This is a genomic window from Mycobacterium palustre (assembly GCF_002101785.1).
GTDB lineage: Bacteria > Actinomycetota > Actinomycetes > Mycobacteriales > Mycobacteriaceae > Mycobacterium > Mycobacterium palustre.
Genome location: NZ_LQPJ01000099.1, coordinates 1 through 93,306 on the forward strand (window position 1 = coordinate 1; position 93,306 = coordinate 93,306).

At 67.8% G+C, this 93,306-nt stretch carries 87 protein-coding genes, 2 tRNA genes and 3 pseudogenes; 38 read left to right on the forward strand and 54 right to left on the reverse strand.

Going from position 1 to position 93,306, the window contains the following annotated elements; genetic code table 11:
• The 4 genes and pseudogenes from AWC19_RS12295 to AWC19_RS12310 all read right to left on the reverse strand — a co-directional run.
• Positions 1-98, reverse strand: a pseudogene (locus tag AWC19_RS12295) (WXG100 family type VII secretion target); the annotation flags it as partial.
• 73 nt (positions 99-171) lie between these two features.
• Positions 172-1,581 carry a PPE family protein gene (locus AWC19_RS12300; RefSeq protein WP_085078355.1) on the reverse strand — a complete coding sequence of 470 codons (1,410 nt, stop codon included), beginning with the start codon at positions 1,579-1,581 and terminating at the stop codon, positions 172-174.
• 18 nt (positions 1,582-1,599) lie between these two features.
• Positions 1,600-1,899 (reverse strand): PE family protein, encoded by a 300-nt coding sequence (locus AWC19_RS12305; protein ID WP_085078356.1) that lies wholly within the window; start codon positions 1,897-1,899, stop codon positions 1,600-1,602.
• 348 nt (positions 1,900-2,247) lie between these two features.
• On the reverse strand, positions 2,248-2,787 hold the full coding sequence (locus tag AWC19_RS12310; RefSeq protein WP_308207194.1) for a PAS domain-containing protein: 540 nt from the start codon (positions 2,785-2,787) through the stop codon (positions 2,248-2,250).
• Positions 2,788-3,062: 275 nt separating this feature from the next.
• On the opposite strand from AWC19_RS12310, the gene AWC19_RS12315 reads away from it, so the two are divergent.
• Together AWC19_RS12315 and AWC19_RS12320 are read left to right on the forward strand one after the other, a co-directional pair.
• Positions 3,063-3,740, forward strand: a complete 678-nt coding sequence (locus tag AWC19_RS12315; protein ID WP_245848918.1) for a TetR/AcrR family transcriptional regulator — start codon at positions 3,063-3,065, stop codon at positions 3,738-3,740.
• A 405-nt stretch (positions 3,741-4,145) separates the two neighbouring features.
• Positions 4,146-4,892: a TetR/AcrR family transcriptional regulator gene (locus AWC19_RS12320; protein WP_085078357.1), complete on the forward strand. Its 747-nt coding sequence runs from the start codon at positions 4,146-4,148 to the stop codon at positions 4,890-4,892.
• A 47-nt stretch (positions 4,893-4,939) separates the two neighbouring features.
• Here AWC19_RS12320 and AWC19_RS12325 read toward each other — a convergent pair whose 3' ends face one another.
• The 5 genes from AWC19_RS12325 to AWC19_RS12345 form a co-directional block, all read right to left on the reverse strand.
• A complete protein-coding gene (locus AWC19_RS12325) occupies positions 4,940-5,908 on the reverse strand; it encodes an NAD-dependent epimerase/dehydratase family protein (protein ID WP_085078358.1) in 969 nt (322 codons plus the stop codon).
• Positions 5,909-6,139: 231 nt separating this feature from the next.
• Positions 6,140-7,246: a phosphotransferase family protein gene (locus AWC19_RS12330; protein ID WP_085078359.1), complete on the reverse strand. Its 1,107-nt coding sequence runs from the start codon at positions 7,244-7,246 to the stop codon at positions 6,140-6,142.
• Positions 7,243-8,064: a glycosyltransferase family 2 protein gene (locus tag AWC19_RS12335; RefSeq protein ID WP_085078360.1), complete on the reverse strand. Its 822-nt coding sequence runs from the start codon at positions 8,062-8,064 to the stop codon at positions 7,243-7,245. Before AWC19_RS12335 ends, AWC19_RS12330 begins: the two co-directional genes overlap by 4 nt.
• Positions 8,065-8,330: 266 nt before the next feature.
• The gene (locus tag AWC19_RS12340; protein ID WP_085078361.1) at positions 8,331-9,035 is read right to left on the reverse strand and encodes a hypothetical protein; all 705 of its coding nucleotides are present in this window, start codon (positions 9,033-9,035) and stop codon (positions 8,331-8,333) included.
• Positions 9,036-9,195: 160 nt separating this feature from the next.
• Positions 9,196-10,314, reverse strand: a complete 1,119-nt coding sequence (locus AWC19_RS12345; protein WP_085078362.1) for a M20/M25/M40 family metallo-hydrolase — start codon at positions 10,312-10,314, stop codon at positions 9,196-9,198.
• Between the two features lie 165 nt (positions 10,315-10,479).
• Here AWC19_RS12345 and AWC19_RS12350 point away from each other — a divergent pair, with 165 nt between their 5' ends.
• Positions 10,480-11,046 carry a dihydrofolate reductase family protein gene (locus AWC19_RS12350; protein WP_085078363.1) on the forward strand — a complete coding sequence of 189 codons (567 nt, stop codon included), beginning with the start codon at positions 10,480-10,482 and terminating at the stop codon, positions 11,044-11,046.
• 157 nt (positions 11,047-11,203) lie between these two features.
• Here the strand turns inward: AWC19_RS12350 and AWC19_RS12355 are convergent.
• The 5 genes from AWC19_RS12355 to AWC19_RS12375 form a co-directional block, all read right to left on the reverse strand.
• A tRNA-Ala gene (locus AWC19_RS12355) sits at positions 11,204-11,279 on the reverse strand.
• Between the two features lie 50 nt (positions 11,280-11,329).
• Complete coding sequence (sepX, locus tag AWC19_RS12360) at positions 11,330-12,364, reverse strand: divisome protein SepX/GlpR (RefSeq protein ID WP_085078426.1); 1,035 nt, start codon at positions 12,362-12,364, stop codon at positions 11,330-11,332.
• Positions 12,365-12,543: 179 nt separating this feature from the next.
• A complete protein-coding gene (locus AWC19_RS12365; RefSeq protein WP_211284907.1) occupies positions 12,544-13,197 on the reverse strand; it encodes a GNAT family N-acetyltransferase in 654 nt (217 codons plus the stop codon).
• Between the two features lie 21 nt (positions 13,198-13,218).
• Positions 13,219-14,511 carry a molybdotransferase-like divisome protein Glp gene (gene glp, locus AWC19_RS12370; RefSeq protein WP_085078364.1) on the reverse strand — a complete coding sequence of 431 codons (1,293 nt, stop codon included), beginning with the start codon at positions 14,509-14,511 and terminating at the stop codon, positions 13,219-13,221.
• A 78-nt stretch (positions 14,512-14,589) separates the two neighbouring features.
• Entirely contained in the window at positions 14,590-15,504 is a 915-nt protein-coding gene (locus tag AWC19_RS12375; protein ID WP_085078365.1) for a UTP--glucose-1-phosphate uridylyltransferase, read from the reverse strand.
• A gap of 76 nt (positions 15,505-15,580) precedes the next feature.
• Between AWC19_RS12375 and AWC19_RS12380 the strand changes: the two genes are divergently transcribed.
• The 4 genes from AWC19_RS12380 (at position 15,581) to mscL (ending at position 17,930) form a co-directional block, all read left to right on the forward strand.
• Complete coding sequence (locus AWC19_RS12380) at positions 15,581-16,186, forward strand: 5-formyltetrahydrofolate cyclo-ligase (RefSeq protein WP_085078366.1); 606 nt, start codon at positions 15,581-15,583, stop codon at positions 16,184-16,186.
• A gap of 74 nt (positions 16,187-16,260) precedes the next feature.
• Entirely contained in the window at positions 16,261-16,587 is a 327-nt protein-coding gene (locus AWC19_RS12385) for an FmdB family zinc ribbon protein (protein ID WP_085078367.1), read from the forward strand.
• Between the two features lie 140 nt (positions 16,588-16,727).
• Complete coding sequence (locus AWC19_RS12390; RefSeq protein ID WP_085078368.1) at positions 16,728-17,405, forward strand: SAF domain-containing protein; 678 nt, start codon at positions 16,728-16,730, stop codon at positions 17,403-17,405.
• Positions 17,406-17,468: 63 nt separating this feature from the next.
• Positions 17,469-17,930 (forward strand): large-conductance mechanosensitive channel protein MscL, encoded by a 462-nt coding sequence (gene mscL, locus AWC19_RS12395; RefSeq protein ID WP_085078369.1) that lies wholly within the window; start codon positions 17,469-17,471, stop codon positions 17,928-17,930.
• A gap of 10 nt (positions 17,931-17,940) precedes the next feature.
• Here the strand turns inward: mscL and AWC19_RS12400 are convergent, their stop codons facing one another.
• The 5 genes from AWC19_RS12400 to rpmF form a co-directional block, all read right to left on the reverse strand.
• A complete protein-coding gene (locus AWC19_RS12400; protein WP_085078370.1) occupies positions 17,941-18,501 on the reverse strand; it encodes a MogA/MoaB family molybdenum cofactor biosynthesis protein in 561 nt (186 codons plus the stop codon).
• Positions 18,501-19,958, reverse strand: coding sequence for a S1C family serine protease (locus tag AWC19_RS12405; protein ID WP_085078371.1), 1,458 nt, complete (start codon positions 19,956-19,958; stop codon positions 18,501-18,503). Before AWC19_RS12405 ends, AWC19_RS12400 begins: the two co-directional genes overlap by 1 nt.
• A 95-nt stretch (positions 19,959-20,053) precedes the next feature.
• Positions 20,054-21,610, reverse strand: coding sequence for a HAMP domain-containing sensor histidine kinase (locus tag AWC19_RS12410; protein ID WP_085078372.1), 1,557 nt, complete (start codon positions 21,608-21,610; stop codon positions 20,054-20,056).
• Entirely contained in the window at positions 21,610-22,296 is a 687-nt protein-coding gene (gene mprA, locus AWC19_RS12415; protein WP_085078428.1) for a two-component system response regulator MprA, read from the reverse strand. The genes AWC19_RS12410 and mprA overlap by 1 nt, the downstream gene beginning before the upstream one ends.
• Before the next feature lie 68 nt (positions 22,297-22,364).
• Positions 22,365-22,538 carry a 50S ribosomal protein L32 gene (gene rpmF, locus AWC19_RS12420; protein ID WP_007168835.1) on the reverse strand — a complete coding sequence of 58 codons (174 nt, stop codon included), beginning with the start codon at positions 22,536-22,538 and terminating at the stop codon, positions 22,365-22,367.
• A gap of 275 nt (positions 22,539-22,813) precedes the next feature.
• Here rpmF and AWC19_RS12425 point away from each other — a divergent pair, with 275 nt between their 5' ends.
• The 7 genes from AWC19_RS12425 to AWC19_RS12455 all read left to right on the forward strand — a co-directional run bounded on the left by AWC19_RS12425 (position 22,814) and on the right by AWC19_RS12455 (position 32,014).
• Positions 22,814-24,532, forward strand: coding sequence for an acyclic terpene utilization AtuA family protein (locus AWC19_RS12425; protein WP_085078373.1), 1,719 nt, complete (start codon positions 22,814-22,816; stop codon positions 24,530-24,532).
• On the forward strand, positions 24,529-25,677 hold the full coding sequence (locus AWC19_RS12430) for an acyl-CoA dehydrogenase family protein (protein ID WP_085078374.1): 1,149 nt from the start codon (positions 24,529-24,531) through the stop codon (positions 25,675-25,677). The genes AWC19_RS12425 and AWC19_RS12430 overlap by 4 nt, the downstream gene beginning before the upstream one ends.
• A gap of 49 nt (positions 25,678-25,726) precedes the next feature.
• Positions 25,727-27,322, forward strand: a complete 1,596-nt coding sequence (locus AWC19_RS12435) for an acyl-CoA carboxylase subunit beta (RefSeq protein ID WP_085078429.1) — start codon at positions 25,727-25,729, stop codon at positions 27,320-27,322.
• A gap of 5 nt (positions 27,323-27,327) precedes the next feature.
• Positions 27,328-29,376 carry an acetyl/propionyl/methylcrotonyl-CoA carboxylase subunit alpha gene (locus tag AWC19_RS12440; protein WP_085078430.1) on the forward strand — a complete coding sequence of 683 codons (2,049 nt, stop codon included), beginning with the start codon at positions 27,328-27,330 and terminating at the stop codon, positions 29,374-29,376.
• Positions 29,373-30,539 carry an acyl-CoA dehydrogenase family protein gene (locus AWC19_RS12445; protein WP_085078375.1) on the forward strand — a complete coding sequence of 389 codons (1,167 nt, stop codon included), beginning with the start codon at positions 29,373-29,375 and terminating at the stop codon, positions 30,537-30,539. Before AWC19_RS12440 ends, AWC19_RS12445 begins: the two co-directional genes overlap by 4 nt.
• A complete protein-coding gene (locus tag AWC19_RS12450) occupies positions 30,539-31,336 on the forward strand; it encodes an enoyl-CoA hydratase family protein (protein WP_085078376.1) in 798 nt (265 codons plus the stop codon). Before AWC19_RS12445 ends, AWC19_RS12450 begins: the two co-directional genes overlap by 1 nt.
• Before the next feature lie 75 nt (positions 31,337-31,411).
• Entirely contained in the window at positions 31,412-32,014 is a 603-nt protein-coding gene (locus AWC19_RS12455) for a DUF1707 SHOCT-like domain-containing protein (protein WP_085078431.1), read from the forward strand.
• 35 nt (positions 32,015-32,049) lie between these two features.
• Here the strand turns inward: AWC19_RS12455 and AWC19_RS12460 are convergent, their stop codons facing one another.
• The 7 genes from AWC19_RS12460 to AWC19_RS12490 all read right to left on the reverse strand — a co-directional run bounded on the left by AWC19_RS12460 (position 32,050) and on the right by AWC19_RS12490 (position 40,963).
• Positions 32,050-32,898, reverse strand: coding sequence for an aldo/keto reductase (locus tag AWC19_RS12460; protein WP_085078377.1), 849 nt, complete (start codon positions 32,896-32,898; stop codon positions 32,050-32,052).
• A 61-nt stretch (positions 32,899-32,959) separates the two neighbouring features.
• Positions 32,960-34,945, reverse strand: a complete 1,986-nt coding sequence (locus tag AWC19_RS12465; protein ID WP_085078378.1) for a vWA domain-containing protein — start codon at positions 34,943-34,945, stop codon at positions 32,960-32,962.
• Positions 34,938-36,332, reverse strand: a complete 1,395-nt coding sequence (locus AWC19_RS12470) for a sigma 54-interacting transcriptional regulator (protein WP_085078379.1) — start codon at positions 36,330-36,332, stop codon at positions 34,938-34,940. The genes AWC19_RS12465 and AWC19_RS12470 overlap by 8 nt, the downstream gene beginning before the upstream one ends.
• 41 nt (positions 36,333-36,373) lie before the next feature.
• Complete coding sequence (gene purH / locus AWC19_RS12475; protein ID WP_085078380.1) at positions 36,374-37,957, reverse strand: bifunctional phosphoribosylaminoimidazolecarboxamide formyltransferase/IMP cyclohydrolase; 1,584 nt, start codon at positions 37,955-37,957, stop codon at positions 36,374-36,376.
• A 7-nt stretch (positions 37,958-37,964) separates the two neighbouring features.
• Entirely contained in the window at positions 37,965-38,594 is a 630-nt protein-coding gene (purN, locus tag AWC19_RS12480; protein WP_085078381.1) for a phosphoribosylglycinamide formyltransferase, read from the reverse strand.
• Positions 38,595-38,683: 89 nt separating this feature from the next.
• A complete protein-coding gene (locus tag AWC19_RS12485; protein ID WP_085078382.1) occupies positions 38,684-39,997 on the reverse strand; it encodes a cell division protein PerM in 1,314 nt (437 codons plus the stop codon).
• 39 nt (positions 39,998-40,036) lie between these two features.
• The gene (locus tag AWC19_RS12490) at positions 40,037-40,963 is read right to left on the reverse strand and encodes a DUF5336 domain-containing protein (RefSeq protein ID WP_085078383.1); all 927 of its coding nucleotides are present in this window, start codon (positions 40,961-40,963) and stop codon (positions 40,037-40,039) included.
• 262 nt (positions 40,964-41,225) lie between these two features.
• Between AWC19_RS12490 and AWC19_RS12495 the strand changes: the two genes are divergently transcribed.
• Positions 41,226-42,074: an LLM class F420-dependent oxidoreductase gene (locus tag AWC19_RS12495; protein ID WP_085078384.1), complete on the forward strand. Its 849-nt coding sequence runs from the start codon at positions 41,226-41,228 to the stop codon at positions 42,072-42,074.
• Between the two features lie 29 nt (positions 42,075-42,103).
• Here the strand turns inward: AWC19_RS12495 and sucD are convergent, their stop codons facing one another.
• Entirely contained in the window at positions 42,104-43,006 is a 903-nt protein-coding gene (gene sucD, locus AWC19_RS12500) for a succinate--CoA ligase subunit alpha (RefSeq protein WP_085078385.1), read from the reverse strand.
• An 18-nt stretch (positions 43,007-43,024) separates the two neighbouring features.
• Positions 43,025-44,188 carry an ADP-forming succinate--CoA ligase subunit beta gene (gene sucC / locus AWC19_RS12505; protein WP_085078386.1) on the reverse strand — a complete coding sequence of 388 codons (1,164 nt, stop codon included), beginning with the start codon at positions 44,186-44,188 and terminating at the stop codon, positions 43,025-43,027.
• 319 nt (positions 44,189-44,507) lie between these two features.
• Here sucC and AWC19_RS12510 point away from each other — a divergent pair, with 319 nt between their 5' ends.
• Both AWC19_RS12510 and AWC19_RS12515 read left to right on the forward strand, forming a co-directional pair.
• Positions 44,508-45,566: a M23 family metallopeptidase gene (locus AWC19_RS12510; protein WP_085078387.1), complete on the forward strand. Its 1,059-nt coding sequence runs from the start codon at positions 44,508-44,510 to the stop codon at positions 45,564-45,566.
• 1 nt (position 45,567) lies between these two features.
• Positions 45,568-46,131, forward strand: coding sequence for a hypothetical protein (locus AWC19_RS12515; RefSeq protein WP_211284908.1), 564 nt, complete (start codon positions 45,568-45,570; stop codon positions 46,129-46,131).
• Positions 46,132-46,202: 71 nt separating this feature from the next.
• On the opposite strand, the gene pcrA is transcribed toward AWC19_RS12515, so the two are convergent.
• A complete protein-coding gene (pcrA, locus tag AWC19_RS12520) occupies positions 46,203-48,533 on the reverse strand; it encodes a DNA helicase PcrA (protein ID WP_085078388.1) in 2,331 nt (776 codons plus the stop codon).
• A 282-nt stretch (positions 48,534-48,815) separates the two neighbouring features.
• On the opposite strand from pcrA, the gene AWC19_RS12525 reads away from it, so the two are divergent.
• Positions 48,816-49,133, forward strand: a complete 318-nt coding sequence (locus AWC19_RS12525) for a chorismate mutase (protein WP_085078389.1) — start codon at positions 48,816-48,818, stop codon at positions 49,131-49,133.
• 51 nt (positions 49,134-49,184) lie between these two features.
• Positions 49,185-50,858: a glucose-6-phosphate isomerase gene (gene pgi / locus AWC19_RS12530; protein WP_085078390.1), complete on the forward strand. Its 1,674-nt coding sequence runs from the start codon at positions 49,185-49,187 to the stop codon at positions 50,856-50,858.
• Here the strand turns inward: pgi and AWC19_RS12535 are convergent.
• The 4 genes and pseudogenes from AWC19_RS12535 to cobF all read right to left on the reverse strand — a co-directional run bounded on the left by AWC19_RS12535 (position 50,855) and on the right by cobF (position 53,252).
• Complete coding sequence (locus tag AWC19_RS12535; protein WP_085078391.1) at positions 50,855-51,604, reverse strand: SDR family oxidoreductase; 750 nt, start codon at positions 51,602-51,604, stop codon at positions 50,855-50,857. The two genes, pgi and AWC19_RS12535, sit on opposite strands and share 4 nt — an antisense overlap.
• Before the next feature lie 29 nt (positions 51,605-51,633).
• Complete coding sequence (locus AWC19_RS30570; RefSeq protein WP_245848926.1) at positions 51,634-52,104, reverse strand: zinc finger domain-containing protein; 471 nt, start codon at positions 52,102-52,104, stop codon at positions 51,634-51,636.
• 150 nt (positions 52,105-52,254) lie between these two features.
• A pseudogene (locus AWC19_RS30575) lies at positions 52,255-52,494 on the reverse strand (DNA-formamidopyrimidine glycosylase family protein); the annotation flags it as partial.
• A gap of 5 nt (positions 52,495-52,499) precedes the next feature.
• Entirely contained in the window at positions 52,500-53,252 is a 753-nt protein-coding gene (gene cobF / locus AWC19_RS12545) for a precorrin-6A synthase (deacetylating) (RefSeq protein ID WP_085078393.1), read from the reverse strand.
• 104 nt (positions 53,253-53,356) lie between these two features.
• On the opposite strand from cobF, the gene AWC19_RS12550 reads away from it, so the two are divergent.
• The 4 genes from AWC19_RS12550 (at position 53,357) to AWC19_RS12565 (ending at position 57,485) form a co-directional block, all read left to right on the forward strand.
• Positions 53,357-54,262 (forward strand): AurF N-oxygenase family protein, encoded by a 906-nt coding sequence (locus AWC19_RS12550; protein ID WP_085078394.1) that lies wholly within the window; start codon positions 53,357-53,359, stop codon positions 54,260-54,262.
• 224 nt (positions 54,263-54,486) lie between these two features.
• Positions 54,487-55,467 carry a DUF4873 domain-containing protein gene (locus tag AWC19_RS12555; protein WP_245848928.1) on the forward strand — a complete coding sequence of 327 codons (981 nt, stop codon included), beginning with the start codon at positions 54,487-54,489 and terminating at the stop codon, positions 55,465-55,467.
• Positions 55,468-55,758: 291 nt separating this feature from the next.
• Positions 55,759-56,523: an STAS domain-containing protein gene (locus AWC19_RS12560; protein ID WP_085078434.1), complete on the forward strand. Its 765-nt coding sequence runs from the start codon at positions 55,759-55,761 to the stop codon at positions 56,521-56,523.
• Between the two features lie 95 nt (positions 56,524-56,618).
• A complete protein-coding gene (locus tag AWC19_RS12565; protein WP_085078395.1) occupies positions 56,619-57,485 on the forward strand; it encodes a TIGR03619 family F420-dependent LLM class oxidoreductase in 867 nt (288 codons plus the stop codon).
• A gap of 1 nt (position 57,486) precedes the next feature.
• Here AWC19_RS12565 and AWC19_RS12570 read toward each other — a convergent pair whose 3' ends face one another.
• Positions 57,487-58,284 carry an enoyl-CoA hydratase/isomerase family protein gene (locus tag AWC19_RS12570; RefSeq protein ID WP_211284909.1) on the reverse strand — a complete coding sequence of 266 codons (798 nt, stop codon included), beginning with the start codon at positions 58,282-58,284 and terminating at the stop codon, positions 57,487-57,489.
• Positions 58,285-58,370: 86 nt separating this feature from the next.
• On the opposite strand from AWC19_RS12570, the pseudogene AWC19_RS12575 reads away from it, so the two are divergent.
• A pseudogene (locus AWC19_RS12575) lies at positions 58,371-59,285 on the forward strand (class I SAM-dependent methyltransferase).
• Positions 59,286-59,298: 13 nt separating this feature from the next.
• Here AWC19_RS12575 and AWC19_RS12580 read toward each other — a convergent pair.
• Both AWC19_RS12580 and AWC19_RS12585 read right to left on the reverse strand, forming a co-directional pair.
• On the reverse strand, positions 59,299-61,236 hold the full coding sequence (locus AWC19_RS12580) for a fumarylacetoacetate hydrolase family protein (protein ID WP_085078396.1): 1,938 nt from the start codon (positions 61,234-61,236) through the stop codon (positions 59,299-59,301).
• Positions 61,233-63,509: an ATP-dependent DNA ligase gene (locus tag AWC19_RS12585; RefSeq protein ID WP_085078397.1), complete on the reverse strand. Its 2,277-nt coding sequence runs from the start codon at positions 63,507-63,509 to the stop codon at positions 61,233-61,235. The genes AWC19_RS12580 and AWC19_RS12585 overlap by 4 nt, the downstream gene beginning before the upstream one ends.
• 47 nt (positions 63,510-63,556) lie before the next feature.
• Here AWC19_RS12585 and AWC19_RS12590 point away from each other — a divergent pair, with 47 nt between their 5' ends.
• The 3 genes from AWC19_RS12590 (at position 63,557) to ku (ending at position 66,974) form a co-directional block, all read left to right on the forward strand.
• Entirely contained in the window at positions 63,557-64,978 is a 1,422-nt protein-coding gene (locus tag AWC19_RS12590) for a mannitol dehydrogenase family protein (RefSeq protein ID WP_085078398.1), read from the forward strand.
• Complete coding sequence (locus AWC19_RS12595) at positions 64,975-65,892, forward strand: carbohydrate kinase family protein (RefSeq protein WP_142281132.1); 918 nt, start codon at positions 64,975-64,977, stop codon at positions 65,890-65,892. The genes AWC19_RS12590 and AWC19_RS12595 overlap by 4 nt, the downstream gene beginning before the upstream one ends.
• A gap of 143 nt (positions 65,893-66,035) precedes the next feature.
• A complete protein-coding gene (gene ku, locus AWC19_RS12600) occupies positions 66,036-66,974 on the forward strand; it encodes a non-homologous end joining protein Ku (RefSeq protein ID WP_085078400.1) in 939 nt (312 codons plus the stop codon).
• A 16-nt stretch (positions 66,975-66,990) separates the two neighbouring features.
• Here the strand turns inward: ku and pstA are convergent, their stop codons facing one another.
• From pstA to pstS, 3 genes are read right to left on the reverse strand one after another with little or no spacing between them, the layout of a single operon-like run.
• Positions 66,991-67,905: a phosphate ABC transporter permease PstA gene (gene pstA / locus AWC19_RS12605; protein WP_085078401.1), complete on the reverse strand. Its 915-nt coding sequence runs from the start codon at positions 67,903-67,905 to the stop codon at positions 66,991-66,993.
• A complete protein-coding gene (gene pstC / locus AWC19_RS12610) occupies positions 67,902-68,894 on the reverse strand; it encodes a phosphate ABC transporter permease subunit PstC (RefSeq protein ID WP_085078436.1) in 993 nt (330 codons plus the stop codon). The genes pstA and pstC overlap by 4 nt, the downstream gene beginning before the upstream one ends.
• A gap of 11 nt (positions 68,895-68,905) precedes the next feature.
• A complete protein-coding gene (pstS, locus tag AWC19_RS12615; RefSeq protein WP_085078402.1) occupies positions 68,906-70,021 on the reverse strand; it encodes a phosphate ABC transporter substrate-binding protein PstS in 1,116 nt (371 codons plus the stop codon).
• Positions 70,022-70,302: 281 nt separating this feature from the next.
• Here pstS and AWC19_RS12620 point away from each other — a divergent pair, with 281 nt between their 5' ends.
• From AWC19_RS12620 to AWC19_RS12660, 8 genes are all read left to right on the forward strand, one after another.
• Positions 70,303-71,094, forward strand: coding sequence for an SDR family oxidoreductase (locus AWC19_RS12620; protein WP_085078403.1), 792 nt, complete (start codon positions 70,303-70,305; stop codon positions 71,092-71,094).
• Positions 71,095-71,115: 21 nt separating this feature from the next.
• Positions 71,116-72,192: an NAD(P)H-dependent amine dehydrogenase family protein gene (locus AWC19_RS12625; RefSeq protein ID WP_085078404.1), complete on the forward strand. Its 1,077-nt coding sequence runs from the start codon at positions 71,116-71,118 to the stop codon at positions 72,190-72,192.
• 100 nt (positions 72,193-72,292) lie between these two features.
• A complete protein-coding gene (locus tag AWC19_RS12630; protein ID WP_372508659.1) occupies positions 72,293-73,549 on the forward strand; it encodes an Nramp family divalent metal transporter in 1,257 nt (418 codons plus the stop codon).
• Between the two features lie 214 nt (positions 73,550-73,763).
• Positions 73,764-74,252 carry a hypothetical protein gene (locus tag AWC19_RS12635; protein WP_142281133.1) on the forward strand — a complete coding sequence of 163 codons (489 nt, stop codon included), beginning with the start codon at positions 73,764-73,766 and terminating at the stop codon, positions 74,250-74,252.
• A gap of 163 nt (positions 74,253-74,415) precedes the next feature.
• The gene (locus AWC19_RS31180) at positions 74,416-75,936 is read left to right on the forward strand and encodes an RNA polymerase sigma factor (RefSeq protein ID WP_281255278.1); all 1,521 of its coding nucleotides are present in this window, start codon (positions 74,416-74,418) and stop codon (positions 75,934-75,936) included.
• Positions 75,937-76,038: 102 nt separating this feature from the next.
• Positions 76,039-77,094, forward strand: a complete 1,056-nt coding sequence (locus AWC19_RS12650; RefSeq protein ID WP_085078407.1) for a poly-gamma-glutamate hydrolase family protein — start codon at positions 76,039-76,041, stop codon at positions 77,092-77,094.
• A gap of 22 nt (positions 77,095-77,116) precedes the next feature.
• Entirely contained in the window at positions 77,117-77,941 is an 825-nt protein-coding gene (locus AWC19_RS12655) for an LLM class F420-dependent oxidoreductase (RefSeq protein WP_085078408.1), read from the forward strand.
• 55 nt (positions 77,942-77,996) lie between these two features.
• Positions 77,997-78,069: transfer RNA gene (locus AWC19_RS12660), tRNA-Arg, on the forward strand.
• 191 nt (positions 78,070-78,260) lie between these two features.
• On the opposite strand, the gene AWC19_RS12665 is transcribed toward AWC19_RS12660, so the two are convergent.
• Both AWC19_RS12665 and AWC19_RS12670 read right to left on the reverse strand, forming a co-directional pair.
• Positions 78,261-79,103, reverse strand: a complete 843-nt coding sequence (locus AWC19_RS12665; RefSeq protein ID WP_085078409.1) for an HAD family hydrolase — start codon at positions 79,101-79,103, stop codon at positions 78,261-78,263.
• Positions 79,104-79,105: 2 nt separating this feature from the next.
• Positions 79,106-80,794, reverse strand: coding sequence for an anti-phage phosphoesterase (locus AWC19_RS12670; protein ID WP_085078410.1), 1,689 nt, complete (start codon positions 80,792-80,794; stop codon positions 79,106-79,108).
• Positions 80,795-81,308: 514 nt separating this feature from the next.
• On the opposite strand from AWC19_RS12670, the gene AWC19_RS12680 reads away from it, so the two are divergent.
• The 3 genes from AWC19_RS12680 to AWC19_RS12690 all read left to right on the forward strand — a co-directional run bounded on the left by AWC19_RS12680 (position 81,309) and on the right by AWC19_RS12690 (position 83,638).
• Positions 81,309-82,370 carry a DNA adenine methylase gene (locus tag AWC19_RS12680; protein WP_245848923.1) on the forward strand — a complete coding sequence of 354 codons (1,062 nt, stop codon included), beginning with the start codon at positions 81,309-81,311 and terminating at the stop codon, positions 82,368-82,370.
• Positions 82,370-83,209, forward strand: coding sequence for a DpnII family type II restriction endonuclease (locus AWC19_RS12685; protein ID WP_085078413.1), 840 nt, complete (start codon positions 82,370-82,372; stop codon positions 83,207-83,209). Before AWC19_RS12680 ends, AWC19_RS12685 begins: the two co-directional genes overlap by 1 nt.
• 174 nt (positions 83,210-83,383) lie before the next feature.
• On the forward strand, positions 83,384-83,638 hold the full coding sequence (locus AWC19_RS12690) for a hypothetical protein (protein ID WP_085078414.1): 255 nt from the start codon (positions 83,384-83,386) through the stop codon (positions 83,636-83,638).
• A 1,004-nt stretch (positions 83,639-84,642) separates the two neighbouring features.
• Here the strand turns inward: AWC19_RS12690 and AWC19_RS29085 are convergent.
• The 13 genes from AWC19_RS29085 to AWC19_RS12735 form a co-directional block, all read right to left on the reverse strand.
• Positions 84,643-84,909 (reverse strand): hypothetical protein, encoded by a 267-nt coding sequence (locus AWC19_RS29085; RefSeq protein ID WP_142281134.1) that lies wholly within the window; start codon positions 84,907-84,909, stop codon positions 84,643-84,645.
• A complete protein-coding gene (locus tag AWC19_RS12695) occupies positions 84,906-85,304 on the reverse strand; it encodes a hypothetical protein (protein ID WP_158090861.1) in 399 nt (132 codons plus the stop codon). Before AWC19_RS12695 ends, AWC19_RS29085 begins: the two co-directional genes overlap by 4 nt.
• The gene (locus AWC19_RS12700; protein ID WP_142281135.1) at positions 85,271-85,627 is read right to left on the reverse strand and encodes a hypothetical protein; all 357 of its coding nucleotides are present in this window, start codon (positions 85,625-85,627) and stop codon (positions 85,271-85,273) included. The genes AWC19_RS12695 and AWC19_RS12700 overlap by 34 nt, the downstream gene beginning before the upstream one ends.
• Positions 85,628-86,353: 726 nt before the next feature.
• On the reverse strand, positions 86,354-86,572 hold the full coding sequence (locus AWC19_RS12705; protein ID WP_085078417.1) for a hypothetical protein: 219 nt from the start codon (positions 86,570-86,572) through the stop codon (positions 86,354-86,356).
• 4 nt (positions 86,573-86,576) lie between these two features.
• Positions 86,577-86,768, reverse strand: a complete 192-nt coding sequence (locus AWC19_RS29090; RefSeq protein WP_142281136.1) for a hypothetical protein — start codon at positions 86,766-86,768, stop codon at positions 86,577-86,579.
• A 643-nt stretch (positions 86,769-87,411) separates the two neighbouring features.
• Positions 87,412-87,702, reverse strand: a complete 291-nt coding sequence (locus tag AWC19_RS12710; protein ID WP_085078418.1) for a hypothetical protein — start codon at positions 87,700-87,702, stop codon at positions 87,412-87,414.
• Positions 87,703-87,705: 3 nt separating this feature from the next.
• Positions 87,706-88,269, reverse strand: a complete 564-nt coding sequence (locus tag AWC19_RS12715; protein ID WP_142281137.1) for a hypothetical protein — start codon at positions 88,267-88,269, stop codon at positions 87,706-87,708.
• A gap of 649 nt (positions 88,270-88,918) precedes the next feature.
• Complete coding sequence (locus AWC19_RS29095; protein ID WP_142281138.1) at positions 88,919-89,176, reverse strand: hypothetical protein; 258 nt, start codon at positions 89,174-89,176, stop codon at positions 88,919-88,921.
• A gap of 46 nt (positions 89,177-89,222) precedes the next feature.
• Positions 89,223-89,483: a hypothetical protein gene (locus AWC19_RS12720; protein ID WP_085078420.1), complete on the reverse strand. Its 261-nt coding sequence runs from the start codon at positions 89,481-89,483 to the stop codon at positions 89,223-89,225.
• 222 nt (positions 89,484-89,705) lie between these two features.
• Positions 89,706-90,740: an AAA family ATPase gene (locus AWC19_RS12725; protein ID WP_085078421.1), complete on the reverse strand. Its 1,035-nt coding sequence runs from the start codon at positions 90,738-90,740 to the stop codon at positions 89,706-89,708.
• The gene (locus tag AWC19_RS12730) at positions 90,737-91,390 is read right to left on the reverse strand and encodes a DUF2742 domain-containing protein (RefSeq protein WP_085078422.1); all 654 of its coding nucleotides are present in this window, start codon (positions 91,388-91,390) and stop codon (positions 90,737-90,739) included. Before AWC19_RS12730 ends, AWC19_RS12725 begins: the two co-directional genes overlap by 4 nt.
• A gap of 96 nt (positions 91,391-91,486) precedes the next feature.
• Positions 91,487-91,672 carry a helix-turn-helix domain-containing protein gene (locus AWC19_RS29100; protein WP_158090862.1) on the reverse strand — a complete coding sequence of 62 codons (186 nt, stop codon included), beginning with the start codon at positions 91,670-91,672 and terminating at the stop codon, positions 91,487-91,489.
• Positions 91,673-91,870: 198 nt separating this feature from the next.
• Positions 91,871-92,983 carry a tyrosine-type recombinase/integrase gene (locus AWC19_RS12735; RefSeq protein ID WP_085078423.1) on the reverse strand — a complete coding sequence of 371 codons (1,113 nt, stop codon included), beginning with the start codon at positions 92,981-92,983 and terminating at the stop codon, positions 91,871-91,873.
• Positions 92,984-93,306 lie beyond the last annotated feature (323 nt).

Sequence of the window (93,306 nt, forward strand, 5' to 3'; positions counted from 1 at the left end):
ATCTTGCGGGCCTCGTCCTCAACAGTCTGAGCGTGGACCTCAAAACGGCCCGCCATCGCCCGCATCTCGTGCGGGTCGGTCATAAAGCGTGTAGTCATGTCAATGTCTCCTTCACTCGGGTGTATCTGGAAATGACGTTTCGTCGCGATCTGAACGAATCGGGCCTACCCATCACACGTTGGCCGGCGCGTGCCCGTTGGTCGGCACGTAGATGACCGCCGCCTGGTAGCCGGGGGGCGCGTTTCCGTTCGTCGGCAACCCGGCGGGCACAGGGTATTTCGGCACGGGCGCGGCTTCGGGCTCAGCGGAGTATCCGGCGGCGGGAGAGCGCGCCACGACGCTGAGGCGCGGCAGGTACTTGGCCCCGGCAGCGCCCGCGATGGCGCCGGCGACGCCTGCCGCCGCGGTCCGCCCCAACCCGCCGGGGGGAAACATGAATGGGAAACCGAACCCGGCTCCCATGTTGGCGTCCGCCGCCGCCAGCGGGGCCACCATCGGGACCCCACCCAGCGTCGGCGTCAGGCCCGCCGCGGCCCACCCCCAGCTGGGCGGTACCGACAAGCCGCCGAGCGAGGCCGCTTGACCAAGGCCCGCCAAATCGCCGAGGCCGGCCAGGTCGCCGACACCGGCGGCAGCGCCCGCACCCAGCGCGGCGTCGGCGGCCCCCGCCGCGCCCTCGGCGGCACCTGCGACGTCGGCCGCAGGTGCCGTCGCCGCCGCCGTCAACGCATTGGATATCGGCGTGCCCATCAGGGGGTTCAGCACGCCTTCTGCCATGAAGATGCCGAAAAATCCTGGGAGATAACCGTAGTCCGCAATCAAACTCGGCATGACGCCGCTGAGCGTGCTTCCTCCGAGCCCCGGGATTCCGGCCGTGGACGACCCGCTCGCGAGATCAGAAAGTCCCGATGCCAGCGAACCGGGCGACGCGAGGCCCTGCAGCGCCCCGGCCAGCGTGGAGATCAGCTGGGACAGCGCCGACTGCACGCCCGTGCCCACCGAGGACCCGGCCGCCTGGGCGCTCGCCGCCCCCTGGGCAGCCAGCCCGCCGATGTTGGTGGTCTCCGGGGCCGCGGTGAACGGCGTCACTTGCGCGGTCGCCGCCGCCGAACTCGCGGCGTAGCCGTACATCGCCATGGCGTCTTGCGCCCACATTTCCGCGTATTGGGCCTCGGTCGCCGCAATCGCCGGCGTGTTCTGACCGAAGAAGTTGGTCGCCACCAACATCATCAGCAGCGCGCGGTTGGCGGCGATCTCCGGCGGCGGCACCGTCATCGCAAACGCGGTCGCGTAGGCGGCCGCGGCGGCCAAGGCCTGGGTCGCCGCCAGTTCGGCCCGCTGAGCGGTCGTGCCCATCCACGCCACGTAGGGTCCGGCCGCCGCGGCCATCGCCGTTGACGACGGCCCTATCCACGGCCCGCTGGTGAGCGCCAGGACCACCGACCCGAAAGAGGATGCCGCGGACTCCAATTCGGCGGCCAACGAGTTCCAGGCCGCCGCGGCGGCCAGCATCGACCCGGCTCCCGGACCGGCATACATCCGCGCGGAGTTGATCTCCGGCGGTAACGCCCCGTAATCCATGGCGCGGCCCCCGCGGCCTCAGAGGACCGCGGCCGCGTTGGCGGCCTCGGTCGCCGCGTACGAGCCCGCGCTGGCCGCCAGGGTGCTGACGAACAATTCATGGATCGCGGTGGCCTGGGCGCTCAGTTCCTGGTACATGACGCCGTGAGCGGCGAATTGCGCCGCGGTCAGCGCCGACACTTCGTCGGCGGCTGCGGGAACCACACCGGTCGTCGGGGCGGCGGCCGCCGCATTACCGGCGGCCACGGCGGCGCCGATGCTTTGCAGTTCGCCGGCTGCGGACGCCAACATCGCCGGCAGCGTGGTGACGAAAGACATGTGCTCCTCCTCACGGAAGCAGGCCAAGCCATCGGCCGGCCGCGGTCACCGCGGCGCCTGGGGTGCGACCATGTATACCGACAATGCACCTTATCTGGCCGAATGCATACTAATGGAACCACTAACACGCGTATCGGTCAACTTGTAGTCTTTGGGAATTTCCGCGCCGCATCGCCAGGGAGGCGGGCGAGCCCGGGCGGCCAGCGCGTCCGCCGCGCTGGCATCTGAAGGGGCGCCGGACAGGCTCGACGACCGCGGAACTCGCGCGATCAGGGCGAAGAGAGGGCTTCCGATCGCGCGGGGTCGGCTGCGCCCGACCCGAGGTGGCGACCACCGAAGTTCGGTGACCTACCGCTCGTCCATCCAGAGTCTCTCGGTCAGGTTGTCGAACGTCACCAGCACGACCGGGTCGTCCCGCCGCGCCGTGGCCGATCCGCTCATCCTGGCCCGCACCGTCCAACCTTCGCAGCGCCGCAGCTCCACCACCAGGTTCGCGACCGCATCGACGCCCGAAAGGGAGCACAACACGGCCGGCACGGTACGGAACATCTTGGGAAACGACGATCCCACAACCAGTTCCAGCTGGTAGCCGACCATGTCGGCAAACGCGGTGTTGGCGAACAAGATGATGCCGTCGTCCGTCATCGCGAGGAATGGAACCGGGAGCCGCTCCAGCGCCACCACGGCGGGCAGCCGCATCAGGATGTCCCTGGGTGTCTCGCCTGACCGACTGCGGCGCCGCCGCTCGACCCGCCGCTCCACCCCCGGATCGCCGTCCATGTCGCCGTCGCGCGGGTGGTCCGGTAGCTCCGGCGCGGGCGGCGGAGCGCTGCTCGACTCGGAGGAAACGGACTCAGCCTTCACCGGTTGCCTGGTCACGACCGACATGTGGCTCCTCCTTAAGGAAGCAAGCCGACCTGGAAGCGAGCGTGTTACCGCGGCGCCCAGATGCAGTCGGCGTAGAAACCGAGGATGCACCTGACCAGCCAGTTTACATACTCCTTGGCATGGTGTTGCAAAATTATCACACTTCTGGTCTTTCGGCGCGGTGAAGTGTGAATTAAAGTCAGACTGTCAGCGCCAGAATCAGACCAGGGCCAGGCCAACGGGAGACTTCGATGCACTGACTCGGTCGCGGAGCTGGTTGGCCGCGCGGAGATCGCGTGTTGCGCGGCAACCGCGACGAGACAGGCGGGGCTATGACTGGGGACGGCGAACGGCGAGCCGACATCACGCGTCAGCGGCTCATCGCCGCCGCCGCTCGCCAGTTCGCCCACCGTCCGTACAGCGTGGTGAGCCTCGACGACATCCTGGAAGAGGCCCAACTCACCAAAGGGGCGATGTATTTTCACTTCCCCTCAAAGCAAGCGCTCGCCTTGACCATCATCGAGCACCTCACCGAGATGAGCCGCTCGGCAATCGTCCATCTGCTCGACCGCAGCATGTCGGGACTGGAAACCCTGATCGAGTTCGTTTTCGTCCGTGCCGTTCAAGACACGCAGCACGACATGGCGCGAGCCGGCGTCCGACTGCTCGACACTCTGGAAAACCCAACCTCCCTACCCGCCACGGTGTGGGATTCGTGGATCGAGTTCGTCACCACGCTCATCGAGAAAGCAGTCGCCGAGGGCGATGTCAGCGACCAGCACGATCCCGCAGACATCGCCAAAATGTTGGTGGCGCTGTGGGTGGGTATTCGCCGGACCAGCAATCTCGACGAAGCCGAGGACTACCTCGACACCCTTCAAAGGATCTGGATATTGGCGCTACCCGGCTTCGTCAATCCCGATCGAATCGACTATTTCACCGCATTCATCCAGCGACGCCACGCGCTGGCTTGAAAAGGCTTCTGCAACAGGCGCGCTCACACTGTTCAATGCGATGCCGACGCAAGGCGACCTTGCGAGCGTCGAAGGCGGTGCGGCGATGCCGTGGATTGCTATCAGGCCGGCCGAATCCGTTCTGAATGCCCTTGGGGGGCTTAACTGTTCGCCGACCAGCAAACGCCACCATCACATCACGGCACCAATGCGATCTTGAGGATTCCTCGCCCTGGCACTTGGCGCCCACCCATCACCTACCGATTCACCGAGGTGGTGCGGGCATCCGCGGTGTCGGCTCCAGGGAAAGCCGCGGAATGCTTCGACGGGCGCGGCGACGGGCGGGTCTGCGACCCTGGGTGTCATCGGGGCCTATCATCGAAGGCACTGATACGGCGGCGAATCGTCCTCGGGCTAAGCGATGGCTTGCTGCGCGACGATCACGACGGGACGGGTGGGGCAATGACTGAGGACAGCGAACGGCGGCCCGACTCCACCCGCCAGCGACTCATCGCCGCCGCGGCACGCCAGTTCGCCCACCGTTTGTACAGCGCGGTGAGCCTCGACGACATCCTGGATGAGGCCCAGCTCACCAAAGGCGCGATGTATTTTCACTTCTCCTCGAAGCAAGCGCTGGCCGTGAAGATCATCGACGACCTCGCCGAGATGACCCGTTCAGCCGTCATCGAGTTGCTCGGCCGCAACATGTCGGGGCTGGAAACCCTGATCGAATACATTTTCGTCCGAGCCGTCCAGGACATCCAGTACGACGTGGCCCGGGCCGGCGTCCGACTGCTAGACGCCCTGGAAAACGTGTCGCCCCTGCCCCGTACGCTGTGGCAAGCAAGGAGCGAATTCGTCACCACCCTCATCCAGAAAGCGGCCGCCGAGGGCGACGTCACCGACCAACAGGACCCCGCAGACATCGCCAAAATGCTGGTGGCGCTGTGGGAGGGGGTCCGCCGCATCAGCAATCTGGACCAGCCCGAGGACTACCTCGACAACTTCAACAAGGCGTGGGCACTGGCGCTACCCAGCTTCACCAATCCCGATCGACTCGACTACTTCATCACGTTCATGAGACGACGCCATGCGATCGCGGTGAAAGCGGTGTCCGCGGACGCGCTCACATCCGAGCTGGACGTCATCGCTTCGGCGCATACCGAGGCCTAGCAAACCAAACGCAGGCCAGGGTCGGTCACAACCGGCGCTCCGCCCCCCTACGAATGCGGCCGTGCCGGATCGAGGACGCCGCGCAGCCAGTCGATGGTGCGCTCGATGCCCTCTGTGAGGTCGATGTCGGGTTTCCAGCCGAGCATCCGTGCCGCCCGGGTCGGGTCCAACGCACTCGCCGGAACCTCGCCGGTCCGCGCCTCGGCGTAATGGGGAGAACTCGAGACGCCGACCGCCCCGGCGATCCGCCGATGCAGATCGTTGACCGTGGTCTGCACGCCGGTGCCGATGTTGAAGATGCCGGTCGTGGTGACCGGCGCCTCCGCCGCGCACAGAAAGGCAGCGACGACGTCGTCGACGTAGATGTAGTCGCGGGTGGCGCTGCCGTCGCCGTAGATGGCCGTTGGGCGACCGGAGATCATCCCACTGCCGAAGATGGTCACCACGCCGGCTTCCCCGTGCGGGTCTTGGCGTGGCCCATAGACATTCGCCAGGGCCAGGCAGATGGGTGCCAGACCGTACATGCCGGCATAGGCGCGCATGTACAGCTCTCCGGCGACCTTGGCCGCCGCATAGGGGGAAAGCGGGTCGACGGGGGTGTCCTCGGTCGCCGGCAACGTTGCCGGCGCACCGTACCGGGCGCCACCCGACGAGGCGTAGACAACCCTCCGAACTCGCCCCCGCCGGCACGCCTCCAGCACGTTGATGGTTCCCAGCACGTTGTTGCTGGCGTCGTGTTGCGGATCGTCAACGGAGCAACGGACGTCGATCTGTGCGGCCAGATGGAACACCACGTCGGGGTTCGAGCCCGCGACGATGCCGGACAGCTCGGGGTGCCGAACGTCGACCGCGACAAGGCCGAAGCGACCGGGGCCGTGGCGGCGGGCCGACTCGAGGTTGGCCATCGACCCGGTGCTGAAATTGTCGACTGCTGTGACCTGATGTCCTTCCTCCAGCAGGCGGTCGACAAGGGTGGAACCGATGAATCCGGCTGCGCCGGTGACGAGCGTGCGCATTATCTATCTCCAGTTCGACGGTGGATATGGACGGCGGCGCGCTGCATGGCCCAGCGGCTGACCGGACAGTGGGCCTAACGCGGGGCCAGACGAGCCGGCCGGCGACACCCGGATCGCCGGCCGGCATCTCAAGAAGGGCGGCCGGGCTCCGCTCGTCGAACACCACCGACGGGTTCCGGCGCGCCGGGGCTACATGATGTTCTGCTGGCGCTCGTTCCGAAGTTTGCATGGTTAGCCATCGGGCCGGTTTCGGTGGCCCTGCGTCGTCACCGGTGCGACGATTTCGGCGGCGCCGGCCCGCACGCTGGAAGCACGGGGTCCTTGCCACGCCGCGGCGGCGTCGAGCACCGGAGCCACATTGGCGTCCCACCAGGCATGGTGATTCGGATGGGTGGCGCACTTGCGCCACAAGTCCGCAGCGTGGTGCAGCCACGTCAATAGGATCGCGACGCGCTCGTCGATGCGCTCACGGTGCCCGACGTCGGGGTCCGGCAGGTCGTGTGCGGCGAGCAGGGCGGAACGCTCGTAGCTTGAGAGGCCGCCCGCGCGTAGCCGGTCAGCCACGAGTGTGCCCAGCTCAGTTCGCGTCACCTGGCAGCTCGCGGTCAGGATCATGAGGTACTCATCGACGAACGCGGGCTGCCCCGGCCGCGCCCCGCCCCAATCCACGATGCCGGTGACCGGGCCCCGAGCGCCCGCCACCCGAACGTTGGTAGGGGTGTAGGCGCCGTGCGTCCAGCTGACCGGCATGCGCCACCCGACCAGCGCCTGCCGCAGCACCGTTCCGAGCCGGTTCATCTCGGGCACGAGACCGGGATCCAGCCGCCGACACATGTCGGTCAGGCTCGTCAGTGGTTCGACGACCCAGCGGCGCAATAAGCAGACGTTGTCGACCACGACGTGCGTGGCGCTCCCCCGGTGCAGGGGGGCGATGGCTCTCAGGGCGGCCGCGGTCAGCTCCTCGACTCGGTTGGGGCGGCGCTCCAGCACGATCGCCAGGTCGGTTCCCGGTCGATAGGACTCCACGGACACGGCCGCGTCTGCGCGCTCGTCGAATGCCAGGATCCGCGGCAGCAGTTGGCGCCATCCCTCATCAAGTCCTTGGTGGACGGCCAGTTCGGCCAGTACGCGCCGCTGCGTGCGCAATTTCGCGGCTCTCAGCGGGCCGCGCGCCACCTTCAAAACCGCCGCCGGCGGTCCCGTCTCGGGGCGCAGCAGAAACATCGCCGTCTCGTTGACCAGTTCGGCGGGCGGCATGCGGAGCGCCACGTCGATAAAGCCGATCGGGAGATCATTGACATCGATTAGCCGGTCGGAGGGCCCGGCGGTGCTGGTCACGGGGTCACTTCAGCCACTGCTGGTCGCCCAGCCGCCTGTCGCACCGCCTGGTAGAGGTGCCCTGAGACACCCGAGCGGTGATGGCGCAGCACCGTTCGCAAGACACGGATGCCGTCACGGATGGCATGCAGGTTCGACGCCCCGCTGCGGCGGGGCAGTTCTACGCTGGGAACTTCTGCGATGCGCAGCCCCGCCTGCATCGCCCGCACCGTCATCTCGGCCTCGATCTCGAAGCCGGTCGCCGAGAGGTGGAGGTGCTCGAGATAGCGGCGGTCGAAAGCGCAGAATCCGTAGCACAGGTCGGTCAGGTGGCTGTGGTACAGCCAGTTGAACACCCCGAGCAGGAACCGGTTGCCGAGGCGCCGGAACCAGGTGATGTCCAACGACGATCCGCCGCTGATGAACCGCGAACCTTTGACGAAGTCGTAGCCGTTCGCGAGGAAATGCACATAGTGGGGGATCTCGCTGGGCGACATGCTGCCGTCGGCGTCCATCATGATGACGATGTCGCCCGTGGCGGCCAGGAAGCCCGTGCGCAGAGCGCTTCCTTTGCCCGGACCTTGCTGCGGCACGACACGGATGTCGGGTCGGGATCGGCGCGCGGTGACGATCGTGACGTCGGTCGAATCACCGTCGACGATGATGATTTCGGTCGCCTCATCGGTGATCTGCTCGAGTACCCAGCCGATGTTGCGTGCCTCGTTCCGGACCGGAATCACCAGGCTGACGGTCGGAGCCGTGTTGCTGGATTCCGGGCGGTAGGAGGGACGCCGAGAGAGCGATTTTTGGACTGACTCTAGGGAGGAAACGCTGGTCATCTTCGGCCGCCAATCTCTAGGTGAAGCGCTGTGCGACAACCCCCTGTGCGTCCGCGGTAGATACCGCCGATGCACTTGACCGCGTACTTTACATACCTCTGGGTTCGTTCGCAAAGGAAACCCGAAACTCTTAGTCTCTAGGCTTGGCCGGGGACGAGGACTCTGGGAACTCAGGTGGCCGCGGGCAGCGGCTCCGACGCGGGAACGCTTTCGGTGAGCCCCGTCGCGAGGTTCACGCGCGTCCACGCGTCCGTATGGTTCCATGCTTAATCCGTGTAGGACCAACACGGTTTGCCGGCGGGGGCCACACCGCACGACGGAAGCCCCGCGGCGGTGGTGAACCCTTCTTTGTCGCCCACCGGCACGGTGGTGGCCACGCCATCGACGACAATCTCGAAGTCGATCTTCCATCGGTAGGTTGCCCTCGTGCCGAATGCCGAGACGACAAACGACTCGGTCTGGCCGTTAGCCAGGGTGAATCCGAAGGGTGCCTTCGACGGTCCAGATATGTATTCGACCCCCGGCGGGGCGGCGTCCAGGTTGACCGCCAGCTGACGCGGTTCGGCGGCGGCCGGGCGCCGGTCCGTGCATGAAACGGCGATCCCGGTCAACGGCGGCGATCCGTCGACGATGGTGACCCGCATTCTCTGCACAAGGACGGGCTTGTCGGTCCTGTTTTGAGCGACGATCTGCACAACGGTCCGCTCCCGGTCAGCGCCATGGTTGTCGGCCACCCAGGAGTGAAAACCACGACAACCCGCGCCCGGTGTGCCGTGGGTGCGGATGTCGGAAGGGATGATCGCGCTGCCCTGCGAGTAATTCCCGCCCGCGGTGTCGGCGGGGTCGGTTTCAACGGAAAGCTTGACCGCGTCGTCGGGCTGGATCTCGACGTGTCGGAGGTAGAGGACCGACCAGGTGACTCCAGCGCCCACCAGCGCCGTCAGGACAGCCGTCACAATCGCGCCGGGCACTGTGAGCAGCTTTCGCCACCACCCTGGTTTCATACGGCATCCCTGTTCGCCCGTGTCTAGCGGGTTGTCGCCTGCCGGCGACAAATGATTCCCTTATACCGGATTTCGACACCGATACCCGCGACGCCAAATCCGGTCCGCGACTCGGCTCCGGCAGGGATCAGGCGTCGGGCCGCAGCAAAAATTCCACGACGATCGTGGCCACCGAGTCGATCGCGCTGCGGGCCATCACCTCGAAACCGTGGGTGCTCAGCGTCGGCAGGCAGAGCAGGCCGGCGCGCGGCGTCAGCCCGCTGGCCTTGGCGTGGGAGGCGTCCGACTCGAAGGCGCCCAAGACGGCCGCCTGGGGCTCCAGCCCGCGGTCGGCGGCGATCCTCATCAGGCGGTCGGCGACGTCCTTGTCGTAGACGCACTGGGCGTCGCTATAGCCGACGATCGGGCCGCCGGCGACGCTGGTGGCGTACTCCTGCTCCGTCGGGCCGACCTCGAGCGCGAGGGTGAGCGTGCCCGGGAGCGACGCGCTGGCGTAGGAGCCGCCGACGCCCCCGATCTCCTCGTTGGTGGTGAACACGAAGTAGGTGTCCTTGGCGGGCCGTTGCCCGCGATCCCGCAGCAGGGCCGCGGCTCGCAACAGGGCGGTCACCGCGGCGCGGTCGTCCAGGAAGTAACAGCCCATGTAGTCGCCGACGTCGACCAGCGTCCTTTTGCTGCGCTCGACGCACACCCGGGTGCCGGCGCGGACTCCCGCGCTGTCGAGGTCCTTGGGGCCGCGGCCGGTGAAGACGTAGACGTGATTCCAGTCCAGCGCCTTGTCGCCCTGGTCGGGTTTGGTCTCCCAGATCCGCGGGCTCTCCTGGGTGGTGTGCTCGGAGCCGAGGGTGAGCACCGCGGTGAACGTCTCGTTTTCCCCGAGCACGGCGACCGGGCCGAGTCCGAAGTTGCCCGGGTACATGGTGCCCAGCTGGGTGACGTGCAGCGAGCCGTCGGGTTCGATGCGCTTGACGAGCATGGACAGCTCGTCCATGTGCGCCATGACGCGGGTCGCGTCGCTGCCCGCGGCGCTCGCGGCCGAACGGTGGGCGGTGTCGTCGAGGTGCGTCTCCGTGGCCCCGAGATAGCCCACCAAGTTGCCGGCGTCGTCGGTCCACATGTCGTCGACGACGGGCTGCAGTTCGCGCGCGCACACCGCGCGCACCGCTTCCTCCTGCCCGCACGGCCCGTAGGCCCACAGGAGTTCCTGCAGCAGGCCGTCGGTGGAGTCGCCCGCGGGGCTGGCCATCAAATCCCTTTCGCCGGTGGCGTCACGTCGCCGCCAAGCCGAAAACGGCCGGACGGCTCGACAACTGCATCCATACCCAAATCGGTGGACGGCGACTCAGACCGACGGCTTCCGCGAGTCGCAGCTGTGTCGATGAGTTGTGCCCTTCCGTGCAGTCTGATCTCCATGGGCAAACTGATCTATGGCCTCAACGTGTCGGTGGACGGGTACATCGCCGACGCGCAGGGCAGCATCGACTGGGCCGATCCGAGCGAGGAACTGCACCGGTACTGGAACGACTTCGAGCGGGAGACCGCGCTGGCGTTCTACGGACGGCGGCTTTACGAATTGATGTCCGCGTACTGGCCGACCGCCGACAAGGCCCCGGACGCCACCCCTTTGATCGTCGACTTCGCCCACATCTGGCGCGACATGCCCAAGGTGGTGTTCTCGCGCACCCTGGAGGCCGTCGACTGGAACTCCCGCCTGGAACGCGGCGACCCGGTCGAAGTCGTAGCGAAGCTCAAAGCCGAAACCGACGGCAGGCTGGAGGTGGCCGGCGCGACGCTGGCCGCACCGATCGTGCGGGCCGGACTGGTGGACGAGTACCGGATCGTGGTCGCGCCCACCGCGGTGGGCGGCGGCACGCCGTTCTTCCCCACACTGCCGTCATGGATTTCGCTGCGACTGTCGGAGAACCGCACCTTTCCGGGCGGCACGGTCCTGCTGCGGTACGAGGCCAAACACGACTGATTGAACGACGCTTTGCGGGCGCACTGCCACTCACTCGGCTCGAGCAGCACGCCGTCTGCTTCGGCGAGGCCACTTTCGCGAGGGCGATGACGACCACCGGGTCGTCCGGTCAAGCGACCGGGCTCACGGTCGGTCGAAGTCACTAATCGACAAACGCTGGTGGAGCTAAGGGGATTCGAACCCCTGACCTACTCGATGCGAACGAGTCGCGCTACCAACTGCGCCATAGCCCCTGATCGCTAGCAGGCTACCAGCCGCGGCCCGAACCGCCGAACTGCCAGCCCTACTCGCCGACGGCGCGCGGCAGATCCCTGGGCCAACCGAACGTCGGCATCGGCATCGCGTTGTCCAGGTGCTCGAAGATCGGGTCCTCGTCGTCGATCTCCAGCACCACCGCGCCGGGCCGCCGCAGCCGCGACGGCACCACGTCGTAGTCGCGGTCGTAGGCGTTCTCCACGCCGAGCCGCGCCCGGGCCATCCGCTGCATCCGGCGGCGACGCACCCGCTCCTCGATCCGCGTCTGCCGACGCAGGTAGATCAGGTACAGCATGGTCACCGCGGTGGCCGTGCCGCACACCCACCACGCCGAAGGCGTCACCTCGAACGCGGCGACCGCCGAGCCGATCAAGACTGCCGCCATCACCATCAGCACCCGCTTGCGGAACGCGTACTTGCGGGCGCTGACCGCCGCGGCGGTCGTGGTGTCGAAGCGGCGCCGCCGCGAGCTGCCCGGCGCCACGTACCTGCGCGGGTCGGCGTCCTCGGGTTCCTCGGCGTCGCGTTCGGGCTCCAAACCCGAAGAGTCCTCGACGTATTCGTAACGGTCGTCGTCGCGCTCGTCCTCCGAGGTGTCGTCTTCCTCGGCCTCGGCGACCGGCTCGGGCTCGGACTCGGCCGGGGCGTCCTGGGCGGTCGGCTCGGCCACCTCGGCGCCGGTCCCAGCCGGCAGGGCCGCGGAATCCTCGATGGCGTCGACGTCCAGGACCTCCGGTGCGGCCGGCTCGACGTCCTCAGCGGGCACCCTCATGACCACCGGGCGCGCCGAGAGGTCGACGGTGTCGTCCTCGGCGTGCTCGGCGTCGTCGAGGTCGTCTTCGGCCGAGTCCTTGGGCTTCCAGTGCGGATCGCTGCGATGGCCGGCGGCCGGGCCACCGCGCCGGAGCAGCCGCGAACCGGCGCCGTTGAGCACCCGCGTCGCCAGGGCCACGTCGCTGGTGCGCCGCACGGCCTCGCGTTTGCTGACGAGCATCGGCACCAACACGAACAGCCACAGCACCACGAGCGAGATCCACAACAACGACTGCGGGATGCTTGGCATGATGAGCTGCTCCTTCTGGTCCGGACCCCCGCGAGGCTCGTCGGCGGCCCACGCGACCAAATCTCCGTGACCAGGACAATTACACACCTGTAATTTGCCTCTCACAAGCACCAAGCGTCACTCGTGTCGCGCTAGCCACAACCGGCCTGGATTGAAGCCTCGCACCGAGCCCGACGGGGCTACGCCCAACTCGCGTGGCCGGCGCGGACCAGGGTCGATGCCACCGATCCCTGCACCTCTTCGACCGTGATGGCCATCAGCAGATGATCGCGCCAGGCCCGGTCCACCTCGAGGTAGCGGCGCAGCAGGCCCTCCTCCCGGAAGCCCACCTTTGCCAGCACGGCCCGGCTCGCCGCGTTCTCCGGACGCACGGTGGCCTCGACGCGGTGCAGCATCACCGGGCCGAAGCAGTGATCGAGCCCCAGCGCCAGCGCCGCGGTGGCCACCCCGCCGCCGGTCGCCGAGCGCGGCACCCAGTAGCCGATCCACGCCGACCGCAACGCCCCGTGGGTGACGTTGCCGATGGTCAGCTGACCGCAGAACCGCCCGTCGAGCTCGATGACGTACGGCAGCATGCGGCCCTTGCGGGCCTCGGCGCGCAGTCCGGAACACAGCGCCGGCCAGGCGGCGACCGTGTGCCGGATCGTCCAGTCGCCGTCGCTGCTGGGCTCCCACGGCTCGAGGTGCGCGCGGTCGGCCAACCGGATCCGGCTCCACTGCGCGCCGTCGCGCATCCGCACCGCGCGCAACCGGACGACACCCGCCGGGACGCGCAGCGGCCCCACAGCCAGGGGCCACCCCGGATGCCGAGAATTCGAGCGCAACAGGTTCACGAGCGTGTGCGGTGGTTCCGTCTAGCCGCGCTGGGCCAGGAAAGCGACGTCGACGATTTCGCCGGTGCGGATCTGCTCGGCGCCGGTGGGAACCACCACCAGGCAGTTCGCCTCGGCCAGGGTCGCGAGCAAGTGCGACGACGCCCCGGGGGCCCCGCCGAGTGCCTGCACCAAGTACTCACCGCTTTCCTGGTCACGCATCAACTGACCGCGAAGATACCCCTTACGCCCGGCGACCGACGTGATGGGCGACAGGGTGCGCGCCCGCACGATCCGGCGCATCGGCTGGCGCTTGCCCAGCGACAGCCGGATCAGCGGGCGGACCATCACCTCGAACACCACCAGCGCGCTGACCGGGTTTGCCGGCAGCAGAAACGTCGGCACGCCCTCGCGGCCCAGCTGGCCGAAGCCCTGAACCGATCCGGGATGCATGGCGACCCGCACCACCTCCATCTCGCCGAGCTCGGAGAGCACCGAGCGCACCCGCTCGGCGGCCGCTCCCCCGACGGCGCCCGCGATCACCACGACCTCGGCGCGATTGATCTGGCCTTCCACGACCTCGCGGAGCTCCTTGGGGTCGTTGCTGACGATGCCGATGCGGTTGACCTCGGCGCCGGCGTCGCGGGCCGCCGCGGCCAGCGCGTAGGAGTTGACGTCGTAGACCTGCCCGTTGCCGGGGGTGCGGGAGATGTCGACCAGCTCGCCCCCCACGGCCATCACCGACACCCGCGGCCGGGGATGCACCAACACCCGCTCGCGGCCCACCGCCGCCAACAACCCGACCTGCGCGGCGCCGATGATGCTCCCGGCGCGCACCGCCACGTCGCCGGGTTGCACGTCGTCGCCGGCCCGGCGGACATAGGCTCCCGACGGCGCCCCGCGCAGGATGCGCACGCGCGACGACCCGCCGTCGGTCCACCGCAGCGGCAGCACCGCGTCGGCCAGGGTGGGCAGCGGGGCGCCGGTCTGCACCCGGACGGCCTGCCGCGGCTGAAGCCGGCTCGGCGCGCGGGACCCCGCTTCGATCGTTCCCATCACCGGCAGCACCAGCCCGTCGCGCCGGTCTTCGTCGCCGGTGCCGTCGTCGGGGGGTTCACCGAGGGCCTCGATGCCCACCTCGCCGACGCCCAGGACGTCCACGCTGCGCACGGCGTAGCCGTCGATCGCGGCCTGATCGAAGCCGGGCATGGGTCGCTCGGTCACGACCTCCTCGGCGCACATCAATCCTTGCGCCTCGGCGATGGCCACCCGTATCGGTCGCGGGGCCACCGCGGCTGCCGTTATCCGGGCCTGCTGTTCCTCCACAGAACGCACAAGCGCGCCTCTCTGCCATCGGCGTCGAGCCGTCTCGGGCGGGCCCGCCGTGTGCGGCCGGGCCGGGTCAATTCCCGGCTACTGCTCGGTCAGGCCCAATCGCGCCACCAACCACCGCCGCAACTCCGGGCCGTAGTCGTCACGATCCAATGCAAAGTCAACCGCAGCTTTCAGGTAGCCGCCGGGATTTCCCAAGTCGTGTCGGGATCCCCGGTGCACCACCACGTGCACGGGATGGCCCTCCTCGATCAGCAGGGCGATCGCGTCGGTGAGCTGCACCTCGCCGCCGGCCCCACGGTCGATGCGGCGCAGCGCGTCGAAGATGGCCCGGTCGAGCACGTAGCGGCCCGCCGCGGCATACATCGACGGGGCTTCGGAGGCCTTGGGCTTTTCGACCATGCCGTTGACCTTCAGCACGTCGGGGTTGTCGCCGTCGATGACGGGCTCGACGTCGAAAACGCCGTAGGCGCTGATCTCCTCGGGGGTCACCTCGATGGCGCACAACACCGTGCCGCCGCGCTGGGCCCGCACCCTGGCCATCGTCTCGAGGACGCCGGTCGGCAGCACCAGGTCGTCGGGGAGCAGCACCATGACGGCGTCCTCGTCGGCGGCCAGGGTGGGTTCCACGCTGCTGATGGCGTGCCCCAGCCCGAGCGGCTCGGCCTGCACGACCGATTCCACCTTGATCAGCTGCGGCGCCCGGCGCACCTTGTCGAGCATCGCCTTCTTGCCCCGCGCCTCCAGCGTGCCCTCCAAAACCAGGTCCTCGACGAAGTGCGCGACGACGCCGTCCTTGCCCTCGGAGGTGATGATGACCAGCCGCTCGGCACCGGCGGAGGCCGCCTCTTCGGCGACGAGCTCGATGCCGGGGGTGTCGACGACGGGCAGCAGCTCCTTGGGCACCGTCTTGGTGGCCGGCAGGAATCGCGTGCCCAGGCCGGCCGCGGGGACGATCGCCGTGTAGGGGATCGGGACTTCATCTGGCCGTGACATCGTTCACACCATAGCGCTCAGAGGGTTTGCCGCCGCAGCATGGCAGGGCGAATACCCGTGCTGGCATCGTTGACGCATGACGGCCGCGAGCAAAACCGCGTTGCGTGACCGGCTGCTCGGGTCCCGCGCCGGCGTAGCCGACGCCGTCCGGGCCGCCGAGGCCCGCATGCTCAGCGATCACCTCGGGCGCACGGTGAGCAGCGGCACCACGGTGTGCGCCTACGTGCCGGTGGGCACGGAGCCGGGGTCGATCGAGATGCTCGACGTGTTGCTGGACCGGGCGGGACGGGTGCTGCTGCCGGTGGCGCGTACCGGTGCCGACGGCGCGCCAGTGCCGCTGCGGTGGGGCGAATACCGGCCGGGCGGCCTCGTGCCCGGCCGCTGGGGGTTGCTCGAGCCACCCGAGCCGTGGCTGCCCGAGTCCGCGCTCGCCGGGGCTGACCTGGTGATCGTCCCGGCGCTGGCCGTCGACCACCGGGGGGTGCGCCTGGGTCGGGGCCGCGGGTTTTACGACCGCTCGCTGGGCGCCCGCGACCCCCGCGCGCGCCTGGTCGCCGTCGTGCGCGACGAGGAGTTCGTCGACGAGCTGCCCGCCGAGCCGCATGACGTGCCGATGACCCATGTGCTCACCCCCCGGGGCGGGCTGGTCGCGGTGTTTTCCGCCCGCCACGGCGGGGAATGACAAAGTTCACGCAGCGGTTCTAGCACTAGACACGGTAGAGTGCTAACAGACTTTTCATCACCGGAGGTTTCCCAGTGCCGACCTACAGCTACGAATGCACCGAGTGCGGCAACCGCTTCGACGTGGTGCAGGCCTTCACCGACGACGCGCTGACCAGCTGCGAGAAGTGCTCCGGCCGGCTGCGCAAGCTCTTCAACTCCGTCGGCATCGTGTTCAAGGGCAGCGGTTTCTACCGCACCGACAGCCGAGAGGACGGCAAGAAGTCCAAGGCCTCGACCAACGGTTCTTCGACCAGCGACGCGGCCTCGAGCTCCGGGTCGAGCGAAAAGAACGGGTCCAGCAACGGGTCGAGCGAGAAGTCGACCAGCCCGGCCGCGTCCACCGCCGGCGCCTCGACCTAGCGGCGATCGCAAGCGCGGCGAAGCCGGGCGCTGGGGCCACCCCCGCGGAGCGGGGGACGGGTCGACGCCATCGGGCCCGTTATCCACAACCGGCCTCCCGACCGGCCGCGCGGCGGCCGCGCCGCGCCTACCGTTGCGGCGTGCGGGAACCGTCACTGAACCCGACGCTGGTACGCCGGATATCGGCGTCGCTGCGCCCCGATTGGACCAGAACCGTACGGGCGCGGCGCGCGGCCGCCGCCGGACTCGTCGTGTTGGCCGGCGTCGCGGCGCTACGGTCCGACCCGGACGGCGACAGCGCCCAGGTGCTGGTCGCCGCCCACGACCTCCGTCCCGGTGCCACGTTGACACCCGACGATGTCCGGCTCGAAAAGCGTTCGGCCGCAACGATTCCCGACGGCTCACAGACCGATCCTGGGGCGGTGGCCGGTGCGACGTTGGCCAGCCCAACCAGGCGCGGAGAGGTTCTCACCGATGTCCGGTTGCTGGGCAGCCGGCTGGCCGAGGCCGCGATCGCCTCGAAGGCCGGGGCCGGGGCCCGCATCGTGCCGCTGCACCTGGCCGACGGCGCCCTGCTGGATCTGGTCCGCGTCGGCGACGTCGTCGACGTGCTGGCCGCGCCGGCCGACACGCCGGGGGGAACCCCGGCCGTGACCAAAGTGGTAGCAACCGACGCCGTCGTCGTGCTTGTGTCGGCCAAGCAGAAGGTTCAGGCTGCCGATAGCGACCGCGTAGTGCTGGTCGCGCTGCCGGCTCGCGTGGCGAACGCGGTGGCAGGCTCGGTGCTGGGTCAGACGGTGACGCTCACCCTGCACTAAGTGCCTGGCCCGAGCCCGCCGGGTGTCCGACAGCACCGGGTCCGGACACAGAAGGGACAGCGCATGCTCAAAGGGTTCAAAGAGTTCCTGTCGCGCGGCAACATCATCGACCTGTCCGTGGCGGTGGTCATCGGTACCGCGTTCACCGCGCTGGTCACGCAGTTCACCGACAACGTCATCAAGCCGCTAATCAATCGGGTCGGCGTCAACCAGCACTCCAACTACGGCATCCTGCGGATCAGCATCGGCGGCGGCCAGGCGATCGACCTCAACAACGTCATATCCGCCGCGATCAACTTCATCATCGTCGCCGCCGTGGTGTACTTCCTAGTTGTCTTGCCCTACAACACATTTCGCAAGCGCGGCGAGGTGGAGCAGGCCGACGACGCGGAGATCGTGCTGCTGACCGAGATCCGTGACCTGCTCGCCCACACCGACGGGGACTCGTCGGGTCGCCACGGCGGCGCGGCGGCCAAGACACCGCCCCCGGACCACGGACCCCGGGCCGAGGCCGAGTCGCGGTGACGGGCTGCTGCTAGATCTCCAGGCTGGACAGCTGGCCGATGATCTGGGCCGCAAGCGGGTTCAGCGTCGCCATGCCGTCGCGCACCGCATAGCGGGAGCCGGCGAGGTTGACCACCAGCGTGCTCCCGGACACCCCCGCCAGGCCCCGCGACAGGCCGGCGTCGATGATCCCCGCGGACAGCCCCGAGGCCCGGATGGCCTCCGCGATGCCCAGGATCTCTCGGTCCAGGATGTCGCGAGTGGCCTCGGGCGCCACGTCACGCGGGGTGACCCCGGTGCCGCCGACCGAGACCACCAGGTCCACCCCGCCGATCACCGCGGTGTTCAGCGCGTTGCGGATCTCGACCTCGTCGGCCGCCACCGCCACCACCCCGTCGACCACGAAACCCGCCTCGGTGAGCAGCTCGGTGACCAGGGGCCCGCTGTGGTCCTCCTCGTCCCCGTGGGCGGTGCGGTCGTCGACCACCACGACCAGCGCCCGGCCGACTACCAATTCCGCACCCGTTTCCATGGCTGCCACCGTATATCCGAGTTCCGACAGTGACTCGTTCAAGGGCTCATCGACTCTCATTACTGGTCCGCCTTGCCGAGCGTGACCTGCACGGTGCGGCTGGCGCCGCCGGGATCCTGGTAGGTCAGCGACACCTTGTCACCCGGCGCCTTGGAGCGCACGGCCGCGACCAGCGCGTCGGCGTTGTTGATCGGACGGTCGTCGACCTTGGTGACGACGACGCCCTTGGGGACGCCGGCGGCCGCGGCCGCGCCGTTGGGCACGACGTCGACGACCTTGGCCCCGGGGGCGGTCTTGTCGCTGGTCACCTGCACGCCCAGCGAGGCGTGCGTCGCCTTGCCGGTGCTGATCAGCTCGTCGGCGATGCGCTTGGCCTGGTCGACCGGGATCGCGAAGCCCAGCCCGATCGAGCCGCTCTGCGCATCCGGTGAATCGGCGCCCAGCGTGGCGATCGCCGAGTTGACGCCGACCAACTGGCCGCTCATGTTGACCAGCGCACCGCCGGAGTTCCCGGGGTTGATCGCGGCGTCGGTCTGGATCGCGTCCAGCACGGTGTTCTGGTTGCCCGCCTCCCCGGTGGTGGACACCGGCCGGTTGAGGGCGCTGATGATCCCGGTGGTCACCGTGCCCGACAGGCCCAGGGGCGAGCCGATCGCCACCACCGGCTGCCCGACCCGCAGGTCCGCCGAGGAGCCCATCGTGACGGGGGTGAGGTTGGGTACGCCCTGCACGCGGATCACGGCGATGTCGCTGGTGGGGTCGGCGCCGACGACCGTGAACGGCGCGGTGCGGCCGTCGGAGAAGGTCACCGTCGTTTTCGGCGGCGGGCCGCCGGGGGGCGCGCCGGGCGGGCCGCCGGGCTTGGCCGCGGCCGCGACGACGTGGTTGTTGGTCAGGATCAGCCCGTCCGCCGACAGCACGATGCCCGAGCCCTCTTCGGACTGGCGACCCATGTCGGTCTCGAGCATGACGACGCTGGGCACCACCTTGGAGGCGACCTGCTCGACGCTGCCCGGCGGCATGTTCGCGGCCGGGACGCTGGGCGCGGCGCCCGGGATTATCCCGTGCCCGTTGCCGCCCGCGGAGTGCGTGCCCATCTCGACGGCCGTCGCGGCGGCGCCGCCGATGCCGGCCGAGACGATCGCGATCGCGAAGGCTCCGGCAACCAATGCGCCTGCGCGAGAACGCTTTTGGGGTGGCGGAGCCATCGGCGGGTACATCCCGGGTATCGGGCCCGTGCCGGTCGCCCCGGACAGCGGAATCGACCCGGTGCCGCCGGGGATGGGGCCGGGACCCGTTCCCCCCGGCAACCGGCCGGCCCCGGTGTTGCCGAACGGCTCGTAGGGCCGGCGGTACTGGTCCGTCGGCGTCGGCTGCTGCTGCGGCCGGTAGCGCCAGTCGTACTGCTGGGTGTACGGCTGTTGCCCCCGCGCGTAGGCGGGCGGCACGGGCTGATTCTGGCCGGTGGGGTAACCCTGCTGCTGCGGCGGTGGCGAATACCTCGGGTCATTCGTCATGTCGCTACGTCGCTCTTCCTCTATATCGGAGATATCGGATCTCTGTCGGATCTATGCCAAATCGACTTCGCTCGAGTCCAACAGTAACTGCAGACCTACCGTGCCCGCGCAGACTGAGAGTCCACTGAGATAACGCTCGCCGAATCCCGAGAGTTCACCGCGTCGCCCGCCACCGGTGCGGCGGGGTCGGTCTCGCCTTCGGTCTTGTCGATCTCAGTGTCGCCCGGCGGCGCCGAAGACGTCGCGATCGGCAACGGGCGGCCGGGCAGCAGCACGTAGATGGACGTTCCGGGGGGCTGGCCGCCCGGAACGGTGTCCTCGACCCGCAACAGGCCCCCGTGGTTGAGCACCACCTTCTTGACGATCGCGAGCCCGAGGCCCGAACCGGGCAGCGCGCGCGCCGACGCGGATCGGTAGAACCGTTCGAACACCAGTCGCCGCTCGTGCGGCGGAATTCCCGGGCCCTGGTCGGAGACGACCAGCTCGGCGTGCGACGGGTCAAGTTGGCTCAGCCGGATTGCGACGTGGCCGCCCGGCGGGCTCCACTTGGCGGCGTTGTCCATCAGGTTCAGCACCGCGCGTGACAGGCCGGCCGCGTCACCGTAGACCTGCCAGGGGCTCACCTCGACGTCGAAGTGAATGTCGTTGCGGCGCCGGCGGACTCGCTCCAGGCTGCGATCGATCACGTCGGACATGTCGACCGTCTCGTGCACCACCTGACCGGCATCGTCGCGGGTGAGGTCCACCAAATCGCCTACCAGCGTTGACAATTCCTCGATCTGCGCCAGCACGTCTTCGCGCAGGCCAGCCATCTCCTGCTCGGGCAGCCGCGGCGCCCCCGGCTCCATCGAGGCCATCAGCAGCTCGACGTTGGTGCGCAGCGACGTCAGCGGGGTGCGCAATTCGTGCCCGGCGTCGGTGACCAGCCGCGCCTGCCGCTCCCGCGACTCGGCCAAGGCACGCAGCATCAGGTTGAAAGCCTCGGTGAGCCTGGCCAATTCGTCGCTGCCGAACACCGGGATGGGCCGCAGATCGTCGGTGCGCGCCACCCGTTCGGCGGCTTCGGTGAGCCGGGCGACCGGACGCAGGCCCGCCCGGGTGACCATACCCCCGGCCACCGCGGCGACCGCGACGCCGATGCCGCCGACCATGAGCAGCACCCAGCGCAGTTTGGTCATCACCGCCTCGGTCGGCTTGAGGCTCTTGGAGATCAAAAGTGAGCTGCCGTTGGGCAAATGGATGGCAAGGATCCGCTGATCGGCCGCGGTGCGGCGCGACATGAACAACTCGCCGCGGATCACGGCCTTCTCGGTGGAGCCGACGGGCAGGGTTTGGCCGGGCTGGTTGGCGGTGTAGACGGAGTGGCCCGGGTTCACCAGCATCGCGTTGACGTCGGAGTAGGCGGTGCCCTCGATGGCCTTGCCGGGGTCGGCGGCCAGGGATCCGCTGGCGATCAGCAGCTGGGCCCGGCTTTGCAGTTGGTTGTCGATATCGCTGTACAGCGCGGCCGAAATCACGGCGTAGACGGCGAACGCCATCAGCACGACCACCATGGCCACCATCGACATCGCCAACAGCATCACCCGCCACCGCAGCGACAGCGAGCTGGTGGCCGGCAGCGGTGGCCGCCGGCGCCGGCGGAACCGGATCATTACGGCGGTGTCTCCCGCAGGACGTAGCCCACCCCGCGCACCGTGTGGATGAGGCGCGGCTCGCCGTCGGCTTCCGTCTTGCGGCGCAGGTAGCCGACGTAGACCTCCAGCGCGTTGCCCGAGGTGGGGAAGTCGAATCCCCACACCTCTTCGAGGATGCGGCTGCGCGTGAGCACCCGGCGCGGGTTGGCGATCAACATTTCCAGCAAGGAAAACTCGGTGCGGGTCAAGCTGATTCGGCGCTCCCCCCGGGTGACCTCCCGGGTGACCGGGTCCAGGGTCAGGTCGGAGAACTTCATCGCCACCGAATCGGCGTCGTCGTCCGGCTTGGTGCGGCGCAGCAGCGCCCGCATCCGCGCCAGCAGCTCTTCGAGGGCGAAGGGCTTCGGCAGGTAGTCGTCGGCGCCGGCGTCCAGGCCCGCGACCCGCTCGGACACCGAATCGCGGGCGGTGAGCACCAATATCGGCAAATCGTCGCCGGTGCTGCGCAGCTGGCGGCACACCTCGAGGCCGTCCAGCCGAGGCATCATCACGTCCAGGACGAGCGCGTCGGGCCGGTCGCTGGCGATCATGTCGAGGGCCTCGACCCCGTCGTGGGCCAGCTCGACCGAATAGCCGTTGAAGGAAAGCGACCTGCGCAGCGACTCGCGCACCGCGCGATCGTCGTCGACGACAAGTATCCGCACGGCCATCAGTTTCGTCCTAGCGCCTGAGAGCGGGCTGAGAGGCGCGCCGTGTGTTTGCCGAGATTCGGCTAGCGGCGGTCGAGGTCGATCAGGCCCAGGCGGGCGGCCTTGAGCAGCCGCCGCGGCACCTTGTGCTTCTGGCCGGCGACGGTGACACCGACGAGCTCGGTCTTCGTGGCCTTCCACTGCGCGCGACGGCTTCGGGTGTTCGCGCGCGACATCCTGCGCTTGGGTACGGCCATGGTCGGGCCTAACTCCTCGGGTCGGGGGTATGTCGCCGGGGGTGGCCGGTCGGGCCTAACGTGCGACGATTGCGTACCAGGATAGTCGGTGACCTGCTGGCGGCCAAAACGGCGTGCTCGGCGGGACCGCCGCGCGAGACTGAAGCGAGGGCGGTCCGTCCGCGGCGTGTCGTGTACCTGGTGTCAGGGTCGCGGCCGTCGGGAGCAACCGAGCTCCTTGACGGGCGTCAGGCGGCACCCGCTAGCCTACCGGGTGGTTGGTTGATTGGAGGGCCATGGCGTCTGCTGGCGGTCCCGCGGCTGTTCGGATCGCGAACTGCTCCGGGTTCTACGGCGACCGGCTGTCGGCGATGCGCGAAATGCTCACCGGCGACTCCAACGACCCAGTGGACTACCTGACCGGGGACTATCTGGCCGAGCTCACGATGCTCATCCTCGGCCGCGACCGGATGAAGCACCCCGAGCGCGGCTACGCCAAGACCTTCCTGACCCAGCTCGAGGACTGCCTCGGCGAGGCCCGCGACCGCGGCGTCCGGATCGTCGCCAACGCCGGCGGCCTCAACCCCGCCGGGCTGGCCGACGCCATCCGCGCCCTGGCCGAGCGCCTCGGCGTCCCCGTCCGCGTCGCGCACGTCGAGGGCGACGACCTGCAACCGCGCGCCGCCGAGCTGGGCCTGGGCACGCCGCTGACGGCGAACGCCTACCTGGGAGCGTGGGGCATCGTCGAGTGCCTGGGCGGCGGCGCCGACGTCGTCGTCACCGGGCGGGTCACCGACGCCTCGGTGATCGTGGGGGCCGCGGCGGCGCACTTCGGCTGGGGACGCACCGACTACGACGCACTGGCCGGGGCGGTGGTGGCCGGACACGTCATCGAATGCGGCGTGCAGGCCACCGGCGGCAACTACGCGTTTTTCACCGAGGTGGCAGACCTGACCCACGCTGGTTTCCCACTGGCCGAGGTCCGCGCCGACGGCTCCTCGGTGATCACCAAGCACCCCGGCACCGGCGGGCTGGTCAGCGTCGACACCGTCACCGCGCAGTTGCTCTACGAGATCGCCGGCGCCCGCTACGCCAATCCTGACGTGACCGCCCGCATGGACACCGTCGAGCTGGCGTCCGACGGCCGCGACCGGGTGCGCATCAGCGGGGTGCGCGGCGAGCCGCCGCCGCCCACGCTGAAGGTGTCGCTGAACAGCGTCGGTGGGTTCCGCAACGCCATGACGTTCGTGCTGACCGGCCTGGACATCGAGGCCAAGGCCGACCTGGTGCGCCGGCAGCTCGAGGCCGCGCTCACCGTCAAGCCCGCCGAGCTGCAGTGGTCTCTGGCCCGCACCGACCACGCCGACGCCGACACCGAGGAAGCCGCCAGCGCGCTGCTTCATTGCGTCGTCCGCGACCCCGACCCTTCGAATGTCGGACGCCAGTTCTCTTCGGCCGCAGTGGAATTGGCGCTGGCCAGCTATCCGGGCTTTCACGTGACCGCCCCGCCCGGCGACGGCCAGGTCTACGGAGTGTTCACCGCCGGCTACGTCGACGCCAAGCAGGTGCCCCACATCGCGGTGCAGGCCGACGGCACTCGCATCGAAATCCCCTGCGCCACCGAGACTTTGGAGCTCGCACCCGTCGCACCCCCGCCGTTGCCCGAGCCACTGCCGGCCGGGCCGACGCGGCGGGTGCCGCTCGGCCGCATCGCGGGGGCGCGCAGCGGCGACAAGGGCGGTTCGGCCAACGTGGGCGTGTGGGTGCGCACCGACGAACAATGGCGCTGGCTTGCCCACACGCTGACCGTCGAGCTGCTCAAGGAGTTGCTCCCCGAAGCGGCCGACTTCGAGGTCACCCGCCACCTGCTGCCGAACCTGCGGGCGGTGAACTTCGTCATCGACGGCATCCTGGGCCAGGGCGTGGCCTACAACGCGCGCTTCGATCCCCAGGCAAAGGGCCTGGGCGAGTGGCTGCGCGGCCGCTACCTCGACATCCCGGAGAGGCTGCTATGAGCGTCTGGACCACGCCCGAGCGCGAACAGTTGCGAAAGACGGTGCGCGCGTTCGCCGAACGCGAGATCCTGCCCCACGTAGACGAGTGGGAACGCTGCGGGGAGCTGCCGCGCGACCTGCACCGGCGCGCCGGGGCGGCCGGCCTGCTGGGCGCCGGGTTTCCCGAAGCGGCCGGCGGAAGCGGCGGCGACGCCGCGGACCCGGTGATCGTCTGCGAGGAGCTGCATCAGGCCGGCGCCCCCGGCGGCGTCTACGCCTCGCTGTTCACCTGCGGCATCGCGGTGCCGCACATGATCGCCTCGGGCGACGAGCGGCTCATCGAGGAGTTCGTCCGCCCGACGCTGGCCGGTGACAAGATCGGCGCGCTGGCCATCACCGAGCCGGGCGGTGGTTCGGACGTCGGGCACCTGCGCACCGCCGCGGTGTTGGATGGCGACCACTACGTCGTCAACGGCGCCAAGACCTACATCACCTCCGGGGTGCGCGCCGACTACGTCGTCACCGCCGTGCGCACCGGAGGCCCCGGGGCGGCGGGGGTTTCGCTGCTGGTGATCGAGAAGGGCACGCCCGGCTTCGAGGTCTCCCGCAAGCTGGACAAGATGGGGTGGCGGTCCTCGGACACCGCGGAGCTGTCCTTCACCGACGCGCGGGTGCCGGCCGCCAACCTGGTCGGCGCCGAAAACAGTGGCTTCGCCCAGATCGCCCAGGCCTTCGTCTCGGAGCGCATCGGCCTTGCCGCGCAAGCCTATTCGAGCGCGCAGCGATGCCTGGACATCACCGCCCAATGGTGTCGCGACCGGGAGACGTTCGGCCGCCCGCTGATCTCGCGCCAGTCGGTGCAGAACACGCTGGCCGAGATGGCCCGGCGCACCGACGTGGCGCGGGTGTACTCGCGCCACGTGGTGGAACGCCAGCTCGCCGGGGAGACCAACCTGATCGCGCAGGTCTGCTTCGCCAAGAACACCGCCGTCGAAGCCGGCGAATGGGTGGCCAACCAGGCCGTCCAGCTGTTCGGCGGGATGGGTTACATGGCCGAGTCCGAAGTCGAACGCCAATACCGGGACATGCGGATCCTGGGCATCGGCGGCGGCACCACCGAAATCCTGACCGCACTGGCCGCGAAAACCCTGGGGTATCAATCATGATCGCACCGCCTCCCCCACATCCCTGCGCCCTGCGTCGCCGGCGGTGGTCGTGACCGTACTTCAGTCCGCCCTCGATCCGACGTCCCCCGCCTACGCCGACGCCGCGTCGACGGCGACCGCGCGGCTCGAGGAGATCGGCGCCGAACTCGCCAAAGCCCTTGCGGGCGGGGGCCCCAAGTATGTCGAGCGCCACCACGCGCGCGGCAAGCTGACCGCGCGGGAACGCATCGAGCTGCTCGTCGATCCGGATTCGCCGTTTTTGGAGCTGAGCCCGTTGGCCGCCTACGGCAGCCCCTTCACGCTGGGTGCGAGCGTGGTGGTGGGCATCGGCGCGGTCGAGGGGGTGGAGTGCCTGATCGTGGCCAACGACCCCACCGTCAAGGGCGGCACCAGCAACCCGTGGACGTTGAAAAAGATCCTGCGCGCCAACCAAATCGCCTTCGAGAACCGGCTTCCCGTCATTTCCCTGGTGGAATCCGGTGGGGCCGACCTGCCGACCCAAAAGGAAATCTTCATCCCGGGCGGGCGGATGTTCCGCGACCTGACGCGCCTGTCGGCGGCCGGCATCCCGACCATCGCGCTGGTGTTCGGCAACTCCACCGCGGGCGGGGCCTACGTGCCCGGGATGTCGGACCACGTCGTGATGATCAAGGAACGCTCCAAGGTGTTTTTGGCCGGCCCCCCGCTGGTGAAGATGGCCACCGGCGAGGAATCCGACGACGAATCCCTTGGCGGCGCCGAAATGCACTCTCGCGTCTCGGGTTTGGGCGACTACTTCGCCGTCGACGAGCTGGACGCCATCCGCATCGGGCGTCGCATCGTCGCCCGCCTCAACTGGGTCAAGCAGGGGCCGGCCCCCGGACCGGTCACCGAGCCGCTGTTCGACGCCGAGGAGCTGATCGGCATCGTGCCCGCTGACCTGCGCATCCCGTTCGACCCGCGCGAGGTGATCGCCCGCATCGTGGACGGCTCCGAGTTCGACGAATTCAAGGCCCTGTACGGCTCGTCCCTGGTGACCGGGTGGGCCCGCCTGCACGGCTACCCGCTGGGCATCCTGGCCAACGCCCGCGGCGTACTGTTCAGCGAGGAGTCGCAGAAGGCGACCCAGTTCATTCAGCTGGCCAACCGCTCCAACACGCCCTTGCTGTTCCTGCACAACACCACCGGCTACATGGTGGGCAAGGACTACGAAGAGGGCGGGATGATCAAGCACGGTTCGATGATGATCAACGCCGTGTCCAACTCGACCGTCCCGCACATCTCGCTGCTCATCGGTGCGTCCTACGGCGCCGGGCATTACGGGATGTGCGGGCGGGCCTACGACCCGCGTTTCCTGTTCGCCTGGCCCAGCGCCAAGGCCGCGGTGATGGGCGGCGCCCAGCTCTCGGGCGTGTTGTCGATCGTGGCGCGCGCGGCCGCCGAGGCCCGCGGGCAGGAATACGACGACGCGGCTGACGCTGCCATGCGCGCGGCGATAGAGGGCCAGATCGAGGCCGAGTCACTGCCGTTGGTGCTGTCTGGGATGCTCTACGACGACGGGGTGATCGACCCCCGCGACACCCGCACCGTGCTGGGAATGTGCTTGTCCGCCATCGCCAATGGCCCGATCAAGGGGACGTCGAACTTCGGCGTCTTCCGGATGTGAGCGACATGGGAATCACCCGAGTGCTGGTCGCCAACCGCGGCGAGATCGCCCGGCGGGTGTTCGCGACCTGCCGGCGGCTTGGCCTTTCCACCGTCGCCGTCTACACCGACCCCGATGCCGCCGCGCCGCACGTCGCCGAGGCCGACGCCCGGGTCCGGCTCCCCAACACCGACGACTACCTCAACGCGGAGGCGATCATCGCGGCCGCCCGCGCCGCCGACGCCGACGCGGTGCACCCCGGATACGGGTTCCTCTCGGAGAACGCCGATTTCGCGGCGGCCGTGCAGGCCGCGGGCCTGACATGGGTCGGGCCGCCCGTGGACGCGGTGCGCGCGATGGGTTCCAAGATCGAATCCAAGAAGCTGATGGCCGCCGCCGGGGTGCCGGTGCTCGACGAGCTCGACCCCGACACCGTCACCGAGGCGCAGCTGCCGGTGCTGGTGAAGGCGTCCGCGGGCGGCGGCGGCCGCGGGATGCGGGTGGTGCGCGAATTAGCCGCCCTGCCAGGCGAAGTCGAGGCGGCGCGCCGGGAGGCTCAGTCGGCGTTCGGCGACCCGACCGTGTTTTGTGAGCGCTACCTGCCCACCGGACACCACATCGAGGTCCAGGTCATGGCCGACGGCCACGGCACGGTGTGGGCCGTCGGCGAACGGGAGTGCTCGATCCAGCGCCGGCACCAGAAGATCATCGAGGAGGCGCCGTCGCCGCTGGTCGAGCGCACACCGGGCATGCGCGCCAGGCTGTTCGACGCCGCCCGGCTGGCGGCCGGCGCGATCGGCTACACCGGGGCGGGCACGGTGGAGTTCCTGGCCGACCCAAATTCCCAAGAAGGCGAGTTCTACTTCCTGGAAATGAACACCCGCCTGCAGGTCGAGCACCCGGTCACCGAGGAGACGACCGGCCTCGACCTCGTCGAGCTGCAGCTCGCGGTCGCCGACGGCGAGCGGCTGGCCCCCGAACCGCCTGCCTCCCAAGGGCATTCGATCGAGGCCCGCCTCTACGCCGAGGACCCCGCGCATGGCTGGCAGCCGCAGGCCGGGCTGGTGCACGCGATCGACGTGCCGGGAGTGCGCGCCGAGTTCGGCACGCTGGGCCACCGCACCGGCATCCGGCTGGACTCCGGAATCGTCGACGGCTCGGTGGTGTCGATCCATTACGACCCGATGCTGGCCAAGGTCGTCTCCTACGCCCCGACGCGCCGCCGGGCCGCGCTGGTGCTGGCCGACGCGCTGACCCGCGCGCGCCTGCACGGCCTGCGCACCAACCGCGAGCTGCTGGTGAACGTGCTGCGCCACCGGGCGTTCCTCGACGGCGCCACCGACACCGCGTTTTTCGACACCCACGGCTTGGCCGAGCTGTCGGCGCCGCTGGCCGACGCCGCCACCGTCCGGCTGTCGGCCGTCGCCGCCGCGCTCGCCGACGCCGCGCACAACCGCGCCCATGCCGCGGTGCTGGGCTCGATCCCCAGCGGCTGGCGCAACCTGCCGTCGGGCTACCAGGTCAAAACCTTCCGCGACGACGGGGGAACCGAGCACCGCGTCGAATATCGGTTCGGCAGAACCGGTTTGGAACTTGCCGGTGACGCGACGGTGCGGCTCGTCGCGTCCGCGCCGGACCAGGTGGTGCTGGCCGATGCCGGCGTCGACCGCGGCTTCACCGTGCACCGCTACGGCCCCGACGTCTACGTCGATTCCGCGCGCGGACCGGTCCACCTGATCGCCCTGCCCCGCTTCCCAGAGCCGGGATCGACCCTCGAAAAGGGCTCCCTGGTGGCGCCCATGCCCGGCAACGTCATCCGCCTCGGCGCCGCCGTCGGCGACACCGTCACCGCCGGGCAGCCGCTGATCTGGCTCGAGGCGATGAAGATGGAACACACCATCGCCGCGCCGGTCGACGGCGTGCTCGCCGAGCTCCACGTCGATACCGGTCAGCAAGTCGAGGTGGGCACCGTCCTCGCAGTGATCGCAAGCGCGGCGCAGCCGGGCGCGGCGGATCACGACCAGCCAAACCTCGCACGCGTGGAAGCGCCGCAAGCAGAAGGAGATTCGCCGTGACCGACACCAGCTTCATCGAGAACGAGGAACGCCGGGCCCTGCGCAAGGCGGTGGCCGAGTGGGCGTCCAACTACGGCAGCGAGTACTACCTGAAGAAGGCCCGCGCCCACGAGCACACCACCGAACTGTGGGCGGAGGCGGGCAAACTCGGCTTCCTCGGCGTCAACCTGCCCGAGGAGTACGGCGGCGGCGGCGCCGGCATTTACGAACTGTCGCTGGTGATGGAGGAAATGGCGGCCGCCGGCAGCGCGCTGCTGCTGATGGTGGTCTCCCCCGCCATCAACGGCACCATCATCAGCAAGTTCGGCACCGAAGAACAAAAGAAGCGCTGGATCCCGGCCATCGCCGACGGCTCGCTCACGATGGCGTTCGCCATCACCGAGCCGGACGCCGGATCCAACTCGCACAAGATCATCACGACCGCCCGCCGCGACGGGGGCGACTGGATCCTCAAGGGCCAGAAGGTTTTCATCTCGGGCGTCGACCAGGCGCAGGCGGTGCTGGTGGTGGCCCGGACCGAGGAGGCGAAGACGGGCAAGCTCCGGCCGGCGCTGTTCGTCGTGCCCACGGACGCGCCCGGATTCGCCTACACGCCGATCGAAATGGAGCTTATCAGCCCGGAGCGTCAGTTCCAGGTGTTCCTCGACGACGTCCGGCTGCCCAGCGACGCGCTGGTGGGCGCCGAGGACGCCGCCATCGCCCAGCTTTTCGCCGGCTTGAACCCCGAGCGGATCATGGGCGCGGCGAGCTCGGTGGGCATGGGGCGGTTCGCGCTGGAAAAGGCCGTCGACTACGTCAAGACCCGCCAGGTGTGGGGCACGCCCATCGGCGCCCACCAGGGGCTGTCACATCCGTTGGCGCAGTGCCACATCGAGGTCCAGCTGGCCAAGCTGATGATGCAGAAGGCGGCGACGCTCTACGACAGCGGCGACGACATGGGCGCCGCCGAGGCCGCCAACATGGCCAAGTACGCCGCCGCCGAGGCGGCCACCCGTTCGGTGGACCAGGCCGTGCAGTCCATGGGCGGCAACGGGTTGACCAAGGAGTACGGCGTCGCCGCGATGCTGGCCTCGGCCCGGCTGGGCCGGATCGCCCCGATCAGCCGCGAGATGGTCCTGAACTTCGTCGCGCAGACGTCGCTGGGCCTGCCCCGAAGCTACTGATGGACAGCCTCGTCGAATACGCCGGCCCGGCCGACGCCGGTGGGCCGTTCGCGCGGCTGACGCTGAACTCGCCGCACAATCGCAACGCGCTTTCGACCGCGCTCGTCGAGCAGCTGCACCAGGGGCTGCGGGACGCCGCCGCCGATCCCGGCGTGCGGGCGGTGGTGCTGGGCCACACCGGCGGCACGTTCTGCGCCGGGGCGGACCTCGGCGAGGCCAGCGGGGGCGACCCTCTTTCGCTGGCGGAGGCCCGGGCCCGGGAACTGACGGCGCTGCTGCGCGCCATCGTCTCCGCCCCGCTGCCGGTGATCGCCGCCGTCGACGGGCACGTCCGGGCCGGCGGCTTCGGCCTGGTCGGCGCCTGCGACATCGCCGTCGCCGGCCCGCGCAGCACCTTCGCGCTGACCGAAGCCCGCATCGGCGTGGCCCCGGCGATCATCTCGCTGACGCTGCTGCCGAAACTGGCGCCGCGCGCGGCGGCCCGCTACTACCTCACCGGCGAGACCTTCGACGCGGCGACGGCCGCGGACATCGGCCTGGTGACGATGGCGGTCGACGACGTCGAGGCCGCGGTGCGGCAGCTGGTCGCCGACGTGAGCCGCGGTTCGCCGCAGGGCCTTGCGGCGTCGAAGGCGCTGACGACGGCCGCCGTGCTGGCGGGCTTCGACCGGGACGCCGAGCGGCTCACCGAGGAGTCGGCGCGGCTGTTCGTATCCGACGAGGCCCGCGAAGGCATGCTGGCATTCCTGCAAAAGCGCCCGCCCAGTTGGGCGCCCGCTGAGGGGGCCGCCGATTAAGCCGGCGCCGGACGGAAGGTTGCAGTTTAGCCAACCCTCTTGCAGCGAAACCTGGACGTCGTACGCTCATGGATGATGAGCAACCCAGCACAGCGCGATGCGAAGGACACGCGCGACCAAACGTCGCGCGCGGCCGACACCGATCGCATCCAGCTGGCGCAGTTGCTGGCGTACGCGGCCGAGCAGGGCCGGCTGCAGCTCAAGGACTACGAAGACCGCCTGACCAAGGCGTACGCGGCCACCACGTATGAGGAGCTGGACGAGCTCCGGGCCGACCTGCCGGGCACCGCGTTGAGCCCGCGCAGGGGCGGCAAACCCAATCCGGCGCCGTCGATGTTGTTGCTCGCGCTGATGAGCGGGTTCGAGCGCCGCGGCCGGTGGAACGTCCCCAAGAAGCTGACCACCTTCACGTTCTGGGGCAGCGGGGTGGTGGACCTGCGCTACGCCGACTTCACCTCGACCGAGGTCGAGATCCACGCGATCTCGATCATGGGCGCCCAGAGCATCCTGCTGCCGCCCGAAGTCAACGTTGAGATCCGCGGCCGCGGCGTGATGGGCGGCTTCGACCACGAAGTCCTGGGCCAGGGCACACCCGGCGCGCCGAAGGTGAAGATTCGCGGCTTTTCGCTATGGGGCGGCGTGGGCATCCGGCGCAAGGCCCGCAGGCATCGCCCCTAGCGGCACCTCTCAGCGCAGAAGCGTTGTGCCCACGGTCATTTGGGCACGTAGTCGAATTCGTCCGGGTGGGGGCCCGTCCTGCCCGATTCGCCCTTGTCCAGCGCCGAGATGGCGTCCATGTCGGGATCGTCCAGCTCGAAGTCGAACAGCTCGAAGTTGGCTTTGATCCGTTCCGGCGTAACGGATTTCGGGAACACGATGTCGCCCCGCTGGATGTGCCAGCGCAGCACCACCTGTGCGGGTGATTTGCCACGCGCGTCGGCGATGCGGGTGATCACCGGGTCGTCGAGCACCTTGCCCTGGGCGATCGGCGACCACGCCTCGGTGGCGATGCCGTGGTCGCGTCCGTAGGCGCGGACCTGCTCGTTGCCGAAGTAGGGGTGGACCTCGATCTGGTTGACCGAGGGGACGGTGTCGGTGTCGCCGGCGAGCCGATCGAGGTGTGCCGGTTGGAAGTTCGAGACGCCGATGCTGCGCGCGCGCCCGTCCTTGGCGAACTCCTCGAGCACCTTCCACGTCGACACGAAGTCCCCGCCATACAGGGTGGGCAGCGGCCAGTGGATGAGGAACAGGTCGACGTAGTCCGAACCGAGGGCCTCCAGTGTCTTGTCGAACGCGCGGCGCGCGTCGTCGGGCTTGTGAAATCCGTTGTTGAGCTTGCTGGTGATGAACACGTCGGCGCGGTCGAGGCCGGCGTCACGCACCCCTTGCCCGACTTCCTTTTCGTTGCCGTACATTTCGGCGGTGTCGATATGGCGGTAGCCGATGTCGAGGGCGCGCTTGACCGCCTCGGCGGTCTCGTCGGGCTTGATCTGAAACACGCCGAAGCCAAGCTGCGGAATGCGCACACCGTCGTTGAGTTCGATCGTTGGAACGCTGGTCATGGGGTCTCCTCCTTCGTCGTCCGTCTGCCCGGTCGAAAGAAAGTCATGCGTGGTGACGCGCTCAGCGACGGCGTCGCGACCGCAGGTAGTCGCCCACCACCGCGGCCCCCAGGCCGTCCAGATCGGGCACCACCACGCGGCCCTCGACGCGCCGCGCGACCTGGTCGATGAACCGCGCCAGGCCCGGGTCGCTGCCGAGCCGGAAGATCGTCACCTGCGCGCCGAGGCGCGCCATGTCGTCGAACCCGCGCACGGTGTGGGCGATGGTCCGCGGGTGCGGCGGGTAATCGAAAAACACCGCCGAGCCCTCGCCGTCGAAGTCCTCGAGGTGCGCGGTCGGCTCGCCGTCGGTCACCACCAGCACGACGGGCTGCGCGTTGGGATGGCGCCGCAGGTGACGCCCCGCCAGCGCCAGCGCGTGATGCAGGTTGGTGCCCTGCTCGTAGACACCCTCCAGACCGGTGAGCTCCGCGGCCGTCACCGTGCGGGCGTAACGGCCGAACGCGATGATCTGCAACGCATCCGAGCGAAATCGCGTGCACACCAGGTGGTTGAGCGCCAGGGCCGTCTGCTTCATCGGCAGCCACCGGTTCTCCATCACCATCGAAAACGAGGTGTCCACCAACAGCGCGACCGCGGCCTGCGTGCGGGTCTCCGTCTCGGACACCTCGACGTCGTCGACGGTGATCCGCAGGGGCCATTCGGCGGTGGCGGTTCCCGCCTGGCGCAGCACCGCGTTGGTCAGCGTGCGGGAGATGTTCCACGGCTCGGTGTCACCGAACTGCCAGGGCCGCGTCGCACCGGTCAGCTCGCCGGCCGCCCCCGCCCGGCGGTGGTCCCGCTCGCCGCGGCGGCCCGAAAGCTGTTGCGCCACATCGCGCAACGCCGTCTCGCCGAGCCGCCGCATGGCCTTCGGGGACAGCCGCCACTGGCCGTCGGAGCCGCGATCCAAAAACCCTTGATTGACCAGCGCGCGTTCCAGCTCGGCCAGCGTGCGCGCGTCGACGGCCGCGTCGTCGCCGAGCTGGCGGGCCAGCGCGTCGAGGTCGACGTCGTCCATCGTGGCGCCCGGATAGCTCTGGGACAGCTGCTCGGCGAGCTGCTCGAGCTCGGCGATGTCCGACAGCGCCTGCGTGCCCTCGCCCATGCCGAACGGGTTGTCGCCGGAGAACTGCTCGGAGCCCGTCCAGTCCTCACCCGGCCGGGCGGCCTGCAGGTGCGCGTCGAGCCGGTTCAACGCCTGCATCAGCGCGGGGGAGCCAAACGCCTGCTGCGCCAACGCATCCAGCTCGGCGCGCTGCTCGGGGCTCAGGCTGTTGCGGAAGCGCTGCGCGGCGGCGGCGCGCTTGGCCAGCGAGTCCAGCAGTTCCTCGACGTTGCGGGGGTTCTCCGGGAAGAACTCCCCGTGCTTGTCCATGAAGTCGTCGAAGTCCTGCTGGGTGTCCTCGCCGCGGGCGTGCTTGTCCAGCAGCCCGTTGAGGTCGTCCAGCATCTCGTTGACGCGCTGGCGATCCTCGTCGGTGGCCCCCTCCAGCGCCTGCTTCATGCCCGCGAAGCGCTGGTCGAGCATCTCGCGGCCCAGCAAATCCCTGATCTGCTCGTACTTTTCGCGCGCCTCGGCGCTGCGCCAGTTGTAGTCGGAGAGCTCCTGCACGGCCTTGGCCGGCGACGCCGGCAGCGCGTCCAGTTGCAGCTCGCCGAAGCGGGCGTCGTCGTCCAGGGCGCGCGCCAGCTCCTTGCGTTCGGCCAGCACCGCCTCGTCGAGCAGTTTCTTGATCTCCTGCAGGGTGCCGTCTAAATTGTTGCGCCGCAACAGGTCCCGCCGGCGGCGATTCGCCTCGGCCGCGAGCTGGTCGGCCCCGCGCATGTTCTGGGTGCCGCGGCGCAGCAACTCGGAGAGCGCGCGGCGCGGCGAGGTGCCGGCCATGACGTCCTGGCCGATCTGTTCGAGCGCCTCGCGCAGGTCCACCGGCGGCGCCAGCGGGTCGGGCCCGCCGGTGTACGCCGAGTATCGCGACGAATGGCCTTTCGAAAAAGGTTTAGCCATAGACCGTCTGGCCCTCCCCGGAAACCTTGTCGATGCGCTTGGCCAGATACAGCGCCTCGAGCGCCAGTTCCAGCGCCGCGGCGCGTTCGCCCTCGGACTCGGCGTGGAGTTTGGCCGCGATGCGGTCGACGACGGGCAGGCCGGGAACCGCGGCCAGCACGTCCTTGGCCGACACCCGCTCGCCCGTCGTCACCGCGGCACCGCCCTCGACCGCGGACACCAGCGCGCCGACGTCGACGCCGCCCAGTACCCGGGCCGCGGTGTCGGCGGTCGCCCGGCGCAGCAGGTGCTCGAGCACCGCCTGCTCGCGGCCCTCCTCGCCGGACTCGAATTCCAGCTTGCCGCGCAGCACGTCGATCACGGTGCCCAGGTCGACCACCCGGGCCACCGGGTCGGTCTCCCCCAGCACCGCGCCGCGATGGCGGGCGGCGGCGGCCACGGTCTCGGCCGCGGCGATCGCGAACCGCGCCGACACCCCGGAGCGCTGGTCGACCGAGTTGGACTCCCGCAGGTAGCGGGCGAACCGCGCGATCACCTGCAAGAGGTAGTCGGGCACCTGGGCGCTCAGGTGCGCCTCCTGCGCGATCACGCCTACCTCTGCCTGAAGCTCCAGCGGGTAGTGCGTGCGGATCTCGGCGCCGAACCGGTCCTTGAGCGGGGTGATGATGCGGCCCCGGTTGGTGTAGTCCTCGGGGTTGGCGCTGGCCACCACGAGCACGTCCAGCGGCAGGCGCAGCGTGTACCCGCGGACCTGGATGTCGCGCTCCTCCATGACGTTGAGCATCGACACCTGGATGCGCTCGGCCAGGTCGGGCAGCTCGTTGACCGCGACGATGCCGCGGTGCGCGCGCGGGATCAGCCCGTAGGCGATGGTTTCGGGGTCGCCGAGGCTGCGGCCCTCGGCCACCTTGATCGGGTCGATGTCACCGACCAGGTCGGCGACGCTGGTGTCGGGCGTGGCCAGCTTCTCGGTGTAGCGCTCGCTGCGGTGCTTCCACGCCACGGGCAGGTCGTCGCCGAGCGTGGCGGCCCGCCGGATCGACTCCGGGGTGATCGGGGTGTACGGGTGCTCGCCGAGCTCGGCGCCGTCGATGACCGGCGTCCACTCGTCCAGCAGCCCGACCAGCGCCCGCAGCAGCCGGGTCTTGCCCTGGCCGCGTTCGCCCAGCAGCACGAAGTCGTGACCGGCGATCAGCGCGCGCTCGAGTTGCGGCAAGACGGTGTCGTCGAAGCCCAAAATGCCCGGCCAGATCGCTTCGCGTTCCGCGCCGTCGGCCAGGCGGGTCAGGAGGTTTTCACGGATTTCCTGCTTGACGCCCCGTTCGCGGTGCCCGGCGGCACGCAGTTCGCCGAGGGTGCGGGGCAGATTGGTCGATGATGGCACCACTCCACGCTACGCGCTGCCCGCACGGCCCACCCGCCGAACGTTCAGTGCGCGAAGTGGCGGGCTCCGGTGAGGTACACCGTGACGCCGGCCTTGGCCGCCGCCGCGGTCACCTCGTCGTCGCGTACCGATCCGCCCGGATGCACGACGGCCTTCACCCCGGCGGCCGTCAGCGTCTCGAGCCCGTCGGGGAACGGGAAGAACGCGTCGGAGGCCGCGACCGCGCCCTTGACCCGGTCGCCGCCCCTCTCGACGGCCAGCCGGGCGGCGTCCACCCGGTTGACCTGCCCCATGCCTACGCCGATGGTGGCGCCGTCCGCGGCGATCACGATCGCGTTCGACTTGACCGCGCGGCAGGCGCGCCACGCAAAGACCAGGTCGGTCAACGTCTTCGGGTCCGCCGGTGATCCGGTGGCCAGCGTCCAGTTGGCCGGGTTGTCGCCGTGCGCGTCGAGCTGGTCGCGTTGCTGCACCAGGAGCCCGCCGCTGACCGGTCGCAGCTCGGTGCCGCCGGCCAGCGGCTCGGAGGCCAGCAGCACCCTGATGTTCTTCTTGCGGGTCAGCGCCTCGACGGCGCCCGGCGCGTAGGCGGGCGCCACGATCACCTCGGTGAAGATGGTGCTCACGTACTCCGCCATCTCGACGCTGACCTCGGTGTTCGCCGCGATCACCCCGCCGTAGGCGCTCAGCGGATCGCATTCGTGCGCCTTGCGGTGCGCGTCGGCGACCGACACCGACGAGATCGCGATCCCACAGGGGTTGGCGTGCTTGATAATCGCCACGCACATCTCTTCGTGGTCGAAGGCGGCCCGCCACGCGGCGTCGGCGTCGGTGAAGTTGTTGTAGGACATCTCTTTTCCGTGCAGCTGCTCGGCCTGCGCCAGGCCGGGCCAGGCGGCGGGGTCGCTGTAGAGGGCCGCCTGCTGATGCGGGTTCTCGCCGTAGCGCAGCATCGTCGTGCGCCGCCAGCTGCCGGCCAGCCACTGCGGAAACGCCGTGGGCGGATGTTCGGGCGCCAGCGTCGACTCCATCCAGGCGGCGACGGCGATGTCGTATTCCGCGGTGTGCCGAAAGGCCAGCGCCGCCAGCCTTTTGCGCTCGGCGAGGGTAAACCCGCCACCGCGGACCGCGGCGAGCACGCCGTCGTAGCCGAGCGGATCGGTGACCACCGCGACGCTGGGATGGTTCTTGGCGGCGGCGCGCACCATCGAGGGGCCGCCGATGTCGATCTGCTCGACGCACTCGTCGATGCTCGCGCCAGAGTCGACGGTTTCGCTGAACGGATACAGGTTGACGACCACCAGCTCGAACGCCGCGATGCCGAGTTTTTCGAGCGCCGCGGCGTGCTCGGGTTTGCGCAGATCGGCCAGCAGCCCCGCATGCACCCGGGGGTGCAGCGTCTTGACGCGGCCGTCGAGCACCTCGGGGAAGCCGGTCAGTTCCTCCACCCGGGTGACCGGGATGCCTTTGTCGGCGATGGTTTTCGCCGTCGATCCGGTCGAGACGATCTCGACGCCCGACTCGGCGAGCCCGCGGGCGAGGTCGACGAGCCCGGTCTTGTCGTAAACGCTGATCAGCGCGCGGCGGATGGGCCGCTTGGTGGCGCCCAGGCCGTCGTCGGTGCTCATGTTGTGCTCATCCCAGGGTTGCCTTTCGTCCGTTCACGGTGACGCCGCGGGTCGCGATCGCGGCCACCACATCCACCAACAGCTGCCGTTCGGTGATTTTGATGCGTTCATGCAGTGTCTCTTCGTCGTCGCCGTCGAGCACCGGGACGGATTGCTGAGCCACGATCGGCCCGGTGTCCGTGCCCGCATCCACCAGGTGCACCGTACAGCCTGTGACCTTCACCCCGTAGGCCAACGCGTCGGCCACCCCGTGCGCGCCCGGGAACGCGGGCAGCAGCGCGGGGTGGGTGTTGAGGATGCGCCCGTAGAATCGTGAAAGAAATTGGGGACCAAGGATTCTCATGAAACCCGCGGATACGATCAGGTCGGGCGCGTGCGCGGCGGCGGCGGCGGTGATCGCCGCGTCCCAGGCGTCGCGGTCGGAATGGTCGCCCACCCGGACGGTGAACGTGGGCAGCGACGCCGCGGCGGCGATCTCGGTGGCCCGGCAGTCACGATCGGCCCCCACGGCCACCACGCGGGCGGGGTAGTCGCCGACGGCGGCGCCGATCAGCGAGGCCAGCAGTGAACCGGTGCCGGACGCCAACACCACCACCCGCGCCGGCGCGCTGGGGGGCACGTGGAGCGGCTCGGACACATCGGCGAGCCTACTGGTCCGCCCCAGGCGCCGAGCCTGCGTCCAGCGCTACTCTGCCGGGCGTGTCGACGCGCTGGACGCAGGCTCGATCACGCGTGCGGCGGCGCCTCGTCATCGGCCGGTTCGTCGGCGGGCTCGTCGGCGGGCTCGTCGCCGGGCTTGTCTTCGGGCTCCTCGAAAAGCACCCCGAAGTCGGCCGGCTCCCCGGCGGCGGGCGCCGGCGCGCGTTTGCGCCGCCTGGGCCTCCCGAGCCCGACGGGCCGGATCCCGCCGGCCATCACGACGGTGGCGCAGCCGACGACCGCGAACCAGAAGAACACGCCGGCCACGAACGTCCCCTGGTCGACGCCGACGTGCCCGAAGTTACCGAGCCGGCCGCTGCCGCCGTAGGCGAGCAACGACATCGCCAGCGCGCCGGCGGCCGCGGCGACCAGCAGTTTGGCCATCGCCGGAAGCAGCGGCAGCGCGCGCCGGGCGCATTGCTGGCCGACCGCCACACCCGACGACGCGCCCACGATGAGCAGCGCGACCCACACCGGCCCCAGCGGCGGCGTCGGCGCCGCGGCCAGAATCGGCAGCGCCGGGATGTCGCCGCCGAACACGGTGAACGAGCTGAACGTCGCGAAGCCCAAATGGGCGCTGGACCCGACGGCGACGGCCGACGTGCCGACGATGACGTTGGGCGCGTAGAGCACCGACAGCATGGTGAGGCTGAACTGGCCGAAGATCGACTCGGTGATGCCGTACAGCTCCTGCATCTTCGCCCAGTGCACGACCAGCGACCCGGCGGTCACCAGCCCCGACAGGCCGAACAAGGCCAGCACGCCGGCCGCGGCCGCGCGCAGGGAATCGCCGAGCCAACCGGGCAGCGGCGAGGCCGCCAACGCGCGTCGTCCCACCCGCGATCCCACGCCGATCGCGGCGCCGACGGCGTGCACCACCAGGACGCTGGCGAACGCCCGCAGGGCGCTGGGCGTCTGCAACTCGGTGATCACCGACGACGCGTCGTGGATGACCGCCAGCGCGATCGCGGCCATCAGCAGCGGCCCGCCCAGCGCCGACGCGATCACCCAGCGCACCACCAGCCACGACGAATGCGGGGAGGTGGCGCGGGCGCTGCTGCGCGCGGTGCCCCAGACCATGAAAATGACTGGCAGCAGCGGCATTGCGCCGAGTTCGCGGCCACCGATCGAGACCGGCACCTGGTGCACCGCGAGCCACATGCTGGCGATGGCGCCCAACGCCCCGGTCATGTCGCTGTTGGCGATCAACAGCTGCAGCAGCGTGACCGCGGCGACGATACCCAGGGCCACCACGGCCGGACCGAACGCCACCCGGACGAGGTCACGCGCCTGGCGAGCGCCCGCTGCCCGGTTGTCTGCGCTCTCCGACACCCTTTTCACGCTTGGCGCACGTGCCCGGTTACGCGCGAGAGCGCATCGTTACGAAGGAGCCGGCCCAGACGGTGACTGCTGCTGCTGCTCCTGGCCGTGCTGGTTCCCGGTCTGGCCCGAGTGGTCGACGGGGCCCGAACCGCCCTGCGACTCGCCACCGGCCGACGGCGGCGGGCCGAAGCTGGGGAACCCGGTGGGCGGAGTCGACGGTCCGTGCTGCTGCGCCGCCGGCTGGGGCCCCGACTGCGGCCCCGGCTGCTGGGCACCGAATCCCGCGGTAGAGGTGGGGATGGCGGCCTGGGTCGGGGCCTGGCTCTGGCTCGACGGGTAGCCGCCGTACTGCGCCCCATAGCCCGAGGACTGCGGGGTCTGCGACTGGTGTCCGCCGTGTTGCTGGGCGCCCGGCTGACCGTAGTAAGGCTGCTGCCCGTATTGGCCGTACTGCCCGTACTGGCCGTAGCCCGCGTAGGGGTCGTACTTGGGGCGCGGTGCCGGGGCGGTGATGACGCCGGCGTCGAGCAGCAGGGCGTAGATGGCCGCGATCGACTGGAAGACGCTGCAGCCCACCAACGGCCACATCGCCCAGCCGACGGAGAACCCGGCGGGCGTGTTGACGACTTCGGTGATGGCCAGCAAGGTGCCCAGCACCGCGATGACCGCGACGATGCCGACGTAGCTCCTGGCCTTCGGCAGCAAGCCCAATCCGGCGAGCAGCGCGGCCAGCACGGCCACGATGACGGCGGTGCCGGCGTCGCCGGCGCGCCCGCCACCCGGGCCGAGGTCGGCGCTGATGGTGAAGGTGGGCCCGAAGTTCAGCAGGTATACGGCGAGGCCCAGCGCCAGCACGGCGATGTTGAGGATCAGCGGAAGCTTGCTTTCGCCGTCGTCGGTCTTGGCGAACGACGGGGTGGCACCGGCATAGGAGCCGCCGGGTTGCGCGGGTTGATATCCGGGACTGCCGGGCGAGTAGGTCATTACTCCTCCTGTTGCTTCCTGTGCCTCGAAGGGCCTTGGGGCGCCCCATCGTGCTGCGACGCTGTGCTTTCAGGCGCGCCGCGGTCGAAACACCCCCGGGGATCTTGCGTGCGACGCGATCGACCAACCACGCTAGCGCACGTTGCGGTGGCAGTGGGGCTGCGACCGGCCCACGGGCGCGACCAGCGCCGATCGGGGTGACGGATCGCCATCCGGGGAGCGCGCTTGCCCGGCCGAGGTAGAACACGTTCTAATTCTGTGCATGGATTACGGCCTCGTGCTTTTCACCAGCGACCGCGGCATCTCCCCGGCGGCAGCCGCCAAGCTTGCCGACGACCACGGCTTCCAGACGTTCTACGTGCCCGAACACACCCACATCCCGGTCAAGCGTGAGGCGGCCCATCCCACGACCGGCGACGCGTCGCTGCCGGACGACCGCTACATGCGCACGCTGGACCCCTGGGTGAGCCTGGGCGCGGCCTGCGCGGTGACCTCGCGGGTGCGGTTGTCCACCGCGGTGGCACTGCCCGTCGAGCACGACCCGATCACCCTGGCCAAAAGCATCGCGACCCTCGATCACCTGTCCGGGGGCCGGGTCAGCCTCGGCGTCGGATTCGGCTGGAACACCGACGAACTCGCCGACCACGGCGTGCCGCCGGCGCGGCGCCGCACCATGCTGCGCGAGTACATCGAGGCGATGCGCGCCCTGTGGACGCAGGAAGAAGCCGCCTACGACGGCGAGTTCGTCAAGTTCGGGCCGAGCTGGGCGTGGCCCAAGCCGGTGCAGTCTCAGATTCCGGTGCTGGTGGGCGCTGCCGGCAACGAGAAGAACTTCAAGTGGATCGCCCGCAGCGCCGACGGCTGGATCACCACCCCACGCGACTTCGACATCGACGAGCCGGTGAGGTTGCTGCAGGACACCTGGGCGGCGGCGGGCCGCGACGGCGCGCCCCAGATCGTCGCCCTCGACTTCAAGCCGGTGCCCGAGAAGCTGGCGCGCTGGGCCGAGCTGGGGGTCACCGAGGTGCTGTTCGGCCTGCCGGACCGCTCCGACGACGAGGTCGCCGCATACGTGGAGCGGCTGGCCGGAAAGCTGGCCGCCGCGGTCTAGGACGCCGCCTAACCCCCGAGCTGAACGGGTTACAGGCTGGTAAGGATCTTGCGCGCCAGCGCCGCCGTCTCCGAGGGCGTCTTGCCGACCTTCACGCCGGCCGCCTCCAGGGCCTCCTTCTTGGCGGCCGCGGTGCCCGACGAGCCGGACACGATCGCGCCGGCGTGGCCCATGGTCTTGCCCTCGGGCGCGGTGAACCCCGCGACGTAGCCGACGACCGGCTTGGACACGTGCGCCTTGATGTAGTCGGCCGCGCGCTCCTCGGCGTCCCCGCCGATTTCGCCGATCATCACGATGACCTTGGTGTCGGGGTCCTTCTCGAAGGCCTCGATGGCGTCGATGTGGGTGGTCCCGATCACCGGGTCGCCGCCGATGCCGATCGACGTCGAGAAGCCGAAGTCGCGCAGCTCGTACATCATCTGGTAGGTCAGCGTGCCAGACTTCGAGACCAGCCCGACCGGTCCCGGGCCGGTGATGTTGGCGGGCGTGATGCCCACCAGCGCCTGGCCGGGGGTGATGATGCCGGGACAGTTCGGCCCGATGATGCGCGTCTTACCGCCCTTGTCCAAGTTGTAGGCCCACGCGAATGCGGTGTCCTGCACCGGGATTCCCTCGGTGATCACCACGAGCAGCGGGATCTCGGCGTCGACGGCCTCGATGATGGCGTCCTTGGCGAACTTCGGCGGGACGAAGATGATCGACACGTCGGCGCCGGTCTTTTCCATCGCCTCGGCGACGCCGCCGAACACCGGCAGCTTCACGATCCGGCCGCCCTTGTCCTCGTGCGTGACGGTGGTGCCCGCCTTACGCGCGTTGACCCCGCCCACGATCTGCGTGCCGGCCTTGAGCATGCGCGCGGTGTGGACGGTGGCCTCGCTGCCGGTGATGCCCTGGACGATGACCTTGTTTTCGGAGGTCAGGAATATTGCCATGAGTCATTGGTCCTTTCTTCAGGCGCTCGCCAGCTCGGCGGCCTTGTCGGCGGCCTCGTCCATCGTCGGAACCAGCGTCACCAGCGGGTGGTTGGCCTCGGTCAGGATGCGGCGACCCTCCTCGACGTTGTTGCCGTCGAGCCGCACCACCAGCGGCTTGTTGGCCTCGTCGCCGAGAATTTCCAGCGCCTTGACGATCCCGGTCGCGACCGCGTCGCAGGCGGTGATGCCGCCGAAGACGTTGACGAACACGGCCTTGACCTGCTCGTCGCCCAGGACCACGTCCAGGCCGGCGGCCATCACCTCGGCGGAGGCACCGCCACCGATGTCGAGGAAGTTGGCCGGCTTGACGCCGCCGTGCTTCTCGCCGGCGTAGGCGACGACGTCGAGCGTCGACATCACCAGCCCCGCGCCGTTGCCGATGATGCCCACCTGGCCATCGAGCTTGACGTAGTTGAGGTGGTTCTCCTTGGCCTTGAGCTCGAGCGGGTCGGTGGCGTCGCGGTCCTCGAATTCGGCGTGGTCGGGGTGGCGGAAGTCGGCGTTGGCGTCGAGCGTGATCTTGCCGTCCAGCGCCAGGATCCGGTCGTCGGGGGTGCGCACCAGCGGGTTGACCTCCACCAGCGTCGCGTCCTCGGCGACGAAAAGCTCCCACAGCTTGGAGATGGTCACAGCCGCGGCGTCGAGCACCTCGGCCGGCAGGTGGCCCTGCTCGGCGATCGACCGGGCGGTCGCCTCGTCGACGCCCTTGACGGCGTCCACCGCGACCTTGGCCAGCCGATCGGGCTTGGTGGCTGCAACTTCCTCGATCTCCATGCCGCCCTCGACCGAGCACATCGCCAGGTAGGTGCGGTTGGCGCGGTCCAGCAGGAAGGAGATGTAGTACTCCTCGGCGATGTCGCTGGCCTCGGCCACCAGCAGCTTCTTGACGATGTGGCCCTTGATGTCCAGCCCGAGAATGTTCTTGGCGTGTTCGTAGGCGTCCGCGGGCGTCGCCGCGTACTTGACGCCGCCGGCCTTGCCGCGGCCCCCCACTTTGACCTGCGCCTTCACCATCACAGGGCGACCGATCTCCTCGGCGATCGCCCGCGCGCCCTCGGCGGTGTCGGTCACCCGGCCCGGCGTACTCGGTACGTTGTGTTTGGCGAACAATTCTTTGGCTTGATACTCGAAAAGGTCCATGGACTCACTGTCTTCGGTCGACGTACTGCTTGGCCTATACGTAGCGGTGCCGCGGCCGGCAACTCGCACGGTGGCACTGTATCGACCCGCCCAACGGCTGCTACCGGCGCGTCCACCGATGTGGCAGAGCTCACGGCATACCGGCGAACCTGAAACGTGATGCGAATCACAATATTGGTCGGGGTTTGGACCCGAGGTTGCCAGTCCCGTCGGTTAGCGGATACCTTCCTTAGGTCCAGATAACGTTATGGTCACGATACGAGGACATTTCAGCTTGTCCCAGCACGGTTTCGCTCGATCTGCTGCCGAAACAGGCGTGATGAGAGTTGGTCGCGCGGCCGGCGCCCGGCGGACGGAGCCGCACCCCAACGAGGTCACCGAGATCTTGCCGCTTGATGGGTTCGACTTCGCCGACCTCGACCTTGCCGACGACTTCGGCGACCTCAAGGACCTGGACTTCAGCAACGACTCGACCTTCGACAACGAGGTCCAGGTCTTGCTCGCACCCGAGCTCGACGACCTGCACGAAGTGGACGACCTGCGCCCGCGCGTGCTGGCCGCCCCGACCGCCGTGGCAATCCCGGCGAGGTTCTCGTTCGACGCGCCGGCCGTCGACGCCGATCGCCGCAACCACTCCGACATCACCGACGTCATCCCGGTGGTCCGCCGCGGGGGCCAGCACCGGAAGCAACCGACCAGCGCGGCCAAGGGACGGCTGCTGATCTCGGCGATGGCCGCCGGCGCCGCCGCCGCGGCGGCCCACACCGCGACCAGCCACGCCGACACCCCGAAGACCGAGGCCGTGCTGACGGCCAACGCCTCCGCGCTCACCGGCGGGTCCGGCATCAGCACCACCCGGGGCGCCCAGGTGATCGCGGTGCAGCCCGCCGCCAACGCCGCGATCCACAACGAGGAGCTCGCCAAGGGCGTGGCCTTCGCAAACGATCGCGCCCAGCGTGAGGCGCGGCTGCAACAGCCGCTGTACGTGATGCCGACGCACGGCATCTTCACCTCCAACTTCGGCTACCGCTGGGGTGTGCTGCACGCCGGCATCGACCTCGCCAACTCGATAGGGACCCCGATCTACGCCGTGTCCGACGGTGTGGTCATCGAGGCGGGCCCCGCCGCCGGCTACGGCGCGCTGGTCAAGCTGCGCCACGCCGACGGCACCGTCACGCTCTACGGCCACGTCAACACCACGCTGGTCAGCGCCGGCCAGCGGGTGATGGCCGGCGACCAGATCGCCACCATGGGCAACCGGGGCAATTCGACGGGCCCCCACCTGCACTTCGAGGTGTTGCAGGGCGGCACCGAAAGAATCGACCCCGTCCCATGGTTGGCTAAGCGAGGACTTAACGTCGGCAACTACGCTGGCTGAGGTGACCGCGCCGACCGACCCTCCCGCCCCGTCGCAACCCGCCGAGCCGCCCTCGGAATCGCGAACGCGGATCATCCGTCGGGCGCCTACCGGCCCGATGCCCGTCGTGCCCGAGTCGCCGACCACCCAGATTCCACGCCAGCCGCCGCCCTATCAGGGTCCGGCCCGGCGCGGTGTTTCGGTTCTGCCGACCGATGAGCCGAGCGGCCGGACGGCCGTCGCCACCTGCGCGGTCAGCATCGTCAGCGGCTGGGCCACGTCGGTGGTGGCCACCGACCTCATCGCCGGCTGGTGGCGCACCGACCGCCTGTTCTGCATCGCGGTGGCCTTCCTCGCGCTGGTGTTCGCGATCACCACCGTGTCGGGCGTGATCCTGCTGCTACAGCGCCGGGCGTTCGGGCGCTACCTCATCGTGGCGGGCGCGGTGGTCGCGGTGCTCACCTACGGCGGGGTGTTCATCGCGGGCGCCCGGGTCGCGTGGATCGTGCACGCGCTTCCGCTGTTGCCGATCGCCAGCGTGGTGCTGGCGATGCACCCGCGGACCAAACGCTGGATGCAGGCATAACCGCGCCGAACGTGCTGTGGTGGCGATGATTTCGCGAATTTCCCGCCCTGACAACACGTTCGGCGTGGCGTTTAGAGCTTGCTGACCGGGGCGTGGTTGTGCATCAGCTTCACCCTTCCCGAGCTGCCGAAGTCGATCAGCGACATCGCCGATTCGCCGACGCCGGAGACCTCCTCGACCCGGCCCAGGCCGTACTTGTCGTGCGTCACCCGGTCGCCGGGCGCCAGCACCAGCAGCGGGCGTTTGCCCGCACCGGAGCGGGTGGGCGAGGGCCGCGGCGCGCCGAACCGGCCCGCGCCGCTAACCGGCGCGCTGAACGACGGCGGGGGCGCGCTGCGCCGCCAGTCGATGAGCTCCTGCGGGATCTCGCGCAGGAACCGCGATTCCGGATTCAGCATGGGCTGCCCCCACGAGGACCGGACGATCGCCCGGGTCACATACAGCCGCTGGCGGGCCCGCGTGATGCCGACATAGGCCAGCCGCCGCTCTTCGCACAGTTCGGTGGGATCGTCTAGCGACCGCATGTGCGGGAACATGCCGTCCTCCCAGCCGGTGACGAACACCACCGGAAATTCCAGGCCTTTCGCGGTGTGCAGCGTCATCAGCGTGACCACGCCGGCGCCGTGTTCGGGGATCTCGTCGGCGTCGGCGACCAGCGACACCCGTTCCAAAAAAGCGGCCAGCACGCCTGTGTCGGGCACGTCCTCGTCCTCGGGAACCGCGGCCTCGTCCAGCGCCGCCGCGTTGGCCTGGTCGATGCTGAATTCGTGTGCGACGCTGACCAATTCGTTGAGGTTGTCCAGCCGGGCCAGCTCCTGCGGATCGGTCGAGGATTCCAACTCGCTGCGGTAGCCGGTGCGTTCGAGCACCAGCTCCACCAGGTCGCCGAGGTCGTCGTCGAGGTGGCCCCGCAGGTCGTCGAGCAGTTCCACAAAACCGGCGATCGCCTTTTCGGCCCGGGTGTTCAGCATTGGCACCTTGCCCTCGGCCGCGGCGACCAGCGCGTCGGCGAAGCCGGCTCCGGTGTTTTCGGCATACACCGCCACACACGCCTCGGCCCGGTCGCCGATGCCGCGGCGCGGCGTGTTGAGGATGCGCCGCATGCTGACCGTGTCGCCGGGGTTGTCCAGCACCCGCAGATAGGCGACGATGTCGCGGATCTCCTTGCGCTCGTAGAACCGCACTCCCCCAACGACTTTGTACGGAATGCCGGCGCGGATGAACACCTCCTCCAACGACCGCGACGAGTTATTGGTGCGGTAGAACACGGCCACGTCGTTGTAGGTGATCTCGCCCCGCTCGGCGAGCGCGTCGATCTCCTCCGCGACGAACCTGGCCTCGTCGTGCTCGTTGTCGGCGACGTAGCCGACGATCAACTCCCCGGCGCCGGCGTCGGTCCACAACCGCTTGTCGCGACGGCCGGTGTTGCGGGCGATCACGGAGTTGGCGGCCGACAGGATGTTCTGCGTCGAGCGGTAATTCTGTTCCAGCAGAATGGTTGTCGCGTCGGGATAGTCCCGCTCGAAGTCCTCGATGTTGCGGATGGTGGCGCCGCGGAACGCGTAGATCGACTGGTCGGCGTCGCCGACCACACACAGTTCGGCCGGCGCCACGTCGTCCTGGTTGTCCGTGCCCACCAGTTCGCGCACCAGCACGTACTGGGCGTGGTTGGTGTCCTGGTATTCGTCCACCAGCACGTGCCGGAAGCGGCGCCGGTAGTACTGGGCGATCTGCGGAAAGGCTCGCAGCACCACCACCGTTTCGCCGATCAGGTCGTCGAAGTCCAGCGCGTTGGCCGCCCGCAGCCGCCGTTGGTATTCGCCGTAGACCGACGCGACGGTGCGGCTCAACTCGTCCGAGGCATCGGACAGGTTGGCCACGGCCTGGTCGGGATCGATCAACTCGTTCTTCAGGTTCGAGATGGCGTTGGCCAGCAGACGCGGCGAGTAGCGCTTGATGTCGAGCCCCATGTCGCGGCCGATCATCTGCAGCAGGCGGCGCGAATCGTCGGCGTCATAGATGGAAAAGTTGGAGTTGAGGCCCTCGATCAGGGACGCCTGATTGCGCAAAATGCGCACGCAGGTGGAGTGAAACGTCGAGACCCACATGGCGCGGGCCCGCGGGCCCACCAGCCGCACCACGCGTTCACGCATCTCGGCGGCGGCCTTGTTGGTGAAGGTGATGGCCAGGATCTGGCCGACGCCGACGCCCCGGGCGGCGATCAGGTAGGCGATGCGCCGGGTCAGCACCGCCGTCTTGCCCGAGCCGGCGCCGGCCACGATCAGCAGCGGCGAGCCCTCGTGGACGACCGCCTGGCGCTGTTGCGGGTTGAGGTCGTCGAGCAGTCGATCCACTTCGGCGTCGGCACTGGCTGGATCTCCAGTGGATGCGTGCACAGTCATGTCGGTCCAAATTTACCGCCGCCGACCGACGTCACCCGTTTGGCGGTGCCCGGGGGGTTTCGCCTGGTGACGCCGCGTCGTTTTTGCGCTGGTGTGCCCCTTGGTGGCACACTCGGTGGGTGCTCAACGCGCAGTGCAATCGGCGGCTCTTCACCCGAGGGTCGATCGGCCGATTTTTCTACGGGTACCGGCCAGCGGTGCCCGTGGTTTAGCTGCTATCGCAGAGCCCCGTGGTCCGCTTCCGGATACGGGGCTCGTCTCTTTTGTGAGGCCCTACACCGGATGAGACCAGAATCCCCACATCACGAGAACGCGGAGTCAGCAGACATGAACACCGAAACGATCGATACCGAACCGGCCGCCGACATCGACGAGTTGCGGCGCGAGATCGACAGGTTGGACGCCGAAATCCTGGCCGCGGTGAAGCGCCGCGCCGAGGTGTCGCGGGCGATCGGCAAGGTCCGGATGGCCTCCGGCGGCACCCGGCTGGTCCACAGCCGCGAGATGAAGGTCATCGAACGCTACAGCGAGCTCGGCCCGGACGGTAAAGACCTGGCCATGCTGCTGTTGAGGCTGGGCCGGGGTCGCCTCGGCCACTGAGGCCGCCGCCACACCTGGCCGCGCCGCGTGGGGCCGCATAGGGTCGGACTCATGACCTCCGCGACCTCCGCACATTCCATCCCCGACATCACCGCCACCCCGGCGTGGGACGCGCTGCGCAGGCATCACGAACAAATCGGCCGGACCCATCTGCGGCAGTTCTTCGCCGAGGATCCCGACCGCGGCCGCGACCTCACTGTTACGGTCGGGGACCTCTACATCGACTACAGCAAACACCGCATCACCCGAGAGACGCTGCGGTTGCTGGTCGACTTGGCGCGCGCGGCTAACCTCGAGGAGCGCCGTGATCAGATGTTCTCCGGCGCGCACATCAACACCTCCGAGGATCGCGCCGTGCTGCACACCGCGCTGCGGCTGCCCCGGGACGCCGAGTTGATCGTGTACGGCCGAAACGTGGTCGAGGACGTCCATTCCGTGCTCGACGCCATGGGCGACTTCACCGATCGGCTGCGCAGCGGCGAGTGGACCGGGGCCACGGGAAAGCGGATCAGCACCGTGGTCAACATCGGCATCGGCGGATCGGATTTGGGCCCGGTGATGGTCTATCAGGCGCTGCGCCACTACGCGGACGCCGGCATTTCGGCGCGCTTCGTCTCCAACGTCGATCCCGCCGACCTGATCGCCAAGATCGCCGACTTAGATCCCGCCACAACGCTTTTCATCGTCGCGTCGAAGACCTTCTCGACGCTGGAGACGCTGACCAACGCGACGGCCGCGCGCCGCTGGTTGACCGACGCGCTCGGCGACTCCGCGGTGGCCAAGCACTTCGTGGCCGTCTCCACCAACAAGCGCCTGGTCGACGACTTCGGCATCAACACCGACAACATGTTCGGGTTCTGGGACTGGGTCGGCGGCAGGTACTCGGTCGATTCGGCGATCGGGCTGTCGTTGATGGCCGCCATCGGGCGGGAAGGCTTCGCCGACTTCCTGTCCGGGTTCCACCTCGTCGACGAGCACTTCAAAACGGCCCCGCTGGAGTCCAATGCGCCGGCGCTGCTGGGCCTTATCGGGCTGTGGTACTCCAACTTCATGGGCGCCCAATCGCGCGCCGTGCTGCCGTATTCCAACGACCTGGCCCGCTTTGCGGCCTACCTGCAGCAGCTGACCATGGAATCCAACGGCAAGTCGACGCGCGCCGACGGCACGCCGGTCACCACCGACACCGGCGAAATCTTCTGGGGCGAACCGGGAACCAACGGCCAGCACGCCTTCTACCAGTTGCTGCACCAGGGCACCAGGCTGGTGCCCGCCGACTTCATCGGGTTCAGCCAGCCGCTGGACGACCTGGCCACCGTCGAGGGCACCGGCAGCATGCACGACCTGCTGATGAGCAATTTCTTCGCCCAGACCCAGGTGCTGGCGTTCGGCAAGACGGCCGAGGAGATCGCGGCCGAGGGCACTCCGCCGGAAGTGGTGCCGCACAAGGTGATGCCGGGCAACCGGCCGTCGACCTCGATCCTGGCCGACCGGCTCACCCCGTCGGTACTGGGCCAGCTGATCGCGCTCTACGAGCACCAGGTCTTCACCGAGGGAGTGATCTGGGGCATCGACTCCTTCGACCAATGGGGCGTGGAACTGGGCAAGACGCAGGCCAAGGCGCTGCTTCCGGTCATCACGGCCGACGCCTCTCCCGAGCCCCAGTCCGACAGCTCCACCGATGCGCTGATCCGCCGCTACCGCACCGAAAGAGGCCGCACCAGCTAGGCGAACGGCTTGGTCAGCGGCGGCGGCAGCACCCGCATCAGCTGCACCAGCGGCGCCCATGGCCACCACGGCACCACGGCCCGGCCCGGCTCGCGTTCGATCGCGCCGACCAGCGCCTTGACGCCAGTTTCGTTGTCCACCATGAACATTGTGCTCGCCGACTTGGCCGTCATCTCCGACTCGATGTAGCCGGGCTCGATCACCGAAACCCTGATCGGGCCCTTGGCGTATTCGGCGCGCAGCGATTCGCCCAGCGAGCGTAACCCGGCTTTGCTTGCGGCGTAGGACGCCTTGACGCCGGGGACGCCCTTGTTGCCGAGCACCGACGAGATGAGGACCAGGTGGCCCGAGCCGCTCTTGTTGAACATCTCGAGGGCGGTTTCGATCTGGACCAGCGCGGCGATCAAATTGGTCTCGAGGGTGGCCTTGTTCGCCCACAGCTTGCCCGAGCCGAGCGTGGCGCCCTTGCCGATGCCGGCGTTGACGACGACGCGGTCGATGCCGCCGAGCTCGTCGGCGAGTTCGGAGAACACCTTGGGGACCTGCTCGTGGTCATTGACGTCCAGGGCGGCCACCGCGATGTCGACGCCCGGATGCCGTTGCGACAGCTCGTCTTTGAGTTCGTCGAGCCTGTCGGTGCGGCGGGCGCACAGCGCCAAATCGCGGCCCCTGGCGGCGAAGGCGCGGGCCATCCCGGCGCCCAGGCCGGAGCTGGCGCCCGTGATCAGGATCTTCTGACGGGTCATCCGGGCAGCATAGCGACCGGCGCCGCCGACTACTTGAGCAGCCGTGACATGCGCCGGTCGGCCAGCACCTTCCCGCCCGTCTGGCACGTCGGGCAGTACTGAAAAGACTTGTCCGCGAACGACACTTCGCGCACGGTGTCCCCGCACACCGGGCAGGGCAGCCCGGTGCGGGCGTGCACCCGCAGCCCGGAGCGCTTCTCCCCCTTGAGCATCGCGGCGCCCTGGCCCACCGAGCGGCCCACCGCGTCGGTCAGCACCGAAATCATCGCGTCGTGCAGGGCGGTGAGCTGTTCGTCGGACAACTTGCCGGCCGTGGCGAACGGCGAAATCTTTGCCACGTGCAGGATTTCGTCGCTGTAGGCGTTGCCGATCCCGGCGATCACCTTCTGGTCGGTGATGACGGTCTTGATCCTGCCGGTGTTGCCGGCCAGCACCCCGGCCAGGTCTTGAGGACCGAGTTCCAGCGCGTCGGGGCCCAGGGTCGCGATGCCGGGCACCAGCTTCGGGTCGTCGACCAGCCACACCGCCAGCCGCTTCTGGGTGCCGGCCTCGGTCAGGTCGAAGCCGGGCGCCTCCCCCGGCTTTCCCAGGTGCACGCGCAACGCGATCGGGCCCTTGCCGGGCCGCAGCGGCGCCGCGGCGAGCTTGTCGGACCAGCGCAACCAGCCCGCCCGCGACAGGTGCGCGATCAAAAACAGCCGCCCGGCTTGCAGCCCCAGGTACTTGCCCCAGCGCTGGGCCCCCATGACCTGGCCGTGCAGGGCGGTGACGGGCGGATCGAAGGTTTTCAGGACCGACAGCGCGCCGACGTCGACGCGGCCGATCGTCGAACCGACGGCGTGGCGCCGCAGATGATCGACCAACGCTTCGATCTCGGGAAGTTCGGGCACGCCTCTCAGTCTGCCGCTCGTAGCAAATAGGTGTCCATGATCCAGCCGTGCCGGGCGCGCGCTTCGGCCCGCAGCGCCGCGATGCGCCCGCCGACCTCGCCGACGGTGCCGGCCACCAGCAGCTCGTCGGCGGTGCCCAGATAGGCCCCCCACCAGATCCGGGTGTCGGGCGGGCATCCCTGAAACGAGCACTCGGCGTCGAGCATCACGACGGCAGAACCCGTCAGCCCGTTGGCGCGCAGCTGCCTGCCGGTGGTGATCAGCACCGGTTCGCCGACGTCGTTGAGCGGGATGGCGTGCCGGGCGGTCAGCGCCTGCACCGCGGTGATTCCGGGAATGACGTCGAAGCTGAACTCGAGTTCGGCCGCTTCGGTTTTGACGGCCTCGAGGATGCGCAACGTGCTGTCGTACAACGACGGATCGCCCCAGGCCAAAAAGGCGCCCACACCGTCGGGCCCGAGCTCGGTGGAGATCGCCCGCGCCCAGACCCGCGCCCGCTCGGCGTGCCAGTCCGCGACCGCGCCGCGGTAATCACCGTCGGCCGATCGCTGGGGGTCGGGCAGTTCGACGAAGCGATACCCGGGATTTCGGATGAACCGGGCGCAGATGTCTCGGCGCAGGGCCACCAGGTCGCTTGTCGCCTCCCCCTTGTCCATGGCGAAAAACACCTGGGTGTCGTTGAGCGCCTCGACCGCCTGCACCGTCAGGTACTCGGGGTTTCCCGCCCCGATGCCGATGACATGAATGTGCCGACCCACGGGGCCAGTCAACCGAATCGAAACCTGGAGGGCCTAGTCGGCACCCCCAAGTACCCAGTACCATGGGTACCGCCTGAAGTACCCGAGGAAGGGAACGTCGCGCCATGACCGCTCCGGTGAAGCCAGGTGGGCCGAGTCGTGAGGAGTTCTCGGATCGCCTGCTGAAGGGCTCGGTCAAAAAGTCCTACGAGCCCGTTGTGGACATCGACTGGGACGCCCCGCTCGATCCTGACAAGTTCTATCTGCCGCCGCGGCTGGTGTCGCTCTACGACACGCCGATGTGGGACGAGATGACCCGCGAGCAGCAGATCGAGCTGTCCAAGCAGGAGCTGGTCAACACGCTGTCGGCCGGGATCTGGTTTGAGAACATGCTGAACCAGTCGCTGCTGCGCACCATCCTGCACGAGGACCCGACCAGCCGGTCGACGCACTACAAGCTGACCGAGCTCGGCGACGAAACCCGCCACATGGTGATGTTCGGCAAGGTCATCGAGCGCATCGGCGCCAAGCCGGTGCGCCCGCGGCTGTTCCACCGGTGGATTATCAACGCCCTGCCGCTCGCGTTCCAGCGCGGCTCGATGCTGTGGATCGCCGCCCTCATCGGGGAAGAGATCTTCGACTCGCTGCAACGCCAGATGATGGACGACCCGGAGCTGCAGCCAATCATCCAGCGGCTCATGCGGATTCACGTCACCGAGGAGGCCCGCCACATCCAGTTCGCCCGCGACGGCGCCCGCAAGCGCGCCGCCGAGATGCCGCGGTTCAACCGCTGGTTCATGGCCAACATCAACGGGCTCGGCGGGTATTTCTTCAACTACCTGTTCAGCAACCCGATCCCCTACGCGCGGGCGGGGCTGGACGCCAAGCGCGCCCGACGGATCGCTCGCACCAGCCCGCACCGCCGCGAGATGCAGGTCGCTGGCTTCGCCCCGCTGGCGGCCTTTCTGACCGAAATCGGCCTGTTGGGCCCGATCGCTCGCCGCGGCTGGAAGCGCAGCAGGTTCCTGTGAGCCACACGCCGGTCGTCGTCATCGGCGTGGGCGACGGCGGCCGGAGCGCACAGGACGCGCTGCGGTCCGCCGGCGTCTCCGACGTCGTAACGCTCGACGACGCTCCCGGCCGCGAGCTCCTCACCTCAAGGTTCGACGACGACACCGACACCTGGCTGCTGACGACGGCCGACGGCGCGACGGTCAGAGCGGGTGTCGTTGTCGCCGCCGGCAGGCCGCCGCAGGTGCCGTGGCTGCCGGACATCGCCGGGCGAGACGACTTCCTGGGCGAGTCGTTTCACGCCGCCGCGTGGGACCGGCATTTCGCGGCGGCCGGTAAGCGTGTCGCGGTCGTCGGCACCGACGCCACCGCCGGTCACTGGGTTCCGCGGCTGACGCAGTCGGCGGCGTCGGTCACCGTTTTCGCGCACCCGCCGCGCCGGTTCGTCGCGGAGCTGCCGCTGCCGGCCACCCGGGCCAAACGCTGGCTGGCTCGCCGCCTGCGGCCCGCACCGGACAACGCACCCGGGCGGGCCGCGTCGCCGATCGAGGCCATCACCCCGACCGGCATCCGGACCGCCGACGGCGCCGAGCATGACGCCGACGTCATCGTCTACGGCACCGGGTTCGCCATTCCCCCGCACCTCCCCGACGAGGCGCTGGTCGGTGCCCGCGGCCTGACGATCCGGCGGGCCTGGCGCGACGGCATGGAGCCGTACTTCGGGGTCGCCTGCCACGGATTCCCGAACTACTTCTTCGTTACGGGGCCCGACGCCGGCGCGCAGGCCCGTTACATCGCCTCGTGCGTGGGCCTGATGAGACGCACCGGCAGCACCCGCATCGAGGTGCGGCGCAGCAGCCAGCAGGTGTTCAACGAACGGGCCAACGTGCGGCCCGCCCAAGCCCATCGGGTGTCGTCGGCCTTCGACCTGTCGTCCGCCGCGCCTGAAGACGACGACACCTACGACGGCGCCGCGACGCTGGCCTTAGCCGGCGCCGAACACCCCGTGCGCGTTCGACTGACCGGCCACCTGAACCCGATTGACGGCCAGTACCACTGGCAGGGAACGATTTTTTGCTCGCTTCCGGACGAGGCGTTCAAGCGGGCCAGGACCGCCACGCTGACGGTCGGCGCGCGGACGGTCCCGGCCCGCATCGTCGAACAAACCCCGTGGGGCACCCATACGGTCACCGGAGTGGGCGCCCCGCCGTACGCGCCGAGCTGATTCGACGCAAGCTGCTGACCGTCATGGACGCTGGTTTGCCCGCTGTGGCCTTCGGGTAACCCAAGTAATCTCACACCCCACACCGGCGGTTGGCCACAAAAAGGCGAAGGGGGTACCCCGGTGCGTGTACGCGTGCGGCACAACGCCAGATCTCGTCATCTGTCCAGAGCCCGCACGGTTTCCTGGCGGGCCGGCGCCCGAATGCCGGTCGCGACACCCCGGTTACCAAACTATTGGTTTGCGGTTCCCGATCGGCGAGGATGAAGCCCTGTGGAGAAAGGGGTCACTGCGGTGAGCGCGTTAGCTGAGTCGCCAAGCTCGCTGGCGGTTGCGAGTCGGACCGATGAATCGGTCGTCGTGCTGACCGTCCAGGGCGTGCTCAACAACAGCAACTCCGCGGCGCTGCGCGACATCATCATGCAGGCCACCCACGGCGAGCCGTCCGCCGTCATCGTCAACGTCAACGCGCTCCAAGTGCCCGCGAAAACGGCCTGGTCGACCCTCATCGGGGCGCGCTGGCAGGCGGGCACCCAGCCCAACGTCCCGATCACCTTGGTTTGCGCCGATCGCGCCACCCGCGACGCCATCGACGACAGCGACGTCGCGCGTTTCATGCCGGTGTACGCGAGCGAAAAGGCGGCGATTAAGGCGCTCGACCGGCTCACCCGTCGCACCCTCCGGCACGCCGACGCCGAGCTGCCCGCGAACCTGACCAGCCTGCGAGAGTCACGCCGCCTGGTGCGAGAGTGGCTGACCGCATGGTCGCAGTCGGCGCTGATTCCGGTCGCGCTGGTGGTGGTCAACGTGTTCATCGAAAACGTGCTGGAACACACCGGCAGCGTCCCGCTGATGCGGGTGGAAACCGACGGCGCGAGCGCGACCATCGCGGTGTCCGACGACAGCACGACCCCGGCCGTGCGGCTGCCGTCACCCGAGAAGGGCATCGACGTGTCCGGCCTGGCGATCGTCGACGCGCTGTCGCGCGCGTGGGGCAGCGCGCCCACGTCGTCGGGCAAGACCGTGTGGGCGGTCATCGGCCCCGAGAATCAGCTCTGAGGGGCCCTCGCCGCGCCTTGTTCGCGGACCCGGGCGCGGGTAAAACTAGAACACGTTCTAGTGTCGGGTGACGGCCCCCAAGGAAGGCGGATGACGTGCGGTTCAGCTACGCCGAGGCAATGACGGACTTTACGTACTACGTCCCGCTGGCCAAGGCGGCCGAGGCGGCCGGCTACCACAGCATGACGATCGCCGACAGCATCGCCTACCCGTTCGAGTCCAACTCCAAATATCCGTATACGCCCGACGGCAACCGCGAATTCCTCGACGGCAAGGCGTTTATCGAAACGTTCGTCCTCACAGCGGCATTGGGCGCGGTGACGTCCACGCTGCGGTTCAACTTCTTCGTCCTCAAGCTGCCGATCCGGCCGCCGGCGCTGGTGGCCAAGCAGGCCGGCTCGCTGGCCGCGTTGATCGGCAACCGGGTGGGGCTGGGTGTGGGCACGAGCCCCTGGCCCGAAGACTACGAGCTGATGGGCGTCCCGTTCGCCAAGCGCGGCAAGCGGATGGACGAATGCATCGAAATAATCAGGGGCCTCACGACCGGTGAGTACTTCGAATTTCACGGCGAGTTCTACGACATTCCCAAGACGAAGATGACGCCGGCCCCCAGCCAGCCGATCCCGATCCTGATCGGCGGCCACGCCGACGCGGCGCTGCGCCGCGCCGCGCGTGCCGACGGATGGATGCACGGTGGCGGCGACCCCGAGGAACTCGACCGGTTGCTGGCCCGGCTCAAGCAGTTTCGCGAGGAAGAGGGCAAGACGGGCCCGTTCGAGATCCACGTCATCTCGGCCGATGCCTATACCTTGGACGGCATCAAGCGACTCGAGGACAAAGGCGTGACCGACGTCATCGTCGGGTTCCGCATCCCCTACATCAAGGGCAACGACACCGAGCCGCTCGACAAGAAGATCCGCAACCTGGAGATGTTCGCCGAGAACGTGATCGCGAAACTCTAACTCACAGCGGATCCCACTTCGGTGCCCGCTTCTCGCGGTGCGCCATGGCGGCCTCGATCGGATTGTTGGTGAACCCGCTGAGGATCTGGGTGCGATTCTCCAACTCGATCGCGTGCCGCAGGCTCGGCGCGTCCAGCGCCGCGTTGAGCCCAATCTTGGTCTGCCACACGCCATATGCGTTGTTCTCCGCGATCGATCGGGCCACCTTGAGCGCCGCGGGCATCAGCTCGTCGGCGGCGACCACCTCGTGCACCAGCTTGATCCGGTAGGCCTCGGCGGCGTCGATGATGCGGCCGGTCAGCATGAGTTCGCGCGCCACCCCGGCGCCGACGATCTTCGGCAGCAGGTAGCTGGTGCCCATGTCCATCGAGGAGAAGCCGGCCTTGATGAACGCCGACCCGAACCGGGCGTGTTCGGACGCGACGCGGATGTCGCTGACGAGCGTGAAGGCCAGCCCGCCGCCGACCGCGACGCCGTTGACCGCGGCGACCACCGGGATGGGCAGCTCGTAGATCCGGGTGAACAAGTCGGCCAGCCGAACTTGCGCGTCGTAGTTGACCTTGAACGGCGGGCTGGTCGGCTTGGGCTTGGTCCAGGGCTCGCCGGTGCCGCTCAGGTCCGCGCCGGCGCAAAAGCCGCGCCCGGCCCCGGTCAGGATCGCCACGCGGAACTCCCCCGCGCCGAGCGCGTCCAGGGCGTCGTCCACGCCGTCGATCAGCGCCCCGTCGATCGCGTTGAGCCGCTCCGGACGGTTCAGCGTGATGCGGGCGATGTTGTCCTCGAGGGTGTCCAGTTCCACTGCGGGCATACGGGAACCGTAGGCGACGTCGGTGTTCACTCGCCGCGCCTACGGTGGATTTCCTGACAACAGATCAAGGAGCAGACATGGCACGCACCGAGGGCGACACCTGGGACCTGGCCCACAGCGTCGGAGCCTCCGCGACGATGGTCGCCGCGGCACGGGCGGCCGCGAGCAGGCGCGCCGGATCCGTCGTCGACGACCCGTTCGCCGAACCGCTGGTGCGCGCGGTCGGGATCGACCTGTTCACCCGGATCGCCGCCGGCGAACTGGACCCCGTCGAGGGCGACGGCGGCGTGGGATTCCCGAGAATGATCGACACGTTCGCCGCCCGCGCCCGGTTCTACGACGACTACTTCGCCGCGGCCGGCAAGGCGGGGGTGCGCCAGGTCGTCATCGTCGCGTCGGGCTTGGACGCGCGCCCTTACCGGCTTCCCTGGCCCGCCGGGAAGACCGTGTACGAGATCGACCAGCCGGAGGTGATCGCGTTCAAGACGGCGACGCTGTCCGAACTCGGCGCCGCCCCGACCGCCGAACTGCGCACGGTCGGCATCGATCTGCGGGAGGACTGGCCGGCCGCGCTTCAGGAGGCGGGTTTCGACCCGACCAAACCGACGGCGTGGCTCGCCGAGGGTGTGCTCATCGGGTTCCTTCCGCCTTCGGCCGAGGTGCGGTTGCTCGACGCCATCACGCCGCTGTCCAGCGAGGGCAGCCAGTTCGCCGCCGACTACGGGCAGGTCGCCGGACAATCCGAGGACGAGCGGCAGCAGGCGCAGCGCGTCACCGACCGCTGGCGTGAACTCGGGCTGGACCTGGACATTTCGGAGCTGACCTAACCCGGCGAGCACACCGAGGTCGCCGCGCACCTGGCGGCGAGCGGCTGGGAGACGACGACCTTCGAGCTCCCCGACCTCTTCACCGCCGCCGGCCTGCCGGAGCTGGCCGAGGCGGAACAGGCCCCGGCGAGCACGATCAGGTTTGTCCGGGCGGTACGCCGATAGCTCGTCGCGCGGGTCAAGACCGCTTGGCCAGCCACTCGGCCTGCATGACCAGCAGGGCCAGCACGTCCAGCTTCGGGGTGTCCGGGTCGAGTTCGCGGTACCGCTGGTAGACGTTGACGACGACGCGCTCGGCGTCCAGCCAGGCCGCGTACTCGCCGAGGTCGATCGTGTCGGCGGCCTCCGACCACGACAGTCCCCTGCGGTAGGCGGCCTCGGCCTGTTCGGCCACATGCGTGAGATAGCCGCGCACGGCGCGGATCCCGTCGGGATCGGTGACCGGGCCGTGGCCGGGCACCACGGTGGGCGCGTCCAGCGCGATCATCGCGTCGCACGCCGCGACCCAGTTGGCGATCGGGCCGGCCCACACGATGGGGGTGCACCCGATGAACAGCAGGTCGCCCCCGAACAGCACCCCGGCGTCGGGCACGTGCACCACGGAATCCGCGGCGGTGTGGGCGGGACCGAGGTTCAGCAGGTCGACACGGCGGCCGCCGACCTCGATGGTGAGTTCGCGGTCAAACGTCTGGTCGGCGTTGCGCAGCGTGATGCCGCTGAAGTCGAAGGGGCCGAAGCGATCTCGCGCGTACGGCGTGGCCACCGGGCCGAGGTTGGCGGTCTGCACCATGGCCAGCATCTCCGGGGCCATGCCGTGCGCGATCTCGTCGGCGGTGCCCCGCGCGGCGATGATGCGCACCGAAGCGTCGAGCAGCTGGTTGCCATGGGTGTGGTCGCCGTTGGAGTGGGTGATCAAAGCGTCGGTGATGGGCGCGCCGTCGGTGATGGGCCGCAGCGCGGCGAGCATCTCGCGGGTCAGCGCGAGGTCGAACAGGGTGTCGACCAGCAGGGCGGCGCCCTCACCGGCGATTAGGCCGGCGTTGCTCCACCCGTAGCCCCCGTCCGGCAGCGTCCACGCCCACACCCGGTCGGCGACCTCGTGCAGGCCGCGGGTGTAGGGCACCTTGGCCCGCGCCCGGTTCACCCGGGCCGGGGCGGGCGCGGCGTCGGGGTTGGGCCGCGGCGCCAACCGCTGCGGCGCCGCGCTGCAGCGGACGGTCTGGCGGGTCTCGCCGAGCCCCTGCACCCGAAGCGTGACGACGTCGCCGTCGCGCAGCCAGCCGGGAAACGACTCCAGCGCGGCCGGATTGAGATGCTCGACGAGGGTGCAGGTGGGCACCGTTCCGGAGCCGATGACCTCGCCGGGGAGCAGCGTCACCCCGCGGGAGGCATAGGAGATGACTTCGCCGAAGGTCCAGTCCATTTGGGCGGTCGACCCCGACCCGATCACGGTGTCGTTGACCAGCGCGGTCACCTGCAGGTCGAGCCGGCCGCCGCGCCGGTGGGGCTCCAGCTCGTCGGGGGTGACCAGGTAGGGCCCCAGCGTGACGCCGCTGTCCTTGCCCTTGCCCTGGCCGATCCCGAGCTGGCTCTCCATCTGCTGCAGGTCGCGCGCGGACCAGTCGTTGAAGATGGTGTATCCGATGATGGCCCGTTCGGCCTCCTCGACCGTCAAGTCCCTGCCCCCCGCGCCGATCACCGCGGCGATCTCCAATTCGAAGTCCTGCCAAGCACTTCCGGGGGCGGTAGGGGCGTCGTCATAGGGCCCCAAAACCGTTGCGGGGCAGGCGAAGTAGAACGCCGGGATGCGGTACCAGGTGTCGGCGAGCACCCGGCCGGCGCCCAGCGCCGCCTGGCAGTTGCGCATGTGGTCCAAAAAGCACAGCGAGTCGCGGATCGACGGCGGGCGCGGTATCGGCGCCGTCAACCTCACCTCGCCGAGCGGCGCCGTCGCCGAGGGCGAACGCAGCACCTCCTCGCCGGCCTGGCGGAGGCCGTGGTGGCCCCGCCCGATCAGGTCGAGCAGCGTCACCCCCGCCGGCATCGCGTGAATGGTGTCACCGGAAAGCACGCCGGTGCGCTCGCCCTCCGGGCCGCGGTAGGTCACCCACTTCACTCGCGCACCACCTCGCTCGGTTCCTTGTCCGGTCGCAGCCCGCGCCAACTCGATTGGCGCAACCGGTTGTCCGGGGTCCACTCGCTGTAGCGCACCTCCCCCACCAGAACCGGCTTGACGTACGTCACCCCCCTGGCCTCGCTCCTGGGAAGCGGAGGGTCGAAGGGCGATCGGTCGGTGTGCAGCGGCGCCAGCGTCTTCTTCAGGTTGGCCAGGTCGCGTTCGGTGAACCCGGTTCCGACGCGCCCCGCGAACCGCAGGCCGCCGTCGCCGGGGATGCCCATCAGCAGCGACCCGATGCCGCTGGTCCGCCCGCCTTCACCGGCCCTCCACCCGCCGATCACGACTTCCTGGGTGTGCCAGTTCTTGTCCTTGATCCACGAGGCCGACCGGCGGCCGGGCTGATAGGTGGAGTCGCGTTTCTTGGCGACCACGCCCTCCCAGCCGTGTTTGCGGGAGTGCTCCAGCGCCTGCGCGCCGTCGCCGGGCAGCAGATCGGGGACGATCAGGCTGCTCCCAATCGCCAGCGTTTCCAGCAGCTTTCGCCGGTCCCGGTGTCGCGCCCGCAGCAGCGATCGGCCGTCGAGGTAGAGCAGGTCGAACGCCCAGTACTCGACGCGGGTGCCGCGGCCCCGGTTTTGCATCGCGTTGAAGCTGGGCACGCCGGACTTGTCGAGGACGACGGCCTCGCCGTCGAGCACGACGTGATGATCGGCCAGATCTGCTGCCAGGGAACGAAGTTCGGGATATTCACCGGTGACCTCGCGGCCGCGGCGGGACCGCACCCGCAGGGCGCCATGGTCGGCCTCCACCAGCACCCGGTAGCCGTCCCACTTGCCCTCGAAGACCCACGGGCCGGCCTTGAGTGCCGACACGGAGCCCTCCGATGCGAGCATGGGGGCGAGGGTGTCGAACTCGAAGACGTTCTGGTCTTTCATCCGGTGCGCCAGCCACTGGTCGCCGTTGGTTTGAATCAGCGCGTAGCGCCCGGAGATCCGGCTGCCGTGCAAATTGACGATGACCTCGTCATCGAGGAATTTTTCGGCCTCGTAGGTGCCGGAATCCCAGATGACCACCTTGCCGGCGCCGTATTCGCCCTTGGGGATGTTGCCCTCGAAGGTGCCGTAATCCAGCGGATGGTCCTCGGTGTGCACCGCCAGGTGGTTCACCGACGTGGTTTCGGGCAGGTTCTTCGGCACCGCCCACGACACCAGCACACCGTCGCGCTCCAGCCGGAAGTCGTAGTGCAGCCGGCGCGCGTGATGCTCTTGGATGACGAAGGTGTTACCTTGCCCGACAACGGGTTTGGAAGCGGGCACCGGTTCGGGGGTTTTCGAGGCGTCCCGCATGCTGCGGTACTTGGTCAGCCGGTCGCGGATCGGCATGTCCGCGTCCAGCGCCGCCAGCAGATCCCCGTCGCGTTCGACCCGCTCGAGCACCTCGTCGTAGCGCAGCTGTCGCACCTTCGGGTCCTCGAGCTCCTCCCACGCGCGCGGCGCCGCCACCGTCGGATGTTCGCGTCCGCGCAGCGAATACGGCGCGATGGTGGTCTTCGAGCCGTTGTTCTGGCTCCAGTCCAAAAACACCTTGCCCGCCCGCAGGCTCTTGGTCATGGTCGAGGTGACCAGTTTGGGCATGGCCTTCTCCAGTTGCTGCGCAACGCGTTTGGCCAATACCGTGGCACCCTGGCTGCTCACCGCCTCGTCCAGCGGGGTGTACAGGTGCACGCCCTTGCTGCCGCTGGTGAGCGGGAAGGTGGTCAACCCGATGTCGGTGATCAGCTCGCGCACGGCGTGCGCCACCTTGCACAGTTGGGCCATCGTGACGCCCTCGCCCGGGTCCAGGTCGAACACCAATCGCGTTGCCGGGCCGGGCTTGAGCTCCTCGGCGTTGCTTCGGGTCCACTCGGCGACGAACCGCCACTGCGGCACGTGCACCTCGAGCGCGGCCTGCTGCGCGATCCAGGCCAGCCCTTCGGGGCTGTCGATGATCGGGTACGTCGTCGTTCCCGACCGGTGGGCGACGCTGGCCCGCGGCAGCCAGTCGGGCGCCGAGGAGGCGAGCTGCTTTTCGAAGAACGACTCCTGTTCGACGCCATTGGGCCAACGTTTGCGGGTGACCGCGCGCCCGGCGATGTGCGGCAGCATCACCTCGGCGATGCGGGTGTAGTAGTCGAAGATGTCGCCCTTGGTGGTGCCGGTTGCCGGATATAGCACCTTGTCGGCGTTGGTCAGCCTGACCCGCTGCTCCGCCTTGGTGGACGCAGTGCCCATGGTGCCAACCTACGTGGTTTCGCACCGGCGCCGGTACCGTCAACACCGTGGTCCGGCTGAACAGCGCCACCCTGCGGCGGCTCCCGGTCGCCACGCCGAGCTATGACCGCGACGGCATCGGCGTGGGCATCGCGCATGTCGGTGTCGGCGGGTTTCACCGCGCGCATCAGGCGATGTACCTCGACCGGTTGCTCGAGCGCGGCCGGGCGCGCGACTGGGGCATCTGCGGCATCGGGGTGATGCCGGCCGATCGCCGGATGCGCGACGTGCTGCGCGCCCAGGACGGGCTGTACACGCTGGTCCTCGAGCACCCCGACGGCGACCGCGACGCCCGGGTGATCGGCTCGATCGTCGACTACCGCTACGCGCCCGACGACCCCGCCGCGACGATCGAGGTGCTGGCCGCCCCGACGACCCGCATGGTGTCGATGACCATCACCGAGGGCGGTTACCGGGCCATCGACCCGGGATCCGTTTTCGGTCTGATCGTCGAGGCCCTGGCGCGACGCCGCGACCGCGGCATGGCCGCGCCGACGATCGTGTCCTGCGACAACATCGAGCACAACGGCGAGGCCGCGCGCCGGGCCGTGATGGCGCACGCCGAGCTGCTGCGTCCCGGACTGTCCGGCTGGATCGCCGAACGGGTGCGGTTCCCGAGCTCGATGGTCGACCGGATCACGCCGGTCACCACCCCGGACGTCGTGGCGGCCGTGGAGCGCGACTTCGGCGTCGCCGACGAGTGGCCCGTGGTGGCCGAGGCGTTCGCGGCGTGGGTGCTCGAGGACGACTTCGCCGACGGCAGGCCGCCGCTCGAGGAGGCCGGTGTCCTGATGGTCGACGACGTCGGCCCGTACGAGGCGATGAAGCTGCGGCTGCTCAACGCCGGCCATCAATGCCTGTGTTATTTCGCCGCGCTGTGCGGCTACCGCATGGTCCACGACGCGGTGCGCGACCCGCTGCTGGCCGAATTCCTGCTCGCCTATTTCGATTCCGAAGCGATCCCGACGCTGCGGCCGGTCCCGGGCATCGATTTGCACGCCTACACCCGGGGCCTGATCGAGCGCTTCGCCAACCCCGGTGTGCGCGACACCGTGGCCCGGCTGTGCGCGTACTCCTCGGACCGCATCCCGAAATGGCTTCTCCCGGTGATCCGCGACAACCTGGACGCCGGCGGGCCGATCCGGCTGGCGTCGGCGACGGTCGCGGCCTGGGCCCGCTACGCCGAGGCGGTGGACGAGCGCGGCGAGCCGATCGAGATCGTGGACAATGGGGCCGACTCGCTGGTGGCGCTGGCCCGCGAGCAGCGCCGCCGCCCCACCGCCTTCATCGAAAACGCAGCGCTATTCGGCGATCTCGCGCGGGTCCCCCGCTTCGTCCAGGCCTACAGCTGGGCGCTGGAATCGTTGCACGCCCGGGGGGCGCGGGCGACGCTGGAGGCGGTGCTGCGCAACGAGGGGGCCACCCCGTGACCCGCGGGCTGGTGATCGGCGAAGCGCTCATCGACATCATCGGCGGCACGGCCGAGCACGTCGGCGGCAGCCCCCTCAACGTCGCCGTCGGGCTCGCCAGGCTAGGCCGCGGCGTCGACTTCTTGACCCACATCGGCGACGACGAACACGGCCGCCGCATCGCCGAACACGTCGAATCGTCTGGGGCGCAATTGGTTTCGGGAAGTGTGTCCGCGCGCCGGACGCCCACGGCCGTCGCAACGATCGCCGCCGACGGCTCGGCGGCCTATCGCTTCGACCTGGAATGGCGGCTCTCCGGCACGCCCGAGGTCGGGCCGCCGCTGTTCGTGCACACCGGCTCGATCGCCGCCGTGCGGGAGCCCGGCTGCCTGGCCGTCGCGGCCCTGCTCGACACCTATCGCACCTCGGCCACCGTCACCTTCGACCCCAACGTGCGTCCGTCGCTCATCGCCGACCGGGAGCTGGCCACCGAACGCATAGCGCGCCTCGTCGAGCGCAGCGACGTCGTCAAGGCCAGCGACGAGGACCTGAGGTGGATCGGCCCCGACCGCGAGCCCGAGTCGACGGCCCGCGCGTGGTTGGCGTCGGGACCCTCGATCGTCGTCGTGACCAGGGGTGATCGCGGCGCGTCGGGATACTGCGCGGCCGGCGAGGCCCGGGTTGCCGCCCGGCCGGTTCGGGTGGTGGACACCGTCGGGGCCGGCGACGCGTTCATGGTCGGCCTGCTCGACGCGCTGTGGGCGCGAGACCTGCTGGGCGCCGGCCGGCGCGCCGATTTGGCCGGGATCGGGCTGGATGCGCTGACGGGCGTGCTCGAGACCGCCGGCGCGTCCGCGGCGCTGACCGTCGGCCGCGCCGGTGCCGACCTACCCGACCGCGCCGCCCTCGACCGTCAATCCCACTGGCGGCCATAGCCTTCCGCCCGGCGCCAGTGGTCGCCGGCGTGACCGCACCGCAAAACGCTCAACCGAAATTCGCAGGGCCGCCACGCTCGTAAGTATCCGGTCGGGCGCGCCGCGCTGTTATGTGGCCGAAAACTATGGGCATACTGACTTACATGCGCTCCATTTGGAAGGGCTCGATCGCGTTCGGGCTGGTCAACGTCCCGGTCAAGGTGTACAGCGCCACCGAGGACCACGACATCAAGTTCCATCAGGTGCACGCCAAGGACAACGGCCGCATCCGGTACCAACGCGTGTGTGAGGTCGACGGCGAGGTGGTCGAATACCGCGACATCGCCCGCGCCTACGAGTCGCCCGACGGGCAGATGGTGATCATCACCGACGACGACATCGCCACCCTGCCCGAGGAACGCAGCCGCGAGATCGAGGTGCTCGAGTTCGTGCCGGCCGGCGAGGTCGACCCCATGATGTTCGACCGCAGCTACTTTTTGGAGCCGGACTCGAAGTCGTCGAAATCCTATGTGCTGCTGGCCAAGACACTCGCGGAGGCCGACCGGATGGCGATCGTCCACTTCACGCTGCGCAACAAGACGCGGCTGGCCGCGTTGCGCGTCAAGGACTTTGGCAAGCGCGACGTGATGGTGGTGCACACATTGTTGTGGCCCGACGAGATCCGTGATCCCGACTTTCCCGTGCTGGACAAGAAGGTCGACATCAAGCCGGCCGAGCTCAAGATGGCCGGGCAGGTGGTGGAGTCGATGGCCGAAGACTTCAACCCCGACCGCTACCACGACACCTACCAGGAGCAGCTGCAGGAGCTCATCGAGGCGAAACTCGAAGGCGGCGAGGCGTTTACCACCGAGGAGCAGCCGAAGGAGCTGGACGAGACCGAGGACGTCTCCGACCTGCTGGCCAAGCTGGAGGCGAGCGTGAAGGCGCGCTCGGGCGACGGCAAGGCCCCGGCGACAAAGGCGCCCGCCAAGAAGGCCGCGACTGGTTCGGCGGCCAAGAAGACCCCCGCCAAAAAGGCTGCGACTGGCGCCAAGAAGGCGCCCGCGAAGAAGGCCCGTTCCAAAGCCGCGTCGAAGTCCTGACCGCCGGTCTAGACGGTCAACGCCGCCGCGTCGCCAAGAACCGGAACGCCCCGGCCAGCAGGTTGATCACGGCCACGATGATGATCAGGCTCAGCGCCGCGCCCCAGATCCGCAGGAACCCGGCGCGCTCCGGGTTGGTCAATTCGGTGTAGATCAGCAGCGGCAGCGACGCCATGTTGCCGTGGAAGATGTCCAAATTGATGCCGCGGCTGTAGCCCACCAGCACCAGCACCGGAGCGGTTTCGCCGATGACGCGCGCGACCGCCAGCAAGACCCCGGAGACGATGCCCGGCGCCGCGATCGGAAAGACGATCCGCACGATCGTCTTCCACTTGGTCACCCCCAGCGCGTAGCTGGCCTCGCGCAGATCGTCGGGCACCAACCGGAGCATCTCCTCGGTGGAGCGCACCACCACCGGCAACATCAGCAGCACCAGCGCCAGCGACACGGCGAACGCGCTCTGCTTGAATCCCAGCGTGGCGATCCACAGGCTGAAGATGAACAGCGCCGCAACGATCGAGGGCACCCCGGCGAGGACGTCGACCATGAACGTCGTCACCCGCACCAACCGGCCGGAGCCGTATTCGACCAAAAACACCGCGGTCATCAATCCCAGCGGCACGGACAGCACGGCGGCCACCCCGGCCTGGGTCAAGGTGCCATAGACCGCGTGGTACACCCCGCCGGCGAACTGCTCGGGCAGCACGCCGCGCAGCGAGTGGGTCCACCAGCCCGAGCGCGTGACGGCATACCAGCCGCGCTGCACCACCACCCACAGCACCCAGACCAACGGCACCAGCGCCACCAGGAACGAGGCGAGGAAAAACGTTGTGGCGGCGCTGTTTGCGATCCGCCGGCGAGGGCTCAGATGGCTGAAGAGTTCCGGCTTGACCGGCCGGTCGAACGCGTCGGCGCCGGCGGAGGCGGTCATCCGTTGACCTTTCCGCCGGCGACCGCGCGGGCGGCGGCATTGACGACGAAGGTCAAGACGAACAGCGCGAAGCCGGCGGCGATGTAGGCGCCGGTCGGCAGCGGCTCGCTGAATTCCGAGGCGGCCGAGGCGATCTTGGACGCGAAGGTGTAGCCGCCGTCGAACAGCGACCAATTGCCCGGGCGGGCCGCCGAGCGCAGGATGATCAGCACCGCCACGGTTTCCCCGAGCGCGCGGCCCAGCCCCAGCATCGACGCCGCGATGACGCCGCTGCGGCCGAACGGCAGCACGGTCATGCGTACCACCTCCCACTTGGTGGCGCCCAAGGCCTGCGCCGCTTCCATCTGCATGGGCGGCGTCTGCCGGAAGACCTCCCGCGAGACCGAGGTGATGATCGGCAGGATCATCACCGAAAGCACGATGCCGGCGGTGAAAATGGTGCCGCCGCCGGCCAGGGAAACGTTGCCCTGCTTGAACAAGAACAACCAGCCCAGGTTCCGATTCAGGAATTCCGCGACCGGCTCGAGTTTCGGGGCCAGCACGAAAATTCCCCACAAGCCGAAGATGATCGACGGCACCGCGGCGAGCAGGTCAATTATCGCGCCGAACGGACGGGCCAGCCGTTTGGGCGCGTATTGGGTGAGGAACACCGCGATGCCCACCGCGACCGGCAGGGCCAGCGTTAGCGCGGTGATCGAGCTCAGCACCGTGACCATGAACAGGTCGCGGACACCGAACGCCAAATGCTCGGCCTTGGTGGTGTTGAATTCGGCGCTGGTGAAGAAATTCGCGTGATTGGCGCGCAATGACGGCACGGCACGAACCAGCAGGAATATCGCGATCAGCACGATCGCGATCACGATGGTGCAACCGGCCGCGGCGGCGACCGCCTTGAACAGTCGGTCGCCCCGCCGCGCCCTCTGCGGATTGGTCGCCTTCAGCGCAGGCTGGATTCCGGTCGACGGATTGGCGAGTGCTCCGCGCGTCATGACATCCCGGATCACGCGATCGCGTTGACCGAAGTCGACAATCTCGACTTGAACGAGTCAGGAATGGGGATGTATCCGTTGTCCGCCAAGCCATTCTGGCCGGCACCGATGGTGCTCTGCAGGAATGCCTTGACGGCGGTGCCGACCTGAGGGTCGGGGTATTTCGAGCAGACGATCTCGTAGGTGGCCAGCACGATCGGGTAGGAGCCGGCCTGCGTGGGCTTGTAGAACGAATTGGTGTCGAGCACCAAGTCGTTGCCCTGCCCCTTGATGGTGGCGCCGGAGATGGTCTTGCCGACCGAGTCGGCGCTGATCGCCACGGCGTCGGGACCGGCCGACGTGATGACCTTGGCCATGTTCAGGTTCTGCGCCTTGGCGAACGACCACTCGTTGTAGGTGATCGACCCTTCGGTGGCCTTGATCGCCGCCGAGGTGCCGTCGTTGCCCTTGGCGCCCTCACCCACGCCGCCGTTGAAGGTCTTCCCGGCGCCCTTGCCCCAGGCGCCGTTGGAGGCCGCATCGAGGTAGTGCTGGAAGTTATCCGTGGTCCCGGACTGGTCGTTGCGGAAGACGACGTGAATGGGCTCCGCGGGCAGCGTCACACCGGCGTTGAGGTTTGCTATCGCCGGGTCGTTCCACGTGGTGATGGCGCCGTTGAAGATCTTGGCCGCGGTCGGACCATCCAGGCTGAGCGAGCTGACGCCCTTGATGTTGTAGGTGATCGCGATCGGGCCGAACACCACCGGCAGGTTCCACGCCGGCGACCCGCACCGCTGCTGAGCGGCCGCCGCCTCGTTCGGGGCCAGCGGCGAGTCAGAGCCACCGAAATCGGTTTGGTTGCCGTTGAATTCGCTGATTCCCGCGCCCGAACCGTTGGCCGTGTAGTTCAGCGTCTGTCCGGGGCAGGCCTGCTCGAAGGCGTTGACGAAACGGGTCATCGCGTTGGCTTGCGCGGTCGACCCGCTGGCCTTCAGCGTCTTCTTGCCGCCGCAACTCACTTTGCCCGCCGAGGCGCTCGTCGACGCGCCCCCGCCCGCGGCGTTGTTGTTGTCATTTCCACATGCGGACACCATCAGCGCGGCACTGGCCACGACACCCAGCGCGGCGCCAAATCGATTGAGTCTCAATTCGGTTCCTTAACAGTAGGGATGAAACATCCGCCGCTGCCGGTGGCTGCGGCTCGCCAACCTGTCATTTCTCGCAGCCATGAAGCTAACAGTAACAAAGTTAACGTTCGGCAAATTTTGACCGGCGTTCCTCGCACATCGGCCGGCCCGCCGCGAGCGGCCATCGGGGCGTTACATCGGCACCCCGTTATGCCAAACTAGAACCTGTTTCAGAAATGCCGTGTTTCGACGCGACGAGGTTTGTTACCGTTTCGCCGACGACTCGATTAGAGAGGCCGCAAATGATCCTTGACAGGTTCCGCCTGGACGACAAAGTCGCCGTCATCACCGGTGGCGGCCGCGGCCTGGGCGCCGCAATCGCCGTCGCTTTCGCCGAGGCAGGGGCCGATGTGGTCATCGCCTCCCGCACCCAGTCGCAACTAGACGCCGTCGCAGGACAGGTCCGCGCGGCCGGCCGGCGCGCCCACGCCGTCGCCGCCGACCTGGCCCACCCCGGGGCGACCGCGGAGCTGGCCGGCCGGGCCGTCGAGGCCTTCGGGAAACTAGACATCGTCGTCAACAATGTCGGCGGCACCATGCCCAACACGCTGCTGACCACCTCGACGAAGGACCTCAAGGACGCGTTCACCTTCAACGTCGCCACCGCCCACGCGCTGACCGTCGCGGCGGTGCCGCTGATGCTCGAGCACTCCGGCGGCGGCAGCATCATCAACATCACCTCCACCATGAGCCGGCTGGCCGGACGTGGTTTTGCGGCCTACGGCACCGCCAAGGCGGCGCTGGCGCACTACACGCGGCTGTCCGCGCTGGATTTGTGCCCCCGCATTCGGGTGAACGCGATCGCCCCGGGGTCGATCCTGACCTCCGCGCTGGACGTGGTGGCCTCCAACGACGAGCTGCGGGCGCCGATGGAGAAGGTCACACCGATGCGCCGCCTCGGCGATCCGGTGGACATCGCCGCTGCCGCAGTGTATTTGGCGTCGCCCGCCGGTAGCTTTTTGACCGGCAAGACGCTGGAGGTCGACGGCGGCCTCACCTTCCCCAACCTCGACATCCCCGTCCCGGACCTGTGATCGACCGCTAAGGAGCCCCTCATGGCCATACCCGTCGTTCAGCTGGGCACCGGCAACGTCGGCGTCCACGCGCTCAAAGCGCTGATCACCAACCCGGCGTTCGAGCTCACCGGCGTGTGGGTGTCCTCGGATGCCAAAGCCGGCAAGGACGCGGCGGAGCTTGCCGGCCTAAAGGATTCGACCGGCGTGCTGGCCAGCACCGACCTGGACGCCGTGCTTGCCACCGGGCCGCAATGCGCGGTTTACAACGCCCTGGCCGACAACCGGCTGCCCGAGGCGCTGGAGGACTACCGGCGCGTCCTGTCGGCCGGGATCAACATCGTCGGCAGCGGACCGGTCTTCCTGCAGTACCCGTGGCAGGTGATCCCCGAAGAACTGATCAAACCGTTGGAAGATGCGGCGCGCGAAGGCAATTCGAGCCTCTACGTCAACGGCATCGACCCGGGCTTCGCCAACGACCTGCTGCCGCTGGCGCTGGCCGGCACCTGCCAGAACATCCAGCAGATCCGCTGCATGGAGATCGTCGACTACGCCACCTACGACAGCGCCGCGGTCATGTTCGGCGTGATGGGCTTCGGTAAGCCGATGGACGAGATCCCGATGCTGTTGCAGACCGGGGTGCTGAGCCTGGCGTGGGGGTCGGTGGTGCGGCAACTGGCGGCGGGCCTTGGCATTTCGCTGGACGCGGTCGCCGAGGAGTACGTCCGCGAGCCCGCGCCCGAGGACTTCGACATCGCATCCGGGCACATCGCCAAGGGCACCGCCGCGGCGCTGCGGTTCGAGGTGTTCGGAATGGTCGACGGCGACCCCGTCGTCGTCCTCGAGCATGTCACCCGGCTGCGCGAAGACCTGTGCCCCGATTGGGCGCAGCCGGCCCAGCCGGGCGGCTCCTACCGCATCGAGATCACCGGCGAACCGTCCTATACCGTGGACGTCTGCCTCAGCAGTCGGCTGGGCGACCACAACCACGCCGGACTGGTCGCCACCGCGATGCGGGTGGTCAACGCGATCCCGGCGGTGGTGGCGGCCCCGCCCGGCATCGTGACGACCCTCGACCTGCCCCTGGTAACCGGTCGCGGGCTCTACGTTCCGGGGTGACCGGGTCGCGATGCGGCGTCCAATCCACGGCGCAACGCACGACGTCGTGGGCACCCGCGAATGGCTGCGGGGTGCGCTGTTCGGATAACCTCACTTTTTTATTCGAGGATGTGGACAGAGGGTCGATACGTTGGCGCAGAGCACGCAGGCCTCGCTCAAGAAGAGCTGGTATTTGCTCGGGCCGGCGTTCGTCGCCGCGATCGCCTATGTGGACCCCGGAAACGTCGCGGCCAACGTCAGCGCCGGCACACAGTTCGGCTACCTGCTGTTATGGGTCATCGTCGTGGCCAACGTGGCGGCGGGCCTGGTGCAGTACCTGTCCGCGAAGCTGGGGCTGGTGACGGGACGGTCGCTGCCCGCGGCGATCGGCCGACGGATGGGCCGCCCGCTCCGGCTGACCTTCTGGGCGCAGGCCGAGATCGTGGCCATGGCGACCGACGTGGCCGAAGTGATCGGGGGCGCTATCGCCCTGCGCATTCTGTTCGGATTGCCGCTGCCGCTCGGCGGGATCATCACCGGGGTGATCTCCTTGCTGCTGCTGTCGATCAAAGACAGCCGCGGCCAGCTCCTCTTCGAGCGCGTCATCACCGGCTTGCTGCTGACCATCGCCGTCGGTTTCGCGGCGAGCTTCTTCGTCGCCACGCCACCGCCCGGCGCCGTGGTCGGCGGATTGCTGCCGCGGTTCCACGGCAGCGAAAGCGTGCTGCTGGCCGCCGCGATCCTGGGCGCCACGGTCATGCCGCATGCGGTGTACCTGCACTCGGGGCTGGTTCTCGATCGGCACGGACATCCCGCGGCGGGACAAGATCGGCGCTGGCTGCTGCGGGTCACCCGGGTGGACGTCGTGTTGGCGATGGCCGTCGCCGGGACGGTGAACGCCGCGATGCTGCTCGTCGCCGCGATCAATTTGCAAGGCCGCGGGGAAACCGCATCCATCGACGGCGCCTACACCGCGATCCACAACACCCTGGGCGCGACGATCGCGGTGCTGTTCGCGATCGGGCTGTTGGCCTCCGGGTTGGCGTCCTCGTCGGTGGGCGCCTACGCCGGAGCGATGATCATGCAGGGATTGCTGCATCGCTCGGTTCCGATGCTGGTGCGCCGCCTGGTCACGCTGTGCCCCGCGGTCGCCATCCTGGCGGTGGGTTTCGACCCGACCCGTGCGCTGGTGATATCCCAGGTGGTGCTGTCCTTCGGTATCCCGTTTGCGGTGCTTCCACTGGTGCGGCTGACCGGCAACCGCGAACTGATGGGCCGGGACGCCAACCACCCGGTCACGACGGTCATCGGCTGGACGGTCGCGGTCATGGTCAGCGTGCTCAACGTCGTGCTGATCTGCCTGACGTTCGCGGGTTGAGCACAGGCCCGCGGCTGGCCGCACCGGTCGGTCGCAAGGAATCCGCAAGGATTTCACGAAGATCCGGCAAGCGGGCCGCGCCAGCCTAGGCGTTGTCGTGCCACGCGGAGCCGCGACAAAACTTTCGAAAAATGTGTCCGACTCCCGCCGGGTGCGCCCTCCTACCTATGACAGCGCCCCATCCGGGCCGCTGCCCATGCCCAAGGAGCACCCGATGAGCACCAGCTACGACCCAGAGCGCACCACCCGCGCACCGCGCGCCGAGGGTTTCACCGAGGCCTACGCGTGGGCGTCGAGCCCGCTCGGCGACCCGACCGATTCCGCCTCAAACCTTCCGTACGAGCAAGATTTTCCCCGCCGGCCGCTCGCCCCGAAGACCCGGCGGAGGCCCGTTGACAAGACCTTCGTGGCCGGCGGCCTGATCGGCTTGCTCGGTGCCGGCGCCATGCTGGGCGTGGCGCTCCTGTCGACCTCCCCCCAACCGCAGGACCCGGCGCCCGCGCCGGCGTCCACCAGCGTGGCGCCCTCCACGACCCCGCCGGTGGTCGCACCCGCGGGCCGACCCAGGCGCCCCGGAGCAGCTACCGCCGGCGCATTCGCTGCCGTCGCCGCCGACACTGCCCCTCAAACTGGCGGCGCCGCGAAGCTGCCGCCGCTGTGCCTGCCCCCCCCCCGGCACCTCGTGCAGGGGGTGTGTGAATGAAGTCTTGCGCCGCGGCGAGGCCGGCCGTTGATCCCGGCCCCGCCGCCGACCGCCCAGCAAGCTGGGAATCTTCTCGTGCCTTTTCCCGCGGACGGGCGCACACTTATTCGCAGCGTCGGTACTCACATGACCGGCACCGGCGCCTCAGGGGTTGGGACGTGACGTGACGACCGCGCTATCCAATTGGGACATCGTCAGCGATGGCGATTTGGCCCGCGCGGCCGCGACGGGTGATCGTCGAGCGTTTGCCATGATCTACGACCGTTACGCCGACCGGCTGCACGACTTCTGCATCGGCATGGTGCGCGACCGCGACTCCGCCGCCGACTGCGTGCAGGACGTCTTCTGCGCCGCCGCGACCCAGCTGCCCAAGCTGCGCGAGCCCGACCGGCTGCGGCCCTGGCTGTATGCCATCGCCCGCAACGAAGCCCTGCGCTGCATCCGTGAACGGCGTCGCGAACAAGCCTCCGACGACCTGCCGGACGCCGCGTCGCACGACGCGGGCCCGGACACCCTGGCGGCCCGCAACGAGCTTGCCAACCTGATCGCCGAGGCCGCCGGCGGGCTCGTCGACCGCGACCGCACCGTGCTCGAGCTGGCCTACCGCCACGGCCTGGACGGGCCGGAGCTGGCCGAGGCGTTGGAGGTCAGCCCCGGCACCGCCAACAAGATGGTGTCGCGCCTGCGGGGCACCATCGAAACGTCGCTCGGCGCGCTGCTGGTGGCGCGACGCGCCCAGCAGACCGCCGACAAGTGCCCCGAGCTGGGCACCATCCTGGCGGGCTGGGACGGGCGGTTCAGCGTGCTGATGCGCAAACGCATCAGCCGCCACATCGAGTCCTGCCCCACCTGCGAAGAAGAACGGCGCCGCCTGGTCAGCCCCGTCGCGCTGCTGGGCGCGGCGCCGATCCTCATCCCGGCCCCCGCCTGGCTGCGGGATCAGACGCTGGGCGAGATCCGGCTGACCTCCGCCGGCGGCAACCTGACTTCTGGTCGTGACCCGGACGGCGACGGCCAGGCCGGCTACGACCCGCCGACGGTGACTTTTTCGTCGGCCGAGGCCGACGGCCACGACGACGATCACGCCGACGGCGGCCAATCCCGGCCTGTGCGACGGATCATCCCGTGGGTCGCGCTGTTCGCCGTCGCCTTCTTCGCCGCGCTGGGGCTGATGTTCGCCTTCCTGCGCCACGACAGGGTCGCCATCACCCCAACCGAAATACGGGGAACCGTCCCCGCGCCGATGAAGCCGGCCGCGCCGCCGATGCCCGCGGCCCCGCCCGCGCCGCCCGTCCCGCCCGCCTTCGCGCCGCCGGCCGTACCATCGCCGGCCGCCCCGGCCGTCCCGCCGCTCCCGAAGGTCGCGCCTCCCCTCGAGCCACCGCCTCCCGTGGCGCCGCCACCGGTCGTCGATCCGCCCGTGGTGCTGCCCCCGCCGATCGTCGCGCCGCCGCCGGTGGTGGTGTTACCGCCGCCCATCGTGGTGCCGCCGCCGATCGTGGTGCCCAAGCCACCCGTCGTGACGCCGCCTTCGTACCCGCAGCGGCCGCCGACGCCTCCCTCGGCTCCTCCGTCACCGGTGCCGCCGCGCCGGCCGCCGTCCCCGCCCTACAGCCCGGCGCCGCCGCCGCCGAAGCCACCCCCCTCACCCCCGCCGCCCTCGCATCCGCCGGTCATTTACTGAACCGTGGCGCGCGCGCCGCGCGGTGCGGCAATATGGTGGACGTCGTCGTCCGTGAGAGGCCAGTTTGTGCAAGATCGCAGCCCCCAGACGGTGACCGCGTAGATGCAGGCCAGCCGGCACCCCTACTTCGCCTACGGTTCGAATCTGTGCGTCAGGCAGATGGCGCTGCGCTGCCCGGACGCCGCCGATCCGCGGCCGGCGGTGCTGTGGAACCACGACTGGCTGATCAACCAACGCGGCGTGGCCACCGTCGAGCCGTTCGCCGGTAACGAGGTGCATGGCGTGCTCTGGCAGGTCTCCGACGATGACCTGGCGACGCTCGACAGCGCCGAGGGTGTGCCGGTGCGCTATCGCCGGGATCGGCTGACCGTCCACACCGGCGAAGGTCCCTCGCCGGCCTGGGTCTACATCGACCACCGCGTGACCCCGGGCCCGCCGCGGCCGGGATATCTGCCCAGGATCATCGACGGCGCCGTGCACCACGGGCTGCCCCAGCGCTGGATCGACTTCCTGCACCGCTGGGATCCCTCCCGCTGGCCCCGCCCGGCAACCGCGACCACACCAGCGCCGCAATCCCTTTCGGCGTTGTTGCGCGAACCCGGGGTGACCGAGGAGAGCCGGCTGCGGTCGCGTTTCGGCTTTCTCGCCATCCACGGCGGCGGCCTGGAACAGATGACCGACGTCATCGCCGAACGCGCCGCCGAGGCCGCCGACGCGTCGGTGTATCTGCTGCGCCACCCGGACCGCTACCCGCACCACCTGCCGTCGGCCCGCTACGATCCCGCCGAATCGCCAAGGCTCGCAGAGTTTCTCGATCATGTCGAGGTTGCCGTTTCGCTGCACGGATACGGCCGCATCGGGCGCAGCACGCAACTGCTCGCCGGTGGACGCAACCGGGCGCTCGCCGCCCACCTGGCCCGCCACATCCGGCTGACCGGCTATCAGGTCGTTACCGACATCGACCACATCCCACCAGAACTGCGCGGCCTGCATCCCGACAATCCGGTGAATCGGATCCGCCGCGGCGGCACGCAGCTCGAGCTGTCGGCCCGCGTGCGGGGCATCAGCCCGCGCAGCCCCCTGCCCGGCGCCGACGGCCTGTCGCCGGTCACCAGCGCCCTGGTGCGGGGCTTGGCGGCCGCGGCGCGCTATTGGTAAATGTTCTGGTGTCGAACGGAGGTTGTTGGTGGGCAAGGATTTTCGCTTCGGGCTGAGCATGCGCTTCTTCAAGTCCCGCGCCACGCTGGTGGACAAGGTCAAGCGGGCCGAGGATTTGGGATACGACATCCTCTGCGTCCCCGACCATCTCGGCGCGGCGGCGCCCTTCCCTACGCTGACCGCCGTCGCGATGGTCACCACCCGGATCCGCGTCAGCATGTACGTGCTCAACGCCGCCTTCTACAAGCCGGCGCTGCTCAGCCGCGACATGCAGGCCCTTGACGTGCTCAGCGACGGCCGCCTAGAGATCGGGCTGGGCACCGGCTACGTCCGGGAAGAGTTCGAGGCCGCCGAGATCCCGTACCCCAGCGCCGGCGCCCGGGTGGACTACCTCGAACACATGACGAGGTATCTAAAGGAGCGTCACCCGACGACGCCGATCCTCATCGCCGGCAACGGCGACCGGGTGCTGTCCCTGGCCGCCCGGCACGCCGACATCATCGGGCTGACCGGCGCCCGGGTGCGCGACGTCGACGACCCGCTGGCCGAACGCATCGAGTTCGTCCGCAACGCCGCCGGTGATCGGTTCGACCCGCTCGAGCTCAACATGGTGATCACGGCGATGCCGCCCCAAGGCGAGTCCGCCCCCGACCTTCGGATGACCCGTCAGTACGCGCCGGACCTGTCTGACGAGGACTTGTTGTCGACGCCCTCGGTGCTCAGCGGGTCCCCCCGAGAGATGGCGGATCAGTTGTCCGCGCTGCGTGACAAGTACGGGCTGACGTCCTTCACCGTGCAGGACAACAACCTCGAGGCCTTCGCGAAGGTCATCGCCGAACTCCGGTGATCGCCGGCGCCGCCAACGTCTTGAGGTGCCTCGGCCCGGTAAGCTCAACGCGTCCGCCCTCGTAGCTCAGGGGATAGAGCACGGCTCTCCTAAAGCCGGTGTCGCAGGTTCGAATCCTGCCGGGGGCACAGGCATGTATCGCCTGGTCAAATGCCATTTATGACATTCTTGGTCTGGCGGCTCGTGCGATCTACGTGTGATCTTCCCTAGCGGCTGCCATCGCTAGCCAGCGCCTCGGGGTTGTCCCTGCGGTCCCAGCTAATCCGACCTGACGACTCCCTGTACGGCAACCGCCGTTCACGTACCTCGCCCAGTGTTTCTAGGCAGCTGGCTTAAAATCGACCATATCAAGGAGGTCGGAAATTGCCTCTAGCGTCAGATCCGGCTCGCTGTCCAGACCGACGTTCTCCCGAATCTCTTTTTCGCGTTCGACGTCAGCCTCCGTCCAGTGCGTTACACGCACCAACCGTGCCCAAAGATCGGGATCGACCGCCGTGCCGTATCGAGCCCAAGCCGAGACGACGCCAGCAGATTTCGCCATGAACACATCTCTAACGAGACTATCGCCCAGATAAAGCGAAAAGCGGGGATCGACATCAAGACGATCACATATGTCGCGTAAAGTTTTCGGATTGGGCTTGCGATCTTCACTTGGCAAAACGGTCAAATAGTCACATTCGTGATCGGTAGATGATAGTCGCTGCGCGGGCGCGTAAAGCCGTTTGATAAACGGCCCTAGACCGAGCTTTTCAATTCTATCCGCACCGTTTACCGCCCTAGCGTCGGTATAAGCGACGATCGGGACACCTTCAGCATCAATCGCTTTAAGCGTCTCATATACGCCAGGGTAGAGTTGAAGATGCGCTTTTCGCGCCTTGTTAAAGGCATAAAAGGCCGGGTCTAGCTCTTGTTTCACCTCATCTTCACTGAGTTCAGCAAAGTGGTCCCGGATGCAGCGAGCCTCGCTCAGCGCGAAAGGATGCTCGGAACTGCCATGACGCTGATGGACTGAACGCAAGTCATCAAGGAGTACCTCTCTTGGAATAGGCCACCTCGTCACCGCGTCATCGATCATCGCATAAAATGACGGTACAAATGAACCCACCCAATCGTAGAGAGTATTGTCAAGGTCGGTAATCAGCAGCGATATGGTCCGCTTCACATCTACCTCACGAACGACCAGTCATTCAACATTAATCTCCCTTGTTCGCTGTCAATTTCTAATGATGCTTTCCATTCCTGCATAAGAGAAAATCCACCACACTGTATTGAGCGCCAAATTTGGAGAAGTAGGTCAGTCGGCGAAAAATAAAGAATATTAAAATAATTGCTTTCGCCATCGGTTTCTTTAGAGCCAGCGCTCCCGCCGCCAATGATTGATAGATCACCGAGCTTATACCGCGGGTTCGCTCGCTCCGGAAGTTCGTAAATCGAAGACCGCCAAATAAAAGAACGATGTTTATGGCCGTGAAGAGCCAATTGAACACCATGTCTCGCCGCCAGTCTCTGTACTCCTACCGCATCCACGGCTATGCCATAGCCACGCGAATAGCCATCAGCTTGCTCGGCGTCTTCCGTTAAGGCAAGGTGATGGTGGATAGCGAGAAGGCGTAATGCCAACGTTCGCGGATTCATCGTCCAACCCAGATCAGTTGCGACTTTATCAAAGCTTGCTGCGTCAATCTTGCCCATCCCTGCCAGGAAATCTTTCCCCGTACTAAGAGACGATGAATTTAACGCACAAATCTCCAAAGTTAGACCCGAGGGCAGTAAAAACCTTCTGCCCATGGATAGGTGGACACTAGGCTCGTGACGGAAGAGGTCCTTATAGAACTTTTTGTAATTCTCCTTCGCGGCAATTGGTGCATTGTTGACCTGGGCCCCATCTTTGTATGTATCGTCTGTGCTCCATACAATGTCATGGTTGCCGGGAATAATGACCAAATTATCTGGCCCTAGATTGAGTATACCGAGCAACAGCGATAAATTCTTTTTAGCTTCCTTGAACTCTTCTTCGCTACCCATAAACGTGAGGTCGCCGGTAACGACTACTAAGCCAACCGTCTTTCCACTCAGTGCTCGACTTATCGCTTCTACGAGGGTCGGCCTCGTTTCGTCGTCGACCTCGCTCTCAAGTCGCCACACATGTTGCGAGCGGTTTGTTCCGGGACCAGGAGCGACGAAGTGTGGATCTGTGATATGAAGCACGACATCGGAGTTACATCTCACGGGTTCTGCCGAGATCGCCCATGGGAGCGCAGGCACACCGAGTATCATCGACTTTCTGGAATCGGTATCGGCCGCTGGGCGTACTTTCCAAATTGTGGTGTCCATCCCTCTCAACTCTTCCGCTGAGAGAATGACTTTTCCCCTAAATTGCTCAAGCGTGACCGGAGTATAGTTCGGTAATGATGGCGCTTCCGCATAAGAATAATGGTCGAAAAATTCGATCGGATCACCGATCATTGACAGCTTCATCCATGCACGGCTGAAGGGGCTCTTTCGATAGTAAGCCGGGATCAAATGTTCTTCGCCATCCGGTACATCTACAAGAACAGCGGACCCGTGTTCTTCATGTGGCCTTACAATTTGTACAACCGTTGCGGGCCGCACATTGTTCTTGCCGGAGTCGAATAGTCCTATTTGTTGCGATCCGCTGTCGCGAATCGCGTTGTCTAACTCCGTCCATACTGATTGCCGACTATCTTCGGACGGCCGTTTCCACCACCCCCACCAGCATGTCCCGTTTCTTTGGATGACTTTCCGGTGTTCCTCTACCGTCGGGGCGACAAGATCCCTAAACCGAAATATGAAATCGATATTTCCCGGTTCTCCGACCATCGAGACCTCCATGGAACTTGCCTATTTGATTAGATTCGTTTAATTCCCATGGCCCACTATATGATTAAGCTGCACGCCGGGTTCCGAGCGCAACCTCTCCACCTAGAGGTAAGGACCGAACGGAGTCTTGACGGCCTCCCTGCCACGGTCAGCATGCTAGTGATCCACTCCGACACGCACCAGCCAATGCGGCTAGTCCCTGTGAGAGCGTCGGTCAAGCCAGGCCTCTGATGTATGGGACTCGACCAGCGATTCGCGGCTGTCAGTTGGCGCAGCCCAAAGATTCAAGCCCCGCCGAGCCTCCCCCTGACCGGGCTTCTTTTCAGTCGGCGGTCGCCCAGGTCGCTCGACGAGTTGGACGTTGCCAGCCGCTTCGAGTCCATACTTCGATTCCCAACCGCCGTCGCACTTCCTCCGAGACACGGAGAGCAGACCTTCGGGCAGAGTCGGGCGCTACAGACCAAGAATCGACGGCGCGCCGCGCCGAAGTGCCAGGGATGCGCTCGTCCTATGCGAATCTGTCGGGATGGCACCAGAAGATGATGAGGTGACTTCACCCGACATTGTCGCCAAAGCCCAAACCTTCCCCCGACTGCGCTACATGGGGTCGAAGTACCGCCTCTTGCCGCACCTCCAACGTGTCTTCGCGGAGATCGGCGGCAGCACCGCCGTCGATGCCTTCTCCGGCTCTGGTGTTGTCTCCTACTTACTCAAGGTTCAGGGCTTCGAAGTCACCGCAAACGATTTCCTCAACTTTCCCGCCGTCATTGCGGCGGCTACAGTCCAGAATTCAGCCGCTCGCCTCGAACCGGACCTGATCGACCAGATATGTGGGCCGCCAGCTGATGACCGCGACTTCATTCAATCCAAATTTGACGGGCTGTACTTCACCCCGGAGGATCGGCAGTTCCTCGACTCGGCTTGGTCGCACATCGACACGCTGCGTGGTCACCGGCAAGACCTGGCGATCGCCGCCCTGGTGCTGTCGGCGGCCCGAAAGCAACCCCGCGGAGTGTTTACCTTCACCGACGGCACTAAATACGCCGACGGACGCCGCGACCTGCGAATGACGCTTCGCGAACACTTCCGCGAGCGCGCCGCCGATTACAACGCGACCGTATTCAGCAACGGTAGACGCAGCCGAGCGCGACGGGGCGAAGTGTTCGACATCCCCACGACTACACCGGATTTGGTTTACCTCGATCCCCCGTACGCTCCGCCAAGTGACGACAACGACTACATCAAGCGGTATCACTTCCTCGAAGGCCTAAGCGTCTACTGGCGAGGGGTCAACATCATGGAACATACGAAGACCAAGAAACTCGAAAAGCGTTTCACCCCGTTCGCCTACAAACGCACTATCGAGGATGCCCTTCTACGTTCATTCGAACACTTCGAGCAGGCGGGCGCGATTGTGCTTTCGTACTCATCAAACGCGATTCCCGGTGCCGACCGAATTCTCGATCTATTGGGCAAAGTCAAGCCGTCGGTGCAAATAATCGCGATCGACCACAAGTACAGCTTCGGCACCCATGTCGCGGCGGCTCGGCGTGACGTCAGCGAGTATTTGTTCATCGGACGGGATTGATGAGTGATCCGGTTCCATTTGAAGATTACTTGGCGTCACTGGGACGACTGACAGCGCACGTAGACCCGACCGCATCGACACCCGAAGCCGAGAACATCCGCGAGGCCGTTCGAAGTCTCGATGACGTCGCCGACATTGACGTCGCGTCTATGTCGGAATGGGCCGCAGCACACCCAGATTGGGTGTCGGTGCTGGGCTTGGTCGTCGGACTGTCTCAGGAGAAACTCAAGAATGCCCTCCGAGACAAATTTGACACATCAGGTTTCGTGACCCTCGCCCGAACGCGCCCCGCCGATCTGATCAACATGCTTGACGCAGACTTCGACTTGCTGCGCCTGCTTCGTGTGCAACAGGACCGCAAATATGGATTTGCCGACGTTTTGATTGCGCGAGCGGGCAGCCGCGTTACGGCTTTTGGCGGTCAGGCATCCGGCCGGAAGGTAGAAGACGAAATCGCCGCGATTGCGGAAGACCTCGGCCTCTCATGGGTCGCCCGATCCCGCTACACCGGACGCAACAACCGCACGGCTCCTGCCGACCTCATCATCCCAACCGAACAGAACGCATTGATCGTGGTCGCGGCCAAGGGATTCGACTCCACGGGCAGCAAACTCACCGACGCCGTTCGCGAAATCGAGGAAATGGCAGAGGTGCGGCTACCGACACAGTTCGTCTTCGCAGCCATCGACGGTATCGGCTGGAAGTCCCGTCAGGCGGACCTCAGACGCATCCACACACTTTGGGTCAACAGGCAGATTGACGGCATGTACACGCTCGCGAGCCTCGACCAGTTCCGTGCCGATCTAGAAGACGCTGCCCACAGACTTAGGCTGACCTGAGCCAGTCCCCTTCGCAGGCGACCCTCGCGCTGAAGTTCCCCGATGGGCAGACAAGGAGATTCCAACCACCGGGGCGGCGAGTTCAATGAGAATCTGGCCGCCCCAGGCGGATGATTCCGGCCGCTATCAGCGTTGTCTTTGGTGTGGGGTTTCCCGCAGGAAGGTGGACCAGGGGTGCTCTACTACTCCAACGGCGGGCCAGGACCGGCTACCAAGCTGCTGCGGGTCGACGCCCCCGGCGACGGTGACCGTGACAAGTGGCTCTTCGCTCCGGCGGAACGGTGGAACGTGAAGACCGGCGAATGGAAGTCAGATAGCTTGGCGCAGTTGGACATTCTCGGCACGGGCGACTTCTTCATGGTCGACGCGTCACAGGTTGCAGGCATCCAGCGCAAGATGAAAGCGCGGTACGAGGTCTTCACCAGTTAAGGCCCCCAACCGAATTCAGGCCCCGGCTCCGGTCGGGGCTTTCTCTATGCCCGGTTATCTCGCCAACCCTGATAACTCGTGACCACCATCTGGATTGGCGTGGTAAGCCGACCTGCGTCGGCAGGGCCTTGCGCGGGTTTCCGATTTCCCCGCTCCCGCTCAGACCTCGCGGTGCCCACAGTGAGCAAGGTTGCTCAGCCCCACAGAGCCGCCGGACCCCTCGGCCGGTACCTGCCTTTATCCACCCAGGCCCCGTTAGGCCGGGAGCGTCAAGCTCCGCTGCCGGAATACAGCCCGTGAAGCTCGCTTAATGGATATGATTCGTTCCTCTCGCGCAGCTAACCCAGCGGACTGCCAGGAATGGGCCGTGAAGAAACTAATTGCGACCACGCTCGTCAGCACGGGCCTCATTGTGGGCGCCGGGGTTGTGGATGACCTATTCTTTGCGCCTCAAGCCCACGCCCAATGGTGCAACGACGGCACCTTTAGCCATAGCGGAGACTGTGACGCACACGAGGGCGATCTTGGCGGCCCAATCGTAGAGCCTTGCGGGCTGATTCAACTGGCGACGCATGATCCGTGCTGGGGCCTGCCCGACCCGCCTGCTCCGCTCTTCTTCACGGGACAGCAACTGTCTCAGGACAGCAGTGCGCAGCTATCCAATGCGGCCCACAGACAGATCGTAGTCTCATGCCCTGCCGACCTTCATAGGCTCGTCGGCCAAACAGAACGCTGCACGTTCGACGATCAAGGCCGGGGATGGTGGCTCGATGCCTCAGTGGTACCCGCTGGCCCCGGTACCGTTACAACCCACTACCAAGTACAACCAGAATGGACCCCCTAACAGGTGGCACAGGCAGGCGCTGCGTTCGTCCGGTAGGCCCGGCGTGAGCAAGATTGCTCAGCCCCGCGCAGCCGCGCAGAGCCTTCCCGGCCACTGGGACACCAGGCAAGCCGTATTCGGCCGCGAGCGGGACGCTCGGCCCCGGTGCCGGGTGCCAGGCTCAGGAGAACAGACCCTCGATTTCGTCGCGGCTCAAGTCCAGTGCCTCTGGATGGGCCAAACCGTGCTCGCGAGCGTCGCTGAAGGTTCGCGTCGGTGGTCGCTTAGGCCGTGCCTGCGGCTGCTGTAGCCGTTCGCCCACGACGCAGTTGGGTTCAGGCTCTCCTGGGCGGGCGAACATCGCGGCGCTGCCGCAGCGTTGCGGCGGCTCCGTCTGCGCGCCGCCGCCGGACTGCTCGATTGAATTCCTCTTGCCTGGAACGATCATGATGCGGTTCTCGACGTGCGTGGGACCAAAGTGATTGTGTCATCGGGTGTTACGACGAAAATGCGCTGACCACCTATCGGGAACGACTCAAACGGCGCATGCAGCCCCGAAGGCAGCTCCCACGACTGAGCGCGCACCGGCTCACCGGCCGCGAGCCGCTGATCAGCCAGCGCCGTCACCCGCGCCCGGTAACTCCGCTCATGCGCAGCCAACTCGTCGCCGTCGATGTCCGACAACGCCACATCCACGTCGAAACGCTCACGCTCGCAGCGCTTTTCAAGCACACGCCGATAAGCCCCCGGCGCGTGAATACTCAACTCGCCCTTCGCATTCGGCACGCCGTTACGTTCCATCGGCATGATCAGCCGCCCTTCGCCATACGCTCGCGATTCCATCGAGAATTGGCTGCGCGCTGCGCCTTCAGCGACGTAACCGACAGCGGCGGCGCAACCTCAGTCGAAATCTGTTTGAACAGCCGCGCAATCGCCTGCTCAGTCAGCCGCAACTCCGTTGCGATTTTCAACCGGGTAGAGATCGTCTGGCACGCCTCGTACGCCGCCGACAACTCTTCGCGCCGGTCAACCGCATCGCCAATCATGCCCAACACCTCGCGCTCAGCCGCGCTCCAAACAAGGTCGCGCCCATCACGTTTCGCCGACGCCGCAAGCTCTTCATCCAGCGCCGACAGAAGCTCCTGCGCCGCAATCGTTTTCGCCATGCCAGCAGCATAGCGCGACCAGCCCATTTGCTGTAGCGGCGCGCCGGTTTGCCACAGCCCCAGCCCGATTGGTGCGGAAATGCGTGCCGAGCCAGATCGCGTGTTTCGGCCATGTGGGCCGCCGGGGTGGGGGGAGGGGGTCTACCCCGGTGGGGGGTGGTGCTGACCTGCAGTGATGGTGACCGTCGCGGTGGGTGGCGGGAGTGGTCGTCAGCGCGTTGACCGGATGGTTCTTTGCTACGGGGGCTGCGGTCTTTGCTGTAGCGATGGTGCCCGGTGCCGGTGGATGGTGTTGTGGCCCAGAATCACTCAGCAAGTCAACTCGCGCCGAGCAGTGCGCCGGATGGTGAACCGGCCGGGGGATGGTTGGCAGTGGGGTGGATGGTGACCAGGCCAGGGATGGCCGCCCCCGTCCGGCCAAATTGGCCGGACGGGGGCAGGAGACAAGATGTCGCATCGGATGGCCGGATGGCTTGTCGATGTCGCCGGTCGCATTCACGCAGCAATGCCGGGGTGAATCATGGTGTCGCAGTACCTCACTGGGTGGCGTCGGGTGCCGTTGTGGCGCAGGGTGATTCGCCCACGCGTTGGGCAACGGCGCACACATGCTTGGCCGCGAACGCCTCCAACTCGCTGACATCACCGAATGCCTTGGCACCGCAAGCATTACAGAAGGCACCAACAGGCCCATCCGTTGTAGTGCCTGGCGGTAAGCCATGGCGGGCCTCAGCGGGCGGCATCAGCGGGCCTGTCATAGATGGTCGGCCACGAAAGAGAAGGCCTGGAAGATGCACCGGCCACGGTCAGCCCGGTCGGTGTCACCCGCCATAGCACCCGGCGGCGAAAGCAGAACCCGCACTCTTTGGCCGCCCGCACAACCTCAGTCGCCGCAAACACATTGGCCACCAACGACAGGGCCAGCACGACCGCCAGCAGCGCGCTCATCGCTTCAACCCCTGGTGAATTCAGGGCCGGAACCAGGCGGGCTGGCGACGTTGCCCTTCAGTGTGTCCAGGCCGCTCGCCGCGTCCGCCGCGCCGGTCGCAGACCGGTCCTGGTCGCTGCCAATCACCCGTGCCTCACCGGCACGCGCCTGCGTGGCAGCGTCCTGCGCGCCGGTAGGCTTCACGTTCTCTGCCATCGTCTTCTCCCATCCCTTACGTTGTCTACCAAGGCATTCCGCGCCGGTCACGCGGTGCTCTGGGCGGCGGAGCGGGCGCACCCAGCGGCGCTAGCCGACCAGAGCGCCAAGCGGTGAGCAAGTCCTGCCCTTCGATCTGCTCCGTAAGCGGCCTGTGTGAACCCGCCGCCTTCGATTCTGCTGGCGCATCAGCCATTTCGACTCCTTCCGACGTTGTGTTCTATCTTCGCCAACGTGGAGTGCGCCATGCCGGTGAACTTCGCCTTGACGCTGCGGGTCTTGCGTTCTTCCGCAGACGCTTGTGCCAAGTTGGCACAAGCGTTATCGGTGTCGTCCTTCGGCCAATTTGGCCGAAGGTGTCTGACCTGCGGGATTACGTTCATCCGGTGACCTTTTAGCGCCAGACGGGTTGGCGTTCCGCTTAGAACCTGGCAGCGGGGGGCCGGGAGCCAAGCAAAGGGCCGACACCAACGCATGGCCCTCGCCTCGACGCATCCACAGCCTCCCGCTGCCAGCACGCCCGCCCAGGCCCCCACCGGCATGTGGGTGAGGGACGCAGCCCCGGGCGGACGAAGCGGCCAGGCCCAGACCGAAGGCCAGGAGGAAACCTTCGCGGAAAGCATCTGAAACCAGGCCGTGTCAATCACGCTGTCACACGCCTCCTTTGCGCAGCAGCGGCCAGAGCCTGCGCCTCTTCAGCCTCAGCCCTTCGGGCAGCCGCGTCGAGCCTCGCAGCCCGCGCCGCCTTCCTGGCGTCAATCCTCACTTGTAGCCGCACGCTGCTCCGCCGCTGAAATTCGCACGACAGCAGGTAGCGCAGCCGCGCTGAAACCGTGTCGCAAAGCTGCGTGATCGTCTCATCCGAGAGCCGCTGCGGCACCGGCACTTCCAGCAGCAGACGTTGCGGGACGCCAGCGTTCTCGCCTGTGGCCATGAGCTATTGGGCGGTCGTGCTGTACGGCCTGCCGTCGTAATCGTCGGCAGTGATGGACGGGCTGTACGGGTCCACCAGCTCCGGCGCGGGCGTCCCAGCCGCGAAGGCCTTGACGAGCGAGTTGTGGCCCTGCCTCAGCGCGGCCACCCGCTTAGCTTTGAGGGCGGCATCAGCGCGCACGTCATCGGCACCTGGCACCCGTTGCGCGCGAGCACCATTCAACCAGCCGGTCGGAACGCCACGGCTCGTCAGGTACGCGCCCAACTCTTCAGCGATGACCGGCAGTTCCGACTCCGGCGCGTTCTTCACCAAGTCACGCGCTGCCGCACCGACTTTCGCGCCGTCACTAATCGAGTCGAGTACGCGCTGGGTGCGCGCCCACACCCGTTGCGCCGCAATCTGACTCGCCACATCATCACCGACGTGCTGATCCTCAAGCAGGTCATCGACCTTGGCCTGGGCTTCGTCTGCGTGGGCTTGCGCAGCGTCGAGGGCTTGCGGCAAAGCCGACGCCGCATCCGACAGCGCGAAGAAGTTCGCCGAGTCGCGTCGGTCCTCGGGACTCACGTTCGGACTGAACGACCGCTGCCAGGCGTGGTATTGCTCCCGTGCGGCTGCCTGCACTCGGGCAGCGTGCTGTATCGGGTCGCTACCACCGACGGCGGCCTCATCGAAGGATGGCAAAGCGGGCGGGAATGCGCGCTGGTGGGGCCTGGTCGCAGGCTGCGTCATGGTGTTCCTCCTGTGCGATAGGACTTTTCGCCAGCCTAACCCAGAACGGCGCGCATGTGGGGAGCCATTCCGGTTGTGCCGCAAAGGAATTCCTTTACGCCTATATCGTAGCGGGCCGCTGGCTGAGCCCGCCGATTCCCGGCCCTCAGTCCCGGCCCTCAGTCAACGCCGATGTCCTTTGGGTCGATGTCGATGACGTTGCTGTCGTCCTTCGCTGAGTCATTTTGACTGAGTCGCGGCGCTGGCACCACGAGCGGTTGCCGCGCAGCCCCGGCGCATGCCAAACTGCGCATATGTCGTATGAGGCAGTTCATCGGGAGGCGCGGAAACGATTGGGCGCCTGCTGTTCACGCTGCCGCTCGACGCGGCGGCTGCAAGCCGCGCTGCGGCCAGATGCACGGCCGGAGAACCTGCGCCTGGAGCCACAGCGGAATTGCTGGTACAGCATCTGCGTAGACGACTATCAAACGCTCTGTGCTCGTTGTCATTTCAATATGGACCACAGGTTACGCACCGCGCCAGCGAGATTCGCACGAAAATGCCGGAGCGCGCCCAGGTGCAGGGAATGCGGCAAGCCGCTCATGTGCGGCCAGGCCGGAGTACATCTCTCGTGTGCGATGGTCGCCGCGTCCTGAAACGGCGCCGGACTGATGTTGATGCCGGAAGCCGCAGGCGTGGGTGTGACCGGCACAGGCGTCGGGACCACGTTCGGCGTGACCGGCGAGACGTTGGGTGTGACCACCGGAGCACTGAGCCATATGGCTCAGTGACACGCCATCGCTCCGTTGTCATCGTGTCGAACGGCCCTCCCCGCTCGACGCCTCGTCAGCCCTGGCAAGTCGAATGCCGAAGACCTCGCAGCCCAGCTTTTCGAGCCCCTGGACCACCGGCACGGCATAGCGGGGGCTGACCTCCCACACCTTGCGTCGCGGCATCCAGTTGCGATGCGCCTTCGGCACTGTCTTGAGAAACGCCACCACCTCAGGGCCGTAATCGAAGCTGACCTCCCACCAGTCGTCTTCTAGCTGCTCGAAATAGACCTCAGTCATGCGATCTTTTTTCTGTGCTAATTGTGTTTGCTAGAGACCCGCTTCGCGGTGGGTGCCCCCAGGGCACTGACACAACTGGCACGACAGGCACAACTGGGCGTGACCTGCGGGTTTGTTTGGCACCACTGTGGCACCACTGGAAGGCCAGTCGTGCCAAGTGTTTTCCCAGTTCAGCCCCAGTTGTGCCAGTTGTGCCAAGGTATTGAGTGCTGGCGCGACTGGTCATTGCGGTAGCTCCCAAAAGCTTTGCCGGGGAAACCCCTTCTCGCGGACAACCACGCGCAGCTTCTCCCTTGCGCGCTGGATCGTCCGAAGCGAGTGCCCCTCCTTCTGGCCCGCAGCCTTGACATCACGGGACCGGCACGGCCCCTCCTGCATCAGGTAGTCCTCAAGCCAGCCCTGGACCTCGCTGAGCGTGCCGTCCTTATCGTCTTCACGCTCCGACAGCAACTCCGCTGCGCTGCGCAGGCTTTCACCGACCCACTGGACCCGCGCCACGTCAAACAGGTCATCCGGTACAAGCCGGTAGCTCAGTGAAGGCGGCGCTGCCGCGAGGTTGTTCTTCAGCGGCGCAAGCACCCTCAGGTCGGCGTCGTCGGGATCGGTGGCGAGCACCAGGCCGACGCGGGCCGCGCCCACGATGCCGATAGAACCGCCGCCGCGATACAGCGCATCGCCCTTGCCCTTGTTCAAGTGCCGCAGGAGCAGGATGGTGCAGCCTGTGGATTCGGCCAGCGCCGACAGCCTAGCCAGGATTTGGCGCACGTCCTGGTCGCGGTGTGAGTCCACCCCTGTCGGTATGTATGCCATCAGCACGTCGATGATGACCAGGCGAGCATTCGTGGCAATAATGGTGTCACGTAGCTGCGCGATGTCACCCAGCGTCGGCATCCGCATCACGTCCGGTTCCTGCTCGCTGATCGGAACGCCCTGCACCGCATGGATTCGGGTCACGTCGGCTCCGGCTGCGTCCAGGCGCGGCCGGATGGTGTCAGCGAGGCCGTCCTCGGCGGACATCAGGATCACGTCGCCGGGGTACTCGCAACTCGTTCTGTCAGGCCACAATCCGCCGGTCGAGACCATCGCCGCGAGCGTCAGCGCCAGCGTTGACTTTCCGACGCCAGGGTCACCGTCGAGCGTGACAAGCTTGCCCATTGGTATGCGTCCTGGCCATAGCCACGAAACAGGCTCCGGCGCAACGTCGGCCAGCGTGACCACCGAGAAGCTGCCTTGCGGTGCGAAGCCGTTGCCGGTCATACGATCACCCGCCTGGCCCAGGTGTTCGCGGCGGCGGCGAGCGTCGTGGACGCGTCGCGTGCGCTCCGCCCCATGTCGTTCGCGTCCGTGGCCGTGGCGAGCGTGGTGGTGGTCAAGTCGTGCGGGGCGTCCACGACGTTCGCGTCCGTGGCCGTGGCGAGCGTGGTGGTGGTCATGTCGTGCGGGGCGTCCACGACGTTCGCGTCCGTGGCCACTCGCCGTAGAAATGGTCGCCGCTCGTAGAACTCGGCGCGGTCGCGGTTGGCCTTCGCAATGGCCGTCCAGGCCGCGGCAGCCGCAACGGCTTTCGATGCCGCCGCTAGCTCTTCCTGTGCCGTGTCCACTCGGAGCGCCCAATGCTGAGCCGCATCGAAGACAGCGGCGATCTTTTCCGGGTGGTCGTCGTCAAGCGCGCACCAGGCCGGTGTTCCGACCATTGGGAACTGTTGCACGCCAAGCTGGGTCAGCATACGGTCGCGCCATAGATGGACCTCCCACCAGGAGACGGCCTGCGACCCTAGTCGCCACGACGTGGTGGTATCGTGGTAGTTGCGAATCGCTTTCGTGTTGTTGGGGTTGGTTGAGCGTCGGGAGTCGTGACCCGGCGCTCCTCCTTTTTCGGGGTCGGGTGGCACGTCTTCGAATGACATTGTCGGGGGCGACCTTTCGTGTCATTGCGCTCCGTCCTCTCTTCGGATGCGGGGTTGGGTCGGAATGTGTGTGCGCGTCCTGCCGCTTGGTCTGCCCTAGTCGCTGTGGGTGGGGACGAACAGCGCCTCTAGCTCATCGACGCGGACGAACACCTGACGGCCACCTGCCACGCGGTAGCCCTTCAGGCGTCCTTCCCGAATCCACTGGCGCACAGTCGAATAGGGAATGCCGTATCTCGGGTGGACATCTTTCAGTGGGATGGATACCGGCTTGCTGCTCACTGGGTTCCTTCTTCCTCGGTGGTGCTGACCCCTGCTGGAAAGCTGCTGGCTGGCAGCGTCCAGCGCGCCTCACCGAGGCTACATCCAGGGCTAATGCCGAAAGATGCTGCGCCATCAGGGATATTGACAATATTCGAGAAGCCGCTCCCCTGGTCTTCCCTGGTCAGAGGTCTATTGTGATCTTTGTCACACTTTGGGCTAGGGCGCGTCAGTGGCCAAAGCCGATAGGGCAGCGGCGATCTCAGCGTCCCTACCGGACACCACGGACTGATAGATCAGCGAAGCCCTGACGGTGGAGTGACCCAGCCGCGCCATCGACTCCGCGAGGTTGCCGACGCGGGCGACCTGTGTTCCAGCGAAATGTCGCAGGTCGTGGATGCGCAGGTCGTCCCGCCCAATGTCCTTGAGCGGCTTGGCAATTGCGTCTCTAAACACCTTATCGTTGAGGTGGCAGCCTCCGCGCTGCGGCGGGAACACCAAGCCCCCAGCGCCTTTCTCCGCGAACACGTCGAGATGGTGCTTCAGGTCGGTGCGGATGTGCGGGGGGACCACGATAGCGCGGGGCTTGCCGCTCTTCGGGGTGTCGATGCGGCACTCGCCCCGGTGGGTGGCTCCGCGCCCAACGTACATCACGCCGCCGTCCAGGTCGATGTCCCGGCGGCGCAGTTCGATTAACTCGCCCCACCGCACACCGCACCAAGCGCTCACCAGCACAGCCGCTTTCAGCCTCTCCGGTACAGCATCGGCCAGGGCGGCGACCTCGGCCACCGACAGGATGACCGGCTCGCGCTTGCGCTGCGGGTTCATCACGCGCTCGATCTGGCAGGGGTTCGCCTGCAACAGGCCGTCCTTGACGGCGGTAGCCAGGACGGCGTGCAGTAGCCCGTATGCGTGAGAGTTCCGGCGGGTGCGCTCGGTGCCCAGGCCCGCATACCAGGAACGCACCCGGTCGGCGGTCAGGTGGTCGATGGGCAGCGCGCCCAGCTTCGGCTTGATGTGGTGGGTCAGCAGCGACTCGTACATGAGCCGTGTGCGCGGCTTCACCGGCCGGTCCTTGATCCACTGCGCCGCGTACTCCCCGACCGTGACTACTCGGGCTGTGCGGGCCGCTGCCCGCTTGGCCGGTGGGGTCCAGGTGTCCAACTCGATCAGCTTGCGCTCGTCGGCCAGCCAACCCTCGGCGCGGGGCTTGGTGGAGAAGGTGACCGGCGCGTTGTGCCGCACTAGGTCGTGGACATACGAGGCCTGGAAGCGGCCGGACGGCAGTTTGCGGATGTGGCCCCATCCTCGACTGCCCTTGGTGCAAGCCATGTGGTTTCCCCTTCGTGCGATCCTCGTGCTATCTCCTACAGTACCTGCCAGCGATTGCCATCGGAGCTAGCGAACTATCGCAGGGGATGAAGTGCCTGGTAGATGGCTATTTTCGCAGGTGGTCGCACATGGCCAGATTCGGGCGGCCGACTAATTCGAATCCTGCCGGGGGCACTTTGCTGTGAGTGTGTATGACCTCGGTTGATGCGTGACGTTTTGTCTTCGGGTGATGCCTGACGGTGTTTTGGCTGATGGTTGACAGTTACTTCGGTTGATGCTTGACACTCCTTCGAATGAGGGAGTTAACCGTGGCCGAGCAGAGG

Excerpts from the sequence above, each read along its gene's own strand:
- purH (WP_085078380.1), bottom strand. The coding sequence starts at position 37,957 with ATGAGCACCGACGACGGCCTGGGCGCCACCAAGCGGCCCATCCGCCGC.
- AWC19_RS12450 (WP_085078376.1), top strand. The coding sequence starts at position 30,539 with ATGGACAGCCTCGTCGAATACGCCGGCCCGGCCGACGCCGGTGGGCCG.
- AWC19_RS12465 (WP_085078378.1), bottom strand. The coding sequence starts at position 34,945 with ATGGCTAAACCTTTTTCGAAAGGCCATTCGTCGCGATACTCGGCGTAC.
- AWC19_RS12680 (WP_245848923.1), top strand. The coding sequence starts at position 81,309 with ATGGCACCAGAAGATGATGAGGTGACTTCACCCGACATTGTCGCCAAA.
- sucC (WP_085078386.1), bottom strand. The coding sequence starts at position 44,188 with ATGGACCTTTTCGAGTATCAAGCCAAAGAATTGTTCGCCAAACACAAC.
- AWC19_RS12310 (WP_308207194.1), bottom strand. The coding sequence starts at position 2,787 with ATGTCGGTCGTGACCAGGCAACCGGTGAAGGCTGAGTCCGTTTCCTCC.
- AWC19_RS29090 (WP_142281136.1), bottom strand. The coding sequence starts at position 86,768 with ATGGCAGAGAACGTGAAGCCTACCGGCGCGCAGGACGCTGCCACGCAG.
- AWC19_RS12700 (WP_142281135.1), bottom strand. The coding sequence starts at position 85,627 with ATGGCGAAAACGATTGCGGCGCAGGAGCTTCTGTCGGCGCTGGATGAA.
- AWC19_RS12300 (WP_085078355.1), bottom strand. The coding sequence starts at position 1,581 with ATGGATTACGGGGCGTTACCGCCGGAGATCAACTCCGCGCGGATGTAT.
- AWC19_RS12410 (WP_085078372.1), bottom strand. The coding sequence starts at position 21,610 with ATGATCCGGTTCCGCCGGCGCCGGCGGCCACCGCTGCCGGCCACCAGC.
- AWC19_RS12425 (WP_085078373.1), top strand. The coding sequence starts at position 22,814 with ATGGCGTCTGCTGGCGGTCCCGCGGCTGTTCGGATCGCGAACTGCTCC.
- AWC19_RS12625 (WP_085078404.1), top strand. The coding sequence starts at position 71,116 with ATGGCCATACCCGTCGTTCAGCTGGGCACCGGCAACGTCGGCGTCCAC.
- AWC19_RS12455 (WP_085078431.1), top strand. The coding sequence starts at position 31,412 with ATGAGCAACCCAGCACAGCGCGATGCGAAGGACACGCGCGACCAAACG.
- AWC19_RS12510 (WP_085078387.1), top strand. The coding sequence starts at position 44,508 with ATGAGAGTTGGTCGCGCGGCCGGCGCCCGGCGGACGGAGCCGCACCCC.
- AWC19_RS12685 (WP_085078413.1), top strand. The coding sequence starts at position 82,370 with ATGAGTGATCCGGTTCCATTTGAAGATTACTTGGCGTCACTGGGACGA.
- AWC19_RS12325 (WP_085078358.1), bottom strand. The coding sequence starts at position 5,908 with ATGCGCACGCTCGTCACCGGCGCAGCCGGATTCATCGGTTCCACCCTT.
- AWC19_RS12635 (WP_142281133.1), top strand. The coding sequence starts at position 73,764 with ATGAGCACCAGCTACGACCCAGAGCGCACCACCCGCGCACCGCGCGCC.
- AWC19_RS12490 (WP_085078383.1), bottom strand. The coding sequence starts at position 40,963 with ATGACCTACTCGCCCGGCAGTCCCGGATATCAACCCGCGCAACCCGGC.
- AWC19_RS12375 (WP_085078365.1), bottom strand. The coding sequence starts at position 15,504 with ATGTCACGGCCAGATGAAGTCCCGATCCCCTACACGGCGATCGTCCCC.
- AWC19_RS12305 (WP_085078356.1), bottom strand. The coding sequence starts at position 1,899 with ATGTCTTTCGTCACCACGCTGCCGGCGATGTTGGCGTCCGCAGCCGGC.
- AWC19_RS12710 (WP_085078418.1), bottom strand. The coding sequence starts at position 87,702 with ATGGCCACAGGCGAGAACGCTGGCGTCCCGCAACGTCTGCTGCTGGAA.
- mscL (WP_085078369.1), top strand. The coding sequence starts at position 17,469 with ATGCTCAAAGGGTTCAAAGAGTTCCTGTCGCGCGGCAACATCATCGAC.
- pgi (WP_085078390.1), top strand. The coding sequence starts at position 49,185 with ATGACCTCCGCGACCTCCGCACATTCCATCCCCGACATCACCGCCACC.
- AWC19_RS12650 (WP_085078407.1), top strand. The coding sequence starts at position 76,039 with ATGCAGGCCAGCCGGCACCCCTACTTCGCCTACGGTTCGAATCTGTGC.
- AWC19_RS12720 (WP_085078420.1), bottom strand. The coding sequence starts at position 89,483 with ATGACTGAGGTCTATTTCGAGCAGCTAGAAGACGACTGGTGGGAGGTC.
- AWC19_RS12345 (WP_085078362.1), bottom strand. The coding sequence starts at position 10,314 with ATGGCCAGCCCCGCGGGCGACTCCACCGACGGCCTGCTGCAGGAACTC.
- AWC19_RS12620 (WP_085078403.1), top strand. The coding sequence starts at position 70,303 with ATGATCCTTGACAGGTTCCGCCTGGACGACAAAGTCGCCGTCATCACC.
- pcrA (WP_085078388.1), bottom strand. The coding sequence starts at position 48,533 with ATGACTGTGCACGCATCCACTGGAGATCCAGCCAGTGCCGACGCCGAA.
- AWC19_RS12725 (WP_085078421.1), bottom strand. The coding sequence starts at position 90,740 with ATGACCGGCAACGGCTTCGCACCGCAAGGCAGCTTCTCGGTGGTCACG.
- AWC19_RS12335 (WP_085078360.1), bottom strand. The coding sequence starts at position 8,064 with ATGACCAGCGTTTCCTCCCTAGAGTCAGTCCAAAAATCGCTCTCTCGG.
- AWC19_RS12460 (WP_085078377.1), bottom strand. The coding sequence starts at position 32,898 with ATGACCAGCGTTCCAACGATCGAACTCAACGACGGTGTGCGCATTCCG.
- AWC19_RS12550 (WP_085078394.1), top strand. The coding sequence starts at position 53,357 with ATGACCGCTCCGGTGAAGCCAGGTGGGCCGAGTCGTGAGGAGTTCTCG.
- AWC19_RS12525 (WP_085078389.1), top strand. The coding sequence starts at position 48,816 with ATGAGACCAGAATCCCCACATCACGAGAACGCGGAGTCAGCAGACATG.
- AWC19_RS12440 (WP_085078430.1), top strand. The coding sequence starts at position 27,328 with ATGGGAATCACCCGAGTGCTGGTCGCCAACCGCGGCGAGATCGCCCGG.
- sucD (WP_085078385.1), bottom strand. The coding sequence starts at position 43,006 with ATGGCAATATTCCTGACCTCCGAAAACAAGGTCATCGTCCAGGGCATC.
- AWC19_RS12585 (WP_085078397.1), bottom strand. The coding sequence starts at position 63,509 with ATGGGCACTGCGTCCACCAAGGCGGAGCAGCGGGTCAGGCTGACCAAC.
- pstC (WP_085078436.1), bottom strand. The coding sequence starts at position 68,894 with ATGACGCGCGGAGCACTCGCCAATCCGTCGACCGGAATCCAGCCTGCG.
- AWC19_RS12735 (WP_085078423.1), bottom strand. The coding sequence starts at position 92,983 with ATGGCTTGCACCAAGGGCAGTCGAGGATGGGGCCACATCCGCAAACTG.
- rpmF (WP_007168835.1), bottom strand. The coding sequence starts at position 22,538 with ATGGCCGTACCCAAGCGCAGGATGTCGCGCGCGAACACCCGAAGCCGT.
- AWC19_RS12670 (WP_085078410.1), bottom strand. The coding sequence starts at position 80,794 with ATGGAGGTCTCGATGGTCGGAGAACCGGGAAATATCGATTTCATATTT.
- AWC19_RS12405 (WP_085078371.1), bottom strand. The coding sequence starts at position 19,958 with ATGACGAATGACCCGAGGTATTCGCCACCGCCGCAGCAGCAGGGTTAC.
- AWC19_RS12430 (WP_085078374.1), top strand. The coding sequence starts at position 24,529 with ATGAGCGTCTGGACCACGCCCGAGCGCGAACAGTTGCGAAAGACGGTG.
- AWC19_RS12695 (WP_158090861.1), bottom strand. The coding sequence starts at position 85,304 with ATGGAATCGCGAGCGTATGGCGAAGGGCGGCTGATCATGCCGATGGAA.
- AWC19_RS12730 (WP_085078422.1), bottom strand. The coding sequence starts at position 91,390 with ATGTCATTCGAAGACGTGCCACCCGACCCCGAAAAAGGAGGAGCGCCG.
- AWC19_RS12705 (WP_085078417.1), bottom strand. The coding sequence starts at position 86,572 with ATGAGCGCGCTGCTGGCGGTCGTGCTGGCCCTGTCGTTGGTGGCCAAT.
- AWC19_RS12495 (WP_085078384.1), top strand. The coding sequence starts at position 41,226 with ATGGATTACGGCCTCGTGCTTTTCACCAGCGACCGCGGCATCTCCCCG.
- AWC19_RS29085 (WP_142281134.1), bottom strand. The coding sequence starts at position 84,909 with ATGATCGTTCCAGGCAAGAGGAATTCAATCGAGCAGTCCGGCGGCGGC.
- AWC19_RS12350 (WP_085078363.1), top strand. The coding sequence starts at position 10,480 with ATGGGCAAACTGATCTATGGCCTCAACGTGTCGGTGGACGGGTACATC.
- AWC19_RS12380 (WP_085078366.1), top strand. The coding sequence starts at position 15,581 with ATGACGGCCGCGAGCAAAACCGCGTTGCGTGACCGGCTGCTCGGGTCC.
- AWC19_RS12400 (WP_085078370.1), bottom strand. The coding sequence starts at position 18,501 with ATGAGAGTCGATGAGCCCTTGAACGAGTCACTGTCGGAACTCGGATAT.
- sepX (WP_085078426.1), bottom strand. The coding sequence starts at position 12,364 with ATGCCAAGCATCCCGCAGTCGTTGTTGTGGATCTCGCTCGTGGTGCTG.
- AWC19_RS12535 (WP_085078391.1), bottom strand. The coding sequence starts at position 51,604 with ATGACCCGTCAGAAGATCCTGATCACGGGCGCCAGCTCCGGCCTGGGC.
- ku (WP_085078400.1), top strand. The coding sequence starts at position 66,036 with ATGCGCTCCATTTGGAAGGGCTCGATCGCGTTCGGGCTGGTCAACGTC.
- pstA (WP_085078401.1), bottom strand. The coding sequence starts at position 67,905 with ATGACCGCCTCCGCCGGCGCCGACGCGTTCGACCGGCCGGTCAAGCCG.